Annotated in this window: 78 protein-coding genes (1 of these 78 running past the window's edge); 33 read left to right on the forward strand and 45 right to left on the reverse strand. The window is 62.2% G+C overall.

Annotation, left to right across the window (positions count from 1 at the left end; all coding sequences use genetic code 11):
* The 7 genes from kdsA to ACFQDI_RS15840 all read right to left on the reverse strand — a co-directional run.
* On the reverse strand, positions 1-447 hold the 5' portion of the coding sequence (gene kdsA, locus ACFQDI_RS15810) for a 3-deoxy-8-phosphooctulonate synthase (protein WP_377168464.1). Its footprint begins 390 nt before the window's first position; the window shows 447 of its 837 coding nt (coding positions 1-447); its start codon is at positions 445-447; its stop codon lies beyond the left edge, outside the window.
* 128 nt (positions 448-575) lie between these two features.
* Positions 576-1,427, reverse strand: coding sequence for a transglutaminase family protein (locus tag ACFQDI_RS15815; protein ID WP_377168466.1), 852 nt, complete (start codon positions 1,425-1,427; stop codon positions 576-578).
* A 33-nt stretch (positions 1,428-1,460) separates the two neighbouring features.
* Positions 1,461-2,519, reverse strand: coding sequence for an alpha-E domain-containing protein (locus tag ACFQDI_RS15820; RefSeq protein WP_377168468.1), 1,059 nt, complete (start codon positions 2,517-2,519; stop codon positions 1,461-1,463).
* Between the two features lie 9 nt (positions 2,520-2,528).
* Complete coding sequence (locus tag ACFQDI_RS15825) at positions 2,529-4,007, reverse strand: circularly permuted type 2 ATP-grasp protein (RefSeq protein ID WP_377168470.1); 1,479 nt, start codon at positions 4,005-4,007, stop codon at positions 2,529-2,531.
* A 443-nt stretch (positions 4,008-4,450) separates the two neighbouring features.
* Positions 4,451-5,329, reverse strand: coding sequence for a transglutaminase family protein (locus tag ACFQDI_RS15830; RefSeq protein ID WP_377168472.1), 879 nt, complete (start codon positions 5,327-5,329; stop codon positions 4,451-4,453).
* Positions 5,329-7,920, reverse strand: a complete 2,592-nt coding sequence (locus ACFQDI_RS15835; RefSeq protein WP_377168474.1) for a circularly permuted type 2 ATP-grasp protein — start codon at positions 7,918-7,920, stop codon at positions 5,329-5,331. The genes ACFQDI_RS15830 and ACFQDI_RS15835 overlap by 1 nt, the downstream gene beginning before the upstream one ends.
* A 223-nt stretch (positions 7,921-8,143) precedes the next feature.
* The gene (locus ACFQDI_RS15840; RefSeq protein WP_377168476.1) at positions 8,144-11,533 is read right to left on the reverse strand and encodes a transglutaminase family protein; all 3,390 of its coding nucleotides are present in this window, start codon (positions 11,531-11,533) and stop codon (positions 8,144-8,146) included.
* Between the two features lie 156 nt (positions 11,534-11,689).
* Here ACFQDI_RS15840 and ACFQDI_RS15845 point away from each other — a divergent pair, with 156 nt between their 5' ends.
* The 5 genes from ACFQDI_RS15845 to ACFQDI_RS15865 all read left to right on the forward strand — a co-directional run bounded on the left by ACFQDI_RS15845 (position 11,690) and on the right by ACFQDI_RS15865 (position 19,688).
* The gene (locus ACFQDI_RS15845; protein WP_377168478.1) at positions 11,690-15,205 is read left to right on the forward strand and encodes a pyruvate carboxylase; all 3,516 of its coding nucleotides are present in this window, start codon (positions 11,690-11,692) and stop codon (positions 15,203-15,205) included.
* Between the two features lie 21 nt (positions 15,206-15,226).
* Positions 15,227-16,936 (forward strand): AIPR family protein, encoded by a 1,710-nt coding sequence (locus tag ACFQDI_RS15850; RefSeq protein WP_377168480.1) that lies wholly within the window; start codon positions 15,227-15,229, stop codon positions 16,934-16,936.
* 384 nt (positions 16,937-17,320) lie between these two features.
* Complete coding sequence (locus ACFQDI_RS15855) at positions 17,321-17,866, forward strand: putative polyvalent protein kinase domain-containing protein (RefSeq protein ID WP_464694254.1); 546 nt, start codon at positions 17,321-17,323, stop codon at positions 17,864-17,866.
* A 119-nt stretch (positions 17,867-17,985) separates the two neighbouring features.
* A complete protein-coding gene (locus ACFQDI_RS15860; protein ID WP_377168484.1) occupies positions 17,986-18,591 on the forward strand; it encodes a fatty acid desaturase CarF family protein in 606 nt (201 codons plus the stop codon).
* 44 nt (positions 18,592-18,635) lie between these two features.
* On the forward strand, positions 18,636-19,688 hold the full coding sequence (locus tag ACFQDI_RS15865; protein ID WP_377168485.1) for a DUF5685 family protein: 1,053 nt from the start codon (positions 18,636-18,638) through the stop codon (positions 19,686-19,688).
* A 385-nt stretch (positions 19,689-20,073) separates the two neighbouring features.
* On the opposite strand, the gene ACFQDI_RS15870 is transcribed toward ACFQDI_RS15865, so the two are convergent.
* A complete protein-coding gene (locus ACFQDI_RS15870) occupies positions 20,074-20,544 on the reverse strand; it encodes a transcription elongation factor GreAB (RefSeq protein WP_377168486.1) in 471 nt (156 codons plus the stop codon).
* 92 nt (positions 20,545-20,636) lie between these two features.
* Here ACFQDI_RS15870 and ACFQDI_RS15875 point away from each other — a divergent pair, with 92 nt between their 5' ends.
* Entirely contained in the window at positions 20,637-20,813 is a 177-nt protein-coding gene (locus tag ACFQDI_RS15875) for a hypothetical protein (protein WP_377168487.1), read from the forward strand.
* A 32-nt stretch (positions 20,814-20,845) separates the two neighbouring features.
* Positions 20,846-21,466, forward strand: a complete 621-nt coding sequence (locus tag ACFQDI_RS15880) for a prepilin-type N-terminal cleavage/methylation domain-containing protein (RefSeq protein WP_377168489.1) — start codon at positions 20,846-20,848, stop codon at positions 21,464-21,466.
* A 21-nt stretch (positions 21,467-21,487) separates the two neighbouring features.
* Here the strand turns inward: ACFQDI_RS15880 and ACFQDI_RS15885 are convergent, their stop codons facing one another.
* From ACFQDI_RS15885 to ACFQDI_RS15910, 6 genes are read right to left on the reverse strand one after another with little or no spacing between them, the layout of a single operon-like run.
* Positions 21,488-22,330 (reverse strand): hypothetical protein, encoded by an 843-nt coding sequence (locus tag ACFQDI_RS15885; protein WP_377168491.1) that lies wholly within the window; start codon positions 22,328-22,330, stop codon positions 21,488-21,490.
* 8 nt (positions 22,331-22,338) lie between these two features.
* Positions 22,339-22,872 carry a hypothetical protein gene (locus ACFQDI_RS15890; RefSeq protein ID WP_377168493.1) on the reverse strand — a complete coding sequence of 178 codons (534 nt, stop codon included), beginning with the start codon at positions 22,870-22,872 and terminating at the stop codon, positions 22,339-22,341.
* Positions 22,873-22,879: 7 nt separating this feature from the next.
* Entirely contained in the window at positions 22,880-23,824 is a 945-nt protein-coding gene (locus ACFQDI_RS15895; protein ID WP_377168495.1) for a substrate-binding domain-containing protein, read from the reverse strand.
* Positions 23,825-23,869: 45 nt separating this feature from the next.
* The gene (locus ACFQDI_RS15900) at positions 23,870-24,193 is read right to left on the reverse strand and encodes a 1-deoxy-D-xylulose-5-phosphate synthase (protein WP_377168497.1); all 324 of its coding nucleotides are present in this window, start codon (positions 24,191-24,193) and stop codon (positions 23,870-23,872) included.
* Between the two features lie 11 nt (positions 24,194-24,204).
* On the reverse strand, positions 24,205-26,451 hold the full coding sequence (locus tag ACFQDI_RS15905; protein ID WP_377168499.1) for an exo-beta-N-acetylmuramidase NamZ domain-containing protein: 2,247 nt from the start codon (positions 26,449-26,451) through the stop codon (positions 24,205-24,207).
* A gap of 37 nt (positions 26,452-26,488) precedes the next feature.
* Positions 26,489-27,850 (reverse strand): sulfatase, encoded by a 1,362-nt coding sequence (locus ACFQDI_RS15910; RefSeq protein WP_377168501.1) that lies wholly within the window; start codon positions 27,848-27,850, stop codon positions 26,489-26,491.
* Positions 27,851-27,933: 83 nt separating this feature from the next.
* On the opposite strand from ACFQDI_RS15910, the gene ACFQDI_RS15915 reads away from it, so the two are divergent.
* Together ACFQDI_RS15915 and ACFQDI_RS15920 are read left to right on the forward strand one after the other, a co-directional pair.
* A complete protein-coding gene (locus tag ACFQDI_RS15915) occupies positions 27,934-28,845 on the forward strand; it encodes a leucine-rich repeat domain-containing protein (RefSeq protein ID WP_377168503.1) in 912 nt (303 codons plus the stop codon).
* Between the two features lie 53 nt (positions 28,846-28,898).
* On the forward strand, positions 28,899-29,519 hold the full coding sequence (locus ACFQDI_RS15920; protein WP_377168505.1) for a cyclic nucleotide-binding domain-containing protein: 621 nt from the start codon (positions 28,899-28,901) through the stop codon (positions 29,517-29,519).
* A 1,153-nt stretch (positions 29,520-30,672) separates the two neighbouring features.
* Here ACFQDI_RS15920 and rlmN read toward each other — a convergent pair.
* Positions 30,673-31,800 (reverse strand): dual-specificity RNA methyltransferase RlmN, encoded by a 1,128-nt coding sequence (gene rlmN, locus ACFQDI_RS15925; RefSeq protein ID WP_377168507.1) that lies wholly within the window; start codon positions 31,798-31,800, stop codon positions 30,673-30,675.
* A gap of 63 nt (positions 31,801-31,863) precedes the next feature.
* On the opposite strand from rlmN, the gene ACFQDI_RS15930 reads away from it, so the two are divergent.
* Complete coding sequence (locus ACFQDI_RS15930) at positions 31,864-32,265, forward strand: hypothetical protein (protein ID WP_377168509.1); 402 nt, start codon at positions 31,864-31,866, stop codon at positions 32,263-32,265.
* Here the strand turns inward: ACFQDI_RS15930 and ACFQDI_RS15935 are convergent.
* Positions 32,262-33,122 (reverse strand): AraC family transcriptional regulator, encoded by an 861-nt coding sequence (locus ACFQDI_RS15935; RefSeq protein WP_377168511.1) that lies wholly within the window; start codon positions 33,120-33,122, stop codon positions 32,262-32,264. The two genes, ACFQDI_RS15930 and ACFQDI_RS15935, sit on opposite strands and share 4 nt — an antisense overlap.
* 165 nt (positions 33,123-33,287) lie before the next feature.
* Here ACFQDI_RS15935 and ACFQDI_RS15940 point away from each other — a divergent pair, with 165 nt between their 5' ends.
* From ACFQDI_RS15940 to ACFQDI_RS15950, 3 genes are read left to right on the forward strand one after another with little or no spacing between them, the layout of a single operon-like run.
* Positions 33,288-33,599: an FmdB family zinc ribbon protein gene (locus ACFQDI_RS15940; RefSeq protein WP_377168513.1), complete on the forward strand. Its 312-nt coding sequence runs from the start codon at positions 33,288-33,290 to the stop codon at positions 33,597-33,599.
* 41 nt (positions 33,600-33,640) lie between these two features.
* Positions 33,641-34,213, forward strand: a complete 573-nt coding sequence (locus ACFQDI_RS15945; RefSeq protein WP_377168515.1) for a hypothetical protein — start codon at positions 33,641-33,643, stop codon at positions 34,211-34,213.
* Positions 34,210-37,071: a hypothetical protein gene (locus ACFQDI_RS15950; protein WP_377168517.1), complete on the forward strand. Its 2,862-nt coding sequence runs from the start codon at positions 34,210-34,212 to the stop codon at positions 37,069-37,071. Before ACFQDI_RS15945 ends, ACFQDI_RS15950 begins: the two co-directional genes overlap by 4 nt.
* 83 nt (positions 37,072-37,154) lie before the next feature.
* On the opposite strand, the gene ACFQDI_RS15955 is transcribed toward ACFQDI_RS15950, so the two are convergent.
* From ACFQDI_RS15955 to recD2, 14 genes are all read right to left on the reverse strand, one after another.
* Positions 37,155-37,718, reverse strand: coding sequence for a YqgE/AlgH family protein (locus ACFQDI_RS15955; RefSeq protein WP_377168519.1), 564 nt, complete (start codon positions 37,716-37,718; stop codon positions 37,155-37,157).
* Positions 37,719-37,829: 111 nt separating this feature from the next.
* The gene (locus ACFQDI_RS15960; RefSeq protein WP_377168521.1) at positions 37,830-39,191 is read right to left on the reverse strand and encodes a Gfo/Idh/MocA family protein; all 1,362 of its coding nucleotides are present in this window, start codon (positions 39,189-39,191) and stop codon (positions 37,830-37,832) included.
* Positions 39,192-39,409: 218 nt separating this feature from the next.
* On the reverse strand, positions 39,410-39,982 hold the full coding sequence (locus ACFQDI_RS15965; protein ID WP_377168523.1) for a Uma2 family endonuclease: 573 nt from the start codon (positions 39,980-39,982) through the stop codon (positions 39,410-39,412).
* Between the two features lie 56 nt (positions 39,983-40,038).
* A complete protein-coding gene (locus ACFQDI_RS15970; RefSeq protein WP_377168525.1) occupies positions 40,039-42,753 on the reverse strand; it encodes a VWA domain-containing protein in 2,715 nt (904 codons plus the stop codon).
* A gap of 130 nt (positions 42,754-42,883) precedes the next feature.
* Positions 42,884-44,653 carry a vWA domain-containing protein gene (locus tag ACFQDI_RS15975; protein ID WP_377168527.1) on the reverse strand — a complete coding sequence of 590 codons (1,770 nt, stop codon included), beginning with the start codon at positions 44,651-44,653 and terminating at the stop codon, positions 42,884-42,886.
* Positions 44,650-45,534, reverse strand: coding sequence for a DUF58 domain-containing protein (locus tag ACFQDI_RS15980; RefSeq protein ID WP_377168529.1), 885 nt, complete (start codon positions 45,532-45,534; stop codon positions 44,650-44,652). Before ACFQDI_RS15980 ends, ACFQDI_RS15975 begins: the two co-directional genes overlap by 4 nt.
* Positions 45,521-46,999 carry a hypothetical protein gene (locus ACFQDI_RS15985; protein ID WP_377168531.1) on the reverse strand — a complete coding sequence of 493 codons (1,479 nt, stop codon included), beginning with the start codon at positions 46,997-46,999 and terminating at the stop codon, positions 45,521-45,523. Before ACFQDI_RS15985 ends, ACFQDI_RS15980 begins: the two co-directional genes overlap by 14 nt.
* Position 47,000: 1 nt before the next feature.
* Positions 47,001-48,446, reverse strand: a complete 1,446-nt coding sequence (locus ACFQDI_RS15990; RefSeq protein WP_377168533.1) for a hypothetical protein — start codon at positions 48,444-48,446, stop codon at positions 47,001-47,003.
* A gap of 109 nt (positions 48,447-48,555) precedes the next feature.
* Complete coding sequence (locus ACFQDI_RS15995; RefSeq protein ID WP_377168535.1) at positions 48,556-48,960, reverse strand: GxxExxY protein; 405 nt, start codon at positions 48,958-48,960, stop codon at positions 48,556-48,558.
* Complete coding sequence (locus ACFQDI_RS16000; protein ID WP_377168537.1) at positions 48,957-50,021, reverse strand: ABC transporter ATP-binding protein; 1,065 nt, start codon at positions 50,019-50,021, stop codon at positions 48,957-48,959. Before ACFQDI_RS16000 ends, ACFQDI_RS15995 begins: the two co-directional genes overlap by 4 nt.
* Positions 50,022-50,043: 22 nt before the next feature.
* Positions 50,044-51,840, reverse strand: a complete 1,797-nt coding sequence (locus ACFQDI_RS16005) for a hypothetical protein (RefSeq protein ID WP_377168539.1) — start codon at positions 51,838-51,840, stop codon at positions 50,044-50,046.
* Entirely contained in the window at positions 51,837-52,853 is a 1,017-nt protein-coding gene (locus ACFQDI_RS16010; protein ID WP_377168541.1) for an AAA family ATPase, read from the reverse strand. The genes ACFQDI_RS16005 and ACFQDI_RS16010 overlap by 4 nt, the downstream gene beginning before the upstream one ends.
* Before the next feature lie 96 nt (positions 52,854-52,949).
* Positions 52,950-54,305, reverse strand: coding sequence for a hypothetical protein (locus ACFQDI_RS16015; RefSeq protein WP_377168543.1), 1,356 nt, complete (start codon positions 54,303-54,305; stop codon positions 52,950-52,952).
* A gap of 18 nt (positions 54,306-54,323) precedes the next feature.
* On the reverse strand, positions 54,324-56,501 hold the full coding sequence (gene recD2, locus ACFQDI_RS16020) for an SF1B family DNA helicase RecD2 (RefSeq protein ID WP_377168544.1): 2,178 nt from the start codon (positions 56,499-56,501) through the stop codon (positions 54,324-54,326).
* Positions 56,502-56,622: 121 nt separating this feature from the next.
* Here recD2 and ACFQDI_RS16025 point away from each other — a divergent pair, with 121 nt between their 5' ends.
* Positions 56,623-57,225, forward strand: a complete 603-nt coding sequence (locus tag ACFQDI_RS16025; RefSeq protein ID WP_377168546.1) for a GNAT family N-acetyltransferase — start codon at positions 56,623-56,625, stop codon at positions 57,223-57,225.
* 7 nt (positions 57,226-57,232) lie between these two features.
* Here the strand turns inward: ACFQDI_RS16025 and ACFQDI_RS16030 are convergent, their stop codons facing one another.
* Positions 57,233-57,973, reverse strand: coding sequence for an AraC family transcriptional regulator (locus ACFQDI_RS16030; protein WP_377168548.1), 741 nt, complete (start codon positions 57,971-57,973; stop codon positions 57,233-57,235).
* A gap of 91 nt (positions 57,974-58,064) precedes the next feature.
* Between ACFQDI_RS16030 and ACFQDI_RS16035 the strand changes: the two genes are divergently transcribed.
* Entirely contained in the window at positions 58,065-60,629 is a 2,565-nt protein-coding gene (locus tag ACFQDI_RS16035) for a DUF7133 domain-containing protein (RefSeq protein WP_377168550.1), read from the forward strand.
* 18 nt (positions 60,630-60,647) lie between these two features.
* Here the strand turns inward: ACFQDI_RS16035 and ACFQDI_RS16040 are convergent, their stop codons facing one another.
* Together ACFQDI_RS16040 and ACFQDI_RS16045 are read right to left on the reverse strand one after the other, a co-directional pair.
* Positions 60,648-61,109, reverse strand: a complete 462-nt coding sequence (locus tag ACFQDI_RS16040) for a thiamine pyrophosphate-dependent enzyme (RefSeq protein ID WP_377168552.1) — start codon at positions 61,107-61,109, stop codon at positions 60,648-60,650.
* On the reverse strand, positions 61,036-61,716 hold the full coding sequence (locus ACFQDI_RS16045) for a thiamine pyrophosphate-dependent enzyme (RefSeq protein WP_377168554.1): 681 nt from the start codon (positions 61,714-61,716) through the stop codon (positions 61,036-61,038). The genes ACFQDI_RS16040 and ACFQDI_RS16045 overlap by 74 nt, the downstream gene beginning before the upstream one ends.
* A 117-nt stretch (positions 61,717-61,833) precedes the next feature.
* Between ACFQDI_RS16045 and ACFQDI_RS16050 the strand changes: the two genes are divergently transcribed.
* From ACFQDI_RS16050 to ACFQDI_RS16060, 3 genes are read left to right on the forward strand one after another with little or no spacing between them, the layout of a single operon-like run.
* Positions 61,834-62,793 carry an HlyD family secretion protein gene (locus tag ACFQDI_RS16050; RefSeq protein WP_377168556.1) on the forward strand — a complete coding sequence of 320 codons (960 nt, stop codon included), beginning with the start codon at positions 61,834-61,836 and terminating at the stop codon, positions 62,791-62,793.
* A gap of 2 nt (positions 62,794-62,795) precedes the next feature.
* On the forward strand, positions 62,796-63,722 hold the full coding sequence (locus ACFQDI_RS16055; protein ID WP_377168558.1) for an ABC transporter ATP-binding protein: 927 nt from the start codon (positions 62,796-62,798) through the stop codon (positions 63,720-63,722).
* On the forward strand, positions 63,719-64,855 hold the full coding sequence (locus ACFQDI_RS16060) for an ABC transporter permease (protein WP_377168560.1): 1,137 nt from the start codon (positions 63,719-63,721) through the stop codon (positions 64,853-64,855). The genes ACFQDI_RS16055 and ACFQDI_RS16060 overlap by 4 nt, the downstream gene beginning before the upstream one ends.
* Positions 64,856-65,048: 193 nt before the next feature.
* Here the strand turns inward: ACFQDI_RS16060 and ACFQDI_RS16065 are convergent, their stop codons facing one another.
* The gene (locus ACFQDI_RS16065; protein WP_377168562.1) at positions 65,049-66,020 is read right to left on the reverse strand and encodes an amidohydrolase family protein; all 972 of its coding nucleotides are present in this window, start codon (positions 66,018-66,020) and stop codon (positions 65,049-65,051) included.
* A gap of 389 nt (positions 66,021-66,409) precedes the next feature.
* On the opposite strand from ACFQDI_RS16065, the gene ACFQDI_RS16070 reads away from it, so the two are divergent.
* On the forward strand, positions 66,410-67,138 hold the full coding sequence (locus ACFQDI_RS16070; RefSeq protein ID WP_377168564.1) for a hypothetical protein: 729 nt from the start codon (positions 66,410-66,412) through the stop codon (positions 67,136-67,138).
* Between the two features lie 58 nt (positions 67,139-67,196).
* Here the strand turns inward: ACFQDI_RS16070 and lpdA are convergent, their stop codons facing one another.
* The gene (gene lpdA, locus ACFQDI_RS16075) at positions 67,197-68,573 is read right to left on the reverse strand and encodes a dihydrolipoyl dehydrogenase (RefSeq protein ID WP_377168566.1); all 1,377 of its coding nucleotides are present in this window, start codon (positions 68,571-68,573) and stop codon (positions 67,197-67,199) included.
* A 113-nt stretch (positions 68,574-68,686) separates the two neighbouring features.
* Here lpdA and ACFQDI_RS16080 point away from each other — a divergent pair, with 113 nt between their 5' ends.
* The 5 genes from ACFQDI_RS16080 to ACFQDI_RS16100 all read left to right on the forward strand — a co-directional run bounded on the left by ACFQDI_RS16080 (position 68,687) and on the right by ACFQDI_RS16100 (position 73,732).
* Positions 68,687-69,475: a hypothetical protein gene (locus ACFQDI_RS16080; RefSeq protein WP_377168568.1), complete on the forward strand. Its 789-nt coding sequence runs from the start codon at positions 68,687-68,689 to the stop codon at positions 69,473-69,475.
* A gap of 72 nt (positions 69,476-69,547) precedes the next feature.
* Entirely contained in the window at positions 69,548-70,537 is a 990-nt protein-coding gene (locus ACFQDI_RS16085) for a S1C family serine protease (protein ID WP_377168570.1), read from the forward strand.
* Complete coding sequence (locus ACFQDI_RS16090; protein ID WP_377168572.1) at positions 70,524-71,645, forward strand: PDZ domain-containing protein; 1,122 nt, start codon at positions 70,524-70,526, stop codon at positions 71,643-71,645. Before ACFQDI_RS16085 ends, ACFQDI_RS16090 begins: the two co-directional genes overlap by 14 nt.
* A gap of 70 nt (positions 71,646-71,715) precedes the next feature.
* The gene (locus ACFQDI_RS16095) at positions 71,716-73,005 is read left to right on the forward strand and encodes an aminopeptidase P family protein (RefSeq protein WP_377168574.1); all 1,290 of its coding nucleotides are present in this window, start codon (positions 71,716-71,718) and stop codon (positions 73,003-73,005) included.
* A gap of 1 nt (position 73,006) precedes the next feature.
* A complete protein-coding gene (locus ACFQDI_RS16100; protein WP_377168576.1) occupies positions 73,007-73,732 on the forward strand; it encodes a 16S rRNA (uracil(1498)-N(3))-methyltransferase in 726 nt (241 codons plus the stop codon).
* A gap of 933 nt (positions 73,733-74,665) precedes the next feature.
* Here the strand turns inward: ACFQDI_RS16100 and mobA are convergent.
* Together mobA and ACFQDI_RS16110 are read right to left on the reverse strand one after the other, a co-directional pair.
* The gene (gene mobA, locus ACFQDI_RS16105; RefSeq protein ID WP_377168578.1) at positions 74,666-75,247 is read right to left on the reverse strand and encodes a molybdenum cofactor guanylyltransferase; all 582 of its coding nucleotides are present in this window, start codon (positions 75,245-75,247) and stop codon (positions 74,666-74,668) included.
* On the reverse strand, positions 75,244-75,699 hold the full coding sequence (locus ACFQDI_RS16110; RefSeq protein ID WP_377168580.1) for an MOSC domain-containing protein: 456 nt from the start codon (positions 75,697-75,699) through the stop codon (positions 75,244-75,246). Before ACFQDI_RS16110 ends, mobA begins: the two co-directional genes overlap by 4 nt.
* A gap of 46 nt (positions 75,700-75,745) precedes the next feature.
* On the opposite strand from ACFQDI_RS16110, the gene ACFQDI_RS16115 reads away from it, so the two are divergent.
* Positions 75,746-76,777, forward strand: coding sequence for a Gfo/Idh/MocA family protein (locus ACFQDI_RS16115; protein ID WP_377168582.1), 1,032 nt, complete (start codon positions 75,746-75,748; stop codon positions 76,775-76,777).
* 363 nt (positions 76,778-77,140) lie between these two features.
* On the opposite strand, the gene ACFQDI_RS16120 is transcribed toward ACFQDI_RS16115, so the two are convergent.
* Positions 77,141-78,430 carry a protein kinase domain-containing protein gene (locus tag ACFQDI_RS16120; protein WP_377168584.1) on the reverse strand — a complete coding sequence of 430 codons (1,290 nt, stop codon included), beginning with the start codon at positions 78,428-78,430 and terminating at the stop codon, positions 77,141-77,143.
* 243 nt (positions 78,431-78,673) lie between these two features.
* Here ACFQDI_RS16120 and ACFQDI_RS16125 point away from each other — a divergent pair, with 243 nt between their 5' ends.
* Positions 78,674-81,670 carry a DUF7133 domain-containing protein gene (locus ACFQDI_RS16125; RefSeq protein ID WP_377168586.1) on the forward strand — a complete coding sequence of 999 codons (2,997 nt, stop codon included), beginning with the start codon at positions 78,674-78,676 and terminating at the stop codon, positions 81,668-81,670.
* 22 nt (positions 81,671-81,692) lie between these two features.
* Here the strand turns inward: ACFQDI_RS16125 and ACFQDI_RS16130 are convergent, their stop codons facing one another.
* Both ACFQDI_RS16130 and ACFQDI_RS16135 read right to left on the reverse strand, forming a co-directional pair.
* On the reverse strand, positions 81,693-82,166 hold the full coding sequence (locus tag ACFQDI_RS16130) for a PIN domain-containing protein (RefSeq protein ID WP_377168588.1): 474 nt from the start codon (positions 82,164-82,166) through the stop codon (positions 81,693-81,695).
* Positions 82,163-82,399, reverse strand: coding sequence for a hypothetical protein (locus tag ACFQDI_RS16135; protein WP_377168590.1), 237 nt, complete (start codon positions 82,397-82,399; stop codon positions 82,163-82,165). Before ACFQDI_RS16135 ends, ACFQDI_RS16130 begins: the two co-directional genes overlap by 4 nt.
* A gap of 285 nt (positions 82,400-82,684) precedes the next feature.
* On the opposite strand from ACFQDI_RS16135, the gene ACFQDI_RS16140 reads away from it, so the two are divergent.
* Positions 82,685-82,936 (forward strand): glycine zipper domain-containing protein, encoded by a 252-nt coding sequence (locus tag ACFQDI_RS16140; RefSeq protein WP_377168592.1) that lies wholly within the window; start codon positions 82,685-82,687, stop codon positions 82,934-82,936.
* 75 nt (positions 82,937-83,011) lie between these two features.
* Here the strand turns inward: ACFQDI_RS16140 and ACFQDI_RS16145 are convergent, their stop codons facing one another.
* From ACFQDI_RS16145 to ACFQDI_RS16155, 3 genes are read right to left on the reverse strand one after another with little or no spacing between them, the layout of a single operon-like run.
* Entirely contained in the window at positions 83,012-84,304 is a 1,293-nt protein-coding gene (locus ACFQDI_RS16145; protein ID WP_377168594.1) for a tetratricopeptide repeat protein, read from the reverse strand.
* A gap of 17 nt (positions 84,305-84,321) precedes the next feature.
* Positions 84,322-85,728, reverse strand: a complete 1,407-nt coding sequence (locus ACFQDI_RS16150; protein WP_377168596.1) for an ATP-binding protein — start codon at positions 85,726-85,728, stop codon at positions 84,322-84,324.
* A gap of 47 nt (positions 85,729-85,775) precedes the next feature.
* Entirely contained in the window at positions 85,776-86,441 is a 666-nt protein-coding gene (locus ACFQDI_RS16155) for a peptidoglycan recognition protein family protein (RefSeq protein ID WP_377168598.1), read from the reverse strand.
* A gap of 370 nt (positions 86,442-86,811) precedes the next feature.
* Between ACFQDI_RS16155 and ACFQDI_RS16160 the strand changes: the two genes are divergently transcribed.
* The 3 genes from ACFQDI_RS16160 (at position 86,812) to ACFQDI_RS16170 (ending at position 91,961) form a co-directional block, all read left to right on the forward strand.
* Positions 86,812-87,894: a ribonucleotide-diphosphate reductase subunit beta gene (locus tag ACFQDI_RS16160; protein WP_377168600.1), complete on the forward strand. Its 1,083-nt coding sequence runs from the start codon at positions 86,812-86,814 to the stop codon at positions 87,892-87,894.
* A gap of 137 nt (positions 87,895-88,031) precedes the next feature.
* A complete protein-coding gene (locus tag ACFQDI_RS16165; protein ID WP_377168602.1) occupies positions 88,032-91,361 on the forward strand; it encodes a ribonucleoside-diphosphate reductase subunit alpha in 3,330 nt (1,109 codons plus the stop codon).
* 18 nt (positions 91,362-91,379) lie between these two features.
* Positions 91,380-91,961 carry a HEPN domain-containing protein gene (locus tag ACFQDI_RS16170; protein WP_377168604.1) on the forward strand — a complete coding sequence of 194 codons (582 nt, stop codon included), beginning with the start codon at positions 91,380-91,382 and terminating at the stop codon, positions 91,959-91,961.
* A gap of 189 nt (positions 91,962-92,150) precedes the next feature.
* Here ACFQDI_RS16170 and ACFQDI_RS16175 read toward each other — a convergent pair whose 3' ends face one another.
* Together ACFQDI_RS16175 and ACFQDI_RS16180 are read right to left on the reverse strand one after the other, a co-directional pair.
* On the reverse strand, positions 92,151-92,570 hold the full coding sequence (locus tag ACFQDI_RS16175) for an HNH endonuclease (RefSeq protein WP_377168606.1): 420 nt from the start codon (positions 92,568-92,570) through the stop codon (positions 92,151-92,153).
* Positions 92,567-92,779: a hypothetical protein gene (locus tag ACFQDI_RS16180; protein WP_377168608.1), complete on the reverse strand. Its 213-nt coding sequence runs from the start codon at positions 92,777-92,779 to the stop codon at positions 92,567-92,569. Before ACFQDI_RS16180 ends, ACFQDI_RS16175 begins: the two co-directional genes overlap by 4 nt.
* Before the next feature lie 548 nt (positions 92,780-93,327).
* Here ACFQDI_RS16180 and ACFQDI_RS16185 point away from each other — a divergent pair.
* The 3 genes from ACFQDI_RS16185 to ACFQDI_RS16195 all read left to right on the forward strand — a co-directional run bounded on the left by ACFQDI_RS16185 (position 93,328) and on the right by ACFQDI_RS16195 (position 95,739).
* On the forward strand, positions 93,328-93,969 hold the full coding sequence (locus tag ACFQDI_RS16185) for an HNH endonuclease (protein ID WP_377168610.1): 642 nt from the start codon (positions 93,328-93,330) through the stop codon (positions 93,967-93,969).
* Between the two features lie 497 nt (positions 93,970-94,466).
* Positions 94,467-94,937 (forward strand): hypothetical protein, encoded by a 471-nt coding sequence (locus ACFQDI_RS16190; RefSeq protein WP_377168612.1) that lies wholly within the window; start codon positions 94,467-94,469, stop codon positions 94,935-94,937.
* Positions 94,938-95,277: 340 nt separating this feature from the next.
* Entirely contained in the window at positions 95,278-95,739 is a 462-nt protein-coding gene (locus ACFQDI_RS16195) for a hypothetical protein (RefSeq protein ID WP_377168614.1), read from the forward strand.
* Positions 95,740-95,950: the final 211 nt, after the last annotated feature.

Below are 95,950 nucleotides of genomic sequence, written 5' to 3' on the forward strand. Positions count from 1 at the left end.
ATCCCAAGGGGCCATGAACTGGCCTTTTTTGACGTTCACGGTGCGGCCAGTCTCGCCGGCGGCGACGATGAGGTCGGTCTGGCGGCAGAGGAAGGCGGGGATCTGGAGGAGGTCGATGTGCTCGGCGGCCTGCTTTGCCTCCTCAACGGTGTGGACGTCGGTGGTGACGGGGACGCCGAGCTTGGCGCCGATCTGGGCGAGGAGCTTGCAGCCGGCCTCGCAGCCGAGGCCGCGGTAGGAGGAGATGGCGCTGCGGTTGGCCTTGTCGTAGGAGGCTTTGAAGACCCAGCGCCAGCCGTGCTGCTGCGCCATGGTGCCGAGTTTTTCGGCGATGTCCCAGATGAAGTCTTCGCTCTCGATGACGCAGGGGCCAAGTATGAACACCGGCTCCGTGCCGTCCATGGACACCGATCCTATTTTCACCACCGGAAGAGAGAACAACCCCATAAAAACTTTAAAAATTGATTCTGGGAGCCTCGCTCCAGAATCGGTTTTGAAGTTTCCAACCCCGTTGCGCGGCCCGCTACGTGAATTGTAGCTGGGAGGGGGTGAAAGACAACGGAAGATTCAGCGGATCAGCCATCAAGGCGACGGACTTCGAGCTCGACCTGGAGGGCGGTGGTGGCGCCGGGGGGGCCGTCGAAGTAGCCGGAGATGGGGGCGGCGTCGTGGTAGTCGCGGCCGGTGGCGATCTTGATGTGGCGCTCGTCTGCGAGGGTGGCGTTGGTGGGGTCGAGGCCGAACCAGCCTTTGCCGGGGAGATGGACCTCACACCAGGCATGGGAGGCCTGGGTGCCGCGCAGGTGGGAGTCGGGGCCGTTGTAGAGGTAGCCGCTGATGTAGCGGGCGGGGATGCCGAGGGCGCGGCAGATGCCGATCATGAGGTGCGCGAAGTCCTGGCAGACGCCCTGCCTGCTCTGCAACACCTCGGCCATGTGAGTGGACGAGGTGGTGGTGCTGGGGGAGTACTTCCACTCGCGGTAGATGTAGTTCATCACCGCCTCGGCGGTTTCGAAGACGTCGTTGCTGTCATTGCGGATGTCGATGCCGAGGCGCCAGACTTCGGGGGTGATGGCGATGTAGCGGCTGTCTCCGAGGAAGGGGAGGACCATTTCGTCCATCTCGTCCTTGAGCATCTCGAAGGTGACGCCGAGTGGCTTGCCGTCCTTGTAGGGATTGGTGGTGTTGATGGTGGACTGGGACTCGATGGTCAGGTCCGTGTGCGGCTCGGGGATGTCGAAGTAGTGGACGTAGTTGAGCCAGTTGTCCCGGAAGTGCTGGAGGCGTGCGGGGGGCTTGACGTTGAGCAGGAAGAATTCGAGACGTGACTTGTCGTCGGTGACAGGCCGGAGCCTGACCTCATTGTAGCTGTCGCGCACCGCAGCGCGGTAAACGTAGCGCGTGCGGTGGAAAACTCGGAATCGCATGGCGGTGGAACGGCGGGAGACGCAAGTACGCCGCTATTGCTGCTGCTGTTGCTGTTGGATCTGCGCATCCTCATCGGCATGGGCATGGTAGGCCCCCGGGACGCTGACGATTTCGGGTGCAGGCTCCTCGGCCGGCATGGAGAACTCGGCATGGAGGACAAAGGTCTGGAAGATGGCCTCTCCGATCTGGTTGAGGCGTGTCTGCAGATTGTCGATGTACTCGTGAAGGCCGATGGCGAGCACCTCCTCGACGGTGGTGTAGGCGAGGTCTGCACGCAGACGGCCGACATGGCGCAGAAGGATGGGCATGCCCTGGAGGCCTGCCCCGGTGCAGAGAGCCTGGAGGGCACCCTCCGCCTCCGCCACGCAGTAGGCGATGGAGCGGGGGAAGGTCTCGTCGAGCAGGAGGTATTCGATGATTTTTGCCGGGTCCTGCTTGCTGCATTTGGTCTGGAAGGCATGCCAGGCGGAGCAGGAGCGCAGGAGGGCGGCCCAGCGCAGGGGGCGGGCCTTGGGAGAAGGTGGCATCTCCAGGGAGAGGCCGGAGCAGGTGTCGAGAAGACGGGAGACCTTGTCCGCTCGCTCCAGGCAGGTGCCGACGCGTAGAAAATACCAGATTTCGCCGCGCGGGGTGGTGGAGTCTGCGACGCCCTGGAACTCGTAGGAGCCGCGGAGCACGCGCTCGTAAAAAGCAGCGCTCTGGGTGCGGTGCATGGCCTTGCCCTCGGCGGACTCGACGAAGAGGCGCAGGGAATTGAGAGACTCCCAGATCTCGTCGGAGATCTGGTCGCGCACGGTGCGGGCGTTTTCACGCGCGGCGCGGATGCTGTTGAGCATGGAGTTGGGATTGTCCGCACGGAGGGCGAGGAAGTCGGTGACGTCCTTGCCTTTGACTTTTTTGTGCAGTCCGAAGTAGGCGTCCTCGTCTCCGGTGGTGGCGAGGAGGGGCTGCCAGAACTGTGCTTCATCCACGCCCTCGGCTCCGGCATCGAGCAGGAGATCCTGCGTGGAAAGGAGGAGGCGTGAGAGGTTTTCGGCGCGCTCGACATAGCGTGCCATCCAGTAAATGCTGTCTGCGACTCGGCTAAGCATGGCGTGTGATCAGGCGGCGGGTGAGGTTTCGGCAGGTGCGTCCAGGGGGTCGTCCCAGAGGACCCAGGTGTCCTTGCTGCCTCCGCCCTGGGAGGAGTTCACGACGAGAGAGCCTTTTTTGAGCGCGACGCGGGTGAGGCCGCCGGGGACGACGCGCACGCGGTCGCCGCAGAGCACGTAGGGGCGCAGGTCGATGTGGCGGCCCTCGAAGTGGTCGTCCACAAAGACGGGGTGGCGGGAGAGCTGAAGAACGGGCTGCGCGATGTAGTTGCGCGGGTTCTTCTTGATGCGCTCGGCGAATTCGGAACGCTCTTTTTTGGAGGCGTGGGGACCCATGAGCATGCCATAGCCGCCGGATTCGTTGACGGCCTTGACGACGAGCTTGTCGAGGTTGTCGAGGATGTAGGAGCACTCCTTTTCGTCCACGCCAAGGTGCGTGGGCACGTTGGGGAGGATGGGGTCCTGATCGAGGTAGTATTTGATCATCTTCGGCACGAGCGCATAGACGGCTTTGTCGTCGGCGACGCCGGTACCGATGGAGTTGGCGAGGGCGACGTTGCCTTTGCGGTAGGCATTGATGATGCCGGGGACGCCGAGGAGGGAGTCCTTGCGGAAGACGAGGGGGTCGAGGAAGTCGTCGTCGATGCGGCGGTAGATGACGTGGACCTGCTCCAGGCCTTTCGTCGTGCGCATGAAGACGCGATCATTGCGGATGATGAGATCGCGGCCTTCGACGATGGGCACGCCCATCTGCTTGGCGAGGTAGCAGTGCTCGAAGTAGGCGCTGTTGTAGATGCCGGGCGTGAGGACGACGATGACGGGATCGAGCACGCTGCTGGGAGCGAGGTGCGCGAGGGTCTCCCGCAGCATGGAGCCGTAGGCGTCCACGGGGCGTACGGGGAGCGACTGAAGCAGGCCGGGGAAGGCGCGCTTCATGGCGTTGCGATTCTCCAGCATGTAGGAGGCGCCGGAGGGGCAGCGGCCGTTGTCCTCGAGGACGTAGTAGTCGCCTTTGTCATCGCGGACGAGGTCGGTGCCGCAGATGTGGATGTAGATGCCGTGGGGCACCTTGATGCCACGGAACTCGGGCCGGTAATGAGAGGCGGAGAGCACGAGGTCTGCGGGCACGGCCTTGTCATTGATGATCTTCTGACCGTGATAGACATCGTTGAGGAAGAGATTCAGGGCGGTGATGCGCTGAATCAGTCCGGCCTCCACCGTCTCCCATTCACGCTGCGGGATGATCCGCGGCATGAGGTCGAAGGGGAAGATGCGTTCGGTACCCTGGTCATCGCCATAGACGGTGAATGTGACGCCCTGACGGAGGAAGGCGGCATCCACAGCCTTTTGGCGTGCAGAATATTCGGACGGAGTGAGTGAACCTACACTATCAAGCATGGCTCCGTAGTGCGTGCGCGTCTTCCCTGGTTTGGAAAACACCTCGTCGAAGAAGCTCTCTGGTTGGTAGTCGTTAAACAGTGACGACATGGGACCTTATTAATTAGCAGCCCCTGTGCCAGAGTTTCAATCGCTTTAAAAATACGTGGGGAAGCCGGGGAGATGGACATCTAGCGCAGCGCAAAAGACCTTTCCGTTGAGAAGGCTGTCCATGGTGATACCACGCACAGCTGAAAACGGGTCTCAGGGGTGAAAGCCAGCATTCCATGCGGCCAGCCAGCGCTCCGGAGGAGTGGGATCGTCCCGATCCCACACGTTCCCGCATCCACCCTGCGCCCTCGCAGATCCACGAACACGCTGCAGGTGGGGGGATCAAGATGATCCCCCTCCGTCGGATGGTGCCTCCACCTTCAGACCCGTTTTCATCGCATCGTGGTATGAGAAAGCCTTGGGCTACGGCGCGGCTGGCTGAGGGCAGCCAGCCGGGCATGTGCCGCTTATTTCTCTGCTTCTCCCAAGGAGCCCGAGCCGGGTCAGTCGCCGACGGGCTCGACATCGACGCCGACGCCGACGGTGTGCCTGCCGCCGCCGGTGATGATGCCGCGAACGGGGCTGACGTCTGAGAAGTCGCGCCCGATGGCCACGGTGATGTGGTCGAGGGAGGTGAAGCAGCTGTTGGTGGGATCAAAGTCCACCCAGCCGAAACCGGGCACGAAACAGGAGGCCCAGGCATGCGAGGCGTCCACGCCTACCAGCCGGGGCTTGCCTGCAGGCGGATGGGTACGGAGATAACCGCTGACATAACGCGCCGGCAGGCCGATGGCGCGAAGGCTGGCGATGGAGAGATGGGCGAAGTCCTGGCAGACGCCGCGCTTCTTTTCCAGCACCTCCTTGAGCGGCGTGCTGATGGTGGTGGCCTTGGGGTCGAAAACGAACTCCTTGTAGATGCGGCGGAAGAGATCCGCCGTGGCGGCGAGAAGAGGGCGGCCTTTGGTGAAGCTGGGGAGCGCGAAATCGCGCAGCTGCATCTCGGGCACCAGGAGGGGGCTGACGTAAACGTACTGGCAGGGGTCGAGCAGGTCTGCGGAAACGGGATCACGGAACAGGGCTGCCACCTCCTCCCAAGGGGGCGTCTGCTGAGGGTCGGGCTGCAGCACGGGTGTGAGGGAGACGAAGCTGCGGGAGGTGACCTCGAAGTGATTGTGCAGCTTTTGCACGGAGAAGCTGGCGACCTGATTGCCGAAGGAGTCGATGTGCTCGGTGCAGAGATCAGGCTCAGGGTCAAAGCTGAGGCTGAACTCCAGGCAGCGCTGAGTCTCGGTGTCCCGGGGGCAGAGCCGCGCGGCATGGTGTGAGACAGCCACCTGCGAGCTGTAGCTGTATGTGGTGCGATGGGTGATGCGGTATTTCATCACGTGGTCGCGGTTTCAGCAGCCGGAGACGCATCGCTGCTGCTGATGGTGGAGTGTGCAAAGTAGGAGGCGGTCAGCGCATCATTGAGCTGGGGCATGGCGTCGATGAGCTGGGTGAGCAGACGGTCCACCTGAGACTGGGACCAGGCGCCGTGCTCCACGCGTGCGAGCTCGGTGGGGTCGCAGAGCTGGAGGCGGGTGCTGTTTTCCAGGAAGATGCGCATGGCCGGGGTGAGGAGCGCGGATTTCTGCTCGTGAGGGAGGTGCTCGAACTGCTGGCGGATGCGCTCAAACTGGAAGCGGAGGCCGCGGGGGTTGAGCTCGTCGAGCATGAGGAGGTCATACACGGCGGCGAGCTGGGGGAGGAGGCTGTAGCGGTTGCGGTAGGTGATGGTGCTGTCTCCGACCTCCAGGATGGCCTCCAGGAGGCTGGGGTTTTCAGCATCGGCGCTGCGGAGCCCGGCGCGCAGCAGCTCGCAGATGTAAACGGTGCGCTCCAGGCGGTGGCCGATGTCGAGGAACATCCAGCCCTGGGCGCGCGTCATGTTTTCCTTGGCGAGGCCATGGAAGGAGGCGAGCTCAAGGATGATGCGGGTGAGCACGTTGAGAGCGTCTGCCATGGGCGTGACGCTGGGCGTGCTTTCATAGGTGTCCCAGGCGTCTCCGAGCTGGCTGATGATGCGCCAGGTGTCGATGGAGATGCGATCCCGCAGCAGCACGCCGATGCGCTGGATGTGGGCCACGCAGGAACGGACGCTGGAGGGATGATCGGGGTCGAAGATGGCCTCCAGCAGACGGGCCTCAAGCTGCTCCTGCTGGGAGGCGAGGGCGGCGACGTCTGTGACGTCATCGAGCACGGTGAGTTTTTTGAGCGCTTCGAGCAGAGGAAGAAGGAGCGGGGTCTCGCTCATGCCGCTCTCGGGCGAGCAGCGCAGGAGGGTGGAGCGCAGCAGGCGGGCGCTGGACTCAGCGCGCTCGGCGTAGCGACCAAGCCAGTAGAGATGATTGGCGACGCGGCTGCCGAGATTGTGCCCGGTGCGGCGGAGCTCCACCGGCGTGCTGGTGTTGGAGAGCAGCGTGACGTTGTCCACGGGGCCGTCGCTGAGGACCCAGGTGTCCTTGGTGGTGCCGCCCTTCTGCATGGAGACCACGGAGGAGTCAGTTTTGGCGGCCACGCGCGTGAGGCCGCCGGGCATGACCATGTAGCCGTCCTGGGTGGCGACGAGATAGACGCGCACGCTGACGGGCTTGTGCACGAGGTGGCCGTCGTCCCAGACGGGGGCGGTGGAGAAGGAGATTTTTTCCTGCGCGGCCCAGCGGTCTGGCGCGAAGCGCATGCGCTCGATGAGGGCGGCGCGCTCGGCCGCAGTGAGGTGTTCGCCAAAATTGATCTCGCGGCCGCGGACCTTGAAGGCGTTTTTGATGACCAGGCGTTCGATGTTTTTCTCCACCTCGGCCTTCGGATTCTCCTGGCCGCACCACCAGGTGGCGACGGAGGGCATGAGAAGATCTTCACCGAGGAGCTTGCGACTGAGGCTGGGGAGGAAGGCCATCATGGCCGGGGCTTCGACGAGACCGGAGCCGAGGGAGTTGGCCAGGGCCACATTGCCGGCACGCACGGCGCGGACGAGACCGGGGACGCCGAGCATGGAGTCATTGCGAAGCTCCAGGGGGTCGCAGAAGTCGTCGTCCACGCGGCGGAGGATGACGTCCACGGGCTCCAGGCCATTGAGGGTCTTCTGATAGACGCGGTCGTCGCGGACGGTGAGGTCTTCACCCTCAACGAGCGTGTAACCGAGGTAGCGGGCCAGGTAGGCCTGCTCGAAGTAGGTCTCATTGTAGGGCCCGGGTGTGAGCAGCACGACGCGGGGCTCCTCCACGGGACGTGGGGCGAGGGCGGCGAGGGACTGCTGCATCTGGCGGAAGAAACCGGCGAGACGACGCACGCGCGCATCACGGAAGACCTCGGGCAGCAGGCGGGAGGTGATGAGGCGGTTTTCCAGAGCGTAGCCGGAGCCGGTGGGAATCTGGGTGCGGTCTGAGATGACCCACCACTGGCCATCGAGTGCGCGAACGATGTCGGCACCATAGACCTGGAGCGGCTTGTTGCCGGGCACCTTGATGCCATGGCAGGCGCGGATGTAGCTGGGCTGGGCGAGCACCATGGCCGCAGGCATGCTGCCGTCCTTGATGAGCTGCTGGGGGCCGTAGCTGTCTGTCAAAATGGCATTGAGCAGCGTGGCGCGCTGGATGAGCGCTTTTTCGATGCCCTCCCATTCGCGGGCGGAGATGACAAAGGGGACGGGGTCCATCTGCCAGGGGGTGTCGAGACCCTTGGCGTCGTAGATGTTGAAAGTGACGCCGCGCTCCGCCAGCAGACGGCGGGCGGTGTCTGCGAGGCGCTTGACCCCGGCGACGTCCCGCTTCTGAAGATCGGAGATGACGGGCTCGTAGTGGGGGCGCAGCTTGCCGGCGGCGTCGCGGAGCTCGTCGTAATGCCCCTCAACCGCCGTGCCGTCGAGCTGCGGCGGAGCGGCCCGAGGGGTGACGGGAGAAGCGGCGGAGGTGGAACTTTGGGATTGGAAGATCAATGCGTGGTCGGAGATGGCGGATGGTGCGGACAGTAGGAACCGTTGGCAGCAGCGCATCCTATTTTCAGGCTGGACGCAATGTTTATGCCATGAGCGGGAGTGTGAGGGCTGAGGCCGGGGGATACGGTGGTGCCTGCGAAAGCGGCAGCTGCGATGCAAGGCTTGCGCCTTGCCTCTGCGCGACCTCACTCCCAAACGCTGGCGCGCTCGCGGTGGCGTCAGTTCAACCGTGCCGGAGGTCCAGGGTGAAGGGGAACTCCGGATTGGGCGTGGCGGGGGCCACTTTGATCTTTCCTGGCGTGTGACCGTGGCGGAAGAAGCGGGCGTAGCGGCGGCTTTCAGCCTCGTAGGCATTGACCGGGAAGGACTCGTGACTGAGGCCGCCGGGATGGGCCACGTGGTAGGTGCAACCGCCGAGGGAGCGCTGATTCCACCGGTCCACAAGATCGATGGTGAGCGGCGAGTGGACGCCGACGGTGGGCTGCAGGCAGTTTGGCGGCTGCCAGGCGCGGTAGCGCACGCCGGCGACGTATTCGCCGTTGGTGCCGGTGGGATGCAGCGGGACGGTGCGGCCATTGCAGGTGATGGCGTAGCGGCCCTCGACCAAGCCCTGCGCCTTGATCTGGATGCGCTCGAGGGAGGAGTCCACGTAGCGAACCGCGCCGCCCATGCCGGCATCTTCGCCGAGCACGTGCCAAGGCTCGAGTGCCTGGCGGATCTCCATGTGCACATTTCGGGCGGACCAGTCGCCACTGAGCGGGTAACGGAACTCGAAGTGAGGGGCGAACCATTCGGGCTTGAGCTCGTAACCCGCCTGACGGGTGTCGTAGCAGACGTCCTCGATGTCGCTCCAGGCAAAGTGCGGGAGCATCCAGCGGTCATGGATGTCGGTGCCCCAGCGGACGAGGGGTGCCTCGTAGGGCTCCTTCCAGAAGCGGGCGATGAGGGTGCGGAGCATGAGGGCCTGGGCGAGGCTCATGCGTGCGTGGGGCGGCATTTCATAGCCGCGCATCTCCAGCAGGCCGAGGCGGCCGGTGCTGCTGTCCGGGGAGTAGAGCTTGTCGATGCAGAACTCGGCACGGTGGGTGTTGCCGGTGGAGTCGATGAGGAGGTTGCGGTACAGGCGGTCCACGAGCCACGGCGGGACATGGCCGGCGTCGGAGGCGGCCTTGAAGGCCACCTCCAGCTCGTAGAGGGAATCATTGCGGGCTTCATCGATGCGGGGGCTCTGGCTGGTGGGGCCGATGAAGAGGCCGCTGAACATGTAGGAGAGCGAGGGGTGATTCTGCCAGTAGGTGACGAGGCTGCGCAGGAGGTCCGGACGCCGAAGGAAAGGGCTGTCCTTGGGGTATTCGGCCCCCATGACGATGTGATTGCCCCCGCCGGTGCCGGTGTGGCGGCCGTCGACCATGAACTTCTCGGTGCCGAGGCGGGTCTGGCGGGCCTCTTCGTAGAGGGTTTCGGTGATGTTGACCATCTCGTCCCAGTTTTTGGCCGGGTGGACGTTGACCTCGATGACGCCGGGGTCGGGGGTGACCTTGAGGACGTTCACGCGTGGGTCGTAGGGCGGTGGGTAGCCTTCCAGAACGAGGGGCTGGTCCAAAGCCAGTGCGACGTCCTCCACGGCACCGAGGGCGGAGAGGTACTCCTCCAGCGTCTTGGTGGGGGGCATGAAGACGTGGAGCTTGCCATCGCGCGGCTCCACGCAGAGGGCGGTGCGGACGACCCAGTCTGCGGACTGCCCGACGGAAGGCGGCTGGAAGGCGGGGTCGATGAGCTGCTCCTGCTCGAGGGCTTTGCGCTCCTCCTCGGTGAGATCTGCGAGACCCTTGGGGCCTTTCTGGGAAAGGACGAGCCGCTTCCAGAAGGAGGCGGGGACACCGGCAATACCACGCACGAACTGCTGGCGATCTGGCAGGGGCTCGCGGTCCTCCATGGGGTCCTGCTCGTGATGGTAGGGGTAGTCGGTGGTCTTGACCCAGGGCTGGGAGTCGAGCGGAAGGCGGAGGCCCATGGCGGAGTCTCCGGGGATGAGGTAGCAGCGCTCTGCGCGCAGGAACCAGGGGCCGGTTTCCCAGCCGCCGGATGCCGGCCTGAGCGGCAGGACGTGGCCGATGATCTTGTCCAGCCCCTGCTCGAACACTTTGGCGAGGCGGGTGCGCTCCTCGATGTCCTTGAGGTTGGATTTGTGGGGATCCACGTTGGTGGGCAGGCGGCGCTCGCGCCAGAGGTAGTAGAAGGCGTCCTCGTAGGCGGGCATGATCCACTTGCCGCCGCAGCCGAGGCGCTCCGCCAGGGCGTGGATGAAGCGTGCGGAGTGGGTCTCCGTGACGCCGTAGTCCTTCTGCATGTCTGCAAAGAGGTGGGGGTGGCCCCAGAGGGGCTCGCCGTCCTTGCGCCAGTAGCTGGCGTAGCACCAGCGTGGGAGCTGCTCGCCTGGATACCACTTGCCCTGGCCGTAGTGGAGGAAGGCACCAGGGGAGAAGCGTGCCTTGAGGCGCTTGATGAGCTCGTCCGAGAGGCGGGCCTTCATGGGGCCGACGGCGGTGGTGTTCCACTCGGCGCCTTCGGCGTCGTCGATGGAGACGAAGGTGGGCTCTCCGCCCATGGTGAGGCGGACGTCATTGGCCTGGAGCTCTTTGTCCAGGGCGTGGCCGAGGGCCTCGATCTCGGCCCACTGCTCGTCGGTGTAGGGCTTGGTGACACGGGGGGACTCGAAGATGCGGTCCACCTTCATTTCGAACTCGAACTTGGTCTCGGCGGGCTCGACCAAGCCGGAGATGGGGGCGGCGCTCTGGGGGTCTGGCGTGGCGGCGAGGGGGATGTGGCCCTCCCCGGCGAAGAGGCCGGAGGTGGGGTCAAGGCCGACCCAGCCGGCGCCGGGGAGATAGACCTCGCACCAGGCGTGGAGGTCGGTGAAATCGACCTCGGTGCCGCTGGGGCCATCGAGGGATTTCACGTCCGGCTTGAGCTGGATGAGGTAGCCGCTGACGAAGCGGGCGGCAAAGCCGAGGCGGCGGAGCACCTGAACCATGAGCCAGGAGGTGTCGCGGCAGGAGCCGGTGAGCTTGGTGAGCGTCTCCTCGGCGGTCTGGACGCCGGGCTCCATGCGGACGGTGTAGCCGATGTCCTTCCAGAGGCGCTGATTGATGAAGACCAGCACGTCGATGGTGCGGGGCGGCCAGGGCTTCATCTCCAGGAGGTCGGTCTCAAGACGCTTGAAGTAGTCGGCAAACTTGGGCGTGGGCTCGGCGGCCTTGACGAAGGGGGCCAGCTCGTGGTCGAGGACGGCGTCGTATTTGAAGGGGAAGTGCTCGCACTCGGGCTCGAGGAAGAAGTCGAAGGGATTGAAGACCGTCATCTCGGCGACGACGTCCACCTCGATAGTGAATTCGCTGGTCTTTTCCGGGAAGACGAGGCGGGCAAGGTAGTTGGACTGAGGGTCCTGCTGCCAGTTGAGAAAGTGCTTTTTGGGGGTGACTTTGAGGGAATAGCTCAAAATCCGCGTCCGGGAGTGCGGGGCGGGACGCAGCCGGATGATCTGGGGCCCCAGCTCGACAGGGCGTTCGTAGCGGTAGCTGGTGCGGTGGTGGAGGGCGACGTGGATGGACATGCGGGGGGCTCGTACAGGCGGGAACTGAGCGCCAGACGGTCTTTAATTAGCAAGTTCATGGCCAATCTTGGATCGAGGCGCTGGAAAACTTCGCTAGCACCTTGCCTCGCCGTGATTTCGCTGGACTGTGCGCGCGCATTTCCAACCAACCCTGCCATGTCCAAGAAAGCACCAGCCGCCTCCACGATCCGCCCCATCAAGAAACTGATGGTGGCGAACCGCTCTGAAATCGCCATCCGCGTGATGCGGGCGGCCACTGAACTGGGGCTGAAAACGGTGGGGATCTATGCGCAGGAAGACCGCTTCTGCCCGCACCGCTTCAAGGCGGACGAAGCCTATGAGCTGAACAAGGACAAGGGACCGCTGGGCGCATACCTGGACATCGAGGGCATCGTGGCGCTGGCCAAGGAAAAAGGCGTGGACGCCATTCACCCCGGCTACGGCTTCCTCTCCGAGAACCCCAAATTCTCCCAGGCCTGCGAAGACGCCGGCATCATCTTCATCGGCCCTGAGGCGAAGATCCTCGACATGATGGGGGACAAAACCGCCGCCCGTAACGTGGCGCGCAAACTGAACGTGCCGATCCTGGAAGGCACGGACGAACCGGTGAGCGACCGCAAGGAGGCCCTGGCCACGGCGAAGAAGATCGGCTTTCCGCTGATCATCAAGGCGGCTTTCGGCGGCGGCGGGCGCGGCATGCGCATCGTGCGTGAGGCGAAGGATCTGGAGAAGCTGCTCGACGAAGCCCAGACGGAGGCCGAACGCGCCTTTGGCAACGGGGCCGTGTTCCTCGAAAAATTTGTCGGCAAGGCCAAGCACATCGAAGTGCAGATCCTGGCGGACAAGCATGGCAACGTGCTGCACCTGCACGAGCGCGACTGCTCCGTGCAGCGCCGTCACCAGAAGGTGATCGAGCAGGCGCCGAGCTACGGCATCAAGCAGGAGATCATCGACGGGCTTTGCGAAGCCGCCGTGAAGCTGGCCGAAGCTGTGAACTACACCCACGCTGGCACCGTGGAGTTCCTCGTCGATCACGAGTCCGGCGAGTGGTACTTCATCGAAATGAACCCCCGCATCCAGGTGGAGCACACGGTGACGGAGGAGATCACGGGCATCGACATCGTGCGCAGCCAGATCCTCATCGCCCAGGGCTACAAGGTGCATGAGGAGCCGCTGGCCCTGCCGCCGCAGCACAAGATCGAGAAGAGCGGCTTTGCCATCCAGTGCCGCATCACCACCGAAGACCCGGAAAACGGCTTCACGCCGGACTTTGGCAAGATCCTCACTTACCGCAGCGCAGGCGGCTTCGGCATCCGTCTGGACGGTGCGCTGGGCGCCACAAACGCGGTGATCACGCCCTACTATGACTCGATGCTGGTGAAGATGACGGTCTTTGCCCGCACCTACCAGCAAGCGCTGGACCGCATGGACCGCGGTCTGCGCGAGTTCCGCATCCGCGGGGTGAAAACAAACATCCCCTTCCTCATGAACGTGGTGCACCACCCGGACTTCATGTCCGGCCAGGCCACCACTCGCTTCATCGACAACAATCCCGACCTGCTGAAGTTTGTGGCGCGCAAGGACCGTGCCTCCAAGCTGCTGAGCTACCTGGCGGACACGATCGTGAACGGCAACCCGTTTGCCAAGGGGCACAAGATTTCCAAACCCTTCAGTGCGCCGCCGATTCCCAAGTATGACCACCGCGTGGAGCCTGCCAAGGGCACGAAGCAGCTCCTCACTGAGATGGGGCCGGAGAAGTTCTGCAAGAACTGGGTGGCAAAGCAGAAGAAGCTGCTGCTGACGGACACCACCATGCGCGACGCCCACCAGTCTCTGCTGGCCACGCGCATGCGCACTTATGACATGCTGGCCGTGGCGGACAGCGTGGCGCGCCGCACGCCGAACCTTTTCTCCCTGGAGATGTGGGGCGGCGCGACCTTCGACGTGACGATGCGCTTCCTGCGTGAAGACCCGTGGGACCGCCTGCGCGACATCCGCGCGAAGGTGCCGAACATCCTTCTCCAGATGCTCTTCCGCGGCTCCAACGCCGTGGGCTACACCAACTACCCGGACAACGTGGTGAAGGGCTTCATCAAGCACTCCGCCGAGAACGGCATGGACATCTTCCGCATCTTTGACTCGCTGAATTACCTGCCAAACCTGAAGGCGGCGATGGATGCCGTGCGCGAAGAGACAAACTCCATCTGCGAAGGCACCCTCTGCTACACCGGAGACATTCTCGATCCGAAGCGCGACAAGTATGACCTGAAGTACTACGTCCGTCTGGCCAAGGAGCTGGAAAAGATGGGAGCACACATGCTCTGCATCAAGGACATGGCGGGCCTCGTCCGTCCCTTCGCCGCCAAGAAGCTGGTGAAGGCTCTGAAGGATGAAGTGGGCCTGCCGATTCATTTCCACACGCATGACACCAGCGGTCTGAACGCCTCCAGCATTCTGGAAGCCGCCACGGCGGGCGTGGACGTGGTGGACGCCGCCATCTCCTCCCTCTCCGGCGGAACCTCGCAGCCGAACCTCAACTCGATCGTGGCTGCCATGCAGAACACGCCGCGCGACACCGGGCTGGACAGCGAGGCGCTGCAGGAGTTCAGCGACTACTGGGCCGCCGTGCGTGCCTACTACAAGCCCTTTGACACCGCCGAGCCTTACGGCACCGCCGAAGTGTATCTGCATGAGATGCCCGGCGGCCAGTATACAAACCTCAAGGAACAGGCCATCGGCATGGGCCTGGGGCCACGCTGGCCGGAGATCGCGCACGCGTATGCGGAGGTGAACCAGCTCTGCGGTGACATCGTCAAGGTGACGCCGTCCAGCAAGGTGGTGGGCGACCTCGCCATCGAGTGCGTGGCGCGTGGCGTGAAGCCCAGCGATGTCTTCAACCTCACCGGCACCAAGTGGAGCAAGGACGTGACCAGCATGTTTGAAGGCTGGCTCGGCGAGCCCTTCTACGGAATGGAACCCGCCAAGGCCGCGGATTCACGCAAGAAGTGGAACAAGCTGGCCGACGCCATCGTGGGCAAGGACGGCAAGCGCATCAAAGGCCGCCCGGGCACGCATGCCGCCAAGGTGAACCTGACCGAGGTCCGCGCTGAGCTGAAGGCCAAGCTGAAGAAGGAGCCGACCGACGACGATGTGTGGAGCTACCTCATGTATCCGGACGTGTTCCTGAAGTTTGCCGACTTCCGCAAGACCTACGGCGATGTCTCCGCGCTGCCCACGCCTGCTTACTACTACGGCCTGCAGGACAAGGAAGAAATCCACATCAACCTGGAAGAAGGCAAGACGCTCTTTGTGCGCCTCCTCAACATGACCGAGGCCGACGCCACCGGCCAGCAGACCGCCATCTTCGAGCTCAACGGCTACCCACGCCACACCACCGTCACCAACAAGGCGCTCGCGAAGAACGCCGTGACCAAGACCAAGGCCGACCCGGCTGACCCGACTCAAGTCGGCGCTCCAATGCCCGGCATGGTCGCCAGCATCGCCGTGAGCGTGGGCCAGAAGGTGAAGGAAGGCGAAACCCTCCTCACTCTCGAAGCCATGAAGATGTTCGCCGCCGTGGCATCACCGATCGCCGGCACCGTGAAAGAGATTTGCGTCAAGATCAGCGAAAGCGTCGAGAGCAAGGATCTGATGGTGAGGCTGGTGAAGTAAGCCTAGCTAAAAAGTTCAATCATGGACCAGATCACGAAACACTTGATGACGGAGTTTGCTTCGCAAAACTCGCTTACCAAGCTTCCTGAAGATAAGCAATTTGAACATTTTGCGGCCTATATTGCGACAAATGACCACCTGAGCGATTCGCTTGATACAACGGATGTTGTGGTTGGAAGCGGGGGAGACTGCGCGATTGATGCGATTACATTTATTGTGAATGGGGTTATTGTCACCGATCCTGCTGAAATTTCTGATCTGGCCGCGACTAATAAGTATGTAGATGCCAGCATCATAATCGTGCAGGCTGAACGTTCATCAGGCTTTGACACAGCTAAGATTGGTAATATCAGCTTTGGAATCACTGACTTCCTCAGCGAGTCTCCTCAATTACCTCAAAACGACGAAATTAGAGAGTCTAAGATAATTGCTGACGCACTTTTTAAACAAGCTGGCCTCTTTACGAGAGGCAATCCGATTTGTTTTGTATATTATGTCACTACTGGCAAATGGCAGAACGATGCGAACTTAACAGCAAGACGTGACGCAGCAAAAGCAGACATCGAAAGTCTTGGTCTATTTCGAGAGGTCCGCTTTGAATGCTTGGGTGCCGACCAAATCCAGGCGCTTTACCGGAAAACCAAAAACGCAGTGTCGAGACAGATTGTCTTCGAACGTAAATTAACCATTCCAGCAATCGCTGGGGTAGACCAAGCTTATATGGGAGTCTTGGCGGCAGGTGAATACCTAAAGCTTATCACGCAGGATAATGGAGAAATCGCCTCCTCATTATTCCATGACAATGTTCGTCACTGGATGGAGTGGAACGCTGTCAATAGTGATATTCGCCAAACTCTTTTAGATGCAGCCCAACAGCATTTGTTTCCAATCCTGAACAATGGTATCACGATTGTTGCTCAACGAATCAACCCTGTTGGAGACCGCTTTGTCATAGAGGATTATCAAATTGTTAATGGTTGCCAAACGAGCCATGTGCTTTTTGCATGCAAGGAGCGGCTGGCTTCAAACATGTTTATTCCAGTGAAAATACTGGCAACTACCGATGAAGGCATTCGAAATTCGGTCATTCGCGCAACAAACAGACAGACAGAAATCTCCGATGATCAGTTCTTTGCGCTCGAAGAGTTTCCAAAGAAACTAGAGACTTATTTCCCGACATTTGACGCACAATATCGTCTTTATTATGAGCGCCGCCCAAGGCAGTATGCGTCCGAAAATGTCGAGAAAGTGCGCATCATCAATATGCCCACTTTGGTTCGAGCCTACGCGTCCGTCTATCGTGAATTCCCTCATAAAACGACTAAAAACTACAAGGGTTTACTCAAGGAAGTTGGAAATGAAATTTTCGGCAAAGATCATTTTTTGAGTGCTTATTACGCAGCTGCTTTTGCACATTATCGTCTCGATTATTTATTTCGTAATAACTACCTTCCAGCCAAACTCAGACCCGCTCGTTATCACATTTTATTGGCAGCTCGATTGATGCTGTTTCCTGATCCTCCAGCGAAACCCAATTCCCATGAAATGGATCGCAATGCCAATAAACTCGTGGAGTCTCTCCGAGACGAAGAAGGATCTAAGAAGCTCTTTGCAGAAGCGGCAACTGTCGTTGAAAGCCTTGCCCAAGGAAATTTGAACCGTGACCATATTCGTACGGAGCCTTTTACTGAAAGCTTATTGCGCCACTACGGCCGGAAATTTAGAACCTAATTTCTAACAGAATCAAAACCCGGCGAGCTTTCGGTATGTAGCGCAGCATGGGTGAGCGATAGTGAGCGCTATCACAGATCATCACACCCAAACTACCCTCAAGGTTAAGAATCCCGAGGTTCCGTCACTCGAACGCTCCTTCCGCAGCAACTCGGAAGCTCCAGGAACATCAGATTCACCTTTTGACTTTGGGATTCGGTCAAGCATGTTTCATTAATTGAACCGCTCCTTTCCATCTCCGCAGCTCTCGGGAAAACCTGTGACTATCCACGTCACGAGGGTGCGGCAGGCTTTCTCCGAAGCGCGGCGCAGAGCCTTGCAGACGCAGGGGGTGGTGACCCTGCAAAAGGCTCGGGCGAATCAATTGACGATGAAATCGGTGTCCTGAGCTCCCTCTTTACACGAGAACAGCGCTGGCTCTCGGTGGATGAAGTGGAGCGCGAGCTGCAAACCGATGCCTTGAAAGGCGGCAAAGAACATCGTGTGGCGTTGCTGCCGGGCAGGAATCTCGTTCTCAAGGTCGCCGATGCCCGAAAGCTCGCCACGGAATCGCTGTTCGACTACCTGAGCGATCTGCTGCTCTCCAACTACTTTTTCGACGACGAAATTCAACTGCTCGGCGGCATGCTGGAGGGCGGACGGCTCCAAGTGGTGATCACGCAGCCCTACATCGACGGCGTTCACCCTGAATGGGAAGAGCTCAAAGCCTCCCTCATCCGGCAAAACTTGCGTGACCCGGCCCCTCGCTCCCTTGGCGGCAATTTTGTCCTCGACGACGATCTCCTTGGTGAAGTGGATGTCTTTGACCTGCATCCTAACAACGTCATCCAGGACGTCACTGGCTGGTTGCATCCTATTGATGCCCATTTCTACTTTGACGACCGCGCCGCACGCATGACCGCTCTGAAAACCCTCGGTCTTCTCATTTGAGCGCTCGAAGAACAGTCGGAGTGCTGCGATAGGCTCATACCATCCATTGATCCCCTCAATCGCACCTTCAAGACTATCAATATCCTGATTTGTGAAGGCTGAGGCAGAGATGCGGGGTCATGAAAGACCTTATCTTACTCTCTATACAGGCGGCAGGTGTGGTGCTGGCGGCGGATTTTGCGGCGGGGCTGGTTCATTGGTTTGAGGATGCGTATGTGCGCGAGGACACGCCGTGGCTGGGGCGCTGGCTGGGAAGGCCGAACATCGTGCATCATCACCTGCCCCGGCACATGACGCACAACACGTGGTGGCAGAGCAACAAGGAGCTGGTGATGACGATGAGTGTGCTGCTGATCGCGGCGGCATGGCTGGACTGCCTGACGTGGCACGTGTGGCTCTTTGCGCTGGTGGGGGGAAATGCGAACGAGGTGCACAAGTGGGCGCACCGCACACGGCGGGAGAATGGGCGCGTGATCTCGCTGCTGCAGGATCTGCGGATTTTGCAGACGCCGCAACATCATGCCGTGCATCACACGAATCCGAAGGACGTGCACTACTGCCCGGTGACGAATGTGCTGAATCCAGTGCTGGATGCGGTGCGCTTCTGGGAGGGGCTGGAGTGGCTGCTAGCGCATGCGGTGGGACTGAAGCGGCAGCCGGACAGCTCGGTGCCGGGCCAGGGCAAAGCGCCGGCGTGGATCGTGGAGATGCGGCGGGCGGGTTGAGCGAAAATCATTCGTCGCCGGAGGTGTTTGCGCCATCTTTGGCGATGTTCGGCCATCTCCCGGGTCCCACGATGTGCTGCCAGAAGGCGGCGTCTTTGTATCGAGCGCACTTCTGCGGTCTCGGCACGAGTTTGCACCGACACTATGGCGCGTGGGCGCGCTGGCTGGTGAACCGGGACAGCGCTTTTCTCACGCTGCTGGGCTCCGCCCTGGCGGAAGCGCCGCCGGTGCTGTGCCGGACGACGTGCTGCAATGCATTTGCCACGCCGCGTGATCTCGTGGCGGACAGCCCGGTGCTGCAGTACACGGCCGCTGTGACGGTCTGCGGCCTGAGCGCGAAGCTGGACGACGATGCACAGGATGAGCGGGGGTGGCGACGCCATGCGGCGCGTGTGGGATCGAGAGCGCTCGACAGGCCGATCGGCGACGCGCTGGGTCTGCTGCATGCGATGCGCTTTCCGGTGCAAGAGGTTCGCGGCTGGATGGCGGGGCAGGCTGACATTGAGCATCCCGCAGCGAGACTCGACGCATGCGCAGGGCCGACGTGTGCGGCGTATGGTGAGATCGTGGGGCACCTCGCGCAGGTGTCGGGTGCACCGGGTGCGAAACCGCTGCTGCGTCAACTCGGTGAGAGCCTGGGCTTTCTCATCTACGCGCAAGATGCGTGGGAGGATTGGGCGCGGGACAAGAAGCGCGGGCAGTTTAACCCGCTGCATGCTTTTCCTGATCTCGTGGGGCGGCGGGCGGCGTTGCTGCCTAAGCTTGAACAAGCACTCGCGAGCCTGCGGCGCACGTTTGATGCCCTGCCGCTGCGGCGACATCGCGACCTGCGGCAGACGGTGCTGATCGCAGGTGCGGAAGCGCGGGTGGTGCAGGTGGCGGGAGACACGAAGAAAGGCACGAAGCATGTGCAGTCACCCATTGAAGGCACCGAGCGGAAACGCTCCTGCTGGGACAAATGCGATGGGTGCCACTGCGATGAATGCTGTGACTGCTGTAGCTGCTGCCGCCCCGGATGGACCCGAGGCGGGGGGACCATGGTCGACTGCAATCCCTGCGACGGCGACGGGTGCGGATGCTGCGGCTGTGACTGCTAGCGCAGGCTGTGATTGATCTGGCAAGCCTCCAGAAACAGAACCGCATGAACGGAGAGATGTGATGGGGCGAAAGCAGCTGCTCCCGCGCCCCTTCAGGGCGCTTCCTGAAGAGGTGGTGCGCGTGGATGGGAGAGACCCAGGGCTTGTCGCTGCGCTCCGGCGCCCTGGGCTGACTCCGGGGGCCCTTCAGGCCCCATGCAGTGTGACGCTTTGAGGAGCATGATGTCGCATTCTGCAGGACAGGCTGGATCAGCCGTGATCAGGCCACGGCGGTCACCTTTGCGGAAAGGCCGGGGCTCACCTGCGGGTCCTACAGGCCCCATGCAGTGTGACGCTTTGAGGGGCATGATGTCGCATTCTGCAGGACAGGCTGGATTCGCCGTGGTCAGGCCACTGCGGTCACCTTTGCGGAAAGGCCGGGGCGCAGGGCGATGGTGTCCCCTGCCCGCTTGGCGATGAGTTTTTGACCCAAGGCGGATGCGGGAGTGATGACGACGACTTCCTGACCTGCATGCACTATCTCGGTACCGCCTGCGAAGGGGCCGAGGAAGTAGTGGGTTTGTTCGCCGGAAGTTTCCAAGGTGACGAGGGCTCCGAGTGTGATGGCGGCGCCTGACTCGAGGGTGTTTCCTGACAATGCGCCGAAGGCACGCACGGCCTCCTGCAACTCTGCCACGCGCTGGGCCTGACCGCGGGCGACGTAGGAGGCCTCGAGGGTGCGGGTGTCGTATTTGTTTTCCGCCTTGCTGTCCGGATCTGTGGCTGCGGCAAAGGAGCCCTGCGCGGCGCGGGTGAGGGCGGCGAGTTCGGCACTGAGGACGGAGAGGATTTGATCGAGGACGGCTTCTTTGTTCACGGGAGGGGAAGCCGTGCGCTGTTTCCCGAGGGGGATCAAGGGTGAAAAGAGCAGGATTGACCTGCTGTGACTGTTTCTAATAAGGTTCAGCTGTGAACACGCACCGGCATCAGCGCCCTTTGGTTTTCATCAGCTTTCCGTTTCTTGCTGTGATCGTGCTGGTGGCACTGCTGGCCAGCCTGACCCTGGCTGTTTTTAACAAGGTTCATCAACGAAGCCGGACGCATCCAATCCCGGTGCCTGCAATGACGCCGAAAAACCAGGATTGACCCCCGACCGGCATTTCGGGTAAACTCCAAATATGAAAACGCACCGGCAACCTGCTACGAGAGCGTTCACCCTGATCGAACTGCTCATCACGATCACCATCATCGCGATCCTCGCCAGCCTGACAGCAGCGGGGGTCACCCAGCTCATCGACAAAGCCAACAATCTGAAAGTGCGAACGGTGCTGATGGATCTCAAGACTGGCATCGAAACGTACCAGACCGACTACAACCGCTATCCCGTGAGCGCAGGCTTCACCGGGGCCAATGGTGAGGACGCGCCTGAACTGCTGACGGATGGCAGCAATCCGCTGGTGGACACGCTCATGGGCATTCCGCCGGCGTCTGGAGGCACGGCGGATCTGAATCCGAAGCGCACCCAGTTTGCGACCTTCAATCCTGCGAACAACGGACGGCATGGGCTGGTGGGTGCGGCGCGCCCCTACAAGCTGACGGACATGTACGGCCAGCCGTACCACATCCTGCTGGACACGAACGGCGACAACCAGGTGAAGAATCCGGATGCAGCCAATACGGACCCGAAGATCTCGACGGGTCAGGCGGCGCATCTGCCGCTGAAGATCGCCGTTTACAGCAGCGGCAAGGACCAGATACCGGGCACGAGCGATGATGTCACCTCGTGGCGGCCGAAATGATGCGGCGCTGCCACGCGTGCGCTACTTCCCGGCCGATTTGAAAACTTCGGGGTGGTCGAGGATCAATTTTTTCACGCGTCCAGCCAGCACCGCCGGACAGTCTGGCGGCAGCCAGGAGACGTTTTCGAGGATTTCGCGCCCGCCGATGGTGCCGACGATGACGTACGCACTGAGCAGGGTGCCCAGCACATCTGCATGAGAGCCGTCTGAATCGTAAAGGGACAGGGCGGGATATTCATCATGCACCAGCCACCAGAAATCGCCGACGGGACTGACGAGGATCTGGGCACCGGGATTGCTTTCCTGAGCGGCCTTCACAGAACGGGCATTGGCCACATGGATGCGGGTGCTTGCCTCTGCCGAGGAAGCGCCGGTGAGAAGGGCGTCTGCGTCTTTTTCCTTCCAAAGCTTTTCGTGCCGGGACCACACCTGGAAGTCGATGATGAGGACTTTGGGGTTCTGCTCGCGGGCGAGGCGGACGAGCTTGGAGAGGCCGTTTTCCATGAGATTGCGGGCGTCTGCGTCCACCGCAGCGGCGGCGGAGACGACGCTCTGCTCCTGCACGACGACGATGTCCCAGGGCTTGCCGTCGTCGGCGCCCTGCTTGAGCAAGGCGAGGCCCTCGGCATTGGTGGTGTGGCGCTCCAAGGTATAGCTGCCATGCAGGCTGCTGGCGATGTGCGGAGCGAAGACTCCGGAAGAAAGCAGCAGCTCGCCCACCATGCCGGGGAGCTTGTTGAAGGCGGTGTAGCTGTTGCCAAAGAAGAGGATGCGGACCGGAGCCGCGCCCTGCTCCTGCGCAGGCAGAGGACCAATGAGGGTGATGAGGACGGCCAGCAGAAGCCGGCGAATGGTGGAAGGCATGCCTGAGTTCATGGCTTGCAGAGCTTGTCCGCCAGCAGCTCGGCTTTTTCATTTCCTTCCCTGGCAGACAGATGGGCGACGACGGCGGACTTGTCCTTGTCGAGCCTGATGATCACGAAGGTCTCCAGGCGGGTCTGCTTTTCGTCATCGGCGCTGGACATCATGCGGTAGATGATGGCGTAGGGCGCGAAGGTGTCGCCTTTGCGGAAGCCGCGCCACTGGACGACGTTGTTGGCCTTGGCCGGGAACTGGCCAGGGCAGGCGGTGAGGGTGGCGTTCATGAGGTCGGTCTTGCGGCCGTCGTAGATGAGATTGATCCAGCTGCGGAGATCGCCGCCTTCATGGATGACCTGATAGCCGCCGAGGCCGGGACAGAGGTGCTTGAAGTGATCGATCTCGGGTTCTTTTTCGCGTGAGGAGTCTTCGAGGATTTTGACCTTCTTGGGGTCGGTGGTGGTGAACTCGGAGTCGGGCTTGGGATCTGCGGCAGAGGCGATAAGGCAGCCGAAGGCCAGGAAGAGAAACAGGGGGAGGAATTTCATGGGTGGATCATTTCAGCGAAGCATGCGCCGCGCCATCGGCTTTGCGATAGAGGCTGGTGGGGATGAGCATCTGAGGGGGGAGTTCTTCGCCGTTCGAATAGCGCATGAAGGCACGGACGACCTCCGCGCCCATTTTGTCCGGGAACTGAATCGGGTCGGCGTAGATCTTGCCGTCCTTGATGGCCTGCTTGCCTTCGGGCTGGCCGTCGAAGCCGATGATGACGACCTTGTTTGTTTTTCCCGCCTTCTCCACGGCCCCACGGGCACCAAGGGCGCCGGGGTCATTGATGGCGAAGATGCCGACAAGATCTGGATGTGCCTGGAGCATGTCCTCAGTGGCCTTGTAGCCTTTGTCATTCGCGCCGCCGCAGTCGAGCTCGCTGACGATCTCGATCTTCTTCACCGCTGCGGCGTTGTGAGCGGCCAGGGACTCTTTGAAGCCTTTGACGCGGAGGATGCAGGACTCGACCTGCTTCATGTCGAGCACGCCGATCTTTCCCCCCTGCCCTTTCAGCGCCTCGATCATGGCCTCAGCGGCCATCTTGCCACCGCCGAAGTTGTCGGTGGCCACCTGGGTGGTGATTTTCACGCCGGGCTCATTGCAGGGAACGTCCACGGTGAAGACGGGGATGGCGGCGGCGTTTGCCTCCTGAATGACGGTGACGATGGCCTTGGAGTTGGTGGGGCTGAGCACGATGGCGGCGACGTCGCGCACGATGAAGTCCTTGATCTGGTTGCTCTGGCGCGCCACGTCGGAGTCGGCGCTGACGATGAGGGTGTCATAGCCGTGCTTTCTGGCCTCGGCCTCGATGTTGTCGGCGATGACTTTGAAGAAGGGATTCTGCAAGGAGAGGAGCGACACGCCGATGGTGCCTCTGGATGACTCCGCAGGTTTGCCGCAGGCGGCAAGCAGGAGGGTGCAGAGCAGAAGGAGGCGGCGGTATTTCATCATGCGGATGGTAGCACGGGCACTCCCCTATCATGCAAGCTCCAGATTTCACTGCACGCCATCGTTTATCCGCTCAGGCAAGTTGCGAATCTTCGTCCAATACTCCTCTCTCACGTCTTCATCGATTTCCACGGGCACCCTTCCGCCATACAGCCTGTCTTCTCCGTCTTTGCGCGGTCCAGAAACCCAGTAGTGATGACCTGTGGCCAGATCGACGTGATTGCTCTTGTAACCAGCTCCATCGAGATTTTTCAGTTCCAATCCGCCGTAGAACAACGTCCTGCCCGTCTTGGACAATCGTACCCGTCCAATCCGGGCTGGCCCGCTGAGTCCGCCGCTTTTATTTTCGATGTACATGATTCGTGTCTTCATGGCCCAGTACATCAATACTTCAAAAAGCGTTCGCGTCTCGTCTCAAAGGCCTGCGACTCAGTGGCCCAGGCTGCGACGATCTTTTTCCATGAGCCGCCAGCACGCATCTCATTCACGCTGGCGGCGCGATTGAGGAGGGTGTCCACCAGGGCGAGCTTGAACTCCTTGGGATAAAGCCTCTGCAGGGTGCTGGCGATGGCGATGCCGACATCGACGGCATTCAAAGCGGTGCGGTCGGTGATGGCCATGCGCACGCCGCCGCAGGGTTCGCCTTTGAACACACTTGCTGCGGGGGTGAAGCGTATGGGGGTGAACTGGACGCCTGGCAGACCGAGCTTGTTCAGTTCATACGACAGGCGCAGGTCGTCCACATAGGGAGCGCCGAGGACCTCAAAGGGGGTGTCGGTGCCGCGCCCGACGGTGATGCTGAACTCCAGCAGGCCGATACCAGGATACAGCAGCGCGGCATTGAGCGAACGCATGTTGGGCGAGGGATTGATCCAGGGAAGACCGGTCTGGTCAAAGAGCAGGTGGCGCTGCCAGCCTTCGACGGGGATGACTTTCAAATCGCACTGCATGGCGCGCTCGGCATTCATCATGGCTGCGAGCTCACCGGCGGTCATGCCGTGGCGCAGCGGGATGGCGTGGGTGGCGGTGGGTTTTTCGGCGTCGATGAGGGCGGGACCCTCCACCTGGAGGCCGCCGATGGGGTTCACGCGGTCGAGGACATAGAAGGGTTTTTTGGCTTTCGCGGCGGACTCCATGCAGAGGCGCATGGTGCCGATGTAGGTGTAGAAGCGACAGCCGATGTCCTGGATGTCGAAGACGAGTGCGTCCACGTCTGCGAGCTGCTCCTGGGTGGGGGCGCGCTGCGTGCCGTAGAGGCTCAGAACGGGGAGGCCGGTCTTTTTGTCGGTGGAGTTGCTGATTTTTTCCTGATCGAGCTCGCCACGGATGCCGTGCTCTGGGCTGAAGAGTTTTTTCAGCTTCACCTCGGGGGCCTTGGCGAGGAGATCGATGGTGCTGTGGCGCCGGGCGTCGATGCCGGTTTGATTGGTGATGAGGCCGATGCGGAGGCCTTTGAGATCGGCGAATTTTCGACGGGTGAGCACGTCGATGCCATTGAGCACGGTGGGCATTTCCTTTTCATCGCGCGGCCAGGGCGGGCCGGTGGAGGGAATGATCTTCACGCATTTGGCTGCTGCTGTGCCGATCTCTTCATAGAGATCGCGCACGCTGCCTTTGCCATCGGGGTGCAGGCGAGAGCTCATGAAGATGACGAAGGTCTGCGAGGCGGGATCGAGCCACAGGCTGGTGCCGGTGAAACCGGTGTGTCCGAAAGAGCCGACGGGGAAGATCTTGCCACGCGGGCGGCTGAAGGTGGAGTCGATGTCCCAGCCGAGCCCACGGCGCTCAAAGACGGTGGCCGGGGTCTGCGGTGCGGTCATGAGTTTGACGGTCTCGGGTTTTAACACGCCAGCACCGCCTGCGAGAATCATGTGTGCGTACCTTGCGAGATCGCCAGCGGTGGTGAAGAGGCCGGCGTGGCCGGTGACACCGCCCATTTTGCGTGAGGTGGGGTCGTGCACGACGCCGCGCAGCATGGTGCCGGTGTCGTCTTTTTCGGTGGGAGCGATGCGTGGCTGCCACTCCTCGGGCGGGAGGAAGCGGGTGGAGTCCATGTGCAGGGGCTGGAAGACATGCTGCGCTGCGAACTCATTCAACTGCATGCCGCTGACGCGCTGGACGATCTCGCCGAGCAGGATGAAATTGATGTCTGAATAGCGGAAGAAGCGGCCGGGAGGACCGTCGGGCTCTGTGGCGATGGCGCGTTCGATGCCTGCCGCGTAACCTGACCATTCCGGCTCCTTGGGAATGCCGGGCCTGAAGCCGGAGGTGTGGGTGAGCAGGTGACGCACGGTGATGCCAGCACGCATCTCCGGAATGTAGCGACGCGCCTCGGCCTCCAGCTCGATCTTTCCCTGCTCCATGAGGATGAGCACGCTGGGCAGGGTAGCGACAACCTTGGTCAAAGAAGCGGCATCGAAGACAGTGTCTTCGGTCATGGCTTCTTTGGCAGGAACGAGCGCGCGCTGGCCTTCGACGAGAGTGAGCTTTTTGTCTCCGCTCTCCAGCCAGAGCACAGCACCGGCCGGGTTTCCTTTGGCGATAGCTTTGGACACCACGGCGCGCAGAGGATCGAACTCATCCGCGTGAGCGAAGGAGCAGAGCAGAAGAAAAGTGAGCGGGCGCAGCATGATGAACCTCATGCTGCCAGAAACGCTGTGAAGCAGGCTATTTCTTTTTCTTCTTCGCCGCTGGTTTGCCCTGCTTGGGGCTTTCGAAGATGGGAGCGATGGTGCCTTTTTCCCATTCGGCAATGGCGGCGACGAGTTCTTTGACCACCTCGGGCTTCTCAACAGCGAGGTTTTGGGATTCGCCGATGTCGGTGGAGAGATCGTAGAGCTCGGGCTCCGCTTTGCCGAGGCGCACGAGCTTCATGGTGCCGCGACGCACGGCGTTGTTGCCGCCGGGACCGCCGGTGCGCCAGAAGAGGGTGTCGTGGGGTGCGGTGGATTTTTCACCGCTGAGGAAGGGCAGGAGGTTTACGCCATCGAGATTTTTCGGCGTCAGGTCTGCGGAGTCCGCAGCGGCCAGCGAGGTGGGCAGGAAGTCGAGGGCGATGACGGGCTGCTCGTATTTGCCGGGCTTGATTTTGGCGGGCCAGCTGACGAGGAAGGGCACACGCATGCCGCCTTCATAGACCATGCCCTTGGCACCGCGCAGGGGGGCGTTGCTGGTGAAGTTGCTGCCGCTCTTCGCCTGGAGATTGGGGCCGCCGTTGTCGCTGACGAAGCAGATCAGCGTGTTCTCGCGCTGCTTGGTGGCGTCGAGCTTGTCCAGCACAGCGCCCACGGCTTCATCCATGGCCGATACCATGGCGGCGTAGGTCTGGCGGCTTTTGTCGGCAATCTGCGAATACCTGTCGAGCCACTTCTGCGGGGCCTGGAGTGGTGTATGCGGGGCGTTGAAGGCGAGATAGAGCATCCAGGGCTTGGCCTCCCCGGTGTGACGTCCGATGAATGCTGCCGCCTCATCGCCAAACTGCTCGGTGAGGTACTTGGTCTGGGCCTCGTCCTTGCCATTGCGGTTCAGCGGGAGGGTGTACTCCACGCCGCCTTTGTCTCCGGGGAAGTACTGATGCCCGCCGCCGAGCGCGCCGAAGTATTCGTCAAAGCCGCGCTCATTGGGGTGGAACTGCGGATGCGCGCCGAGGTGCCACTTGCCGACGGCCCCGGTGGTGTAGCCGGCCTTGCGCATGAGCTGGGGATAAGTCGTCTCCGTCAGGGGAAGGCCTGCCACGGTGTCCTGCGGGAGCCAGGCGGGGTTGTTTTCATGGCCGAAGCGGTGCTGGTAGCGGCCCGTCATGATGCCTGCGCGGGTGGGGCTGCAGAAAGGGTGGGAGACGTAGCCGTTGGTGCACACGAGGCTCTGGGCGGCGAGCTTGTCGAGATGAGGCGTGGTGATTTCCTTGGAGCCCTGGAAGCCTAGGTCGTGGTAGCCGAGATCGTCTGCGACGATGAGCAGGACGTTGGGTTTGGCGGCAAAGGCGGACGATGCGAGAAGCAGTGCGGCGAGGAGAAGAAGCGGGCGCATGATGAGGCGCGATAAACGCGGGTTTGCCGCGCTTGTTTCACTTCCGGCTTGCAAGGAGGGGGGAAATCCGGCATGCCGGTGCCATGAAGCCCAGCCTGCTCCTTGTCCTGCCTCTGCTCCTGACCCAATGCGGCGATGAGCCCAAGAAACCCGCGCCTGCGGCGAAGCCCGTGGCGGCAGCTCCCGCGCCAGCCAAGGCAGAGCCCAAAAAGGAGGAACCGAAGAAGGTGTACTGGACGCAGGAGATGATGCACACGGAGATCAAGTACCATAATCCGGCGTATGCGGGCGACGGGCAGTTCAACATCGAGGGTGGGAAGGTGATCGCGCTGAGCCTGCGCGGGGCGAAGATCGAGAACGTGAAGTTTCTGGAGCACATCGAGCCGCTGGCGCTGGACCTGAGCGAGACGCCGATCACGGACCTGCGGCCGATGCAGGGGAAGAAGCTGGTGGAGCTGTACCTGGAGGACACGAAGGTGAAGGATCTCTCCGCACTGCGGGGCATGCCGCTGGAGAAGCTGTACCTGAGCCGTACGCCAGTGGAGAACCTGGCGGCGCTGGAAAACATGCCGCTGGTGGAGCTGAATGCGGTGGGCTGCCCGATCGGAGACATCTCGGGGATCGGCAAATGCCCGATCCAGATGCTGTGGCTGACGGACTGCCCGGTGGCGGACATCAGCGCGCTGAAGACGGTGCCGCTGGTGAGCGTGACGCTGCACCGCACGAAGGTGAAGGACCTGACGCCGCTGAGCGGCACGGCGCTGCAGCGACTGCACATAGGCGAAACGCCGGTGACGGATCTGACCCCGCTGAAGGGCATGAAGCTCACACGGCTGGTGTTTACGCCGGCAAACATCACGGCGGGCATCGATGTGGTGAAAGCGCTGCCGCTGCAGGAGATCGGCACACGGTTTGATGATGGCGGCAAGGACCTGATGCCACCGGCGAGCTTCTGGCCTGCGTATGATGCGGCGGTGAAGAGTGCCGGAAAATGAGCAAAATTTATCTTTCCCGCCTGCCATCCTCCTGACAGAATCCTGCATATTCCATGAAAGAGTTTGCTTACATCCATGACGAGAAGCACAGCCCGTCGCCTCTGCGTGCGGTGCCTGCCCTCGCCAGCTTTAGCGATGACCAGCTCGATGATGTGCTCAATTCCAGCAGCCTGCTGCAGTGCGAGCCAGGAGATTGCATCATCAAAGAAGGCAGCATCGACTCCCGCATCTACGTCCTGCTCAGCGGTGAGCTGGAGGTGCGGGTCGGCACCAAGAAGGTGGCCTCCATCACCCGGATCGGGGAAGTTTTTGGCGAGCTGGCGCTCGTGAACCATGACAAGCGTCTGGCCTCCGTGCTGGCCTCCACCAAGGCGGTGTGCCTGGCGGTGGACCAGAAGTTTCTGCAGGACATCCATCCCCGTGAGGAAGACCCGGATTTCCATGCGGCGCTGTATGAATTTGTGGCGCGCCTGGTGGTGCGGAAGCTGGAGGCGACCTCCAAGCGTCTGGCCGAGGTGGAGAAAGAGCTGCGTGAGCTGAAGGAAGCCAAGACTGCCGCGAAGCCCGTGGCAGCCAAGCCCGCAGCCGCCAAGTCAGTGTCTGCATCGAAGCTGAAGCGCCCGGTGAAACGGGTGCCTGCGGCTGCGGTGAGGAAGCCGGCGCGGGTGAGGTAGTTTTAACAGCCTGTTGAAAACTCCTGGCCTCCTTGAGACCCGGACACGCCGCGGTGCCTATGCGTGACGGGACCCATTGGACCACGATGCGATGAAAACGGGTCTGAAGGTGGAGGCACGATCCGACGAAGGGGAATCATCTTGATCCCCCCACCTGCAGCGTGTTCGTGGATGTGCGAAGACGCTGTGCGATGCGGGAACGTGTGGGATCGGGACGATCCTACTCCGCCGGAGGCTTCGCCGCAGAGACGGAGGGGGATCATCTTGATCCCCCACCTGCAGCGTGTTCGTGGTTCTGCGAGGGCGCTGGGCGATGCGGGAACGTGTGGGATCGGGACGATCCCACTCCGCCTGAGGCTTCGCCGCAGCGACGGAGGGGATCATCTTGATCCCCCCACCTGCAGCGTGTTCGTGGATCTGCGAGGGCGCAGGGGCGATGCGGGAACGTGTGGGATCGGGACGATCCTACTCCGCCTGAGGCTTCGCCGCAGCGACGGAGGGGGATCATCTTGATCCCCCCACCTGCAGCGTGTTCGTGGATCTGCGAAGGCGCAGGGCGACGCGGGAACGTATGGGATCGGGACGATCCCACCCCGCCTGAGGCTTCGCCGCAGCGACGGAGGGGGATTATCTTGATCCCCCCACCTGCAGCGTGTTCGTGGTTCTGCGAGGGCGCAGGGCGATGCGGGAACGTGTGGGATCGGGACGATCCCACTCCTCCAGAGCGCTGGCTGGCCGCATGGAATGCTGGCTTTCACCCATGAGACCCGTTTTCAGCTGTGCGTGGTATTGGACTTGTTCTCGAATAGAGCTCCAGGTTCAGTGCTTCAGGCGTGGCCGTGGATGGGTGTGGCGACAGCCCGCCGTCCCTCAGCGTGTAGCCACGCGCCTCAGCCTGCGAACGCCCCCCAGAGTCGGGCGGTTTGGCGAAGCAGCCGCCTGATGATCGAGCAACCATCAGCCGCCAAACACACCCAACCTACGTCCCGAACAGCCAGACATGCTGCTCTCGAACAAGTCTGCTGCAGACGCCCATTCTGCTCGGTGCGCACTACGAAGGGCAAACTGCCTGCGGGCCAAGGATGTGGCGAAACAGGCAACCCAGGGCGCTGCCCTGGGCTGCGATAGCGCGCGCCTTTGGCGCTCCGGAAAATCAGTCCGCGCCGCCGCCGATGGTGATGCGTTTGGCGGGGATGGGGGATTCGATGATGCCGAGTTCGGTTTCCTGTTTCAGGCGAAGCTGACCGCAGGCGGCGGCGATGTCGTGGCCTTTTTCCCGGCGTAGGGTGGCGGTGACGCCGGCGTTGAGAAGCACGGCGAGGAAGGCGTCCTGGGCGGCTTCGCTGGGGCGCACCCAGTCGAGGCCATCGACGGTGTTGTAGGGAATGAGGTTGACCTTGGCATTGGCGCTGCGCGCACGTTTGGCCAGGGCCTGGGCCTGCTGGAGGCTGTCGTTTACATTGGCGATGAGGATGAACTCGAAGGTGAGGAACTGTTTTCGTTTCTGGTTCCAGTAGTCGAGCGCCTCGAAGAGTTCCGCGAGGTTGTGCTTGCGGTTCACGGGCATGATTTTCTCACGCACTTCGTCGGTGGCGCCGTGGAGGGAGATGGCCAGGCGGATTTGAAGGGGAAAATCGGCGAGTTTTTTGATCTGCGGAGCGAGGCCGCTGGTGCTGACGGTCATGTGACGTGCCCCGATGCCGATGCCCCATTCCGCATTGAGGATTTCGATGGCCTTGGTGACGTTGGAGAAATTGGCGAGGGGCTCTCCCATGCCCATGAAGACGAGATTGTCCACACGCTCTCCGGCATAGGCCTCCACCTGGACGATCTGCTCGACGATTTCGGCAGCAGTGAGGTTGCGGGTGAAGCCTGCGAGGCCGCTGGCGCAGAATTTGCAGTCGTAGGCGCAGCCGACCTGGCTGGAGACGCAGAGGGTGCGGCGGTCCGAGGCTCCGCCATAGAGGGCGGGATTGGCCGGGATGAGGACGGTCTCGACGTAGCGGCCGTCATGGAGCTTGAGGAGAAACTTGCGTGTGGTGTCGCTGGAGCCGGTGACCTTGGCGATGGTCATGGTGCGGGTGACGAAGCGGGTGGCGAGGGCTTCGCGGGTGGCCTTGGGCAGATTGGTCATCGCCTCGAAGGTGGCGGCGCGTTTGGCGAAGACCCACTCGACGAGCTGCCTGGCACGGAAGGCGGGCTGGCCCAGCTCTGTGAACACGGCAGCGATCTCCTCCGGCTTCATGCCGAGGAGGCCCTGGGGTGCGGGGGTGATGCTCATGGGGATGACAGTGGCGGTGAAATGAGGATTTGAAATTCGAGATTTGAGTTTGATGCTGAGGCCATGATTTTTCCCGGCCTCATCATGCTGATTGTCATGGTCGTACTGATCGGCGTCGGGATAGGAGCGGGACTGTTTGCGTGCGCGATCGCAGCAGGAATGGTGATGCTGGGCGTGGTGTCGAGCTCGGTGGCGCTGGGTTTCTTTACGAAACGTCCGGCCACGGCCATGAGGGCGCTGCTGCTGCAGTGCGGTGTGCTGGCCGGGATACCCGCAGGGGCGGTGACGGCGTGGGTGGGCCGCACGGTGCTGGAGAAGGTGGACGAGAGCTGGATGATCGCCGTGTATGGCGGGGTCGGCGGAGCGTTTGCAGGGGCGCTGCTGGCGCTGATGCTGGATTTCATCCTCCGCCGCACACATGCGTGGGTGGAAGAACGGCTGAAGCAGAGGCCTGTGGCGGACTAGGACTGCTTTTCCTGCTCGCGGAACTGGGTGGGGGTGAGCTTGGTCATCTTCTTGAAGTCCTTGGAGAAAAAGAACTGGTCATGGTAGCCGACCTGGCGGGCGATTTCCTTGACGGGGTCGTCGGACTCGATGAGGCGGCGTTTGGCCTGATTGATGCGCTCGCGGCGGAGCCAGTCGATGGGGCTGGTGCCGATGGAGGCCTTGAACTGGCGGCTGAAGTGGCTTTCGCTCATGCCGCTGAGCTGGGCCAGCTCGACCACGCGCATGGGGAGGTGGAAGTAGAGGCGCATGCGCTCGAGGGCCTTGGAAACGGCGGAGGGGAGCTCCGGCTGCACCTGCCCGGGCTCTGAGAGGCGGACGTGGAAGGCCTGGCCGATGATGGAGGCGACGGCGGCGCTGGCGAGTGCGGCATCGCTGGGGCGGGTGCCGCTCATGTGCTCAAAAGCCCGCTCAAACTCCTGAGCGACAGCCTGCTCATTAATGCCTTCGAGGACGGGCTGTGAGCGCACCTGGAGGAGCTCGGCGATGCGGTCGAGCGGCCGACCTTCTGCACGTATCCAATAAAGCTCCCAGGGGTCCTTTTTGGCAGCCCCATAGAGGTGAGGATGGTGGCAGTTCACCCAGAGGAGAGCCCCGGGCCCGACTTCATGGCGTTTGCCTGCGACCTGGACCCAGCCGCGACCTTTGAGGCAGAGGATCAGCTCGTGGCCGGGGTAGGTTTCGCGCTCGATGCGGTGCTCATAGCCCGCCTTGAGGTGGCCCGCACGCACCACGGAATAGAACAAATCGCGCTGCCAGTCGGCGGGCGTGGCATAAAGATTCTTCAAGAAGACGGTTTCCTGGGTCAAAGCAGCCATGACCGGATAATACATGCAAAGGCTGATGAGTGTCGAGCGCTGAATTGTGACAGAGCCAGAATGGAGGGGGAAAATCCTTTTGCAGCAGAGGGTGCCAAGCAGCATACTTAGAGCCCTGCTGCGCACAGCATTATCCCCGCGCAGGCATCTCACCTTCCCCCCACCATGCCCACCTACGAATACGAATGCCAGACGTGTGGCCATCCATTTGAGGCCAAACAGTCCATGAAAGACCCTCACCTCACGGAGTGCCCGAAGGAGGGCTGTCCGGGACCGGTGAAGCGAAAGATAGGCATGGGCGCAGGTTTCATCTTCAAAGGCAACGGCTTCTACATCACCGACTACCGCAGCGACTCGTACAAAGCGGCGGCGAAGAAGGACTCTGAAAGCGCCGCCTCAGCCACCAGTGCGCCGCCTGCGGCAAGCCCTGCACCAGCCGCGAGCACGCCAGCACCTGCCAAGACGACGGGGGCCTAGGCCCCTAGCCCGCATTTCATACCTCACCACCACCTGCCGCTGTGATCCGCCAACTCATCAAGACATTGCGGCTGCTTGGGATCAGCCTGCTGGCCGGAGCCGCCTGGGTGGCACACCGGCCGGCAGATCTGCCCAGAGTCGCTGCGCCAAGCTCTGCGAAGGCCGATGACCTGCCTGACATGATGCGGCAAACGACCATCAAGCGTGCGGCAGTGATGGAGGTGAGCGAGGTGGAAATCAACCGTCACCTGTCCGCGACGCTGTCTGGAAAAATCCCGGGAGTCCTGGGAGGCTGGGCGGCGTTTGAAGGAGTCCGCATCGATCTGGAGCCGGACACGGCGCGTTTGTTTCTGATCTGGAAAATCCACGGGCATACGCAGACCGCGAGCGTGGACCTGGCGATCCACCGCGGAGAAAAGGACTTCCGGGTGGAAGTGCTGCGTGGAGCGTACGGCCACCTGGAGATGCCGCGTGGCATGATGAGGCCGCTCCAGCCCTCGCTGCAAGCTTTGGCCGAGGCACTTGATCCAGAAATCCGTGCCTTGTTTCAAATGACCCAAATCACCATCGCGAAGGACAAGCTCGTGCTCGATCCCCGCTTCCCCACTGCATGAACCGCCGTTTTCCATGCGCCTGCGCAGGCGTGCTCTCATTTGTCTGCACCACACTGCTCGCTGTGGGGCAAACAGCCGCCCCTCCCGTCCCGCCGCTGACGAAGGAACAGAAAGAAGCGGCGGCTGCGATCGAGGCCCCGAAGACTCTGGCCCCGCCTCCCCTGCCGGGCCAGCTGCTGAATGAGCCCGGCGCCAAGCCTGCAGCCCCGCCAGCGCCTGCACCTGTGCCCGCAGCGCCTGCGACCTCTGCGAATTCCGCCAGCAAAATGCAGGCGCTGGAAGCCGTGACACAAAAGCCAGCGGTGACGGAGGTGCCGCGCGTGCCGACTCCGGCGGACAAGGTGCCCGTGACGAGCTCCACCAGCACGAGCCGGCAGTTCATTGTGCATGGAAAGGTGTTTGAGACGCGCAGCGCCATGTCCACACGCTGTGAGGAGATTTCGCAGGAGCTGCGCAGGGTGCTCAATGACAAGGAGCCGTGGGTGCTGCCGATCGTGGTGCTGCTGAACACCGGCGAGGAGGCGGCCAAGTCGAAAGGGCCGCCGATTTCCACCGCCATCTCCGAGCTTAACTTCGGGGGCTTTCACCTGCAGGTGACGATCAACGAGGGGCCCGGGCTGAAGGCGGAGGACCTGCGCAAGGAACTGGTGAGGGCGCTGCTGGCCGAGCGCATCCTGCGCAACCACCAGAAGATCGAGACACCGGAAGGGCGCCTGCTGCTGCCCGACTGGGTCATGACCGGCGTGCTGCATGCGCTGGACTTCCGTGCGAGCCCGGCCCCGAGCGCCATGTTTGCCACGCTGTTTCGCAGCGGGAAAATCTACGGCATTGAGGAGATCATCGAAGCCTCCCCGGTGGAGATGGACAACCTCTCCCGGACGATTTACGAGACCTCATGCTGCGCGCTGGTGCTGGCGCTGGTGGACCAGCCAAACGGGCCGCAGAATCTGAACAAGTTTCTCAACTCCCTGGCGAGTGATTCGCGCTCCGAGCGCGAACTGCTCAGCGCTGCATTCCCCAACTTCGCCGCCTCGGCGTCGAGCCTGAACAAGTGGTGGTCGCTGCAGCTGGCCTCCCTGGCCAAGCCCGGTGTGGCCGAGCCGCTCAGCGCGGCCGAAAGCCTCAAGGCCATCGAGGAGGCCATCACGATCCACTACGAAGCGCTGCCTGCGGAGGTGCCAAAGAACGTGAAACTGCACCCCTTTGTGATCCCCGCACCGCTGCCGGTGATCGCGGCGAGCGAGCCCCGTGCGCCAGCCCAGGCGGAGACTGCAACCGCCAAGGCCAAGGTGAAAGAGCCGACGCCTGAAACCCCGAAGGAGGAACCCGCCGAGGAGGACCCGAAGACGAAACGCAGCCTGCTGCGCCGCATGCTCTTCCTGGGAGATGGCAGCGAAAAGGAAGGCGAGGCGAAAGCCGCAGACAAAGCCGCCAAAACGGCCGAAGCGAAGGAGCTGCCTGCGGACGAGGAAAAGAAGCCCGGCTTCATGGGGCGCCTGTTTGGTGCCGGCGGTGAGGAGAAGAAAAAGCCTGACGATGCAGAGGCCAAAGACAGCAACCCCAAAACGGCTGAAAAGCCGGCTGAAGCCATGGCCGAAAAAGAGGACAAGGCAGAAGAAAAGAAACCCGGCTTCATGGGCCGGCTCTTTGGCGCCGGTGGCGAGGAAAAGAAAAAGCCTGACGATGCAGAGGCCAAAGACAGCAGCTCCAAAACGGCTGAAAAGCCGGCTGAAGCCATGGCCGAAAAAGAGGACAAGGCAGAAGAAAAGAAACCCGGCTTCATGGGCCGGCTCTTTGGCGCCGGTGGCGAGGAGAAAAAGCCTGATGAGAAGAAGCCTGATGAGAAACCCGCCGTGACTGCGAGCCCCGGCAAGAAGGTGGCTGAAAAGGAGAAGGAAAAGGCGGCGGCGATCGAAAAGCCCAAGGTCAGCGTCCCAAAAGAACCGGCAGCGAAAGAGGAGCCCCAGGAAGAAAAGAAGCCCACGAAGCTCAATCCAATGAACTGGTTCCGTGGCGGCAAGAAGCCTGCGGAGGAAAAGAAAGAGGAAGCGCCGGCCAAGGAGAAGCAGGCGATGCTGACTCCGGAGAGCAGCTTTGATTTTGCCCGCCTGATCTCACCCATGATGGCAGATGCCTGGCAGATGCTGGCCCCGCCCGCCGCCCGCCCGACAACGGAGCCGCTGTTTGATTTCCGCAAACGCAAGACCGAGGAAGCCCCCAAGGAGGAGGCTGAAGCACCGAAGGCTGAAGCGGAGAAGCCAGAGGTGAAGAAAAGCAGCAAGCCGCGCACGACCAATCCCAACTCCAAGTCCACCGCCAAATCCTCCAGCACAGCTGCGCGCAAGCCACAGACGACGAATCCGAATGCAAAGCCGGCCACGCCCGAACAGGTCAGGGCAGCTCCAGGCACGGCGGCCAGCCCAGACGCCGCAGCACCGAGCCTGGTACCGGTGAGCCTGCCCATCGAGGAGTATCAGCATATCCTGAAGCACCCAGACCGTGCTAAAATACTGGAGTACAACCTGGCGTCACTGAGGGCGCTGGAGCTGCGTGTGGGCGTTTTGTTCCGCCCTGTGATCCGAGGCTACCTCGTCGCGGTGCACGACATCGAAGCCGGGAGGACGAAGGACATGGACAAGCGCCTGGCCGCGCTGCATGAGTTTGCGATTGTCGCCTACCAGAAGTCTGTCGCGGTGCGCGACTACCTGGACTGGTTCGAAGCCAGCGAGAGCGGCCGCCTTTCCGGCAAGTTTGACGACTTCCTCAACCTGCCCACCACCATCAAGAAAGAACTTCCAGTCCGCACCGATCCGATCTCGAAGTATCTGGACGCGATCGACAAGGAATTTTCGAAGTAGGCTGGAGCGGCATCTTATAAGAGGTGGCAGGCAGGCCTGCCGCCCACACCGCACACGGAATGTGCGGGCCGCTTCACGCCGGCTTAGTTCAGACTCACGTCTTCAGGCATACCGGCCATGACCTTATAGACAGGGCCCATGTCCTTGAGGATGGCGGACCACATCTGGGCGGGTTTTTCAACAGTGAGCACCAGCGGACGGGCCGGGGTGGTGATCCAGGAGCGGACTTCCAGCTCGCTTTCGAGCTGGCCACCGCTCCAGCCGGAGTAGCCGACAAAGCCGCGCACATCATGGCCGAGGCTGAGCGCGTGCAGAGCGTCTGCCACGGAGAGATGAGTCTGGCAGCGAAGGGTGCGGCGGCGTTTGTTCCAATGCAAAGCGGCGAAGGCAAGCTTGTCTGTGGAAACGGGGCCGCCCATGAACACGGGCACATCGCCAAGCGCTCCCAAGTCCTGGTCTGGAAGGAGATCGGCGACGCACTGCTCCAGGGGGCGGTTGAGGATGTAGCCAAAGGCGCCGTCCTTCGCATTGTGCGCGGCCATGAAGACCACGGAGCGGGCGAAATTGGAGTCGCGCATGGCCGGTGAGGCGAGCAGGAGACTTCCGCTGAGGGAAGACGACGATTCGTTCGTGTTTTCCGAGTTCATATGATGTTCTGACGCAATAACTACGCCAGCCACTCAAATGCCATCGAAAAAAATGCGCGCCGAATCTTTTCAGATCGGCGCGCACGGGATGGGAGCGGGAAATGCGAAGGCTTAAGCGGCAGCGACTTCGAAGCCCTGACGATAGGTCTTGGTGAGCAGCTTGTCGGCCTCGGGTGCGTTGGTGAACTTCAGATTGGCGGCGTCCCACTCAAGCACCTTGTTGGCCTCCTCCATGCGGCCGGTGACGGGGTCGATCTTGGGAATGGCGAGACGGGTGGCCACGTTGCCGAGCTGCACGGTCTCCGCCAGCGGACCGGCGTAGTGGAAGCCGTCGCTGGTCTTGGTGCCGGCGAGGCAGGCGTCCACCCAGGTGTGCCAGTGGCTGCGGCCTTCTTCCTTGGGGTATTTGAAGCCGGTGAACTTGTCGAGAGGGTAGAGGCGCGGGCCTGCGACATGAGCGAGGACCATGGTGCCGCCCTCGCCGATGAAGATGGAACCGCTGCCGGGGAGATCGATGTCTCCGGGCATCTGGGCGAGCTTGTGGCTGGGCTTGAGGCCGCCGTCCATCCAGGTGAGCTTCATCGTTTTCCCTGCGGTGTACTGGGTGCCGGGGAAGACATAGTTGATGGTCTCATGCGTGGGCCAGATCTGGTTGTTGATGCCGCTGTTCTTGGCGTGGACGCTGATGGGGGCGGTGAGATCGAGCGCGGTGAAAACGGGGTCCATGATGTGGCAGCCGAAGTCGCCGAGGCCGCCGCCGCCGAAGTCCTGCCAGTCGCGCCAGATGAAGGGGTGATAGGCGGGGGCGTACTCGCGCATGGGAGCGGCGCCGATCCAGAGGTCCCAGTTCAAATTGGCCGGGACGGGAGCGGAGGGCGGCGGCTGGAACATGCGGGTGCGCTCATTGCCGGTGACGCCGACCCAGGAGTACACTTCCTTGATTTTGCCGATCGCGCCTTCCTTGATGAGCCGCGTGCCCATGCGGTACTCGATGGAGGAGTGGATCTGATTGCCCATCTGGGTGACGAGGTTTTTCTTCTCAGCCCAGAGGCGCATCTGTCGCGCCTCCCAGACGGTGTGCGCGAGGGGCTTCTGGCAGTAGATGTGCTTGCCCTTCTGCATGGCGGCCACGGCCACGGGTGCGTGCATGTGGTCCGGGATGCCCACGGTGACGGCATCGAAACCGTCGCCAAGGGTGCTGAACATCTCGCGGTAGTCGGAGAAGTGCTTCACGCCGGGGAACTCCTTGTCAGCCTTGTCGAAGCGGTTGGCATCCACGTCGCAGAAGCCGACGAATTTCACGGCGGCGTGAGAGCCGACGTTGTGGAGATCGCTGTAGCCCATGCCATTGACGCCGACGCAGGCCACCTGGAGCTTGCTGTTGAGGTTCTGGCCGCGGACGAACGCCGGAAAAGCGGCGGCTGCGGAGGCGAGCGTGGAATGCTTGAGGAAGGAGCGGCGCGAAGTGGGCATGAGGAGCGACGATGGGTTGAAGTGTCTCCCAACGTACGCTGCCACGCCGAACTCTTTGTCTCGAAAGGCAAAGAACGGCAGTTTAGTACCATGAGCCGTTGGAAAAGAATCTGGATCAAAGACACGCGAGCCTTGATCTGATCATTTCAGAGCGCCGATGGCGACTTTTCATCAGCGTTTCTTCGCACGCTGGGATGCCTGCTTGAACGCGGGAGGGATCAGGCGCCGATACCCGCAAACAATTCGGCGATGTCCACGCTCACGGCTGGCAGGGCGGCGCTCTGAAGAATGGAGCCTTCGGTGATGCGGAGCTGGGTTTGATAACGGCCAGCAGAGGGATCGCGATAGCATTCGATGCAACGCTCGGAGCCGTTAATGATCCAGTATTCGGCCACGCCGTTTTCTGCATAGAGGTCGGCCATTTCACGGTCTTCATTGAGACTGGAAACAGAAACTTCCACAACGAGGAGAGCTGTCGTTGGATGACTCTGGAAGTCTTCTTCCCTGCCCGCGACCACCGATGCGTCCGGTTCGGGTTCTGAATCCGTCAAGGTGAGCGGATCTTCTTTGCGGACCCACACCTGAGCGCCTGCAAGTTTTTGCAGAAGAGCAAAAATTCTCGCCGCAAGCTTGGTATGGATGATGGACTTGCTCATTTTTTCGACAATCACTCCGCGAATGAGTTCAGCCCGCGCCGGAGCGAGACCCGTGGCGATCATTTGATGCCAGGCCTGGATGGACAACGGCATGGCACGCTGCTGAAAGCCAGGCTGTCTCAGGATGGGAACCATGGTTTATTGTAAATCACCGACTCCCAGGGTGCAAGCTACGATCCATCCGCGAAGTCTCAGCGTTTCTTCGCACGCTGAAAGCGGCTTTGGCGTTCTTCGGCGGAGACTTGGGTGATCTTGGGCTCTGCTTCAGCGGCAGGAGTTTTGATCTCTTGGGCCTGCGGTGCCTGGCTGAGTCGCTGCTGATGTTGGAGAGCTTCGCGGGTGGGTTTGATGATTGCGGGGCGCGGCTTGCTTTCGGCACGGGCGAGCCGGGGCAGCTTCCAGCCGGTGCGGGTGACGAAGGCTTCGAAGAGGAGGCAGAGTAGGGTGACGATGAGCAGGTAAATGCCAAGATCCGTAAAGCGAGGCGTGGCGGGGCTGCGCCAGGCCTGGCTCATTTCCAGCAGCTCACGGCCGCCGCTGGTTTGGGAGACGCGGCGCAGCTCCTCGACGCGTGACTCATCAAAGGCCCACTCGGTGCTGGTGCCGACAATGACGGGCCCAAAGCTGACGGCCTGCCCGGCGACCTGCACGGCTCCGCGCACCATTTCACCTTCGGGGAGTTCGGTGCGGGTCTGGTAATGCCCGGGTGAGACGCGCTCCCAGGCGAGCTCGTGAGAGCCCTCGGCCCGCAGTCCGTGCGCCAGCACCACGCGCGGGGCTTTGGCTCGCAGTTTGGGCGCCCATTCTTCATCGTAGAGCAGATCGAGGGTGAGGGTATTGCCCTCCAGGCGGTGGCGGACACCGATGCCGGGCGGAAGAGTTTCGCCCATCAGCCAGCGCACCTGGGTCTGCAAAAAGTCGCCGTATTTGGGCCAGGCACGCACGAGCTGGGAGTGCTCGCCACCGAGGGGAAAACTGACGGCGGCGGTGCGGCCGGTGCCGCGTGGGCCAAAGGCGACGAGAGGTGCGGCGTATTCGTCCTGGGTGATGAGCGCCTGGCTGGCCCAGTCGCGCAGGTAGCTGAGATTGAAGCCGTCCACCTGCGCGGGCCAGTCAAAGGTCTGGCTGCTGATCTCAAACCAGCCGCCGGCGGCCTTGGTGGCGACGGGGTCCGTGATGAAGGCGCTGCGGGCGACGGCGACGGTTTCCTGACTGAAGATGCTGGGCAGTTCCTCGGCTTTGTCGGTGTAGAAGATACGGCCTTTGCCGCGCTTGGCGATGTCATCGAGGATCCAGGCATCCACGTCCCTGCGGGTGCCGAGGGCGATGACGCTGACGGTGCCGCCATTCTTGATGATTTCCTCGACCAGGATCTGGTAGTCGCCCGGCTGCTCGGAGTCTGCGGCGTCAGAGAAGAGAATGATGTGGCGCTGGCCGACGGGTGCGGCTTTGAGCTGATCCCAGGCAGCCTTGAGCCCGTTGTAAACATAGATGCCGCCGCCGGTGCTTTCGATGCGGCGCACGGCGCTTTCCATTTTATCGCGGTTAGGCCCCACCTGCTGAAGGGGGACCATCTCATGGGCCTCGCTGTCCACGGCATAGACGGCCAGCAGATCCTGCGGCCCGAGGAAGCGGATGGCATTGGCCGCGCCTTCGTCTGCGAGCTGCATTTTCGTGAAACCATTCTGCACGTTCATGCCCATGGAGCCGCTGCGGTCCATGACGATGGCCATGGCGACCATGAGCTTGCGGTGCTCCTGCTTCATTTCCATGGAGACGGGCAGCAGCGGATCGAGCGGCGACTCGAAATAACCGCCTGCGGCAAAGCTCTGCTTTCCCCCTGCCATGAGGATGCTGCCGCCCTGCTCGCGGACATAAAAATCCATGGCAGGCAGGAACTCGGAGGGGAGCTCAAAGGCGGGGACGTTGTTGAAGATGACGCACTTCACACCGGCGAGCTGGCCGGGGCGGAGAGAGCGCAGCTCGGTGACGGTCTCGACGGTGAACCCCTGGCGCTGGAGGGCGGCGGCGGCGGGGTCGTCCGTGTACTTGGTGAGGAGGAGCACGCGAGGACCGCCGGCGATTTCGATCATCGCTTCGTGACGGTTGTTGCCCGGGTGCGCGTCCTTGGCCGGCAGGATGATGGCCTCATAATGTGCGACACCGGCGGCCGGGAGGCGGTCCGTAAAGCGAATGGCACCGCTGCCGAGCCGGACGTCCACCTCGCTGGTTTTGAGCTCACGTCCGTTGCGCAGCAGGGTGAGGGGGACTTTGCCATCGGCGGTGCCGCGCAGCTCGATCTCGATCAAAAACGGCTCGCCGAGCTGAGCGCGCGAAGGGAGCTTCATGGCGGAGATGCGGAAGTCGGTGGTCTCGCTTTCGCGGGCGAGGCGGTAGTCGAGCTCCACGCCCTGCTGCGAGAGTTTGGAGGCGAGGCCCGTCAGCGGCTCGGTGGAGTAACCGTCTGTGATGGCCAGAATGCGGGCCGGCCGGCCAGGGCCTTCGCGCTGGGCAAAGGCGAGCGCCTGGGTGATGGCCTGGGCGGTGCGTGTCTGAGTCTGGTTGCGTGCGTACATTTCCGCGCCTTCAGCGCCACGCTTCATCACCTCCGCGGCATAGCTGAGGTAAAAGATGCGGTCTTCGCGGCCCCGGCTTTTTTCGAGGAGCTTCTCCCACTCCTGCATGCCCCTGGCCATGGGCTGCTCTGCGGACACGGAGCTGTCGAGCAGGACCCAGAGATCGACGCCGTCGGCAAGGCGACGCCACTGCGGCTGTGCGAGCGTGGCCGTGATGAGCACCAGCAGCAGCAGCCGAACCGGCCGCCACAACGAAAGGCGCGGCAGAAGCCTGCCGGCCAGCAGAAGCACGGGCAGGAGGGCGAACCATTCTGGATGGCGGAAGATCATGATGGCAGGACCTCATTTGGGATGGCCGCAAAAAACTCAAAAAGGCACAAAAAAAAGAGGGGGCGCAGGTTTCCGGAGGCAGCCCCTTTTTGCGGCCTTTGCGTTTTTTTGCGGCCACTGAACGGATGTTTCATGCGCGCAAGACCTCCTGAGTTTCGCGTTTGGGATTGGTGAACCACCAGCTGCCGAACAGCAAAAGGAGCAGGGCGAGAAGCCACAGCCGCCAGCCGGGGTCTGCCTCGTGCAGGGTCTCGACCTGCAGGGCCTTGACCTTGTCGAGTTCATTGAACGGCTTTGCCTGGGTGAGGTCTGCCTCTCGGGTGTCGGCAAAATGTGCGGCCGCAGTGAGGAGCAGCGTTTCACCCTGACGCACAGTGAAGTGGCCGGGCCGTGAAGGGGCACGGAGCAGGCGGGCCTGTGCGAGGGGGATTTCCTGGTCTCCGAGTTTCAATGGCCCGGCTTCGGCATCCTGGCGGTGCGCCACATTGAGGTGCTGACGCACGTCGAAGTTGGCGGCTTCAGGCGCGAGTTTGTCTGTGCGCAAAGTTTCAAGGAAACGATGCAGAAGCACGGCGAAGGCAGGCAGCTTGCGGGCATTGGAGATCTCCAGATCGAACTGGCAGATCAACTGCCTGCCGCCGGCGGGCATGATGCGCAAGACGATCAAGGGGCGCTCGCCCTGCCAGAGCAGCACGCGATCCTGGGACTGACGGGGCATGGGTTTGGACTCGCGCACCAGAAGCCCCTGCCAGTTGAGCCCTTCGACCAGCGCATGCGGCTCGGCCACGATGCTGCCTTTGAGGTAGGGGGCCGTCTCTTCCGGCGGGGCCTGAAAGAAGCAGCCATGACGCTGCTCTGGCAGGGCGAAAGTGGGTGTCATCACCGCAGCGACGAGATCCGACGCACCCGGAGCGCCGACGATGCGCAGGTGGGCGTAGCGGCTGAAGAGCTCCGCGAGCAGCGGTGTTTTGCCGTCGAACGGACAAAGCGAGAGGACTTTGGGCTGAGGGCGCACGAGCGGCAGAACGTTGTCGAGTGCGAATGCGTCGTCGCCAAGGTGAAGGGCAAACTGCTGGACCTCTCCGGGGGGAAAGGGACCGGAGAGCGTCTGGGTTTCCCCGGGGGCGAGCTTGAGAGATTTGGCAGGGGACTGCGCAGTGCCGGCCAGGGCATGCCACTGGCGCTGCTGCGGAGTGCTGGAGTAGTTTTTCACCAGGGCGTGCCAGACCCACTGGCCGTCAACCTCCTCCACGGTCACGCCGGCCCAGCCGACGTTGTCGGTTTCCTGACCGACGGAAATCACCTGCGCGCCAAACAGAGGGGGGACAGGCAGGGGGTGGTCTGTGACAAGCACGACGACGCCCTTTGGCCCGACGAGCCCGCGTGCGATGCGCAAGGCGGGGGTGAAATCATGCACGCCGAGGAGCGGCTCCCATTGATGCAGCGCCTGCCGCAGCTCAGCGGCCAGCGTGCCGTGATAGAGGCTGGGGGCCTCGACATCTGAAGACAGCAGTGTGAGCTCTGCGCGCGCCAGAGGGCCTTCGAGCAGGCCGAGGACGTCATCGACCGCTCTGAGCGCAGGAGTGCGGAAGGCCTGCATGCTGGCGGATGCATCCATCACCACGGCGATGCGCTGCACGGCATCGTGCCTGAGCCAGCGGGGCTGCACGAGCAGCCAGGTGAGCAGCAGCACCATCAAAAGCTGAAGCCAGAAAGGGATGGAGGTGCGGAGGCGCTCAAAGCGGCTGCCGGTGCGGCTCTCGCGCTTCATCTGCTGCAGCAGAAAGAGCGTGGTGGCGTGCACGCGGCGGTTGCGCCGCTGGAGGAAATGAATGGCGATCACGGCCGGAATGCCGAGCAGCGCCCAGAGGCCCCAGGTGTTGGCGAGGGTGAGGCTCATGCAGTTTCCACGGCTCCGCTGGGGATTCCTTCGAGCTGGAGCGCCTTTTGAAAGTCGGCCTCGGCAGCGACACGAGCCAGCGAGATGCCGTGCTTCAGGGCGGCGGATTTCCACAGCTCAAAATGACGGCGGTAGGCGGCCTCGTAGCGCTGGAGCAGGGCGGGCTCGACCCGGTGCTCGTGAGGGAGGCCGGTTTCGGGGTCGATGAACTCGTAGTTCCCGTCCCAGCCCGGGTCGGCCTCCTCCCGAGACTGGGGTGCGAAGACGATGCCGCGCCCGCTGCGTGAGCTGAGGCAGGCGAGGAGGGCTTCCGGCTCGGTGGGAAAGAGGAGGTCACTGATGAAGACACGCATGGCACCGGCGCGAAGGGGGAGGCGGTTCAGCGCAGGGATGTCCTGAGTGGAGATGAGGTCGCTGACGCGTGCGTGCCACTGGCCGCTGAGAATGACCTCGGGCTCGAGCAAGCGATGCTGTGCACCGGCAATGGCGTAGCAACGCAGCGTGGCACCGGACTGCAAGACGGACTCGACTGCGTAGGCAAACAATTCCAGCGCACGCTGCTCCTTGGCGGCAAAGGCGAACATGGAGGCTGACACGTCAAAAATGAGATCGACGAGGGGACGGACTTCCTCGCGATAGAGCTTCATCGAGTAAGTGCCGGTGCGGGCGTAGGCCTGCCAGTTGATCTGGCGCGGATCGTCTCCGGGGAGGTAGAGGCGGTGATCCTGAAAGTCGAGGCTGCTGCCGGTGCCGCCGCCGAGGAAGTCGCCGGCATGGCCGCGCCAGCGCTGCTGGCGGAAGGGAAGCTTGAGCACGCGCGCCCAGCCACGGGCACGGACGTGGAGAGAGCGGAGCGCGGCGGCGTCATCAAGGAGCGTCATGGGTGCGCGAGGGTTGCCGGGCCGCATTTTCCAGGGCCTCGTGCTCCAGCCTGGTGTAAGTTTTGAAATTAACGCCTGCACGCAGGATGGCGAGAAGCAGCCAGCCCAGGCTGAACAGGCTGCCCATGATGAGGATGCTCTCACGGCTGCTGTAGTTGCCACACTCGACCCCAAAGAGCGCGGTGACGGGCGTGAAGATGCCGAGTGCACCGAGACCGCGTGCGTTCATGGCATGGCAGAACATCGTCAACATGATGCCGGCGACCACCATGCAGATCTGCACGAACCACCAGCTGGCAAAAATCCCCGCCCGAGTGATGCGGAGGCTGACAGGCACGAAGACGGCCAGCAGCAGGCAAAGCATGTAGAGGCCCGGGCCGTCATCCAGATCCCAGGACGAGTGCCTGAAGGTGATGCCAGCCGTGATGCTGAGAGCCATGACGCACAGAAGCAGGGAGAACAGCACGCCCGAAGCCCAGCCCGGGTGCAGGAGCCTGCCGGCAAGCCTGCCCAGGCGCCCATGACGCGCCAGGGCCGCGACAGCCGTGGAGTAACAGGGCATCTCCTCAGTGAGCACATCCATGCAGACGATGAGGGTGAGGAACAAGAGGGGTATAAAGACCCAGAAGGCGACGTCGGGATCTTTGCTGAAAAAACAGAGCAGCAGCCCGGCCACCATGAAAAGGCCATGCACGGCCAAGGCGACGAGACGTTTTTTTGTGCTGTGATTCTCCGAGGGAGGCGCGATGCGCGAGGAGCCGAGCGCCAGAAAATAATAAACGGCATACGCCACCACGGCCAGAATGCCGCCAACGAAGCTGCACTGCTCCCATAGCTGCAGCGCGAAGAATTCACGCAGGAGCGAGTCTGCCTCCGAGGCGGAGACGAGGATGGCCGTGAAAAAGCCCAGCGGCACCACCCCGGCCCCCACGCAGAGCCCGAGGAAAATGCGAAGGAGCAGCGACGGCAGCGAGGAAAAGGCGAGCAGCGCAGCGGTGATGAGGCCTGAGCCCAGAACGAGCATGACCAGCGCCACGACTTCCCTCAGGATTTCAACGCCGCCAAAAAAGTAGCGTGCAACCATGTAAGGCAGGATGGAGCCCGCCACGAGAAGCGACTGGCCGCAAAGGGCCACCCATTTGCCATAAAGAATGCGGAAGGAGGCGATGGAGGTGAGCATGAGCATGTCCAGCGTGCCGTCGGCATCTTCGACATGGAGGGCGGAGAAGCCGCGCAGGGGCATGACGGCCAGCAGCATGAGCCCTGCGATGCCCCAGAAAATGCCGTTCACAATCTCCAGCGGGGCCCCCAAAGCCACGGTGGCGAGCAGCAGGATGATGAGGGTGTGAAACAGGATGAGCGCCGAGGTGAAAAACCGCGTGCGCAGCCCCTGGCGCAGTTCCTTGACGACGATGGGGCTGAAGTGATCGCTGAAATCACGCAGCATGGGCAGTGTGGCGCTCATGTCAGACAGCAGCGCCTCCTTTCGCAGCGTGAACGATGCGCAGGCCCTCCTGCCTGGCGGCACGCGCATGACGCCAGGCAAGCACTGCGGCGACCAGCAGCAGCGCAGGCCAGACAGAGGAAGTGAGCAGGCCGAGCTGGAGCAGGGCCGCCTTGTCCCCCGGCTGCGCGTTTGCATACCCTGCCGGCAGAAGCTGGGGGAGTGCCGTGCTGAACCAGGCGGTGGTGCTCTTGATTTTCAGGGGCAGCAGCAGCAGGCTGCCCAAGCTCACCAAGAGCACGTTGACCAACAGCGAGAAGACGATGAACGGCAGGAGCAGGTCGCGAGACTTGCGGGTGGGAAACAACTGCAGCAGGGCGGCGATCATGCAGGTGCCGGACGCGCCAATGAAGACAAACTTTGCCTCCTCCGTGCCACGGCTCCAGCTGACGTAAAATGCGGCGAGCGCCACCAGCAACGCCGAGTAAACCAGCCCTGTGACCCAGCCCGGGGCCAGCAGCCACAGTGCGGCGCGCCCGAGCCAGCCACGCTGATAAAACGCGGCGTAGACGGAGGGCACTTCGTTCACACGCTCCGTGAGGGCGTCCATCATCAGCAGCGAGAGCACACCGGCCACGGTGACGCCCATGGCGGCGGCGGAGCCGGTGAGCCAGCCAAGCAGCATCAGGGACAGGAACATGGCCAGATGAACGGAGCGTTTGACCACGCTGAGGAGGGAGGCCGCCGGAGCGATGCGGGTGGCCGCCAGGCTGAGAAAGAAAAATACGGCCCATGCGGCCAGTGCCACCACCAGGAGCAGGGTGCTGCCACCGCCCGACTTGGTGAAGAAAGTGAACACCCTACCGGAAGACATGCCGCCGCCCATGCGTGACATGATTATCAAAGAAAACGCGCCACAGCCAGTCATCATCAGCGGCAGGAAAACAACGACGGCACGCAGCCAAAACTGGCGCTGAGTCGAGAGCGCCACGATCACCGCCGCCAGCACCAGGCCAGCCAGCCATTTGTAGAACAGCGCGGCAACCTCTCCAAAAAGATCCAGACCGCCGAACACAAAACGTGCGACCACATAAGGCATGATGCTGAGCATGAGAAGCAGCGACTGCGAGGCGATGGCGGCCCACTTGCCAAAGATGATGCGCCCTGCGGAAAGCCGCGTGAGAGCGAGCATGTCCAGCGTGCCTGACTTCAGCTCATCCGCCACGGCGGAAAAGCCACGCAGCGGCATGATGATGCAGAGAACGAGCGTGATGATGCCGTCAAACCACCCGCTGACCGCCGCGGCATTTTCCGCGCCACCGCTCATGAGGGTGAGCAGGACCAGCATGAGGTGCAGCGTGACCAGCACCCCGCCGAAAAGCCGGGTGCGCAGCCCCTGACGCAGCTCCTTGACCACCATCGGTGAGAGGCGGTCGGGAAAGTCTGTGATGACGGGTGCGGCGTTCATGAGTGGGATGGCCGCAAAAAGACGCAAAAAGACGCAAAAAAGGGATTCTGATTCAGAACCCTCCCTTTTTGTATTCTTCGTTTCCTTGCGGCAATGAATTCAGAATTTGTCATAACGCAGCCATGGCTTCGGAGAGCACAAATTTGCGGATGTAAAAACGGCCCGCTCCAAAGTTCAGCAAAAGCCCATGCTCGCAGCGTGAGCTGCGCAGATAGCCAAGCAGTTGCGCGGTGTGCTCGTTGAGCACAGCACGCACAGCCTTGAGCTCCAGGATGATCTGCCGCTCCACCCAAAGATCAGCAAAATAATCACCTAGCAGCGCCCCATCTTCGTCATACACATTCATGGGCACCTGCTGCTCAACCTGCAAACCCTGTTTGCGCAACCGGTTGGCCAGTGAATTCTCATAGATCTTCTCCAGATGACCTGGTCCATGAAATTTGTGCGCTGCAAATGCCGTCTCTCGAATGACATCACACAACTGAAAAACCGGATCCTTGAACTTTAGATTCATAATCCCTCCTTTTTTGCGTCTTCTGCGTTTTTTTGCGGCAACCCTCCGGGCGGCGGGGATTTGAAGGTGTTCTTGTCTATCTGGCCGAGCATGTCGATGAAGGCGTCTTCGAGACGGCGCTCTTCACGGTGGAAGTCGAGCACGGGCAGGCCGTCCTGGATCATGCGGCGAAGGACGCCCGAGAGGGTGGCGTCATCGGCAGCCTGAATGCGCAGACGCGCGCCGCGCCTGGTCTCTTCTTCGACCTTGATCAGCGGGGCGGTGAGCGCCCATTCGATGAGCTTGGCGGGTTCGCCGGCGAGCTGCACATTCACCATTGTCTCGCCAGCGGTCTCGGTGCCGCGCACCATGCTTTCGGCGTCGCCATGATGCACGATGCGGCCTTTGTCGATGAAGAGCAGGCTGTCGCACATCTCCCCGAGTTCGCTGAGAATGTGGGAGCTGATGAGGATGGTCTTGCCCTCCTGCGCGAGGATGCGGATGAGGTTCTTCAGTTCAACGCGCGCCTTGGGGTCGAGACCTGCGGCAGGCTCATCGAGGATGAGGATCTGCGGATCATGCAGCAGCGCGCGGCCGAGGCAGAGGCGCTGGGTCTGGCCTTTGGACATCTTGTTGCTCATGCGGTCTGCCAGCGGCGTGAGGTCGGTGAAATCCATGACCTCCTGAATGCGCCGGAGACGGTCTGCGCCTTTGAAGCCGAGGGCGCGTGCGTAGAAGTCGAGGTATTCGAGCACGGTCATGTGCTCGTAGGTGCCAAAGCTGTCCGGCATCCAGCCGAGCAGACGGCGCACTTTGGCGGGATGATGCACGACATTGTGCCCGCCCATGGAGACGCTGCCGCTGCCGGGGGAGTCGAGCGTGGCCATGATGCGCATGGTGGTGGTCTTGCCGGCACCATTGGCGCCGACGAAACCGACCACGCGCCCGTGGTCGATGCTGAAGGAGACGCCATCCACCGCCTTGAGGCTGCCAAAGCTGCGGTGCAGATCCTCCACCACGACGGCAGGCTGGCTGCGGTCGATCTCGCAAGCGGGAGAGGAATGGGAAACGGACGATGGCATGAAATTGACGAAGATGCGGAGTTCAGGGCTGCGCCACGGGGCCGAAGATGACGATGCGATCATCCTCCCAGCGGATGGAGGACAGGGTGCCGAGGGTGAAATCGGGGGCCTTGCGGGCCTTTGCGATGAAGAACGAGCGGCGGTTCGTCGTGGCGTCGTTGAGCACTTTCCGCAGCGAGCTCACGGCGGGGTCAAGGGCCGCATCCAGCCAGGGGTTTTTCGCGACAGCATCCGCCTTGACCAGCGTGGCGCTCTGGCCGGTGCTGAGCGGTTTTTCCAGCTGCCAGTGCGCGCCCGTTGCATCGGTATAAAACAGTTCCTCCACCGTGAAGCCGAGCGCTGAGATGAGCGTCGGTGCGGCATCAGGCGCGGCACCGGTCTTGAGTTCAAGACGTGCGCGAGTCGAGACGGCGGCACGCAGCACCTGCCCCTGCTCGGCGCGGCTTTGGAAGAAATTGCCGCGACGCTCCTGCCCGTCCTGGATGAGGTTCGTGGGCTGCCCGCCGGGGGTGTTTTTGAGTTTCGCCCACGGTGTGTCCGGCATGACGAGCGGCTCGACGAGCACAGGCTGCCTCATCTCAAAACCTGCGCCCAGCAGCACACCGGTGCGGGAAACCTGCTCCTGGGTCACATAGGCTGCGGCTTCGTCCGGTTCGAGATCAACCACGACGAAACGCCGCCCGACCCCGCCCGTGCCATCCTGCAGGAGGATCAGCACCACCATGACGAGGCTGGCGCCGATGGAGAGCAGAGGGGTGGTGACAAAAAGCTTGTGCCTCCTGCCTGCGGGAGCCAGGACAAAGAGGTTCACCGGGCCTACCAGCAGGCCAAAGATCACCAGGAAAACAATCACCTGCCAGGAGGCAAAGCTGCGCGTGCCGAGCAGCCCCAGCAGGGGCCAGTCACCTGTTTTTGAATGGTGCAACGCAAGGCTGTGCAAACGCTGCTCCTCGCTCCAGTAGCGGCTCACCGTCTGGGATGCGGGGAGGGTCCTGCCGTCCCAGCTGAGGGTGACGATCTTTCCCAGAGAAACACTGTGCGCGCCCGCACTGGCAATATCCGGCAGACCGAGGGACTCCGAGTAGGTGCCCGGAGAGAGGTACACATGCAGATTGCCGCCGAGCCGCACCCATTCGTAGAGGGCACGCTTCACCGCCGGCTTCAGCTTCTGCCAGTCCGCGCCGCTGAGCAGCACGAAATCAAACCCACTGTACCCCAGCCATGAGTCCGGCAGGTCTGCAGGCTCAAAGCGGCAGCCGAAGCTCATGGTGCCGCCATAGTACCTGCCGTGGCCTGAGCTGAGCTTTGCCTCCACCTCCTTGTTGAGCTGTGTGATGCTGAACTCCGCCAGGGACTCGCTAAGCGCCAGGGACGGAAACCCTGAGCTGCGGTTCTCATGTTCAAACTTGGGCGCCTCATCAAAGCCCGTGCCTGAAATGCCCACTCTCAGCATGTGGCCGGAACCCCCGGAACTGCTGGCTGCGTAATCCACGGCAAGAGGCACCAGAAACAACGCGGACTGCGTGGAACGTGCAGGCACGTCCAGCGCGAAGCTGCTGTCATGCTCGCTCTGGCGCCGGTAGTGCTGGGTCTGCGAATGAAAGTCGAAGCTCCAGCGGGCGTCCCTGCGCGTGCCGTTTGTCGCCACGATGCGCATGGGCGCATAGCCGGAAGGCGGCAGAGGATCAAAAACACTGCGCACCTGAACCCGTGTGCCGGAAGCGGGGTCAAGATCTTCATTGACGATGTTTTGCTGAGCACGGGCCGCCGCAGCCACCAGCAGCACCGCCCCCAGCAGCAGGTGGTGAAAGGACCTCATGCGGCCTCCTTCAGGGTGCGTGGTGTCGCGAGCTTTTGCACGGGCACTTCCGCCAGGATGGCACGCACGACACCGGCGCTGGTTTTGCCATCCATGCGCGCGGTGTAGTCCAGCAGCACCCGATGATTGAGCACCGGGAGCGCGAGGGCCTGCACGTCTTCAAAGCTTGCATTTGGCCGGCCGTGCATGAGCGCGCGCGCCTTGGAAGCGGCCGCCAGACTCAGCGCGGCACGCGGGCTGGCGCCGAAGCGCACGCCCTGCGCCGCCTGCGACTGCCCGGGATGCGTGGCATCGACGATGCGCGCGATGTAGTCCGCCACGATCTCTGGCAGGAAGATGCGCCGCGCGGTCGCCTGAATGTGCACAAAGGCCTCGCGAGTGACCACGGAGGCGACCTGGGGCTCCACGCCAAGCTCGCGCTGGGTGACGATCTTTGCCAGCGTCTCGGGCGAATTGCGCAGCACTTCGAGCTTGAACAAAAAGCGGTCCACCTGCGCCTCCGGCAGCGGATAGGTGCCTTCGAGCTCGATGGGGTTCTGCGTGGCGAGGACGAAGAAAGGGTCTGGCAGGGCATGTGTCTGCCCGAGCACCGTCACACGGCGCTCCTGCATGGCCTCAAGGAGGGCGGACTGTGTCTTGGGGGAGGCGCGGTTGATTTCGTCTGCGAGAAGCAGATTGGTGAACACGGGCCCCGGCTGGAATACAAACTCGCGCCTGCCGTCAACCTCCTGAAGCACCGGATTTCCTGTGATGTCTCCCGGCAGGAGATCGGGGGTGAACTGGACGCGACGTGTGGTGAGGCCGAGGGCTTTTGAAAGGCCTTTCACGAGTTCGGTCTTGCCGAGACCGGGCAGCCCCTCAAGCAGCACGTGACCGCGTGAAATGACGCCGCAGAGCACGAGTTCGATGAGCTCGCCCTGCCCAAAGAGCACTTCATTCAGGGTCCGCCGCAGGGCATCGACGGGTAGGGATGCCGACTGGATCTCTGAGTCTGAGGCGTAGGCGTCTGTCATTCTTCAGACTAAAAAAGAGCCAAGGCGTGAAGTCGAGATGAAAAGGGCGCTTCACATACATTTCATACAAAGTGCCACGTCTTCCGGCGGCAGTGCTCAGCGGAAGACGCGCTTGAGCACGGCCTTCTCATCCGGGGTCAGGGACTCGCGCCAGACCTGCTCGCCACCCTGCCCGGCGTTTTGCACCGCACCTGCGGCCTGGGGGCCACGGGCGGTCTTGTCCACCTCATGTTTTCCATTTTGCAGCGCGAGCATGTCGCCCACCTGGGCGCGTGAGAGGTCTGTGTTGGAGACCGCCTCTTTTTTGTCGGTGCCGAAATCGTTCTCCTGATCGGACAAGGTCAGCGGCGCGGTGCCCGGGCCGCGTGAGACGCCGCCGTTGCCGGGGCCTTCGCCATCGCCATCACCCATGCCAGAGCCTTGTTTTTTCTGCAGGCCCAGGGCCTCTGCCAGGGCATCGTCCTCGCCTTCGCCATCACCCAGGAAGCCGGGGTTTTTGCACATGCCATTGCAGGCGCCCGCTTTCTTTTTCATGGATTCGCCGAGCTGTTTCATCTGCTCTTTGGAGAGGCCTTGGAGATTTTTAGGATCGATGGCGGTGATGGCTTCGAGCAATTTGGGATCAAGCTCCAAGCTGCCGGACTTCATGTCTGCAAGCGCCTGGTCGAAGTCTTTGAGCAGCTGCTCCCTGGCCTCCACGGAAAGCTGGTCGGCGTAGTTTTTGAGTGCATTGAGGCTGCGCTCCGCCGCGGCGAGGTTTTGAGCGAGCTGTCTGATGTCACGCTGCAGCTGCTCCTTGAGCGTGTCTCCCGCATGGAGGCTCTCGTGGCTGAACCACTTTTCCGGCGGCTGGTCGCGAAGATCGGCAATCTTGGCGAGCTGCTCGTCTTTTTCCTCCTGGGTGATGATCTGGTCTTCCTTGAGCTTTTGCAGCCAGTCCTCCATCTGCGCCCAGGCCTGGGGCTCCACTGTCGGCTCTTTGGCTTCGGCGTCCTGCGCCACAGGCAGCCAGATGGCGAGCGCCAGGCTGGCGGCAAAGGCCACGACGGGGCCGCCCACAGTCTGCCAGCGCCAGCGCCAGCCGTCATCTGCAGCAGGAACCATGGCCGGCCAGACGCCACGGCCTGCCACCGCCGTCGTCAGGGCATTGTGCAGATGCAGCTCGGACTCCAAACGAACCAAGGCCTGCGAGGATGAAATGAACTGACGCCGCGCCAGCAGCCAGCCGGTGATGATCAAGGCCGCCAGCGCAGAGAGCGCCCATGGCCAGACAGCATGCCAGCCGAGCTCCATGCCACGCGAGCGCAGCAGAAAGATGGCGGCAAATCCGACCACCCCGGCCATCACCATCAGGGGCATGGAACGCGCGAGCCACCAGCCGGCATTCACCTTGCGCCGTGTACGGCGGGCCTGCCGCAACCAGGCATGAGAGAGCTGGGCTTGATCCATCATGCCGGGACTCATACCCGATCAGCCGCCGGATGACGAGCACAATAATTGGCGCAGACCGGTCCAGCGTTTGCGGCTTTCCTGCCGGCTGACGGCCAGGGAGAGGGCGCGCTCGTCGCCAACGAGGACGCACAGTTTTTTGGCGCGGGTGATGGCGGTGTAGATGAGGCTGCGCTCCAGCAGGACATAATGCTGGGTGCTGACGGGAATGATGACGCAGGGGAATTCGCTGCCCTGGCTTTTGTGGATGCTGAGGGCGTAGGCGAGCTGAAGCTCGTCGAGTTCTCCGGGCTCATAGGCGACGAGGCGGTCGGAGTCATAGCGGACGTGGATCTTCACGGGATCGGGATCGATGGTGACGATGTGGCCGATGTCGCCGTTGAAGACCTCCTTGTCGTAGTTGTTGTGGGTCTGGATGACCTTGTCGCCGACGCGGAAGGTGACGCCGAAGCGCTCGATCTCGAACTTGAGTTCGTTGGGTGGATTGAGCGCGAGCTGGAGAGATTGATTGAGGGAAAGGGTGCCGAGGAGGTTGCGATTCATCGGCGTGAGCACCTGGATGTCGCGGATGGGATCGAGACCGTATTTGGTGGCGAGGCGGGTATGAGCCAGCTCGACGAGGGTGTGCTTGATCTCCTCGGGCTCGCTCTCCCGGAGGAAGAAGAAATCGCTGCTGCGCGCGGGCTTCAGATCGGGCACCTGGCCGCGATTGATGGCGTGCGCGCTGGTGATGATGCGGCTGCTGGCGGCCTGGCGGAAGATCTCGGTGAGCTTGACGCAGGGCACCTTCTCGCTGGCGATGAGATCGTGCAGCACCATGCCGGGGCCGACGGAGGGGAGCTGGTCTGCGTCTCCCACGATGAGGAGGTGCGCGCCATCGGGCAATGCGGAGAGGAACTGCGCCATGAGCGGGGCATCGATCATGGAGGCTTCATCGACGACGAAGAGATGGCCGGCGAGGGGCTTGCCACGATGACGGCCCCACTGGCCTTCGCCCTGGTATTCGAGCAGGCGGTGCAGCGTTTTGGCCTCAAGGCCGGTGCTTTCGGAAAGGCGCTTCGCAGCGCGTCCGGTGGGCGCGGCGAGGACGAGCTTGATCTGCTTGCTCTGCAGAATGAGCAGGATGCTGCGGAGGATGGTGGTCTTGCCCACGCCGGGGCCGCCGGTGATGATGAGCAGGCGATGCCGCAGGGCCTCGCGCACGGCATGCTGCTGGCTGGCGGCGAGCTCCTTGCCGGTCTTTTTCAGCACCCAGGCGAGGGCGGCGTCTTCGTCGATGCTCGGATAGGCTGCGGGCAGGGCGGCGAGCGACCGCACATTCGCCGCGATGCTCTGCTCTGCGGCGCGGAGGTAGGGGAGGTATAAAAAGGTGTCGTGCCGCTCGACCTTGTCCTCGGCAATGAGCGCATCGATTTGTGGGGCGACCAAGGCCTCCACACCGAGCAATTCGACAGCCTTTTTGATCACCTCGGTTTCCGGGACGCAGCAATGACCGCTGCCGGCGGCGGTTTCCAGCACGTGCAAAATCCCTGCGCGGATGCGCTCGGGGGCGTCCTCGGCGACGCCGAGCTGATAGGCGATGTCATCGGCTGTTTTGAAACCGATGCCGCGGATGTCCTGCGCGAGGCGGTAGGGATTGTCCTTCAGCACGGCCTGCGATTCTTCGCCGTAGGTCTTGTAAATGCGCAGGGCCCGTGAGGAGCTGATGCCGTGCTGGTGCAGGAAGAGCATGATGCCGTGAATGGACTTCTGCTTCATCCAGGACTCGCGGATTTCGAGGCGGCGCTTTTTGCCGACGCCTTCGACGTCTTCGAGCTTTTTGGATTCGTTTTCGATGATGTCGAAGACCTTGGGCCCGAACTTCTCGACCATGCGCTTGGCGTACTTGGGCCCGATGCCTTCGATCAAGCCGCTGCCGAGGTAGCGCTCGATGCCTGCGAGGGAGTCCGGCCGGCGGAGCTTGATGTCTTCCGCTTTGAACTGGGGGCCGAAGTCGCGGTTGGGCTCCCACACGCCACGGGCTTCGAACTCCTCCCCGGCGACCACACGCGGCGCTTTGCCGATGAGGCTGACCACGTCCTGACGGCCTGCGGGGACGATTTTGAGGATGCAGTAGCCGTTGTCTTCATTGTGAAACACCACGCGGTCCACGAGTCCGCGGAGGACTTCGGGCTTGGCGGTGGAGCGAGAGGGTGGCATGAGCGCAGGCTAGACATGGATGGGGCTCCTCACAAACTCCGATTGCTGAACGTGGGGCGTGAACATTCAGTGTCACCAACAGGTGTTTGCTCACGTAGCTGATGAGACTCTATTGCGCCTGATGTCCGCCCTGCTGCCCAGTTACCGCCTGCTGCTGAACGATCGGCTCCCTGTGATCCTGCGCCCGCTGACGCCGGATGACCGGGAGCGGATCACGGATGCGTTCAGGAGGCTTTCACCGGAATCGACGTACTTCAGGTTCTGGACGCGCGTCCAGGGCGCGAATCCGAAATTCATCGAGCGGCTGTGTACGAATGACGACGGGCAGCACCGGACGTGGGTCATTGTGATCGAAAACAACGATGACATTCCTGGCGTGGGCGGCGGCTCGTACTGGCGCTCGGAAGGTCTGGAGGACAGCGCGGAGGTCTCCTTTACGGTGGCGGATGAGTTTCAGGGCCAGGGCGTGGGCACGCTCCTGCTGGCAGTGCTGTGGGCGGAAGCGCAGGAGGCTGGTCTGAGGCAGTTTGTGGCGTATGTGATGGATGAAAACCACGTGATGCTGACCTGGTGGGCAAACCTGGGTGCGGCGCATGTGAAGCAGTCCCATGGCGGATGGGAGCTGACGCTCAGGCTGGATGAAACGCTGCTGCCGGACACATCGGCCGCGAACAGCCTGCGCCGGAGGCTTGGCTTTTTACGCGCCGCTGCCGCAGATGCATGAGAGCTGGTCACCCCTGATGCCTGCGGCGAAACTCCCGGGGTGTCATGCCGGTGCGTTTGCGGAACTGCTGGGTGAAGGCGCTTTGATCGCAGAAACCGTGATCGAGGGCGATCTGGATGATGGGCGTGGAGGATTTGGCCAGGGCCTCGGCGGCGGACTGAATGCGCGTGCGGAGGAGCAGCTCGTAGGGGCTGAGGCCGAGGGCGGCGCGGAGCTTGCGGTGCAGGTGGCGCTCTGAGACGCCCACAGCGCGGGCGAGATCTCCGGTGGTCACGGCCTCCTGGCAGTGCTCGTCTGCAAAATGCATGGCGGCGGCGACCTCGCGCACGTCGTGATGGCGCATGCGGTCTTCATCGCGGCGGGTGATGCCCATGACACCGATGACTTTGCCGCGCCTGTCCTTCACCGGCAGCTTGGTGCAGAGGAACCAGTTCAGATTGCGCTGCTCATCATACCAGACTTCGAGGCGGTTGATGAGCGGCCTGCCGCTGCGGATGACTTTTTGATCGTCCTCGCGGTAGGCCTTGGCGACTTCAGGCGGGAAGAATTTTTCATCCATGGCGCCGACGAGTTCGCGCTCGCTCCTGATGCCGAAACGCTGGAAGGTGGCGCTGTTGGCGGCGATGTGGCGGCCCCGGTCGTCCTTCATGAAAAAGAAGACGCCGGGCATGTGCTCAAAGATGGCGCGGACGCCCTGGGGATCGGCGATCCGGGCGAAGAAATCGGCTTGGAGGCGCGGCAGCGGCATGGCCGGATTTTAACAAAGATTGGCAGCCTGTCACCAAACGAACGAGGGGCTTCAGGAGTATGTTATGGCGATATTTCAACCACCGTCCGTCATGAACCTCCGTATTCTCTCCTGCCTCCTCTTCGCCAGCGCCGCCGCGTTTGCGCAGACCAAGCCGACCTACACCTTTCCCATCAAGGCGCTGAGCCCTGAGGAGGAGCTGAAAACGATCGAGCTGCCGAACGGCTATTCATTGGAGCTGGTGCTGAGCGATCCGATCATCAAGGAGCCGACGGCGATCGCGTTTGATGGCAATGGCAAAATGTATGTGGTGGAGATGCGGACGTACATGCAGGACATCGACGGCACGGACGAGCTGACACCGAAGAGCCGCATCTCGCTGCATGAATCGACGAAGGGTGATGGGGTCTTTGACAAGCACAGCGTCTATATGGACAACATCCTGCTGCCGCGCATGGTGCTGCCGCTGGATGACCGGGTGCTGGTGGGCATCACGGACACAAACGACATCACGCTGCATCGCGATGCAAACGGCGACGGCGTGGCGGATGAGCAGGCACCCTGGTATGTGGGCGGACCGCGCGGCGGGAACATGGAGCATCAGCCGAGCGGACTGGTGTGGGGATTGGACAACTGGATCTACACCACCTACAACGGCTACCGCCTGCGCTGGAATGGCAAAGAAGCACCGCTGAAGGAAAACACCGCGCCCAATGGCGGGCAGTGGGGGCTGGCGCAGGATGACTACGGCAAGATGTGGTGGAGCAACGCCGGTGGTGAAAAGGGCCTGTGGAACTACCAGGCACCGATCCTCTACGCGGCGATCAATGTGCCGCAGCAGAAGAGCGAGAAATACGACACCGTGTGGCCCATCGTGGCGCTGGGAGATTTTCAGGGCGGGCCGGGGCGTTTCCACTCCCCGGAGGATCTGCGCCTGAACCACTTCACCGGCTGCGCGGGGCAGACCGTCTATCGGGGTGACCGCCTGCCGAAGGAGCTGTATGGGAATGTGTTTCTGCCGGAGCCGGTGGGGCGTTTGATCCGGCGTTCGATTGTGGAGATGAAGGATGGCATCACCACGGTGACGAATCCGTATGAGGAACAGATGAGCGAGTTCATCCGCAGCAGCGACCCGAACTTCCGCCCGCTGAACATGACGACCGGCCCTGATGGCTGCCTCTACATCGTGGACGCGTATCGCGGCATCATTCAGGAAGGCAACTGGGTGAAGCCGGGCAGCTTCCTGCGCGGTGCCATCGAGCCCACCGGCATGCAGCACGTCATCGGCCACGGCCGCGTGTGGCGTCTGGTGCACAAGGATTTCAAGCCGGGTCCGCAGCCGAAGATGATCGGTGAAACACCCGCGCAGCTGGTGGCGCATCTCACGCATCCGAACGGCTTCTGGCGCGACACCGCACAGCGCATGCTGGTGGTGAAGAACGACAAGTCCGTGGTGCCTGCCCTCATTGAGATGGCGGCGAAGCATGAGAACCACCTGGCCCGCCTGCATGCACTGTGGACGCTGGAAGGGCTGGACGCCTTGACGCCTGAAATCATCCGCACGGCGATGAAGGACGAGCATCCGCAAATGCGTGCGAGTGGCATCCGCGTGGCGGAGACGCTGCTTAAAAAGGGTGACACGGCGCTGGTCGCCGACATCAAGGCGATGCGCACCGACAAAGATCCGACCGTGGTGCTGCAGACGCTCTACACCAGCCGACTTTTGAACTGGCCCAACTGGAAGCTGGAGGCGCAGACGGTGCTGATGACATCGAGCAGCCTGGGTGTGAGAGAAATCGGCGCACAGCTTCTGGTGGAGGCCCCCAAGATCAGCGGCAGCTTCAGCAAGGATGAGAAGAAGCAGCTGGAGCGCGGTCAGGAGATCTACCGCTCGCTGTGTTTCGCCTGCCATGGCTTTGATGGCGCGGGCATGCCGATTGCAGGCCGTGAAGGCGCGACGCTGGCTCCGCCGCTTGCAGGCTCCAAGACAGCTGTTCAGGGAGACGCGATCGTGCGCGTGATGATGAACGGCCTCACCGGACCCATCAACGGCAAGACCTACGAGGCGCAGATGGTGCCGATGTCCAGCAACAACGACCAGTGGATCGCCGACGTGACCAGCTACATCCGCAAGGCCTTTGGCAACAACGGCAAGCTGGTGCAAAAGAAGGAAGTGGAAAAGCTGCGCAAGGAACTCTCCAAGCGCACCACGGCCTGGACCATCGAGGAGCTGCAGGCGCTGTATCCGCAGCCGCTGAAGAACCGCAGCGCGTGGAAGCTCAGCGCCAGCCACGGGGAGAAGGAGGCTGGCAAGTCCATTGATGGAGACATCACCACGCGCTGGGACACCCACAAGCCGCAGACGCCGGACATGTGGTTTCAAATTGAGCTGCCCGAAGCCACCGACATCTCCGGCCTCGTGCTCGACACCGGCAAGTCCCACAATGATTACCCGCGCCAGTACAAGATTGAGCTCTCACTCAACGGCACCGAATGGGAGAAGCCCGTGCTGCAGGGCAAAGGCGAGGCAGGATCTGTGGAGTATCTTTTCCCGAAGCCGATGAAGGCCAAAGCGATCCGCATCTCACAGACCGGCGAGGTGAAGGGGACCTACTGGTCCATCCATGAGCTGGAGGTGCTGGGTGTGGTGAAGTGAGCCCGCCCGCTGCGAGCATCACGGGCTGAAAAGATGACGTCCCGTGGTGCCTGCTGCAGTGGCGCAATCGACCTCCCAGTAGATGTCGGTCATGATTGCGGCAGGAGGCAGGCAGGGGCTCGATTTGGCAAATTCAGCCGCAGCCCTGGCTTCCGCCAAGGCGACTGATCTGATGCGCTTCACAGCCTGCTGATCCACCACATTCTCGCTCTGCAACTGGGCCGCCCAGAGTTGCAAGGGATCGTGGTTTTGGCACCGGTCTTCGACTTCAAGTTTCGTCCGATACTTGAACTTGTTGGCGTCCGCGACGGTGAACCCTTCGAAGCGGCAGGTCGCGATCTCCAGAACGCTGGGGCGCTGATCGCGATAGGCGCGCTCGATGGCGGGCTGCAGCTTTGTGCGAATTTCATAGACGCTGTCGCCATTGATGAGATCCCACTCGATGTTGTAGCCCGCAGCGCGGGGCCAGCGAACCTTCAAAAGCGGAGGAGCGCTTGACCGAGGTGCCCATGGCGTAGCCGTTGTTTTCAATGAGATAGATCACCGGAAGGCTGAAGAGGGAGGCGAGATTCAATGACTCGTGAAAGGTGCCCTGGTTCACGGCGCCATCGCCAAGAAAGCAGAACACCGCACCGCGTTTTTCCTGATGTTTGAGTCCAAAGGCGAGACCTGCCGCCAGGGCCGTTTGTGTGGCGGCATAGCCGTGGCCACCCCAGTGACGATGCTCGGGAGCGTAGAAGCCGAAGAGGCCTCCCCTGCCCCGGGCGCAGCCTGTGGCCTTGCCAAACAGCTCCGCCATGCCCTCCCGCATGCTCATTCCCGACACGATGGCAGTGCCCATGCCACGAAGGCTGCAGATGCTATGATCCTGCGGACCCATCATGGAGCGGACGGCCACCGGTATGGCTTCCTGACCGATCTGCAGAATGAGGAAGCCGCCCATGCGGCCAGCCTGGTAATGCTGCAATGCCGTTATTTCAAAGGCACGGATGCGGTGCATCTGTCGAAGGAGCTGAATTTTGTCCGCCGGAGTCAGTTCCGCGTTGACTGCGGCCAGCGAATGATCCGTTGCGTCTGACGTGCTCATCGGACGATCACATTGAAGCAGCGAGTGAGAAAGTCGAGCCTGGCCTTGAAGCGTAGGCGGCCACATCTTGCAACTCACGCATAACGGGGTAACCGGTGTGCCATTCTCCATCCCATCATGAAGCAGCTGTATCTCTCCCTCGGCGTCCTGGTCATGATCGTCGGGCTTTTGGGCTGCGAGAAGCCGCCGTCGAATGTGCTGCAGGGGTATGTGGAGGGTGAGTTTGTGTATGTGTCTGCGCCGCTGGGCGGAAGGCTGACGAAGCTGCACGTGCAGCGTGGCGCGCAGGTGAAGGCGGGAGATGTGCTGTTTGCGCTGGAGGATGTGGCGGAGACAGCGGCGCGTGATGAAGCAGCGCACCGGCTGCAGCAGGCGAACAACACGCTGGCAGATGCAAAGAAGGGCAAGAGACCGACGGAGATCGCGTCTCTGGAGGCGCAGCTGAAGCAGGCGCGTGAGGCGCTGGCGCTCTCGGAAATCGAGTTCGCGCGGCAGATGGATCTGACGAAATCGGGGGCGGTGGCGGTGGAAAGCACGGACCAGGCCCGCAGCCTGAACATCCAAAACCAGCGGCGCGTGGAGCAGCTGGAGGCGGACCTGAAAACCGCCGCGCTGGGCCTGCGCAGCGATGCGGTGGCGGCGCTGGAGGCGGAGGTCAAGGCACGCGAGGCCACGCTGGCCAAGGCGGCGTGGGACCTCTCGCAGAAGCAGCAGAGCGCCCCGCAGGCCGGCGTGGTGAATGACACGCTGTATCGCGAGGGCGAGATGGTGGCGGCGAACCGGCCCGTCGTTTCCCTGCTGCCGCCGGCGAACATCAAGGTGCGCACCTTTGTGCCACAAACACGGCTGACGAAGCTGAAGGCAGGCGACGCGGTGAAGGTGCGTCTGGATGGGGCGGCTGAGGCGCTGCAGGCCAGGGTGAGCTTCATCGCGGCGCAGGCCGAATACACGCCGCCGGTGATCTACAGCCAGGAAAACCGCAGCAAGCTGGTGTTCATGATTGAGCTGAAGTTTGACGATGCGGTGGCGGCCAAGCTGCATCCTGGACAGCCGGTGGATGTCGAATTTGCGCCCTGAAGATGAGCGAGGAACTGGCCATCGACGTGAAGGGCATGACGAAGAGATTCGGCACGCGCACCGTTGTGAACGAGATCGACCTGCAGGTGCGCACCGGAGAAATCTACGGATTCCTGGGCCCGAACGGCAGCGGCAAGACCACCTTTATCCGCATGCTGTGCGGTCTGCTGAAGGCGGACGAAGGCAGCGGCTCGTGCCTGGGATTTGATGTCATCAAACAGAGCGAGGAGATCAAAAAGCAGGTGGGCTACATGACGCAGCGCTTCAGCTTTTACGAGGACCTGAGCATCCGCGAGAATCTGGATTTTGTGGCGCGGATGTATGGCGTGAAAAACCGCAGGGATGCAGTGGCCGCCTCCATTGAGCGCCTGGGTCTGGCCGGACGTGACCGCCAGCTGGCAGGGCAGCTGTCCGGCGGGTGGAAGCAGCGGCTGGCGCTGGCGGCCTGCCTGATCCATGAGCCCAAGCTGCTGCTGCTGGACGAACCCACCGCCGGCGTGGACCCAAAGGCGCGGCGAGATTTCTGGGAGCAGATCCACCAGCTGGCCGCCGAGGGTCTCACGTTTCTCATCACCACGCACTACATGGACGAGGCCGAGCGCTGCCACCGGCTGGCCTACATCGCGTATGGCGATCTGCTCACCCACGGCACGGTGCAGCAGGTGATTGAGAGTGCGCATCTCACCACCTGGCAGGTCAAAGGCGGCGATCTGCTGAAGCTTGCCGGGGCGCTCCGTGGAAAGCCGGGCGTGCATCAGGCGGTGGCCTTTGGCACTTCGCTGCATGTCAGCGGTGGCGATGCAGCGGCTTTGGAGCAGGCCATCGCACCTTTCCGCAAGGATCATGAATGGACGCTGATCCGCTCCGGGCTGGAGGACGTGTTCATCCACCTGATGGACCAATCGAAGGACAACTTTGCTGCCGCATGAAGCGCTACTTTTCCATCACGCGCTTCCTGGCGATCATCATCAAGGAGTTCATCCAGATGCGGCGGGACCGAGTGACCTTTGGCATGATGGTGGGCATTCCGCTGCTGCAGCTCATGCTGTTTGGCTATGCCATCAACTCCGACCCCAAGCACCTGCCTGCCGCCGTGCTGGTGAACGACCACGGTCCGCAGGCGCGCACGCTGCTGAGCGCCATCCGCAACAGCGGCTACTACGAGTTTGTGCGGCAGGTGCGGAGCGAGGATGAGGCACGCGAAGTGCTTGAGCATGGGGAGGTGCAGTTTGTCATCACCATCCCGCAGGATTTTTCACGCGACCTGCTGCGCGGGGACAAGCCGACCGTGCTGATCGAAGCGGATGCCACCGATCCTGCCGCGACGAGCAACGCCATCAACATCCTGCGCCCGCTGCTGACCACGGCGCTCATCAACGACTTCAAAGGCCCGCTGTCTTACCTGGCGCAGAGTGATGCGCCCATCGATCTGCGCATCCATGCGCTGTACAATCCCGAGGCGATCACGCAGTACAACATCGTGCCCGGCCTCATGGGCGTGGTGCTGACGATGACGATGGTCATGATCACGGCGCTGGCGATCACGCGCGAGCGGGAGCGCGGCACGATGGAGAATCTGCTCTCGATGCCCACGAGGCCGTTTGAAGTGCTGCTGGGGAAGATCATCCCCTACCTGTTTGTGGGCTACATCCAGGTGGTGCTCATTTTGCTCGCGGCGCATTTCCTGTTTCACGTGCCGTTTGTGGGAAACATCGGGCTGCTGTTTGTGGCGGCGTTTGTGTTCATCGCGGCCAATCTCGCGGTGGGCATCACCTTCTCCACGCTGGCGACCAACCAGCTGCAGGCGGTGCAGGGCTCGTTCTTTTTCTTCCTCCCTTCCCTGCTGCTTTCGGGCTTCATGTTTCCCTTCCGGGGCATGCCGCAGTGGGCGCAGGCCATCGGCGAGGTGCTGCCGCTGACGCACTTCCTGCGCATCGTGCGCGGAGTGCTGCTGAAGGGGAACACCTTTGCGGACATCTCGCTGCAACTGTGGCAGATCGGGCTGTTTGCGATTGTGGCGCTGATCGTGGGCGTGCTGAGGTATCGGCAGACGCTGGACTGATGCCTGGTCGTAGGTTGGGTGTGTTTGGCGTGCCAATTTTACCCACGCCAACAGAACTCTCTTCGCCAAACCGCCCGACGATGAGCGTGTCGTAAGCCATGGTGCGTTGCCGTGCGCTGATGGACGGGCGGGCTTACGCCACACCCATCCTACGGCCCACGTGCTTCGCCTTGGACCTAGCGTAACCCTTTGCTTATAGCTGGTAAAACCTGGTCGCATTGCCCGACCACAGCTTGCGCTGGTCGGCGAAGGGACGTGAGGCCACGATCTGATCCAACGCCTCAACCCAGCCGCGCACGCGGCTGCCGAGGAGGCAGACGGGCCAGTCGCCACCGAAGAAGACGCGGTCGGGGCCGAAGGCGTCGAGGCAGTGATTGACGACCGGCGCGAGGTCTTCAGCGCGCCATTCACCGGGTGGGACGAAGGCGACGATGCCGCTGATCTTGCACATCACGCCGGGTTGCGCGGCGACGGCATCGATGCCGCGCTTCCAGCCGTCGGCAGTGCAGGTGCGCGGGAGGCCGGGGCCGAGCTTGGGATTGAAGGCCTTGGGGTCGCCATTGCCGCAGTGGTCGAGGACGAAGTGTGTCTCCGGGCACTGCTGGATGAGCTTCACGGCATCGTGCAGCTCCGTGGGGCGCATGGTGAGTTCGAAGTTGAGGCCGTGCCTGCCGAGGGTCTGCACGCCGCGCACAAAGTCGGGGCGCAGGCAGTAACCGCGTGGAGTAGAAGGACCGTGCAGCACCTGGCGCAGGCCTTTGACGATGCCAGTACCGGCATAGCGCTGCACGTAGCTCTCGAAATCCGGAGAAGCCGGACGCCCGCCGATGGTCGCGGCGACAGTGGGCGTGTTGCGTGCGCGGATTTGCGCGACGATGGCGTCGGCCTCCTTGATGTGGTCTTTCGGAGCCACGTCCACTTCCATGTAGATGGCCTTCACGTTGAGGCCGTGGAAAGCTTCCTGATACTCAGGCGTGAGGAACGTGTGCTGCAGCACCTCCGGGGCTGTCTTGACCCACGGCGGATTCACGAAATCTCCGCCCCAGAGATGCTGGTGGGTGTCGATGATGAGCTTGTCCGCCCTGCGTGTGGTCGTGGTGCAGGAGGAAGCCGCGAGGGCTGCGGCTGAGGCGGAGGCGGTGTGGAGGAACTGGCGGCGGTTCATGGTGGAGGATGGAGATGTCACTACGGGATGATCCTGTCGAGTTTCGCTCTGGAATCTCAACTCTCTCTGAGATCAGACACCTCAAAAACTCGATCAGATCGTCTGAGAGCAGACTCTCCAGAGTAAACCAGTCGCAGTTTTTCGATAAACAGGAAGCGTTCACGCGCCGGATGCGACATCCAGCACTCGTAATCCTCGCGCCACTGATCCTCGAATGTGCCCACCGAGATCGCCGTGCGATCCAGACGGCCCATGTTCAGCAGTGAATGGGCAGCGAGTGACACTTGGTTGAGGATAAAGGCAAAGATCGGTCACGCAAGACGGCATCTCAGCGTGCCTCTAAAGCCCAACGGCCTTGAAGAAGCATCTCAAACTCTGCATCGTATGATGTGTACACCTTCGAAGAACTCAGCACCGAACCAGTTCACACCTTTTGCTATCTAATAGGTGTTCTGAAGAAATGGCCCCAAAAGAATCAGATCACAGCGGATTTCTTTACCGGTCAATTCGAGTGGCTGATCAATGTTGAAGATCAAAGTGACACAGTTTGGAAGACACGAAGACGCTGTGATCTGACACGCAAATACGTTCTGCCTACTGCCCCCCTCACAATGACTCCTTCATGGAGTCCATTTCCACTTGCCTCCAACGTCATGCCGGAGTTGTTGCAACACGGTCGAACGGACGATGCTTGGGCTTCAGCTTATGCGATTTTCAATCCGGTCCTGAAAGTCGGCGAGGTCATTACCCTGCAATTTGGCGGCAAAAAAACTTCTTTCGAAACACCGGTGACCGATGGGCAATTGCAATTTGAGAACGTTCACGCCCATCACTTTTTCTGGTTGCTCGAGATGACGATTGCCCGTGCTCAAAAGATGAAGAAACCGATTATTTTAGCCGGACTTCCAGGCTTCGGTTACCAGAATGTTCTCGATCAGGATCTAATCGGGGAATCACGGCTACGCCTGTTGGAGGCGGGCTATTTGTATCCTTCCAGAGCTCCGCAAGGGGCAAGATTTAGTTTTCTCAGCGATCCAAACGCCCGCGCAGCGCGAAAAGAGGAGATGGAACGGCTGACCAGGTCGTCTCCTGTTTTTCCACCTCCGCCTTGTTGCTAAAGCGGGCAGCCATCACTGGCTGCCCGCATAAGTGATCAGAAATGTCAGCTCCGTTTACTTACACGTGAATCGGATGCCCCTTGGCGACTTCGGTGGCCTCCTTGACCATTTCCGACAGGGTCGGATGGGCGTGGATGGTGGCTTCGATTTCGTCCCAGGTGGCTTCCAGATTCATGGCGAGGCCGATCTCGGCGATCATCTCGGTGCTTTCGCTGCCGATCATGTGCGCGCCGATGATCTCGCCGTGCGGTTCGCCGTAGAGGATCTTGACGAAGCCTTCGGGCTCCGCAGCAGCGAGCGCCTTGCCGCTGGCCACGTAGGGGAACTTGCCGACCTTGAACTTGAGGCCCTTCTCCTTGGCCGCGCGCTCGGTGAGGCCGATGCTGGCCACCTGCGGATGGCAGTAGGTGCAGCCGGGGAAGACGCCGACTTTCTTGGGCTTGTGCTTGGTGAAGAGGCCTTCCACGCACTGCACAGCCTCGTAGCTGGCCACGTGGGCGAGCCAGGGCGGCCCGATGATGTCGCCGGCACCGTAGATGCCTTTGACGGAGGTCTGGTAGCGGTCGTCGGTCTGCAGCCAGCCGCGCTCGGTGAGCTTGAGCTCGATGCCGCCGGGCAGCACGGGGGCCACGCCGATGGCGACGAGGCAGACGTCTGCCTCAAGGGTCTCATTGGCAGCGCCTTCGACGCTGATCTTCACGCCCTTGCCGTCTTCGGAGGTGCCGGTGACCTTGGTGTTGGTGAGGATGCGGATGCCGGCCTTCGTCAGGCTCTTTTCCAGGGTCTTGCTGACTTCGGTGTCTTCCACCGGAAGGATGTCAGGCAGCATTTCGACGACGGTCACCTTGGTGCCGTAGGCGTTGAAGAAGTAGGCGAACTCAATGCCGATGGCGCCCGCGCCGATGACGATGACGCTCTTGGGCTGCTCGGCGAGGGTGAGGGCCTCCTTGCTGCCGATGACGGTCTTGCCATTGAAGGGGAAGCCGGGCATGGGGCGGCTCTTGGCGCCGGTGGCGATGAGGATGTTGGCGGCGTCGTGGGTCTCCTTGCTGCCGTCTGCGGCGGTGACTTCCACCTTGCCGGCGGCGGGGATGCTGGCGGTGCCGCGCAGGTAGTCCACCTTGTTCTTTTTGAAGAGGAATTCGATGCCCTTGTTGAGCTTGTCGCTGACGCCACGGCTGCGGCCGATGACCTTGGACCAGTCATACTCGATGCTGCCGATCTTGAGGCCAAACTCCTCGGCGCGGTGGGTCAGGGTGTGGTAGAGCTCGGCGTTTTTCAGCAGGGCCTTGGTAGGAATGCAGCCCCAGTTCAGGCAGGTGCCCCCGGCGCGGTCATTTTCGACGCAGGCCACTTTCTTGCCGAGTTGAGCTGCGCGGATGGCTCCGACGTAGCCCGCAGGCCCGCCGCCGATGACGATGAGGTCGTAGTTCATGTATTTTTGAGGAAGAAAGTGAGGGGTGGAGAGAAGCGCAGCCGGAAGGGATGTTCAACCGGTGAATCAGGGTTCCCGGGGCGGGACTTTTCCAGATGACGGCCAGGTAACCTATGTTACGTTGGCATTATGAAACCCAAGGCGGTCATCATTACGGACCCAAAAAAGCTGTTCGCGATCTGCTCCAATCAGCCGCGCGTATCAGCGGAGCAGATGCGCAAATCCATTATGGCTGGAATTCGCAGCGGTCATACGCAGTCGCCCGTGAAGGCGAGCTGAGACGGCTTGCCGTAGAACCGAACGCAGAAGAACCTCCTTCCGACACCATGGGTGTGGGCGGAGAACATGCTCTCTACGGCTCCGAAACCTTGGGGAAAGTCATCAAACATACCCTGCCCGGCTTCTACGGCCGGATCATGGACGAGACAAAGCTGCTCGACCCGCGCACCTTTCAGAACAAAACCCGCCTCATGATGAGGGCGGCTCTGCCTTCAGAGTATCTGCGACGCTGGGCGGTAATGACGGATGTTTTCGGGATGCGCACCCATTACTTGGGCAAAGTCACTGGCTCGGACCATGAGCCGCAAATGGCGGTGGAGCAGCCGTTCATCCCAGAGGATGAGAACCTGCCCGCCACGCTGGAGGACGCGGAGGCGTTTTTCGCGGCACACGGCTTTGAGCGGGTGGACGATACCCACATCATCAATCCCGACGTGCATGGAGTGACGTGGTATCGCCAACGGGATGGCATTCTCATCACGGATGCGCATGCACGGAATTTCCGCCGTGACCTCGATGGCGTGATCATCCCGGTGGATCTCGTCATCGCCTTGGTGCCGCCTGGCGCCTCGGCGGTGCTGCCTGGGGCGACGAAGCTGTGGGAACCGGCGGAAGAAGACTGAGACTTGGCTTGAACAGAAGAGCCAAATCTGGCAACTTTCCCGCAGTTGAGCCGTTGGTTTTGGTTGATTCAAATGCACACTTCATTTCACCTTCTGCTGATCGTGGCCCTGCTGTGTGGGCGCGCAAACGCGGCAGAGCAGCGTCAGAGCATTGACAAGCCGCCGAAAACAGACATCGCCGCCCTGCAGGAAATCCAGAATGACGTGCAGAAGCTCCTGCCCCGGGTGCGCCAGGCGCTGGTGGCCATCCAGACCGGAGGCGGCACGGCCAGCGGGGTGATCATTTCGGCGGACGGGCTGCTGCTAACGGCCGCCCATGTGCCGAATGACCCGGGGAAGGACATGAGAATCATCTTGGAAGACGGGACCGTGACCACGGCGCAATCCCTGGGGCTGGACAAAACGACGGATGCCGCCCTGGCCCGGCTGAAAGACCGTGGAAAACCCTGGCCCTATGTGAGCCTGAGCCGGGAAGTGGCCAAAGTGCAGCCTGGAGAGTGGTGCTTTGCCCTGGGGCATCCCGGCGGGTTTGACAAGGCACGCGGCCCGGTGCTGAGAGTGGGCAAGATCATCAAGCAGACGGCCAACAGCCTGCACAGCGACTGCGTGCTGATGGGCGGCGACTCCGGGGGGCCGCTGTTTAATTTCAACGGCGAGGTCATCGGCATCCACAGCCAGATCTGGGAGGGCCGGGACCAGAATGTGCACGTGTCCATGGCCCCCTTTCTGCGCTCCTGGGAGGCGATGCAGAAGTCCCAGGTGATCAAAACCTGGGGCATGGGTGCGGGGGGCTACCTGGGGGTGGCGACCGTGATGAACGACAGCCTGGACCTGGAGGTGGCCGACGTGATCGAGGGCTCGCCGGCACTGAAGGCCGGGATCCGGGCCGGGGACATCATCCTGAGCGTCAACGGGGACGCCATGACCGACCAGCAGCAGTTCAGCGCCACCGTGCGGGCCCGCGCCGCGGGCGACACGCTCAAGATCAAACTGCGCACGCACGGCAAGGAGCGCGACCTTTCCGTGCAGCTGGCGCAAAAACCACAGGATGAAGGGCAGTGATGCGATGACCAAAGGGAAGCCAGTCACTCGCGACCGAAAGCCCGCCGCAGCTGGCGCACGGGGTGTTGGGTCATTGGTGCTGCCTCATTCCACCCTGCTCCTGCTTTTCTGCGCCGTGCTGGTGCATGCCGACCCGCCGCGTGCGCCCCTGGCGCAGGAGGACCGCACCAACGGAAAGAACACCCTGGCCGCCGTCGAAAAGCTCAGGCAGCTCACCACCGCCTGCTGCGCGAGCATCGAGAGCCCGCTGGGGCGCACCCTCTGCACCGCCACCATCGTGGGTGAGGACGGCTACGTTTTGATCAAGGCCAGCGAGGTGCCCGAACTGCAGAAAACGCGCATCAAATTCAGCGACGGGCGCTCTGCCGACCTGCGCGAGGTGCACCGCGACACGAGGCTGGACCTGGTGCTGGCGCAGGCCGTCGGCATCACCGGCCTGCGTACGGTTTCCTTTGGCGAGGCGCATGCCCTGACCCTGGGCCAGTGGCTGTGCAGTGTGGCCGAGGGAGGTGGGGCACCACGCATCGGCATCGTGAGCGCCAAGCCACGCAAGATTCCGGGCGAGGGGGCCGCCATGGGCATCCGCATGGACGAAAAACCCACCAAGGACGGCAAAGGCGTGCGCATTGTCGGGATCGCCAGCGAGAGCCCGGCCGAAGCCGCCGGTTTGCAGGAGGAGGACTTGCTCATCACCATCGCGGGGGAAAAGGTGGCAGCGTCCCGCCGTGTGTATGACATCATCAAAGGACGCCAGCCGGGGGAGGTCATCGACATCCGCTACCTGCGCCAAGGGAAGGAAGAAAGCTGCCGCATCCGCCTCGCGAGCCGCACCAAGGTGCTGCACAACTGGGAGGGCGAGGACTTTGCCAATGGCGGTGTGTCCCTGCGCAGCGACAACTTTCCCGAAGTGCTCCAGCACGACATCCCGCTGCTCCCCACCGACATGGGCGGCCCCGTGGCCACGCTGGAGGGCAAGGTGGTGGGCATCAACATCGCCCGCGTGGACCGCGTGACCACCTTTGCCCTGCCGGTGGAAGCCTTCTGGACGGAAGCCAGGCAGTGGATCCAGGCCGACCGGCATCCGCCGAAGGCGGTGCCTGCGAAATAATGTGGTGCATGAAGCGGGGCTGCGTGCAACTTCGGCTCCAGCGGCAGGCGGGACGCCTGCCCTAACTCCTATGCGCTACCAACCCCTGCCAGCCGAACTGTTTGCCTCGAACCGTGAGCATCTGTATGCGAAGCTGCCGCCAAGGTCGCTCGTGATTGTGCATGCCAATGACGTGCTGCCGACGAATGCGGACGGCTCGCTGAGCTTCATCCAGAACAGCGACCAGTTTTACCTGAGCGGCATCGACCAGGAGGAGACGATTCTGGTGCTGTTCCCTGACGCTGCGGACCCGAAGCAGCGGGAGATGCTGTTTGTGCGGGAGACGAACGAGCACATCGCCGTATGGGAGGGCGAGAAGCTGACCAAGGAGCAGGCGAAGGAGCGCAGCGGCATCGCGCGCGTGCACTGGCTGGAGGATTTTGAACTGCAGTTCCGCAGCGTGATGTGCCAGGCGGACCATGTGTTTCTCAACTCGAACGAGCACACCCGCGCCACCATCCCCACGGAGACACGGGAGATGCGCTTCACGCGGCGCTGCCAGCATGAGTACCCGCTGCACCGCTACCACCGCCTGGCGCAGCTGATGCACGAGCTGCGCGTGATCAAGAGCCCGCATGAAATCACGGCGCTGAACGAGGCCATCCGCATCACGGGAGACGGCTTCAATCGTCTGCTGAAGTTTGTGAAGCCGGGGGTGCATGAGTTTGAGATCGAGGCGGAGCTTTGCCATGAGTTCATCCGCCAGCGTGCGCGCGGCTTTGCGTACACGCCGATCATCGCCACCGGGGCCAACGCCTGCGTGCTGCACTACATCACCAACCACTGCCAGTGCCAGGACGGCGACATGCTGCTGCTGGATGTGGCGGCGAACTACGGCAACTACAACGCCGACCTGACGCGCACGATCCCGGTGAACGGCAAGTTCACCCCGCGCCAGCGCCAGGTCTATGACGCGGTGCTGCGCGTCTTTAAAGAGTGCTGCAGGATCCTGCGCCCGGGTGTCATCATCCGCGAGTACCAGGAGCAGGTGGGCAGGATGATGGAGCAGGAGCTGCTGGGGCTGGGCCTGATCACGCCCGAAGACGTGGCCAAGCAGGACCCCGAAAGGCCGGCGTACAAGAAATACTTTCCCCATGGCACGTCCCACCCGCTGGGCATCGACGTGCATGATGTGGGCCACATGTGGAAGCCGGTGCAGGCAGGCATGGTCTTCACCGTGGAGCCCGGCATCTACATCCGCGAGGAGAAGCTGGGCGTGCGACTGGAAAACAACATCTTCATCGGCGAGAAGGAAAACATCGACCTCATGGCGCACATCCCCATCGAGGCGGATGAGATCGAGGCCCTGATGAAGCGCTGACATGTCGCTGCCGCGCTTCCATCTTCCAGCCTCCGAATGGGCCGCGCCCCACCTCACCCTGACCGGCGATGAGGCGCAGCATTGCGGCCGGGTGATGCGCAAGCAGCCGGGGGACGCCATTGAGGTCTTTGATGGCGCGGGCCGTGTGGCGGTGTGTGAGATCACGCATGTCTCCAAGGCGGAGGTGCAGGCGCGCATCGTCTCGGAGTCCAGCGTGCCGCCGTTTCAGACCTCGATTCATCTGCTGCCCGCGCTGATCAAGGCAGAGCCTTTTGAGTGGCTGCTGGAGAAGGCGGTGGAGCTGGGAGCGGCGAGTGTGCAGCCCGTCATCACGGAGCGCACGGTGATCCATCTGGATGCAGCGCAGGTGGAAAAGAAGCTGGCCAAGTGGCGGCGGCACATGATCGAGAGCGCGAAGCAGTGCCACACGCCCTTTGTGCCTGAATTGAAGGCTCCCGTTTCCTTTGCTGCCGGGGTGAAGTTTCAGGCGGACTTCAAACTCATTCCTGCGCTCAGCGAACAAACGCGCACGCTCAAACAGGCGCTGCCGGAATCAAAGCCGCAGAGCGTGGCGGTGCTGATCGGACCTGAGGGAGATTTTACGAACGAGGAAGAGGCGCAGGCTTTTGCGGCGGGGTTTGTGCCGGTGACGCTCGGGCCGCTGGTGCTGCGGGCGGAGACGGCGGGGATCGCCACGCTGGCGATTTTGGGGCATGAGCTGAGGTGAGCCAGGACATCCGGGCGGCTCAAGAAGCCAAGGGCCTCATACCACGATGCGATGAAAACGGGTCTGAAGGTGGAGGCACGAGCTGACGGAGGGGGATCATCTTGATCCCCCACCTGCAGCGTGTTCGTGGTTCTGCGAGGGCGCAGGGCGAAGCGGGAACGTGTGGGATCGGGACGATCCCACTCCGCCTGAGGCTTCGCCGCAGCGACGGAGGGGGATCATCTTGATCCCCCCACCTGCAGCGTGTTCGCGGTTCTGCGAGGGCGCTGGGCGATGCGGGAACGTGTGGGATCGGGACTATCCCACTCCGCCTGAGGCTTCGCCGCAGCGACGGAGGGGGATCATCTTGATCCCCCACCTGCAGCGTGTTCGTGGATGTGCGAGAGCGCAGGGCGATGCGGGAACGTGTGGGATCGGGACGATCCCGCTCCGCCGGAGGCTTCGCCGCAGCGACGGAGGGGGATCATCTTGATCCCCCTACCTGCAGCGTGTTCGTGGATCTGCGAGGGCGCAGGGCGATGTGGGAACGTGTGGGATCGGGACGATCCCACTCCGCCTGAGGCTTCGCCGCAGCGACGGAGGGGGATCATCTTGATCCCCCCCACCTGCAGCGTGTTCGTGGATCTGCGAGGGCGCAGGGCGCTGCGGGAGCGTGTGGGATCGGGACTATCCCACTCCGCCTGAGGCTTCGCCGCAGCGACGGAGGGGGATCATCTTGATCCCCCCACCTGCAGCGTGTTCGTGGATCTGCGAGGGCGCTGGGCGATGCGGGAACGTGTGGGATCGGGACGATCCCACTCCTCCGGAGCGCTGGCTGGCCGCATGGAATGCTGGCTTTCACCCCTGAGACCCGTTTTCAGCTGTGCGTGGTATGAGTGGTGCTGGCAATCTGCCAGCAAAGAAGGCGCATCATCTCGGGCAGGATTGCCCGAGCTACTTCAAATCCGCCGGCGTGTTCGCATTGCGGAAGAAGGGCATCTGCTCGTCTCCGAGGGCGTGCGTGATGGCCAGACCTGAGTGCACGGCGGCCTCGATGATGGGCTGGAGGGAGAGGTGTTTTTCGCCCAAAGCCTTCTGCATCAGCGGCAGCATGGCGGGGACGTAGAGACCGGCGAGGGTTTCATCTCCGTGAGGGCCACGAAAGAAGCGGCCCACCACTGGCTCCGTGTGCGGCACGAGGTGCTCGCGCAGAAAGGCGGCGGTCATCCAGGGCATGTCCACGGCCAGGACGAGCAGGGGCATCTGCACGCGCTCCAGACAGCGGGAGATGGCGCCGAGCGGGCCCTCATCCACGCCTGCGGGGTCGTGCACCATCTCGACGCCCTCGCTGGGGCTCACGTAGAGGGGCTGATCGCTGCGGCAGGAAAGCAGCACACGGGCGGCGCCGATGGACTGCAGCTTGTGCAATTGTGCCTGCCAGAGATCCTGCCCATGCCAGTGGAGCAGGGCTTTGTCCTGTTTCATCCGGGTGGAGCGACCACCGGCGAGCAATACGGCGGCGAAGGGCGTGTTCATGATTTGCGGAGGATTCCGTCACTCAAAATCTTGGCTCGCAGGCCGCCGTGGCCTTTGAGCGCGGCTTCAGCGCCTTCGGCAAAGGCCTGGTTCATCCAGTGGCAGGGCGCGGCCTCCTGGGTGCCGAGGAAGCGGACACCCTGCACTTCAAACTCGGTGCCGATGAGCGTGTTGAGGTCGATGCCCTTGGTGATGATGTTGCGGCGGAAGGCGGAGGGGGGCACGCCCATGACGCTGAACTGCTCGCAGAGGCGCTCGTACTGCTCGTGCTCAAAGAAGGTGACCTGCCCTTTGAAGTCCTCCTTCCAGCCGAAATAGCGGTCGCCGCGCAGGCCCTTGCCGGTCACGCATTCCACCTCGGGCACCTCGGTCATCGGCGTGGTGCCGGGGGGAAGGCCGTGATGGCCCACATAGATGTGCTCGGGGGAGATGAAGATGTGCAGGATTTGCATGCGTGGCTTGGATGTTGGGTCCAACGTGCTCTTCATTCATACGACCATGAGCGCAACAGAGCAACCCATCCGCATCGGCATCATTGGCGCCGGTGGCATCGTCAAATCCCGTCACATGCCCGGCCTGCGGGCCATCCCCGGCGTGCAGATCACGCGGGTGACGAACCGCAGCCTGGCGAGCGCTGAGGCTTTCTGCCAGGAATTCGCGCCGGAGGCCAAACCCGTGGAACGGTGGGAGGAGGTGGCGTCGAGCGACGAGGTGGATGTGGTCTGGATCGGCACGCACCCCTACATGCATGCGGAGATGACGTGCTACGCGCTGCAGCATGGGAAGCACGTCTTTACCCAGGCGCGCATGGCGGCCTCCCTGCCGGAGGCGAACCAGATGTGGGAGGCGTCCATGCGCTACCCGGAGCTCGTGACGGCCATCTGCCCGGCCCCCCAGGGCATGCATGGGGGGGAGCTGGTGAAGAAGCTGCTGGCGGAAGGAGCCATCGGCACGCCGCACCAGGTGCTGCTGCACAGCTTCAATGATGCCTGGCTGGATGCGGCGATGCCCGCGCACTGGCGGCAGCAGTCCGACTTGAGCGGCATTCAAATCCTCACGCTGGGCATCTACACCGAGGTGCTGCAGCAGTGGCTCGGCCACATCGTGGAGGTGGAGGCACGCGGCAATGTGGTGATCCCGGAGCGTGCGGGCGTGGAGGTGGACATCCCGGACTTTGTGCATGTGATGGCGAAATTCCGCAGCGGCATCGAGGCCACGATGCTCTTCAGCGGCGTGGCGGCCCATGCGCCGACGGACAAGCTGTGGATCTTTGGCTCCGAAGGCACGCTGAGCTATGACTTTGCCACGGATGACCTGCAGCTCGGCAAGCGCGGCGGCAAAATGGAGTCTGTGACGGTGCCCACGGAACTGCAACGCACCTGGACGGTGGAGCGGGATTTCATTGCCGCCGTGCGCGACGCCAAAGCCCCGCGCCCCCGCCCAGACTTCGTCGAAGGCATGAACTACATGCGCGTGGTGCACGGCGTGTGGCAGGCCATGGAAAACCAAGCGGCGGTGCGCGTGGTGTGAAACGGATTTTGTAGGTTGGGAGTGTTTGGCGCGCTGCGTGCACTCAATCACCTGAATGCCCCTGCGCCAAACCGCCCGACTGCGAGGACGTTCGTACGCCATGGCGTTTGCCGCACGCTGATGGACGGGCGGGCTGTCGCCACACCCATCCTACGTTCTGGCGCGGCGCTCTGGGCGTAGGTTGGGTGTGTTTGGCGGATGATGCCTTCTCAATCATAGGAAGGCCGCTTCGCCAAACCGCCCGACCCCCAGGACGTCCGTACGCCATGGGGCTTGCCGCACGCTGATGGACGGGCCCATTCTTCGCACTGCGTGCTTCGAAGGGCACACGCGCTGTCGCCACACCCATCTTACGGGCTGAGATCACGCCACGCGCCTCCGTCCCACGGCCAGCACGCCATTGACGATCTGCAGCAGGCCTTCCACATGGTAGGGCTTGGGCAGGGCGGCGGCAAAGCCGTAGGCGCCGCAGTCCCTCATCACGGGGTCGTCCCGGTAGCCGGAGGAGACGATGGCGAGGATCTGCGGGTCCATGCGGCGGAGGTAGAGCATCGTCTCCCGGCCGCACATGCCGTCGGGGATGGTGAGGTCGAGGATGGCCAGATCGTAGGGCTGCCCGTGGTGCATGGCCTCCTGGTAGAGGCGCAGGGTGTCCTTTCCGTCTCCGGTTTCGACGACTTCATAGCCTGCCTTTTCCAGGGCGCGGCGCATGAGATCGCGCACCATGAGGTCGTCCTCCAGCAGGAGGATGCGTCCGGCGGAGGGTTTGGCGGCTGGCAGCGGCCGGCTGGAGGGAGGGAGCACCGGAACCAGAGCCTGCTCGATCATGCGCCGCATGTCTCCCATGGACTGGTAGCGATGCTCACGGTCTGTCATCAGCGCCCGGACGATGACGGCATCCAGGCGGGGGTCCAGACCATGCACCAGCGTCGAAGGCGGCTGCCAGGAGCCGCGTGGCAGGGCCCCGGTGAGCATCTGGTACATCAGCACGCCGAAGGCATAGATGTCGGCACGGTGGTCGACCTCGCGGTGGGCGTTGAACTGCTCCGGCGCGGCATACTCCGGCGTGCCCATGACCATGTGCGTTTCGGTGACCATCGAAGGCGCGCGCATGACGTCCTTGGCGAGGCCAAAGTCGGTGATCTTCACCTCACCCTGGCGTGTGAGCATGATGTTGGCGGGCTTGACGTCCCGGTGGACGATGCCCTTGGAGTGTGCGTATTCGAGGCCTGCGGAGATCTGCGGCAGAAGCTGCAAGGCCAGCTCGGGCGTCATGCGTCCGGTGCGCATGATCTCGCCGAGATCGGTGCCGTCCACGAACTCCATGACGAAGAACAGAAAGTCGGTGCCGATGTGACCATAGTCATAAATGGCGACGATGTTCGGGTGGTTGAGCGTGGCCATGGCCCGTGCCTCGCGGCGAAAACGGTCCTCAAAAGCAAAGTCATAACCATCTGTCACGCGCAGCACCTTGATGGCCACAGGCCGTCCAAGGCTGAGCTGAGTGCCGCGGTAGACCGTGCCCATGCCGCCGATGCCCACCTGCGCCTGCACCGAATAACGCCCAAAGGGCATCATGGCGGAGAGTTCCTGCGGGGAAGGCGGCGCAGAACGATTCACAAGAGGAGCGGCAGAGCTGCTGGTAAGTCGCATCAGTAAGGTACTGTGGCACACCTGCCAAAGGGAGCAACCTTCTTAAACCTTGGGACCTATTTAGGCTCTCCAGTCCAAACTGCCGGAATGGGAGTCCACCATGGGCAGGGGGATGATAGGTGGATTTCGCAAATAAGGGCTGAGGTGCCCGACCGGGCCTTTTTTCTGCCACACGAAAATATCGGAACCGGTGATAAGGTGGCAAGAAAGCACCGCCGCTCCGTTTGTTAATCCATTCCGCCCATGAACACGCGTCTTTTCCTTCTCCTGCTCGGCAGTTCCGCGCTCGCCGCTGATCCTAACGTCAAGCCCGACGCTGTGGCAGGCAACGAGGCGGTGAAGAAGATCATGGAAACCCGCGCCGGACGCGGGGTGATGCGCGACGACACGCCACCGACACCGCCGCAAGAGGCGCTCAAGAAATTCAAGACACGCAGCGATGTGGTGATCGACCTCATGGCCGCCGAGCCGGTGGTGGAGCAGCCGCTGTATGCGAGCTGGGACTCCAAAGGCCGCATGTGGGTGGTGCAGTACCGCCAGTATCAGTTTCCCGCCGGGCTGAAGATCATCAGCTATGACCAGCACCTGCGCGCCAAGTTTGACAAGGTGCCGCTGCCGCCGCCACGGGGTGAAAAGGGCGCGGACAAGATCACCGTCTTTGAAGACACGGATGGAGACGGCTTTTTTGACAAGCACGAGGACGTCATCACCGGCCTGAACATCGCCAGCGCCGCGCTGCATGGCATGGGCCGCATCTGGGTGCTGAATCCGCCGTACCTGCTCAGCTACGCGGATGCCGACTTTGACGCGAAGCCGGACACTGACACACCCGAGGTGGAGCTGAGCGGCTTTGGCCTGGAGGACACGCACAGCGTGGCCACGAATCTGCAATGGGGCATGGACGGCTGGCTCTACGGGGCCAACGGCAGCACCACCACCGGGAACGTCAGCAGCGCCAACACCAAGAACGTGAAGTGGGAGGGGCAGTGCATCTGGCGCTACCACCCGATCAAGAAGACCTTTGAAATTTACGCCGAGGGCGGCGGCAACACCTTCAGCCTGGACATCGACAGCAAGGGCCGCCTCTTCTCCGGCACGAATGGTGCCACGCGCGGCATGCACTACGAGCAGGGCAGCTACGGCATCAAAGGCTGGGGCAAGCACGGCCCGCTGACCAATCCGTATGCCTTCGGCTGGTTTGAGCACATGAACCATCAAGGCGACAACAAACGCTTCCCGCAGGCCTTCACGGTGTATGAAGGCGGCCTGCTGGGCAGCGCCTACGAAGGCAAAATCATCGCCCCGAACGCGCTACAAAACCTCGTGTATGTGAGCGAGCGCATCCCGGAAGGCTCCACCTTCCGCACCAAGGACGAGGAAAACCTGCTCAGCACTCCGGACCGCTGGTTCCGCCCCGTGTGGGCCGGTGTGGGCCCGGACGGCGGCTTCTACATGGCCGACTGGTACGACACGCGCCTCAGCCATGTGAGCCCCATCGACGACTGGCACAAGACCAGCGGCCGCATCTACCGTGTGCGGCCTGCGGCAGGTGCGCCGAAGCTGAAGCCGTTTGATCTGAGCAAAGCCAGCGGGGATGAACTGCTCGGTTATTTGAGCCATCCGAACGAGTGGTTCCGCAAGCAGGCCATTCACGAAATCGCCTGGCGTCACCTCACCGATCTGGGTCCCAAGCTCAAGGCCATGCCGCAGACTCTCGAAACCCTGTGGGCTCTTGATGCTCTGGGTCTGGCCGACGAGCTGCCCTTCACCAGCAGCGATCCCTACATCCGCCGCTGGTGCGTGAAGATGGTGGGAGAAGAAAACCGCGATGTGGACGGCTTGCTGAAGGAAGCCAAGACCGAGAAGCACCCTGAAGTGCGCGCTCAGATCCTCGCCACCGCCAAGAAGCTCCCCGCGAAGAGTGCCCTGCCCCTCCTCTGGGCTGGCGATGCGGAAGATGTCAGCGGCCACCTGCCCCTGCTCGCGTGGTGGGCACTGGAGTCGAAGGCGGAAAAAGAGCGCGCAGAGGTGTTCGCCTTCCTCAAATCCGACAGCGCCTTTCTCAAGACCTCCCTCTTCCGCGACAACCTCGCCGAGAAGCTCTCCAAACGCTATGCGCTGGCGGGTGGCGAGGAGAACCTGCAATCCTGCGCGGATCTGCTCGCGCTGACGAATGATGACGCCCTGCGCGGCAAGTTCATCGCCGGCATTGCCTCCGCCTTTGAAGGCGCGGAGATGCCGAAGCTGCCGGAGTCGCTCACGAAGGCGCTCAACGACTACATGGCGAAGCAGAGCGGCGGCGATCTCACGCTCGCACTGCGCAGCGGCAGCGCAGATGCGCTGAAAAGCGCGCTGAAGCTGCTGGAAGACAAGAAGGCCAGCAACACGGCACGCATCGCCATCGCCAAGACTCTGGCGGAGCTCGGCAAGCAGGAGGCGGTGATGCCGATGGTGAACATCCTGAAAGCCACGAACCCGCCGGGCCTCAAGCGCGGCATCCTGCAGGCAGCAGCCAAGTTTGACGACAAGCGCATCCCCGAGGCGCTGCTGCTGGGCTGGGAAGGCCAGATCGCAGGCGACAAGGCGCTGCGTGAGGACGCCTTGCGTGTGATGGCCGGCCGCAAGGAGTGGGCTCAAATTCTGGTGAGCTTTGTGAACGAATGGAAGATCCCCGCCAAGCAGTTCACGGTGGACATCGTGCGCCAGCTCAGCCTGCACAAAGATGCCGAGATCGACGCCGCCATCGACAAGCACTGGAAGGGCCTGCTGGCCACCGGCCCCACGCCGGAGAAAAAGAAGGAGTCCGAGCGCATCAAGGCGGTGGTGAAGACCGGCCTGGGAGATCCCGAGAAAGGCAAGATCCAGTTCATGGCCCGCTGCGCCGTGTGCCACACCCTGTTTGGCGAAGGCGGCAAGATCGGCCCCGACCTCACCGGCTATGACCGCACCAACGCCGACTTCTGGCTGGACAACCTCTTCATGCCCAGCATGGAAATCCGCGAAGGTTTCGGCGCCTACATCGTGAAAACGAAGGGCGGCCAGATCCTCACCGGCCTCATGGACGCACAGGACGCCAGCGGCATCGTCCTCAAGGACATGGCCGGCAACAAAACCGCCTTCAAGCAGGCCGATATCGAGAAGCTCGAAGCCTCCCCCATCTCCCTCATGCCCGAAGGCCTCACCACCGGCATGAGCGACGCGGATCTGAAGGACTTCTTTGCGTATCTGATGAAGAAGTGATCTGAGCGGCAGGTTTAATCCATCACTGAAGATCAGGAACTCGCAGGCCTTCCAAAGCGGCGAGTTCGAGTGCCTTGACGTCAAAGCTCCAAAACGTATCACATCCCAGCAGCAGCGCGAAAGACACGTGCAGGAGATCATAGGTGCGATATCCATGGGCTGCGGTGTGACGCAGTGACAGTTCTTCAAATTTTTCTTTCAGCCGAGAACAGGGCACCAGAGCTGGGCGCAAAAACTGCCCGGCGCTCAATGCATCACGAAATTCCTGCTGCGCGGCACCGGCAAATTCAGAAGTCACCCGAAGTCGCCCCTCCGTTCGAGCGACAAAAACACAGCGCTGAAAGGCGTTGATCAACTCCAGCTCCGTAAGCCAGGTCACCGGCAAGGGTGCGGCCCCCTGCAACGCGGCATCCTTTGCCCAGCCTCTGGCTTTCTCAGCGCCTTCAAGCTCCAGGTAGAGGCGGGTAAAATAGTTGGTGTCCGCGTAAGGAGTCATGCAGCAGCATCTTCCCCGGCCAGCCAGCGGTCCAGGCCTGCGGTCTGCTCGGCCGTCCAGCGTGGCATGCCTAGAGAGTGCAGCCGCCCCCAGTATGCCTCAAAATCAGGAACCTGCATTTCAGCGGCAGGCAGGTGGGTCGCGGCATCCAAATCCATCATAGCGTCCAAAAAGCGTCGCTGCTCGGCCGGGGGCAGAGCCTTGACTTGAAGCAATAGATCACGGGCGCTCACGGCTTAAAGATACCAGAGCGGGAACGCCTCACAAGCCCCATTTCCCGGCATGAGCGACGCGGATCTGAAGGACTTCTTTGCGTATCTGATGAGAAAGTAAGGCTGCCGCCGGAGGCCTGCCATGGATGAACCGCGTGCCGAATGCGGATCGTGCAACATGCCCGATGCGAGATTGCAAATTGCCCGGATTTTGAGGCGGTTTGCGCGGCTCTCCCCAGTGAAAGCGGGGTGGCACGTGTTTTGCAAAGTGTATGGGCGGCGAAAACAACGCCATCCTAACACACCATGAAACTCAAAGTCCTCCCCCTCATTTCGATGCTGGCCGTCTCGGCGCTTTCCTCCTGCGCCACCGGACCCAACGCGCAGCAAGGCTCAGTGATCGGCGCCCTCGGCGGCGCGGCTGCGGGCGGCATCATCGGCAACCAGAGCGGTCGCGGCCTTGAAGGCGCAGCGATTGGCGCAGGCCTCGGTGCGGTGGCAGGCAACGCCATCGGCAACTCGAAGGACCAGCGCAACGGCTACTACCGCCGCTACTAAGCCAGGAGGCCCCCAGAACCAGCCCCGGTCTGCAAACCCCTGGCCGGGGCTGGTTCACCAAAGCATGGCCGGGCTTCAAACATAGAGCACGCGAAACGACCGCAACCAGGTGGTCACCACACCAATGAGCAGCGAAGCAGTGCCCGCCCAGCCCGCAAAGGGCAGACCGGCGTCTGCCAGCACAGCAGTGCCGAAATAAAGAGCCCCGACCCCGGACACTGCAGCTGCCACGCCATAGACAAGGCGGCCCACGTGATGGTGATTGGTAAACGCAGCGGCATTGGCCACCGAAGCGAAAAGACAGGCAAGCGCCACCACCCCAGACTCCGGCACATGGCAGGCGTAGCCGAGAAGAAGCACCGACAGGGAGAGGAAGATCAGACCGCCCACCACGACACCCTCCCAGTATTCACGCGGCTTGAGCGCCTGACGGGCAAAGCGGTCCATGGTGACAAAAAAGCTGCTCAGCCCCCGTGCCAGATGTGACCAGAGCGCAAAGACGAGCCATGTGCCGATGACCACATCGGCCCAAAAAGGCGCGACGGTTTCCAAATAACCGCTGAGCATCCGGTAGGCAATGAAGCCGCCCAGCATGATGGCACTCTGCCGGCCTTCCGTGAACTGGTTCATCCAATGGCAGAAGCGCAGGTTGGCGCGGTAAATCCATGACCGCGCACGGAAGGACTCGATGAGCCCCAGGCGCGCGTTTTCATTCATGGGGTTCAGCCGCAGGGCTTCAAGAAAGTGCTCGTTGGCTTTTTTATGGTCCCCCTGCATCACGGCCATCCATCCGGCACTGGCATGCGCGCTGTCGTCTTCGGCGTTGCGCTGCAGCTGGTATTTGATGAGCTCCTGGTTGTCGCCGTCCTTCTTCTGCAGCAGCAGCGCGGCGGAGAGCACCTCGGCGGCCATGGTGTTCTCCGTGTCCAGCGCCAGCGCGGCGCGGGCGGCGGCCTCGGCCTTCGGGTAATCACGCAGGCGCAGGTGCAGGCGTGAGAGCACGGCGTGGCTGAAGTCGCTGTCGGGATCGAGATTCACCGCCTCCTCGGCCTGCTGCAGCGCGTCTTTGATGGCCGCCGTCTGGCCGTCCCTGGCGTTCGCGTTCAAAGCAAGCGCCAGCACGCTGCGGGCGAAGGCATTTTCCGGCTCAAGCGCCACGGCGCGCCGCGCGGCGTCGATGGACTTCGGCGCGGTGTCCTCCTCCTGCATCCAGCACAGCGCCAGCATGATGAAGCTGGTCGTGTGGTGTGCATCCAGCGCGAGCGCCTGCTGATAGCAGGAGATGGCATCCTGAATGCGGTGCTGGGTCTGCAGCAGGCGGCCGCGGGCAAAGGCGGCATCTGGGGAGGGATGAAAGTCGTCAGACATGCGGAGCGCCGGGTGGTTCAGCGCTTCATGAGGCCGAGGTGCTTGAGCACATCATCGTAGAAGCCGCTCTGATTGGAGTACATGGCGTAGTTTTTGGCGCTCTCAAACCACGCCTTGGTGGTGGCCTTGTGGCGGCCTGCGGCTTTGATGAGGTCCTTGGTCGTCAGCGGGATGACCTTGCCGGTGCGCATGACTTCGTTCATCACGTCCTCGGTGGCGATGTCAAAGACCGCCTTCAGGTCGGCACCGGAGAAGCCCTCGGTCTTTTTGGCCAGTGCACGGGGATCGAGCTCGCCGATGGGTTTTTTCTGCGCCATGACCTCGATGATGGCCGCGCGTCCGGCCTCGTCAGGCGGGGGGACAAACAGCGTGCGGTCAAAGCGGCCCGGGCGGCGGAAGGCGGGGTCGATGTGCCAGGGGGCATTCGTGGCACCGATGATGAGCACGCCGTCGTTGCTGGACTCTGCGCCATCCATCTCCGAGAGGAAGGCGTTGATGAGATTGCGGCCGGCGCTCTGGCGCAGATCGCGGCGGTCGGCGGCCAGAGCATCCACCTCGTCAAAGAAGAGGATGGTGGGCGCATTCTGGCGGGCCAGCTCAAAGACCTCGTGCATGTTTTTCTCCGAGCCGCCAATCCACATGTCGAGGATCTGGTGCAGGCCCAAGGCGATGAAGTTGGCCTTGATCTCGCCGGCGGTGGCCTTGCTGATGAGCGTCTTGCCCACGCCGGGCGGGCCGTAAAGGAGGACGCCGCCGCCCACTTTTTTGTCGTAGGCCTTGAAGAGCTCCGCGTGCTGCAGCGGGTAGATGATCTTCATGCGGATCTCTTCTTTCAGCGCCTCCATGCCGCCCACGCCGGAGAAATCGAGCTGCGGTTTGCCGAAATCCGCCAGCCCGAGGTCAAAGGCGGCACCGCCGCGCGGGTGGCCGTCATCGTCATCCTGATCCTCTTTGACGGATTCGATGAAGGTGCCGCTGGAGGTCATGGCGCCACGCTTGCGGCCCGCCGTGTCATCACTGGAGGGCTTGACGCTGTGCAGATCCTTCTCGATGCCGGGGTCTGCGAGGGAGCTGTTCAGGGCCACGCCTTTGTCATACATGGCTTTGGCCTTGGGCAGGTCCCCCTCGGTGATGTGAATGCGCGCCAGCAGCAGGTAGGCGGCGGCGCAGGAGGGTGTGTCTGAGATGATCTGCTCCGCACGCACCGCCGCCTGCGAGGTCTTGCCATTGAGCAACGCCACACGGGCCAGGCCCAGCCGGGCCTCGGCGTGCGCGGGGTCCTCCTTCAGCACGCGCTGAAAGCTCTGCTCCGCCTCCTCCAGCAGCCCCTCGTCCAGGCAGGCCTCCGCAAAGAGCATGAGCAGCGGGGCATTGTCTGGGGAGTGCTGGAGCGCCAGGCGCAGGGCATCGAGGTTTTGAGGCATGCGGCAGACTCAGCGTGGGGTGTTTGCCGTGGCAAGACAATTTAAGCTCACAATGCGCGGCGATAGGCGGCGATCCTGTTCAGAAAGGCCTGCCACTTCGCACCCGGGCGCCCACGGTCCATGAGGAAGTGCGGGCAGTTCTTGTGGCCGAGATTGCGGTGGTCATCGTGCCGGATCATGAGCCAGTGCTGGTGCGGCACCACGTGATTGAGCGGAATGTTGTACTCCCTCATGAGCCAGGCCACGAGGCGTGCGGTCTTGTCCAGCGTACGGCTGCGGTCATTGCCGCGGTTTTCGCACATCTCGATGCCGATGGAGGTGCGGTTTCCGGGGCCGTCGTAGTCGGCGTGCTCGCCGCGCTCGTTCACCGGCATGCTTTGGTAGATGGAATGATCATCCACAGTGAAATGCCAGCCGATGTAGCCTATCGCATTATGCCGACCTTTGATGGCCCCGGTTTTGAGCATCTGGGCGTGAGCCCTGGCACCACAGCCACGGGCGTAGTTTTCCGTGGCGTGGATGGTGATGTAGGTGGGCCGCATGGGCCGGTACTGCCTGCGTGCGTAACGCCCGCTGGGTATCAGGTCCACCGTGACGCCCGGCGGCGGGTTGCTGACGCTGTTTTGTGGAACATTGAGCACCGAGCAGGAGCTCAGCAGCAGGGCCAGCGGCAGGCAGCAGGCCATGTAACGGAACAGGAGATGGCAGGGCATGGGGCGGGGGCTAAGCAGGTTGTGTGACAAAATCCCCCCTGTGTCGGCTTTCCCAGCGAGATTTCAGATGTTTTTTAGCTTTCCCTGCACGATTCCTGCGCCGAGCGGCAGGAGTGACAAAATTCTCATTTCTGCTCATCACGCTAGGCATTTTGACGCCGGAAAAATTTTTTCGCCGTGGAACGCTTGAATCTGCGCTGTGAAACGCATTTCGGCACAATGGCTGGGAAAAAGATCTCGCCAGAACACAATATCTTGTGCATGATCCGCCTCGGCCTCCGCCAGATCTGGTATTTATGATGCTAGTCGGATGCTCAGTCATTTTCGCGAAAAATCAAATTAACACCCTTCACTCTGCAACGAATTCGTCATGGAAAAGACCTACAAGATTGGCAACCGGGAATTCCCACTCGATCAAGATAAAGCCGAGGCCGCCTACGCAGCCAAGAAGGTGATCAATGGCCGCAAGAGCATGACCTTCAACCTCCTGCCGCTGAAGTACCAGTGGGCGTACGACCTATACCGCATCATGAAGGCCAACCATTGGGAGCCTGAAGACATCCAGATGCAGAAGGACGTAGAACAATGGCGCTCTAATGACATTTCCCAGAACGAGCGCTGGATCATCATGATGGGCATCGGCTATTTCAGCGCCGCCGAGGGCATCGTAGGTGACAATGTGCAGCATGTGGTGCGCGAACTGGTGACCGCCCCCGAACTGAAGCTCGTCCTGGGCCGCCATGCTCATGAGGAGAACATCCATGCGGATTCCCTGCTGTACATGATTTCCTCCCTGGGCATCAACCCCCATGAGTGCGAGGCCATGTTTGAGCAGATCCCGACGATCGTGAAGAAGAACGAGTTCGTCACCAAGCACTCCAACAACCTGCGCCGCGACCTGGACCTGACCAAGCTGGAGAACAAGCAGCTGCTGGCGAAGAACATCTTCGTCTTTGGCCAGTGCATGGAGGGCACGCAGTTCTACGGCCTCTTTGGCATGATCCTGAGCCTGTACCGCCAGAACAAGTTCCCCGGCATCGGCCAGATGTTCCGCTACACGCTGCGCGATGAGTCGAACCACATCGAAGTCTTCCGCAATCTGTTCATGGACCTCATCGAGGAAAACCCGGACATCTGGACCGCAGAGTTCCGCGAGGAGCTGACCAACATCATGCGCGAAGGCGTGGCGCTGGAGAAGGAATTCATCCGTGACTGCCTGCCGGTGAACGCCGTGGGCCTGAGCGCCGAAGAATTCGAGCGCTACACCGACTACATCGCCGACCGTCGTCTGGACGGCTGCGGCCTCCCGGCGCTGAACCCGGGCATCACCAACCCGCTGCCATGGCTGGCGGAGCTGATGGACATCAAGAAGGAGCAAAATTTCTTTGAGGGCAAGGTGACCGACTACCAGAAGGCCTCTGCGCTCGAAGTCTGCTCTGACGACGATCTTTAATATTTCTTCAAGATCCCATATTTCCAATTGATGGCCGGTTTCCCGCTGAGTTTTTGCGGCGGGGACACCTGCCTTCCCCCCTCTCCTTTTCCGCCCCCGCCACCCTCCTCCACAACCACTAGCCTGGACCTCCCGCCATGACCCATGCCCACGACCTGCTCAAAGAAGACAAAGAGCTCAAGCGCTACGCCCACCACACGCCCAAGGAAGACAAGCCCCAGTTTGAATGGAGCGCGCTGACCGCAGGCGTGGCGGGCATTCCCCTGAAGACGGCCACCAAGGTGAGGATCGGCAGCAGCGAGCGTGATTTCGACGTCGGTGAAATCGCCGACACGGTGGGCAATGCGATCACCGACCTGCTGCTGGCACGCCAGCGCCAGAGCGAGATCTTCAATGATTCCAACCGCCAGCTGGTGCAGGCCATTTCACGCGCGGTGGCGGAGGAGGTGGCCCAGCGCACGACGGACAATGGCAGCGAGGGCTCGATGCTGAGCACCAAGGAGATCTATCAGGTCATTGAGCAGGCGCTGGTGCGCCACAACGCCCACGACGTGGCCCGCAGCCTGGCCGAGCGCCGCAAACGCACCGAAACCCTGGCCAACTCCGACGCCAACGACGCCGGCGCCCTCCAGCCCATCATGGTCACCACCAAAGTCATCCGCCGCAACGGCCAGCTCGTGCCCTGGAACCACAACAAGATCGAGATCGCCGTGCGCAAGGCCTTCCTCTCCCTGGAGATGGACTCCACGCCGGCCGTGCAGATCGCCGAGGCCGTGAGCCGCGCCATCATCAATGACGGCAAGCAGTTCATGCACATCGAGGACGTGCAGAATCTCGTGGAAGAGGAGCTCATGAAGCAGGGCTTCTTCAAAGTGGCCCGCGCCTACATCCAGTACCGCGCGCTGCGCTCCACCATGCGCAGCGGAGAAGAGCAGGCCGCCGCCATCGCAGACGAGCAGGAGTCCGACCAGCAGCAGACCCTCATCCTCGTGCGTGCGTCCCCCACGGAGACCTTCCTCTGGGACGGCCAGGACCTCAAGCGCCGCATCGACTTCGCCAGCCTGGGCCTGGACCTCTGCCTCAGCCGTGGCGAGATCGAGATGGAGCTGCGCCGCTCCATCTTCAGCGACATCACCGTCGAGGCTCTGAAGACCACCATCATCCTCAATTCTCGCACGCTCATGGAGAAGGACGCCGACTTCGCGAAGTTCGCCGGCCGCATGCTCCTCACCTACATCTATGAAGAAGTGCTCGGCTGGAGCATCGTGGACCACGGCATCGAGCAGCTGCCAAACTTCCACCGCCGCGGCTTCCGCAAGAACCTGGCCCGTGGCATCGAGATCGAGCGTCTGCACCCGCAGCTCCTCAAGTACGACCTCGACAAGATCGCCGACGCTCTGGATCCCGCTGCGGACATGGACTTCGACTTCCTCGGCATCCAGACCCTCTATGACCGCTACCTGATCGTGGACAAGAAGGTCAAGCCCTCCAAGCGCCTCGAAACCCCGCAGCTCTTCTGGATGCGCGTGGCCATGGGCCTCTGCGTGCAGGAAAAGGAAAACGCCGAGGAGAAGATCATCGCCCTCTACCGCCTGTACAAAGGCCGCCGCTTCTGCTCCAGCACCCCGACGCTCTTCAACAGCGGCACGATGCACAGCCAGCTCTCCTCCTGCTACCTCTACAAGGTGGACGACAGCATCGAGTCCATCATGCAGCGCGGCATCGCCGACAACGCCTACCTCTCCAAGTGGGCGGGCGGCCTTGGCGGCTCCTGGACGGCGGTGCGCGGCACCGGCGGCTACATCAAGGGCACCAACGGCGAAAGCCAGGGCGTCATCCCCTTCCTCAAGCTGCACAATGACCAGCTCATCGCGGTGAACCAGGGCGGCAAGCGCCGCGGCTCCGGCTGCGCCTACCTCGAAGTCTGGCACAACGACATCGAGGACTTCCTCCAGCTCCGTGTGAACACCGGCGACGAACGCCGCCGCACGCACGACCTGAACACCGCCAACTGGGTGCCTGACCTCTTCATGAAGCGCATGGAGAACCGCCAGAAGTGGACGCTCTTCCGCGCCAACGAAACGCCGGACCTGCACGAGCTCTACGGCAGCGCCTTTGAAAAACGCTACCTCGAATACGAGGAGATGGCCGCCAAGGGCAAGATCTTTGGCCGCAGCATGGAGGCGCTGGACCTCTGGAAGAAGATGCTCAAGTCCATCTTTGAAACCGGCCACCCCTGGATCACCTTCAAGGACCCCTGCAACGTGCGCAGCCCGCAGGACCACGTGGGCGTCATCCACAGCTCCAATCTCTGCACCGAGATCACGCTCAACACGAGCTTTGAGGAAACCGCCGTGTGCAACCTGGGCTCCGTGCTGATCGACAACCACCTCGACGACAACGGCAACATCGACCACGCCAAGCTGCGCGAGACCATCCGCGTGGCCGTGCGCATGCTCGACAACGTCATCGACATCAACTACTACCCCACCGAGTCCGCCAAGACCGCCAACAGCCGCCATCGCCCCATCGGTCTCGGCGTCATGGGCCTCGGCTACGCGCTCTACCGCAAAGGCCTGCCCTTCGCCTCCAAGGAAGCCGTGGAGTTCAACGACGAGTTCATGGAAGCCGTGGCCTACTACGCCTATGAGGCCAGCAGCGACCTCGCCGGCGAGAAAGGCACCTACTCCACCTACAAAGGCAGCAAGTGGGACCGCGGCCTCCTGCCGCAGGACACCGTCGATCTCCTCGCCAAAGAGCGCGGCCTCGACATCGACGTCCCCCGTGGCGGCAAGATGGACTGGTCCGGCCTGCGTGCCAAGATCGCCAAGAACGGCATGCGCAACAGCAACGTGCTCGCCATCGCCCCCACCGCCACCATCTCGAACATCATGGGCTCCAGCCCCTGCATCGAGCCCCTCTTCACCAACTTCTACACCAAGAGCAACCTCTCCGGCGACTTCATGGTGCTGAACCCCTACCTGGTGAAGGACCTCAAGAAGCGCGGCCTCTGGAACCCCGAGATCCAGGCCAAGATCAAGTACACCGACGGCGAGCTCGAAAGCATCGAGGAAATCCCCGTCGATCTGAAGCGCAAGTACGCCACCGCCTTCGGCATCGACTGGGCCTGGCTGCTCGACGCCGCCGCGCGTCGTCAGAAGTGGATCGATCAGTCCCAGAGCGTGAACCTCTTCTGCGGCGAGAGCGCCATGCAGACCCTCTCCCACATGTACCGCGCCGCCTGGCGCAAGGGGCTCAAGACCACCTACTACCTGCGCACCCGCAGCGCCTCCAACATCGAAAAAGCCACCAGCGAAGTCGAGAAGGAGAAGCGCGGCATCGTCGCCAGCCACCAAGCTGCCGTCGCCGCCACCGCAGCCGCCGCCAAGCAATACACCGCCGAAGAAGTCATGGCCTGCTCGATTGAGGCGATGAGGAATGGCGGGACGTGTGAGGCGTGCCAGTAGGGGGCGCGTTCGATAGCCATGCACACATCAGGTCCAGTTTTCGACAAGCAAACGCCGGTTTGCTTGTTGTTAACGGCCGGTAGCTTTTATGACTGTGCCAGGCTCTGCCGAGCAGCCAGCGAAGGCAATGGAGAACTATTAAAATTCATTCCAGATCATAAAAGCTATTTACGACCTGCAATATATGCGACTGCATGTCGGGCAATTGAACTTGCATTGAAAGCTTATCTCAGAGCAGCTGGAGACACAGAAAAACAGTTCCGCAAAAAGGGAGGAGCGAACGGCCATGATTTGATTCAGCTGTATGAGGCAGCCATCACATCTGGCATGAATCGGCTCTCATTGTCTCCAAAGGATAAGTCCGATTTTCAGGAACTGAGCGAAAGATATCACGGGAAAGATTTCGACTATCCTGATGTGACCAGCAGCAGAGGTGCGCCGTCTTTAGATTTCGCCATCAGGATTGCGAAGGAGGCGATCGTCTCCGTTGAACCGTTCTGTCGTGCCAATGACAACAGACACCTCAATCAGCTTTCAGCAGACGTAGGTTTTGAGGCGAAGCGGAATCAAAAGGTGAAAAAGACGGCTCAAAAAATTTAGGCTCATTCTCAGCCCAAGCGCTCTTGTTCCAAAGCCCAACGGGCTTTCGTCATGCAGCCTAGGAGTGCGTTCCTGTCTTCCGAAGCTCGAAGAGCGAAGGAGGAAGCGATAGCGAGTGCTCTCCTGGGAACCGCGCCACCCACGATCCCCGCCGGATCAGGAACCTCAACGAGGTTCCGTCACTCCAGCTCACAGATGCCCTGGAGGCGGGTGGCGGCCACGCAACGATTCTTCATGCCGGATGCTCACGGCGATGGGGCGGTTCATGGCCATTGCTGACACCGTGGCGCGCCCCGAGGGAGTGATGCCGATCAGCTCAGCCGCATTCCAACGAAAATGCAGATTCCATAGGTCACGCCGGGGATGAAACAGTGGAACCATGCCGCCGGTGTCTGGATCCGCCGCAGTCACCCGCGCTGATTTGCGCAGCGAGCAAGACACACAGGCCAGGGCCAGGTTTTCAAGCTCAGTCGGTCCTTCCAAACTCACCGGTTGGATGTGGTCCACATGAAACACGGCCTCCTGACCTTCCTGAGAAAGCCCGCAGTACTCGCAGCGGTTTGCCGCGCGTTCGACCACCTGCATGCGCAAGAAGCTGGGGATGCTCATGCTGCAGCCCTGGCCTTGAGTCCCAGATAAGTCAGCGTATCTGCCAGATCCACCAGTCCTTCGGCTTCAGCCCTTTCCTGATCGGTGAGAGTCTGTCCCGCATCCTGCTTGTCCAGCAGGGCGGTCAGCCGTTCACTGACCCCGGCAGGCAGCTTGAACCGCGCCAGATCGCCCGGCAGTTCGAGATCAAGGTGGATCGACTGTGACATGACGGGAGTTTATCGTTTGAGTCTGCCTGACGCAACCCCTCACTTATCCCCTCCAGTCTGCCGGTACCGTCCTATCCGCCTGATCGCCACAGAGACTAATGCCGCTGCCGCACCTCGTTTTTCCGGGAATCCTGGGTGCATGAAGGCTGCCGAAGCGAAAGTAGCACGGGCAATCCTGCCCGTAAGCGGCGCGCTCTACACGGGCAGGATTGCCCGTGCTACTGCCCGGCTTGTCGCCATAGACCTCCAGTCTCTGGCGTCAAGGGCTGCCGCACGACACTCCTCCGGCAATGACAGGTCGTAACCGTTGAAGGCCCGCGCCTGCGCTGATTTTTCTTCCAGTTGCAAAGCTTTGCACACAGGCCTCGGCCAGAGCGTGAAACAGGCCGAAATCTCTTGATAAAATACCGATTCATACCATGCTATGTCCAAGGTGATAATCACCCGACCGAGCGCCTCGTTGCCTGCCTCCAGGCGGCGTTTGGAAGACAAAAATGCCGTTCATCCTGTGCATCCAAAACCGGTTTCAACCCTGCCGCCAGATCCTTATGGAAACAACCCCAAACGCTCTCCTGGGTGCGATGCCCCGGCAACGTCGTTTGCGCCGCGAGTGGCACTTTCCCTCGCTGGACATCGACAGCCGTGAGATCAGTGCGGAGGCGGCCAGGCTGCGGCATTGCGACCATCTGCGGCGGGAGCCTCGTGTGGCGCTGCAGTCGGACGGCAAGCCTTTCTATCGCATCCAGTGTGCTGACTGCGGCCAGAAGCTCAGCCATTCACTCCCACACTCCAGCGTCCCCAACCGCGAAAGGTGCCCGCAGTGGAATGAGGAGCTGTACCAGAGGCGCCTCCGCGAGGGCGTTGATGCCTACGGGCAGTGCCGGGAAGCTGCCATCGCCAGGCGGAAGGCGGAGTGGCGGGCGGTCTATCGTCGCTATCTGGCATCGGCGGACTGGCAGTCCGTGCGCCAGCGCGTTCTCAAGAGAGCCGGCGGCATTTGCGAAGGGTGCCTGGAGGCCCCGGCCAGGGAAGTCCACCACAAGACCTATGCCCATGTGGGTGATGAGCTCCTCTTTGAGCTGGTGGCGATCTGCCGCCCCTGCCATGAGCGCCTGCACCCCAGCGCCACGAACGGCTATCCGGAGCTTCTGGAAAGGCACCTGGAAAAGGTCCATGTCCACGGGGGCTGAACTCCGCTTTTGAATACCACTTCCTACCACAAGATAACCATGGTGATCCCGACAGAAATGATTGCCGCGCTGCTCGCCTCGGGCCGGCGCTTTGAACTCACCCCCGAGGGTGGCCTCATCGTGGATGCGGAGCCTTCCAAGGCCGGCAGGCGTGCCGAAAGGAACCGCCGCTACTATGAAGCACAGCGTCTGCGGGCGTCTGAAAACGTCTTAACACCGTCTGAACCCGTCTTGGAGTGTCCGGATGCGTCTGACTCGTCTGAAAAAACAACACCTCTCCCCCTCTCCCCCTCTCTCCCTCCCTCCCCCTCTCTCCCTCCCTCCCCCTTTCCCCTCAGACTCCCCTTTCCCCCGCCCACCCACACGCCCCCACACCTGCACATGGGCGCGCGCCCGCGTACGTACGCGAGGCCGGGACGGGCCAAGGCCACACAGCGCAGCCCCTGGCAGCGCCACGCCTGCCTGCGGCACCCCAGTCCAAACGCCGTGGACTGCCGGTGGACGACGCGGCATGGCTCGCGCACCTCGCTGCGAACCCGGCGTATCAGGCCCTCGACATCCCGGCGGAGCTGGGAAAATGCGCGGCCTGGTGCGAGCTGAAACAAAAGCGGCTCAGCCGTGCGCGGCTGCTGAACTGGCTGAACAAAGCGGACCGCAGCATCAGCCTCAAAGGCCTGGAGTTTCCCTGCGGCGCAGAGCCCCATGCCGGCCGTGGCACCCAGGCGGAGCTGGAGGCCTACGCGGTGCAGATCGGACTGCCGGCCAGCGATGGCGCCGCGATGTTCAACCACTGGGAGGCGAACGGATGGATGAACGGCCAAACCTCGATCCGGGACTGGCGCGCCGGGCTGCGCAAGTGGCTCGATCAAGGCTGGCTGCCTTCGCAGAAGGTGATTCACCGTCCAGCGCCAGCACCAGCGCCGTCGGCGCGCAGTGACAGCGCGAACCGACCGGGACGGTATGCGTAGAATGCGAATCCCTGCGCCGGCCAGGTTGCCAGGAGCAGAACGTTGCTCGCGGCGGTGCGTTGAGGGATCAAGATGATCCCTCTCCTCCAGACGCTCCGCGCAGCACCCTCCGGCGGAGTGGGATCGTCCCGATCCCTCCACGCTCCGCTTTCACCCAAAGCTCCGCGCTGGAGCAGCAGCACCTGCGGCTTGGTGGTTTGAAGAACGTTGCTCGCGGCGGTGCGTTGAGGGATCAAGATGATCCCTCTCCTCCAGACGCTCCGCGCAGCACCCTCCGGCGGAGTGGGATCGTCCCGATCCCACGGGCTTGATTCCTGACGGTTTCCGGGAACCTTGATGCATGAAGGCCGCCGAACCTCTCACCATCGCCGCGCAGATGAAGGTGCTGCAATCCCACGAGGATGTGGCGACGTGGGCGCTGGCGCATCTGGGTCTGCCGCCGGAGTGGCGGGACACAAATGTGGAGGGCAACACCGAGCGCTGCCAGGACGCGGTGAACCGGGTCTTCACGCTGACGCGCAAGGACATCGAGGACAGCCTCGCGGCCCAGGGCCTGCAGCCCGAAAACCTGCCGCCGGTGAGCACCGAAGCGGGCAGCCGCGATGGCAGCTACTTCATTTCCAAACGGCGTGGCGAGTGGGAGTTCTACCATCAGGAACGCGGCTACCCCTGGGCGGGCACCACCTTCGACGACCTCGCCGAGGCGCGGAAGTTCCTCATCAACCACTTCATCCCCGTCTGGCTGGATCACCTCCACGTGCCGTGCCGCACGAAGGAGGGGAAGATGATTCGGGCGCTGTAGGGAAAGCGTGCGAGAGGAGCGCGGACACTCTTGTCCGCTGTTTCGAGGCTTGGAAGCACGAGGTGATAGCGATGGCCGGAGGAGGCGGACAGCAACTGTGTTACGACGCAAGTGTGAAGTTGGGTTGGGTGAGGAGTTTGTTGAGCACGCAGAGGATTTTGCGCATGAGAGCTGTGATGGCGACCTTCGCAGGTTTGCCGCGTTGACGTAG

Origin of the sequence: Prosthecobacter fluviatilis, from assembly GCF_042655725.1 — a bacterium.
Lineage (GTDB): Bacteria > Verrucomicrobiota > Verrucomicrobiia > Verrucomicrobiales > Verrucomicrobiaceae > Prosthecobacter > Prosthecobacter fluviatilis.

Excerpts from the sequence above, each read along its gene's own strand:
- ACFQDI_RS15815 (WP_377168466.1), bottom strand. The coding sequence starts at position 1,427 with ATGCGATTCCGAGTTTTCCACCGCACGCGCTACGTTTACCGCGCTGCG.
- ACFQDI_RS15820 (WP_377168468.1), bottom strand. The coding sequence starts at position 2,519 with ATGCTTAGCCGAGTCGCAGACAGCATTTACTGGATGGCACGCTATGTC.
- ACFQDI_RS15825 (WP_377168470.1), bottom strand. The coding sequence starts at position 4,007 with ATGTCGTCACTGTTTAACGACTACCAACCAGAGAGCTTCTTCGACGAG.
- ACFQDI_RS15830 (WP_377168472.1), bottom strand. The coding sequence starts at position 5,329 with ATGAAATACCGCATCACCCATCGCACCACATACAGCTACAGCTCGCAG.
- ACFQDI_RS15840 (WP_377168476.1), bottom strand. The coding sequence starts at position 11,533 with ATGTCCATCCACGTCGCCCTCCACCACCGCACCAGCTACCGCTACGAA.
- ACFQDI_RS15845 (WP_377168478.1), top strand. The coding sequence starts at position 11,690 with ATGTCCAAGAAAGCACCAGCCGCCTCCACGATCCGCCCCATCAAGAAA.
- ACFQDI_RS15850 (WP_377168480.1), top strand. The coding sequence starts at position 15,227 with ATGGACCAGATCACGAAACACTTGATGACGGAGTTTGCTTCGCAAAAC.
- ACFQDI_RS15860 (WP_377168484.1), top strand. The coding sequence starts at position 17,986 with ATGAAAGACCTTATCTTACTCTCTATACAGGCGGCAGGTGTGGTGCTG.
- ACFQDI_RS15865 (WP_377168485.1), top strand. The coding sequence starts at position 18,636 with ATGTTCGGCCATCTCCCGGGTCCCACGATGTGCTGCCAGAAGGCGGCG.
- ACFQDI_RS15880 (WP_377168489.1), top strand. The coding sequence starts at position 20,846 with ATGAAAACGCACCGGCAACCTGCTACGAGAGCGTTCACCCTGATCGAA.
- ACFQDI_RS15885 (WP_377168491.1), bottom strand. The coding sequence starts at position 22,330 with ATGCCTTCCACCATTCGCCGGCTTCTGCTGGCCGTCCTCATCACCCTC.
- ACFQDI_RS15890 (WP_377168493.1), bottom strand. The coding sequence starts at position 22,872 with ATGAAATTCCTCCCCCTGTTTCTCTTCCTGGCCTTCGGCTGCCTTATC.
- ACFQDI_RS15895 (WP_377168495.1), bottom strand. The coding sequence starts at position 23,824 with ATGATGAAATACCGCCGCCTCCTTCTGCTCTGCACCCTCCTGCTTGCC.
- ACFQDI_RS15900 (WP_377168497.1), bottom strand. The coding sequence starts at position 24,193 with ATGAAGACACGAATCATGTACATCGAAAATAAAAGCGGCGGACTCAGC.
- ACFQDI_RS15905 (WP_377168499.1), bottom strand. The coding sequence starts at position 26,451 with ATGCTGCGCCCGCTCACTTTTCTTCTGCTCTGCTCCTTCGCTCACGCG.
- ACFQDI_RS15910 (WP_377168501.1), bottom strand. The coding sequence starts at position 27,850 with ATGCGCCCGCTTCTTCTCCTCGCCGCACTGCTTCTCGCATCGTCCGCC.
- ACFQDI_RS15915 (WP_377168503.1), top strand. The coding sequence starts at position 27,934 with ATGAAGCCCAGCCTGCTCCTTGTCCTGCCTCTGCTCCTGACCCAATGC.
- ACFQDI_RS15920 (WP_377168505.1), top strand. The coding sequence starts at position 28,899 with ATGAAAGAGTTTGCTTACATCCATGACGAGAAGCACAGCCCGTCGCCT.
- rlmN (WP_377168507.1), bottom strand. The coding sequence starts at position 31,800 with ATGAGCATCACCCCCGCACCCCAGGGCCTCCTCGGCATGAAGCCGGAG.
- ACFQDI_RS15930 (WP_377168509.1), top strand. The coding sequence starts at position 31,864 with ATGATTTTTCCCGGCCTCATCATGCTGATTGTCATGGTCGTACTGATC.
- ACFQDI_RS15935 (WP_377168511.1), bottom strand. The coding sequence starts at position 33,122 with ATGGCTGCTTTGACCCAGGAAACCGTCTTCTTGAAGAATCTTTATGCC.
- ACFQDI_RS15940 (WP_377168513.1), top strand. The coding sequence starts at position 33,288 with ATGCCCACCTACGAATACGAATGCCAGACGTGTGGCCATCCATTTGAG.
- ACFQDI_RS15950 (WP_377168517.1), top strand. The coding sequence starts at position 34,210 with ATGAACCGCCGTTTTCCATGCGCCTGCGCAGGCGTGCTCTCATTTGTC.
- ACFQDI_RS15955 (WP_377168519.1), bottom strand. The coding sequence starts at position 37,718 with ATGAACTCGGAAAACACGAACGAATCGTCGTCTTCCCTCAGCGGAAGT.
- ACFQDI_RS15960 (WP_377168521.1), bottom strand. The coding sequence starts at position 39,191 with ATGCCCACTTCGCGCCGCTCCTTCCTCAAGCATTCCACGCTCGCCTCC.
- ACFQDI_RS15965 (WP_377168523.1), bottom strand. The coding sequence starts at position 39,982 with ATGGTTCCCATCCTGAGACAGCCTGGCTTTCAGCAGCGTGCCATGCCG.
- ACFQDI_RS15970 (WP_377168525.1), bottom strand. The coding sequence starts at position 42,753 with ATGATCTTCCGCCATCCAGAATGGTTCGCCCTCCTGCCCGTGCTTCTG.
- ACFQDI_RS15975 (WP_377168527.1), bottom strand. The coding sequence starts at position 44,653 with ATGAGCCTCACCCTCGCCAACACCTGGGGCCTCTGGGCGCTGCTCGGC.
- ACFQDI_RS15980 (WP_377168529.1), bottom strand. The coding sequence starts at position 45,534 with ATGACGCTCCTTGATGACGCCGCCGCGCTCCGCTCTCTCCACGTCCGT.
- ACFQDI_RS15985 (WP_377168531.1), bottom strand. The coding sequence starts at position 46,999 with ATGAGCGCCACACTGCCCATGCTGCGTGATTTCAGCGATCACTTCAGC.
- ACFQDI_RS15990 (WP_377168533.1), bottom strand. The coding sequence starts at position 48,446 with ATGAACGCCGCACCCGTCATCACAGACTTTCCCGACCGCCTCTCACCG.
- ACFQDI_RS15995 (WP_377168535.1), bottom strand. The coding sequence starts at position 48,960 with ATGAATCTAAAGTTCAAGGATCCGGTTTTTCAGTTGTGTGATGTCATT.
- ACFQDI_RS16000 (WP_377168537.1), bottom strand. The coding sequence starts at position 50,021 with ATGCCATCGTCCGTTTCCCATTCCTCTCCCGCTTGCGAGATCGACCGC.
- ACFQDI_RS16005 (WP_377168539.1), bottom strand. The coding sequence starts at position 51,840 with ATGAGGTCCTTTCACCACCTGCTGCTGGGGGCGGTGCTGCTGGTGGCT.
- ACFQDI_RS16010 (WP_377168541.1), bottom strand. The coding sequence starts at position 52,853 with ATGACAGACGCCTACGCCTCAGACTCAGAGATCCAGTCGGCATCCCTA.
- ACFQDI_RS16015 (WP_377168543.1), bottom strand. The coding sequence starts at position 54,305 with ATGATGGATCAAGCCCAGCTCTCTCATGCCTGGTTGCGGCAGGCCCGC.
- recD2 (WP_377168544.1), bottom strand. The coding sequence starts at position 56,501 with ATGCCACCCTCTCGCTCCACCGCCAAGCCCGAAGTCCTCCGCGGACTC.
- ACFQDI_RS16025 (WP_377168546.1), top strand. The coding sequence starts at position 56,623 with ATGTCCGCCCTGCTGCCCAGTTACCGCCTGCTGCTGAACGATCGGCTC.
- ACFQDI_RS16030 (WP_377168548.1), bottom strand. The coding sequence starts at position 57,973 with ATGCCGCTGCCGCGCCTCCAAGCCGATTTCTTCGCCCGGATCGCCGAT.
- ACFQDI_RS16035 (WP_377168550.1), top strand. The coding sequence starts at position 58,065 with ATGAACCTCCGTATTCTCTCCTGCCTCCTCTTCGCCAGCGCCGCCGCG.
- ACFQDI_RS16045 (WP_377168554.1), bottom strand. The coding sequence starts at position 61,716 with ATGAGCACGTCAGACGCAACGGATCATTCGCTGGCCGCAGTCAACGCG.
- ACFQDI_RS16050 (WP_377168556.1), top strand. The coding sequence starts at position 61,834 with ATGAAGCAGCTGTATCTCTCCCTCGGCGTCCTGGTCATGATCGTCGGG.
- ACFQDI_RS16055 (WP_377168558.1), top strand. The coding sequence starts at position 62,796 with ATGAGCGAGGAACTGGCCATCGACGTGAAGGGCATGACGAAGAGATTC.
- ACFQDI_RS16060 (WP_377168560.1), top strand. The coding sequence starts at position 63,719 with ATGAAGCGCTACTTTTCCATCACGCGCTTCCTGGCGATCATCATCAAG.
- ACFQDI_RS16065 (WP_377168562.1), bottom strand. The coding sequence starts at position 66,020 with ATGAACCGCCGCCAGTTCCTCCACACCGCCTCCGCCTCAGCCGCAGCC.
- lpdA (WP_377168566.1), bottom strand. The coding sequence starts at position 68,573 with ATGAACTACGACCTCATCGTCATCGGCGGCGGGCCTGCGGGCTACGTC.
- ACFQDI_RS16080 (WP_377168568.1), top strand. The coding sequence starts at position 68,687 with ATGTTACGTTGGCATTATGAAACCCAAGGCGGTCATCATTACGGACCC.
- ACFQDI_RS16085 (WP_377168570.1), top strand. The coding sequence starts at position 69,548 with ATGCACACTTCATTTCACCTTCTGCTGATCGTGGCCCTGCTGTGTGGG.
- ACFQDI_RS16090 (WP_377168572.1), top strand. The coding sequence starts at position 70,524 with ATGAAGGGCAGTGATGCGATGACCAAAGGGAAGCCAGTCACTCGCGAC.
- ACFQDI_RS16095 (WP_377168574.1), top strand. The coding sequence starts at position 71,716 with ATGCGCTACCAACCCCTGCCAGCCGAACTGTTTGCCTCGAACCGTGAG.
- ACFQDI_RS16100 (WP_377168576.1), top strand. The coding sequence starts at position 73,007 with ATGTCGCTGCCGCGCTTCCATCTTCCAGCCTCCGAATGGGCCGCGCCC.
- mobA (WP_377168578.1), bottom strand. The coding sequence starts at position 75,247 with ATGAACACGCCCTTCGCCGCCGTATTGCTCGCCGGTGGTCGCTCCACC.
- ACFQDI_RS16110 (WP_377168580.1), bottom strand. The coding sequence starts at position 75,699 with ATGCAAATCCTGCACATCTTCATCTCCCCCGAGCACATCTATGTGGGC.
- ACFQDI_RS16115 (WP_377168582.1), top strand. The coding sequence starts at position 75,746 with ATGAGCGCAACAGAGCAACCCATCCGCATCGGCATCATTGGCGCCGGT.
- ACFQDI_RS16120 (WP_377168584.1), bottom strand. The coding sequence starts at position 78,430 with ATGCGACTTACCAGCAGCTCTGCCGCTCCTCTTGTGAATCGTTCTGCG.
- ACFQDI_RS16125 (WP_377168586.1), top strand. The coding sequence starts at position 78,674 with ATGAACACGCGTCTTTTCCTTCTCCTGCTCGGCAGTTCCGCGCTCGCC.
- ACFQDI_RS16130 (WP_377168588.1), bottom strand. The coding sequence starts at position 82,166 with ATGACTCCTTACGCGGACACCAACTATTTTACCCGCCTCTACCTGGAG.
- ACFQDI_RS16140 (WP_377168592.1), top strand. The coding sequence starts at position 82,685 with ATGAAACTCAAAGTCCTCCCCCTCATTTCGATGCTGGCCGTCTCGGCG.
- ACFQDI_RS16145 (WP_377168594.1), bottom strand. The coding sequence starts at position 84,304 with ATGTCTGACGACTTTCATCCCTCCCCAGATGCCGCCTTTGCCCGCGGC.
- ACFQDI_RS16150 (WP_377168596.1), bottom strand. The coding sequence starts at position 85,728 with ATGCCTCAAAACCTCGATGCCCTGCGCCTGGCGCTCCAGCACTCCCCA.
- ACFQDI_RS16155 (WP_377168598.1), bottom strand. The coding sequence starts at position 86,441 with ATGCCCTGCCATCTCCTGTTCCGTTACATGGCCTGCTGCCTGCCGCTG.
- ACFQDI_RS16160 (WP_377168600.1), top strand. The coding sequence starts at position 86,812 with ATGGAAAAGACCTACAAGATTGGCAACCGGGAATTCCCACTCGATCAA.
- ACFQDI_RS16165 (WP_377168602.1), top strand. The coding sequence starts at position 88,032 with ATGACCCATGCCCACGACCTGCTCAAAGAAGACAAAGAGCTCAAGCGC.
- ACFQDI_RS16170 (WP_377168604.1), top strand. The coding sequence starts at position 91,380 with ATGCACACATCAGGTCCAGTTTTCGACAAGCAAACGCCGGTTTGCTTG.
- ACFQDI_RS16175 (WP_377168606.1), bottom strand. The coding sequence starts at position 92,570 with ATGAGCATCCCCAGCTTCTTGCGCATGCAGGTGGTCGAACGCGCGGCA.
- ACFQDI_RS16180 (WP_377168608.1), bottom strand. The coding sequence starts at position 92,779 with ATGTCACAGTCGATCCACCTTGATCTCGAACTGCCGGGCGATCTGGCG.
- ACFQDI_RS16185 (WP_377168610.1), top strand. The coding sequence starts at position 93,328 with ATGGAAACAACCCCAAACGCTCTCCTGGGTGCGATGCCCCGGCAACGT.
- ACFQDI_RS16195 (WP_377168614.1), top strand. The coding sequence starts at position 95,278 with ATGAAGGCCGCCGAACCTCTCACCATCGCCGCGCAGATGAAGGTGCTG.